Source organism: Flavobacterium sp. MMS24-S5 (assembly GCF_050320125.1).
GTDB lineage: Bacteria > Bacteroidota > Bacteroidia > Flavobacteriales > Flavobacteriaceae > Flavobacterium > Flavobacterium tyrosinilyticum.
In genome coordinates this window covers 3,232,139-3,347,481 of the sequence record NZ_CP190016.1, presented here as the reverse complement: position 1 = coordinate 3,347,481, position 115,343 = coordinate 3,232,139, and the positions used below count along the sequence as shown (strand labels likewise).

Genomic DNA, 115,343 nt, shown 5'->3' with positions numbered 1-115,343 from the left:
TCCACCTGTTTCTCTAATACGAACTCCAGTAGTTGTACCTAATACTTGATTTAAATCTGCTGACGAATTATATGTTTTCTTTAAATCAATTGCTGCAATATTAAAAGGCTGTTCTTTAACTCGCTCAATTTTAGACTTTCCAGTTACCTGAACTTCATCTAAAGCCGCCATATCTTCTTCGATAGTAATTTTTGGCGCAGTTTGATTGGATAGTAAATTGATTTTGGTCTGTTTGGATTTATAACCAACATAATTAACTACTAAAGTGTAATTACCTGGTTCTGCAGTAATTTCATATTCACCATTTGCATTTGTAAGGGCTGCATAATTGGTTCCTTTTAGAGCTACAGAAACTCCTTCTGCCGGCTGACCATTGTCTGCCATAATCACTCCACTTAAAACTACTTTGCCGTTTTGCGAGAAACCCTGAACCGAAGAAAGTGTCAGTAATAACAGGATTACAATTCTTTTAATCTGCATTATTTAAAATTAGTTTAAATTAAATTTGGCACAAAATTAACATCAACAATCAGGTTTAACAAATTATTTTTAGTTATTCTAAATAAAAGTTTTTATTAACGTAAAAAATGATTTTTTTCTAAAAAAAAGATGCTTTCTTAAGATTTAATTAATTTTAGATTAAAATCACATTAAAAAAAAATCAAAATAAAATCAGAAATTTAAAATCGCTTTTATAAAAAAACTTACAAAAAATAAAAAAACCTGCTTAGTAAGCAGGTTTCTAAAATGGGTTAATTATGTCTCAGATTAAATAATGTCTAATAGATCTTTCATCTCTTTAATTACTATTCTAATATCTTCTTCATTCGTCCTCCAATTCACAAATGAAGCTCTAATTCCTTTTTTGTTCTGATAAACTGTTGGCGTCATAAATACTTTTCCAGTATCATTTAAAGCAGATAAAAAGGGAGTTACTTTTTCCTGATTGTGTTCTCCTTTTAATGTAAAGCAAACATTATTTAAACGAATTGGCGCTAAAAGCTCAAAATCATTTTCTATTAAAGCATTTGCAAAATGTAAAGCCAATGCCGCACTATCTTCAATAAGGTCTCTAAAACCTTCTTTTCCGTAGGCTTTAAGCGAAAACCATACCGGCAGCGCACGCAAACGGCGTGAATTTTCAGGAAGCACATTCAGATAATTAAAATTCTCTAAAGGATTCCCTAAATAAGGCGCATTAGAATTTTGGAATGTTTCAATTTGCAGATTAACATGCTCTTTTTTAACCAAATAAAAAGCACTTTCGTATGGAACATTCAGCCATTTATGACAATCAATCGTAATACTGTCTGCTCCTTCCCAACCTTTTACATAATGTTTGTATTTTTCTGAAACTGCCACAAAACCGCCAAAAGCACCATCAATATGCCACCAGAAATTGTATTTTTCTCTTAGTTTGGCAATGGCTTCAAAATCATCAAAATCGGCGGTGTTTACCGTTCCAGCACTTGAAATCAGGATAAAAGGTTTTCCGTTTAAAGCTTTGATCTTTTCTTCTAAATCGGTAATATCCAAAGCTTCACGATTACCTTCAATTGTTTTTATAACTGTATAATTCTGGCTTCCAACTCCTAACATCGATAATGATTTTATGGAAGAAGAATGTGGAGTAGCCGTTAAAATATTGATGGTTTCAGAAATTCCATTTTTAGCAAAATCTTTTCCATACTGTTTTCCAAACCATTGTCTCGCAACTGCTAAACTGGTGAAATTGGACATTGTTGCACCTGTTACAAATCCTCCTAAAAATGTGTCGGGAAGTTCTAATAATTGCAATAATAAATTAATAGTTTCAAACTCTATTAAAGCTGAATTACCGCCCTGTGAAGTCACCGATTGTGTATTTTGATCGTAAACCGATGCCAACCAATCTCCAACAATAGAAGCGGGAGTTGATCCCCCTGTCACAAATCCCCAATATCTTGGACCAGACGAGGAAACCATCAATGGAGCCAATCTTTCATTAAATTCCTTTAAAGCTTCAATAGATCCTAAACCTAACTCATTTAGCTCCGTTTTAGGATTTATTGAATAAGTATTGGAGGTTGGAATGTTATCGATATTACTCAAAAAATCAATTCCCTGCTGTTTTGTTTTTTCTAAGATATTCTCAAAATTGTCGAGATCGTGCTGTAATTTTGAATTCATATTATATAGTGATTTACATCACGCATTGTCAGGCTGAGCGAAGTCGAAGCCATTTCACGCGAGATAAGTTGTTTTTAGTATTTATTTTAAGAATTGGAAATTTATAGTGAAGCTACCACTTTGTCTTTTCGGAGAACCTCGAAACCATCATCGAACAAATTACGTCACCGTTTGCGTTTAATAAAGTAGCAATTGGATCAACCAGAGTTCCTAAAATCATGGCAACTGGCAAAGCTTGTTCCATTGGAAAACCATAAACTGTTATGGCTAAAATTTCTCCAATATAACCTCCGTTTGGAATTCCGCCTTCCACAATTGAAACTATAACTGTAATTCCAAGTGCTAAAAGAATCGTCATCGGATCTGTAAAATCTTTCCCAAACATGGCAAACAAAAAGGTTATTTTTAAGATGGATGACATACTTGAACCGTCTTTGTGCAGAGGCGCGCCAAGCGGAATTACCAGATTTCGTACATGTGCCGGAATTCCCATTTTTTCTGCTGCCGCTAAATTGGCTGGAATGGTTGCTATACTACTACAGGTTCCTACAGCGGTTAAAGAAGGCATTATGTTATTGCTCCAAAAAACTTTAAAAGCTCTTTTTCCGCCAGCGACGAGGGCATATAAACTAAAGAAAACAAAGAAATAGAAAATACAGGCGGCGTAATAAACTGCCATTGGTTTTGCATAAACGCCTAGCAATTGTGGCCCAAAAACTCCAACTTGATAAGCAAAATACGCTCCTAAACCAATTGGCGCAAATTTCATGATGATGTTCAAAAGTTGTTTCATTACCTCGTTTCCAGAATCCAGAAAACTCTTGAAAGCATTTCCTTTTTCTCCCGATTGTAATGTGGCGAAACCTACTAAAAAAGAAAAAATAATCAACGCGAGCATACTTTTTCGAGACAATAATTCGAAGAAATCATTGGCTGTAAGCAGTTTTGCAATTTGATCTCCCGCTGATCCTGATGCTACTTCTTCAAACGGAACTTTCGCAATTGCGATATCTTCGCGAATCGGAAAAAGATAAACCGCACAAATCATTACAATCGCAGAAATTAAAATTGTAGCGAGAAAGACCAATACCATTATGACAAATAGTTTTCCTAGCTTTTCTGTTCGTTCCAGATTCGCAACCGAAGATCCGATTGTAAAGAAAATAAGCGGAATAATGGCTGTAAAAAGTAAATTCAGGAATATATCGCCAAGTGGTTTTATAATCAAAACATCTTCTCCAAACACCAATCCGAAAATACTTCCGATTATAATACCTCCAAGAAGCCATAAAATACTGCTGTAACTCTGCAAAAAATTGATTTTCTTAACTTCCATAAGTTGTAGAGAATTATAATTCGGAAAAGATTAATAATAAAGAATGAAAGTACTCAAAAAAGGATTGCAAAAATTGATTGGTTATTTTTTTGACACAGATTACAGCGATTAAAATTATTTTGTAATCTGGGCTAATCTTTATAATCTGTGGCTAAAAATTACTTTTCCAGAACAATAGTCGTAAAAGCTCTGTCGACTAATTCTCCTGTTTTGCTTTTTACTTTTTCGGTTTGTGTTTCTGTATACACAATTTTAAAATCCGATTTTTTGATTAATTCCTGCGCTTTTTCTGTACTGTACAATTCAAATTCGAATTGCGTAAAAGGCAGTTTTTTCATAAAATCTTCTTCGGCAAATGTCAAACAGAAAGTACCATTTGGTTTTAAAACCCTGTAGATTTCTGATAGTAATTCCTCAGGTTTCTGCCAAAAATAAATGGTGTTTACTGTAAATATTTTATCAAATAATTCCGCTTCAAACGGAATAGTATTTCCGTCATAAAGTGAAAAGAAAGCCTGTTTTTGAGAAACGAAATTTCGGTTGATTTGTCTTGCTTCCTGAAACATCAGTTCCGACATTTCTAGTCCGTAATATTTTAGCTTTTCGGCTTGTTCAAACAAAAACTCCACATGACCAGCGTTTCCGTGGCCTAGTTCCAGAATTCTGTTTTCGTTTGCTATATTTAAATTCTGAATCGAATGTTTGGTCATGTTGATGTTCGTTTCGTTCATCATATTACCCATTTCGATTCCTTTGTCTCCCGATGGATGTTTTAATTGAGAAGCTATGGCTTGTAGTTCTTCTTGTTTCATAATCTTTTAAATTAAATTCCAATTTAAAAATTGCTTCGCCAATTCGCTTACGCTCGGTCTAAATTCCAAGCTTTCTTGTCATTTCGGGAATTTTCACCATTAAGACATTAAGAAAATTAAGCTAAACTTTATGAGCTTAATTCTAAATGGTAAAAAGAAAATTAAGGCCTGGCTTTATGAACTTAATCTCTTAATGGTAAAAAAAACTAAAAAACCTGACTTGCAATCTGACGAATATTCTCCGATTTCCCCATTGAGTAATAATGCAAAAACGGAACTCCTGCTGCTTTCAATTCTAATGACTGCTGAATCGCCCATTCGATTCCGACTTGTTTGATTTCAGCGTTGTTTTTGCATTTATCTACAGCATCGATTAAATCTTCTGGCAAATCGATTCTGAAAATCTGTGGTAAAACCTGTAAATGTCTTTGAACCGCAATTGGTTTTATTCCAGGAATAATCGGAATTGTAATGCCCATTTCTCTTGCTTTTTCTACAAAGGCAAAATATTTTGAGTTGTCAAAAAACATTTGTGTCACCACATAATCTGCTCCTGCATCTACTTTTTCTTTTAATCTTTTCAAATCTGATTGTAAAGATGGTGATTCTAAATGTTTTTCTGGATATCCCGCAACACCAATACAAAAGTCAGCTTTGTTATCGATATCCATCACTTCATGCAGATATTTTCCACAATTCAAATCTTTGATTTGACGAACCAAATCAACTGCGTAATGATTTCCTCCTGCTTTCGGTACAAAAGATTGTTCGTCTTTCATTGCATCGCCGCGAAGCGCCATTACATTGTTGATTCCTAAATACTGGCAATCAACCAGCATGTATTCAGTTTCCTCTTGTGTAAATCCACCGCAAAGCAAATGCGGCACCGTATCTACATTGTATTTATGTTTTATAGAAGCGCAAATTCCAAGCGTTCCTGGACGCATACGAGTTAATTTCTTATCCAAAAGTCCGTTACCTTTATCAATATAAATATATTCTTCACGAGAAGTCGTTACATCAATAAACGGCGGTTTAAACTCCATTAACGGATCAATATTATCGTATAATTCCTGAATGCTTTTCCCCTTTTGAGGCGGAATAATTTCAAATGAGAATAATGTTTTTCCTTTGGCGTTTTCTATATGCTCTGTTACTTTCATTTTTTATTTTTTGTTTCAAGTTTTAGGTTTCAAGTTTCAAGTTGCTGTAGAGAACTTGAAACCTGAAACCTGAAACCAAAATAACTTTTATTAATCTGCTATATTAGGGTTTAACCATTTCATGGCGTAATCTGTTGAGACATTACGTCGTTTAGCGTAATCTACAACCTGATCTTCTTTTATTTTTCCTAATCCGAAATATCGGCTTTTTGGATTTCCAAAATAATATCCTGAAACCGAAGAAGCCGGCCACATCGCCATACTTTCTGTTAAGGTTACTCCAATTTCTTCGGCTACATTTAAAAGCTTCCAAATCGTTGGTTTTTCCAAGTGATCAGGACAAGCCGGATAACCTGGAGCCGGACGAATTCCTTTATAACTTTCTTTAATCAATTCTTCGTTGGTTAAAGATTCTTCGCTGTCATAACCCCAAAAATCTTTACGAACTCTCTCGTGAAGATATTCGGCGAAAGCCTCAGCAAAACGATCGGCAAGTGCTTTCACCATAATCGAATTATAATCGTCTAAATTCTTTTCATATTCCGCAGCCCATTCATCTACACCAAAACCTGTGGTTACGCAAAACGCTCCCATATAATCTTCAATTCCGCTTTCTTTTGGCAGAATAAAATCGGCTAAAGCAATGTTTGGAGCACCTTTTGTTTTTTGCGACTGCTGACGTAGTGTTAAGAATTTCTCCAGAACTTTTCCGTTTTCATCACGCAATTCAATATCGTCATCACCAACTTGATTCGCAGGGAAAATTCCGTAAATACCTTTCGCTTTTAGTTTTTTCTCTTCTAAAATTACTTTAAGCATCGCCTGAGCATCTTTAAAAACAGATGTTGCTTGTTCGCCCACAACCTCATCGGTTAAAATTGCTGGATACTTTCCGTACAATTCCCAAGTCTGGAAAAACGGTGTCCAGTCAATATACGGAACCAAAACATCCAGTTCAACTTCGACAATTTGTTTGCCAATTGCTTTTGGTTTAGTTGGCGTATATTCCGACCAATCCAATGGCAATTTGTTTTTACGGGCATCTTCAATCGTCAGGAAGTTTTTGTCTCTTGAACGATTTAAAAATGTTTCTCTAAACGAATCGTATTCTGCACGAATATCTGCAGCATATATTTTTCGGTTATGATCTAAAAGATTTCCTGCAACAGTAACAGCTCTCGAAGCATCGTTTACGTGAATTACAGTTTCTCTGTATTGTGGTGCAATTTTCACCGCGGTGTGCGCGCGAGAAGTAGTTGCCCCGCCAATCATAATCGGGATTTTAATATCTTGTTTGTCTAATTCTTTGGCTAAATATACCATTTCGTCAAGCGAAGGCGTGATCAATCCGCTTAATCCAATAATATCTACTTGATGTTCAATCGCCGCCGCAATGATTTTTTCCGGAGGCACCATAACACCAAGATCTACAATCTCGTAATTGTTACAAGCTAAAACCACCGAAACGATGTTTTTTCCAATATCGTGAACGTCACCTTTTACAGTCGCCATCAGGATTTTTCCGTTTCCTTGTTTGTCTCCGGCTTGTTTGCTCGCTTCGATAAATGGCAATAAATAAGCCACTGCTTTTTTCATTACACGAGCCGATTTTACTACCTGAGGCAAGAACATTTTTCCGCTCCCGAATAAATCTCCAACGACATTCATTCCGGCCATTAAATTGATCTCGATAACTTCAATTGGTTTTGTTGCTGCTAAACGAGCTTCTTCTACATCTTCTTCAATAAAAGCATCGATTCCTTTTACCAACGAATGTGTAATACGATCCTGAACAGATCCTAAACGCCATTCCTGAATGGCTTTTTCATCGCTTTTTACTTCGCCTTTTACATTTTCTGCAAAGTCCAGAAGTCTTTCAGTAGCATCGTCACGTCTATCTAAAATTACGTCTTCAACGTGTTCTAATAAGTCTTTCGGAATATCATCGTAAATCGTCAACATCTCCGGATTCACGATTCCCATCGTCATTCCTTCTTTAATTGCGTGGTATAAAAATACTGAGTGCATCGCTTCACGAACAACATCATTTCCTCTAAACGAGAACGAAACGTTACTCACTCCACCGCTGATATGTGCATGTGGCAAATTCTCACGAACCCATTTTGTTCCTCTAAAAAAGTCCAGAGCATTCAGGCGGTGCTCTTCCATTCCTGTTGCAACTGGGAAAATATTCAAATCGAAAATAATATCCTGCGGAGGGAATCCTACTTTATTTACCAAAATATCATACGAACGTTGGCAAATCTCCACTCTACGATCGTAATTATCCGCCTGACCCACTTCGTCAAATGCCATAACAATAGCAGCTGCTCCGTAACGTTTGATTAATTTGGCGTGGTGAATAAAGGCTTCTTCTCCTTCTTTTAACGAAATCGAGTTTACAACGCTTTTTCCTTGTACTACTTTTAGACCTGCTTCGATGATTTCCCATTTCGAACTGTCGATCATAATTGGCACTCTCGAAATATCTGGTTCTGCAGCAATTAAATTCAAAAATTTAGTCATTGCATTAACCCCATCAAGCATTCCTTCATCCATATTAATATCGATGATTTGTGCTCCTCCTTCTACCTGCTGTCTTGCAATATCAAGCGCCTCGTCATATTTCTCTTCCTTGATTAATCTTAGGAATTTTCTTGAACCTGTTACGTTTGTACGCTCACCAACATTCACGAAAACACTTTCGGGCGTAATAATCAACGGTTCTAATCCTGATAATACAAGGTCTCTTCTTTTTTCTGTCATTTCTTTCTAAGTTACTAAGATCCTGAGATTCTAAGGTTCTAAGTTTTTTATTCTATATTTTTAGGTTTCTAAACCTATAATCTTTTTAATATTTTGGGCGTGCCCCTCCCGGCTCGGGCTATCCGTTACAAGTACTCGCTCTTCCTTCGTCAGGCTGTGGGCTTTTCACTTCTATCCCTCACGCAGACTCGGTTTCATAAGAAATTCATTTTCTTTAATTATTTAAAATGAATATCCGATTTATCTATTCCTCTTACTTCTTGTTTTTTATACAAGATATTCCAAATCTCGGCATATAAATCTAAAAAAGGTTTCGCTTTTTTTTCATTTAGAGCATTTGTCCATCCATCATTATAACTCACCAATTTTTTTTCTCCATTTATATTAGCAAATATTACTCTTGTAAAGCTTGGATCCTTAATTTTTATTTCGCCTGTTGGCTCAAATTTCATTGGCATTTTCAAAAAATTACTTCTCTGAATCAATGAATATATTTTTTCTTTTTCATTTTCTGTCAATTCAATTTTTGTAGCTCTTTCTTCTTCTAAATATTTTCGAGAAAAAGTACTATTTTGAGAATTATAAGTATCACATCTACCATCGTTAATTACAAAATAAAAATCAGATGGTATCTCTCCTATTTCACTTCCGAAACCAAGCAAACCAAAAAGGACAAATACTGATACTATTATTCGTAATTGCTTCATTCAATAAGTTCTTCATTTAAGCATTTAAAATTATTATCTATAAAGAAATTTCGTTTAAAGATCGGAGTAAATCATTTATATTATTTTTTGCCGACACTTCGTTCGCTAATCGCAACCTTTTTACTCCTAAAATGGCATCTGATGTTGTAGCACTTCCAGATTGTTTAATATTCTTGCTGAACCTCAATTTATTTTGATAATACAATTTATATTCTATTGTAGTTTTGACCGTAAAGGTCATACCAAAAAAAGGTTGATCAACAGAAATCAAATTAATTTCAAGAACCCAATTCTCATCATTTGCAATCGAATCTATTTTCGAAAATACTTCCGATTCAATAACAGATTTTTTAAATGCTTCTCCAAAATTTTCATTAGAAATCTTAGATGTCCATAAAGGATTTGTTTTTTTTCCGCCTGTAACAGACTTAATGAAAATTTTATCTCCAATTTTCTTTTCGGCTTTATAATCTTTAACTGTCATTCCTTCGATGCTTGCTGACGAAGCACATTGCGTAAGTAAAGTTGAAAGAAAAACTAATAAAACCAGATATTTAAATTTCATATTTAATATTTCAAAAATTAGACTATACAGTTACTGGTGCCACTCTAGGCTTATAATCCTTCGCAACTTCAGCCATTAATCTAATATGATCTGGAGTTGTACCACAACAACCGCCAATAATATTGATTAAATTATCATCTAAATATTCTTTAATGAAAGCCTGAGTTTGTTCTGGCGTTTCATCATATTGTCCAAAAGCGTTTGGCAATCCTGCGTTTGGATGCGCCGAAACATTAAAACTTGTATTATGTGCTAATGTTTTTAAGTATGGTTTCAACAAATCGGCCCAAGAGCGCAATTGAATCCTACACTTAATAACGGAATATGCGAAACTGAAATCAAAAACGCTTCTACAGTTTGTCCAGAAAGTGTTCTTCCAGACGCATCTGTAATTGTTCCCGAAACCATGATTGGAATATCGATGTTTCGTTCTTCTTTTACTTCTTCAATTGCGAAAAGTGCTGCTTTTGCATTCAGTGTATCGAAAATCGTTTCTACTAAAAGTAAATCGCATCCACCATCCATTAAAGCTTCTGCTTGTTGTTTGTAAGCAATTCGCAAATCGTCAAAAGTTACGGCTCTGTAACCTGGATCGTTTACATCTGGAGACATACTTGCTGTACGGTTTGTCGGTCCGATTGAACCGGCTACAAAACGTGGTTTTTCCGGTTTTTTTGCAGTAAACTCATCGGCTACTTGTCTTGCAATTTTTGCCGATTCGTAGTTTAACTCGTAAACCAAATCTTCCATATGATAATCGGCCATACCGATTGTCGTTCCAGAGAAAGTATTGGTTTCTACAATGTCAGCACCAGCTTCATAATAAGCGGCATGAACATCGCGAATCGCTTGTGGTTGTGTTAGGGATAGTAAATCGTTGTTTCCTTTTAACGGATGTGGAAAATCTTTGAAACGCTCTCCTCTGAAATCTTCTTCTGAGAAATTATAGCGCTGCAGCATTGTTCCCATTGCTCCATCAAGGATTAGGATATTTTTTTTTATTGCTTCTTGAATTGTAATTGCCATATTTTTTTATTTTAGCTGCTAAGACGCTAAGGTTCTAAGATGCTAAGTTTTTTTTATTATGATTGTGAAGTTTAAACCTAACAGGTTTTTAAAACCTGTTAGGTTTGCTTCGGATATTTTTTTCACTTTAATTCCAAAAGTGCACTATTGCTGGCTCATTAGCCCCGATTACTTCACTTAATTTCTATTTTCATAGGAGTTCAGTGAACTCCGTTTGAAGTGGAAATCCTTTTGATTTTTTTCTTTAAAAAAGCAAAAGATTGCAACGAAAAGCGGGAACTATTGACTGCAAAAATGCGCCAATGATTCGCTCCTGATACAGAATCTGTTTCAGTAAATATTATATGTTATCGAGAAAAGTTTTGAGAAATACGAGTATGTATTTGTGTTATCTATCTTTAATACTGGAAAATGTCGTATAAAGTAGAATTTAGCACCTTCTTTATGATAAAGGGTTGCTAAGGTTTCATCGGGTCTATCCCTCCGCCTTTCGTGATAACTGACAATAATTTTAAGAACAGTGCAAAGGTATGAAATAGGGTTTCGATTTGCAAATGTTTTTTTTGAAGTTGCTTAGAGGCTAAGATACTGAGATTCTAAGTTTAAAACTTATACAATCTTAATATTTTGCTAAGCTCCAGAGGAGCATAATATTTATAAAAAAAATTAACCAAACAAACAAAAGCTCCAGCGGAGCGACACCTCTCTTCTATATCGCTCCGCTGGAGCTTTTGTTTAGACCAATATTTCTTTTCTATAAATATGCCATCCCTCTGGGATTAATTAAAAAAGCTCAAACTTTAAAAAAGTTTGAGCTTCATATATAAAATCTTAGTGTCTTAGAAACTAAGAATCTTAGCAACTTAAACAATCGCTTTCACAACCGCTTTTGGAGCTTCTTTACGAGTTCCGTCGAAACCGTCTACACCAGAAACCGTTGTATATTTCAATACATATTTTTTACCTGGATTGATGATTCCGTATGCAGCTTGGCACATTAAAGTTGCTTCGTGGAAACCACAAAGGATTAACTTTAATTTTCCTGGGTATGTATTTACGTCTCCAATAGCAAAGATTCCCGGAATGTTTGTCTGGTAATCTAATGCATTGTTTACTTTAATTGCATTTTTTTCGATTTCTAATCCCCAGTCTCCAATTGGACCTAATTTTGGTGTTAATCCGAAAAGCGGAATGAAATAGTCGCAGTCGATTTTACGGTGTGCGCCGTTTTCTTCGATATCTAGTGACTCAACGTGTTCAGCACCATTGATTCCGATAACTTCTGCCGGAGTGATTAATTTGATTTTTCCAGCTGATTTTAATTCCTGTACTTTTTCTACTGAATCTAAAGCTCCTCTGAATTCGTTTCTTCTGTGAATCAAAGTTACTTCTGAAGCTACATTTGCCAAGAAGATACTCCAGTCTAATGCTGAATCTCCTCCTCCTGCAATAACAACTCTTTTATCTCTGAATTTCTCAGGATTTTTGATAAAGTATTTTACTCCTTTATCTTCATAAAACTCGATATCTTCGATAAGTGGTTTACGAGGCTCGAAACTTCCTAAACCTCCAGCGATTGCAATAACTGGTGCGTGGAATTTAGTTCCTTTGTTTGATGTTACAATGAAAGTTCCGTCTTCTTGCTTTTCAACTGTTTCAGCACGTTCGCCTAAAGTAAAACCTGGTTCAAATTGTTTAATTTGTTCCATTAATCCGTCAACTAAATCTCCTGCTAATACTTCTGGAAACCCAGGAATATCATAAATTGGTTTTTTTGGATATAACTCTGATAGCTGTCCTCCTGGTTGTGGAAGAGCATCTAAAATGTGGCATTTTAATTTTAACAATCCTGCCTCGAATACGGCAAATAAACCTGTTGGGCCTGCTCCAATTATAAGTATATCTGTTTTAATCATTATGTTGTTGTTTATAATCATTCTTAATAACGCAAAGAAACGAATAAATCCTTGTACTTTCAATGATTTTTATCATTAATTTCTTTCCGAAACTTTTTTACTCTTTATTTTTTAATGAATCGGTTATCTCATTCATTCGTTTAACCTTTTCTTCAAAATTGCCTTTTAAGGTTTTTCGATATTCGTTCAGATTCTCAACCATTTGGTTGATATCCTGAGGAATTACTTCTTCAAAAAACTCCCGAAGCCTTTTGGCTGTTGTTGGTGATTTTCCGTTGGTTGAAATGGCAATTTTTACATTTCCTTTTGTTACGATTCCGCCCAAATAATAATCACATAAATCTGGTGTATCGGCTATATTGCAAATCAAATAACGTTTTCTCGCCAAATCGTAAACCTTTTTATTTACTTTCAAATCGTCTGTACAGGCAATTACCATGTGACGCTTTTTGAGCATTTTCTTTTTAAACTTCGATTCCGTCAATTTAATCGAAGAATGTTTTTCGGCCAGAACTTTTATTTCTAAATGAAATTCTTTTGCCACTACCTCAACATTTGCGTTCGGACTTGATTTTAGCAAGAAAGAAAGCTTTTCCAGACCTACATTTCCTCCACCTACAATCAGAACATTTAAATTGTGAAGCTTTAGAAATATTGGATATAATTCGTTTTGTTCCATTTTAATTTAATTTCATCTAAACAAAATTATACCTTTTTGTTCTTTAATATACCTTTTTAAAAATTAAGAACTTTTCTTAATTTTCTTTTTACCATTAAGTTATTAAGAAAGATTAAGCATCGCTTTATTAACTTTATGCTCTTAATGGTTAAATTCTAAAGTTATCTTGCGATTTCTTTTGATAGAAATTCTTCGTAAAATCCTTTTAGTTTATTGCTTTCACGGACAACTTCTCCTAGAACAATAATCGCCGGCGAACCTAATTCTTTTTCTTTTACAACTTCTAAAATTGAATCTACTGTTCCAACTCCCACTTTTTCTTCTGTTGTTGTTCCGTTTTGGATGATCGCAACTGATAAATTTCCTTTATCTTCTTTTTGAAACAAATCGATGATTTGAGGCAATTTATGCATTCCCATCAAGATTACAACCGTTGCAGAAGATTGTGCTGCCAAAGCTACATCTGACGATAATTTTCTATCAGATGTTGTTCCTGTAATCGCCCAAAAGCTTTCTGAAACGCCTCTTTTTGTTATTGAAATTCCCTGACTTGCAGGAACGGCAACTACAGATGAAATTCCTGGAACTACAGTCGTTTCAATTCCGAAACTTTCTGCAAAATCAATTTCTTCACCACCTCTTCCAAAAATAAATGGATCACCGCCTTTTAATCGAACTACATTTCCGTAAGTCAAAGCATTATCCACTATCAATTGATTGATCTGATCTTGCGTGTAAGCATGATTTCCGATTCTTTTTCCAACAAAAATCTTAATTGCATTTTTGGGTGCGTAATCCAGAATTTCTTCGTTGGCCAAAGCGTCGTATAAAACCACATTTGCTTCAGCCAATGCTTTTACAGCTTTTAGCGTCAGTAAATCGGGATCGCCCGGACCTGCACCGACTAAAGTTATTTTGGGTTTTATATTATGCATTTGCTAATTCCTGTGCTCTGAAAGTTTCGATTTTGTCAAAGAAAACTGTTGCTTGTGCAATGTAATCTTTAGCGAAAGCTTCAGATGGTTCATTTTTATTGATTTGGTAAACCAAGTCTTTAAAAGTTGAGTTTAATTCAATTTTATTAGTATCGATAAAAACAGTATCAAACAAGTCTACAATTCCAGCGTGGTGATTTGTTTTTTGGTTTTCTGACAATAACAAAGCTTTTGCTCCATTTACAAATCCTGCATAAGCATGGTAAATAGCATCTGACCATTTATTCTCGTCGAAAGATTCCTGAGCCAAGATCAATTTCTCTTTAGCTTCAAACAATAATGTCGCCACTAAATCGATCACAACTCCGGCGCATTCTCCAACTCCAACTGCTTTTACGTAATTGTCTGCATTACCCCAATCTACAAAATCAGCTTCTGTTAAATTGGTTACGTCTGCGAAAGGTTTTAAGATTTCATAGAAATATTTCTCTCCTTTTGTATCATAATAATCTAGGAATTTTTGTCCGCTTCCGTTAGCATCAAAATCATTTAAGATGGTACGCAATGCATCTGAACCTCTACGGCTAGGCACTTTGATTACTTTATCAGCAAAACGCCCTGCTCCATTTCCTAATCTTCCTCCTCCTAATAAAACCTGCAAAGCCGGAGCAACGAGTTTACCTGAGTTGATAGACATTCCTTGGAATCCAATTGCAGACATATTATGTTGTCCGCAAGCATTCATGCAGCCTGAAATTTTAATTTCGATTTCGCGGTTGTTTAAATACTGAGGATATTCAGCACTTAAAACTCTTTCTAATTCTTCTGCAATACCGGTACTACTTGCAATCCCCAAATTACAAGTATCAGTACCCGGACATGCCGTAATATCTCCAACCGAATTATATCCTAACTGAACAAAATCCAACTTGGCTAATTCTTGGTAAAAGAATGGTAAATTCTCTTCTTTTACGTGACGTATTACAATATTTTGACGCAATGAAAAACGTAATTCATTTGCTGCGTAATTTTTAATTAAAGCGGCTAATAATCTGGCTTTATCAGTATAAAAATCACCTAATAAAACTTTGATTCCAATAGCATAATAACCGTCTTGTTTCTGCTTGATTACATTCGATTTTTTCCATGCTTCATAAGCTTCTGTATCTTCGATTGTGACTTGCGGAACTTCTAATAATGGTTCTGGAATTCGGACGATCAAAAGCTGTTGTATCAATTTCGTATGTTTCAAACGCGATGGCTTTTTTCTCTTGTTCAACCAAATCAAGGAAAACATCTTTCCCCATTTCTTTGATTAAGAATTTCATACGCGCTTTCATTCTTTTTGCACGTTCTCCGTATCTGTCGAAAATACGAATGATTCCTTCTGCTGTTGGAATGATTTCGTTTACCGGAACAAACTCCGAAAGCAATTCTGCGTGTGCTGGCTGAGATCCTAAACCTCCTCCAAACATAATTTTGAAACCTTTTTGTCCGTCCTTAATTTTCGGAATAAATCCTAAATCGTGCAAGTAACTCAAAGCAGTATCTTCGTCTGAAGAAGAGAACGAAATTTTGAATTTACGTCCCATTTCCTGACAAATTGGGTTTCTTAACAGATATTGAAAAAGTCCGTGTGCATAAGGCGAAACATCAAATGGTTCGTTTACATCAACTCCAGCCAATTCGCTTCCTGTAATATTTCTAACGGTGTTTCCACAAGCTTCACGAAGTGTAATATCGTCTTTAGCCAAATCTGCCCAAAGTTCTGGTGTTCTGTCTAAACTCACGTAGTGAATCTGGATATCCTGACGTGTTGTAATATGCAAACGTCCTGTAGAATATTCATCAGAAACCTGAGTAATACGCACCAATTGCTCGCTGGTTACTTTACCATAAGGCAATTTGATACGAATCATTTGAACGCCTTCCTGACGCTGACCATAGATTCCACGCGCTAAACGAAGACTACGAAAACGCTCATCATCAATTTTTCCTCCACGGAATAAGTGAATCTTTTTTTCTAATTCGATAATCTCCTTCTGAACTACCGGATTTTCTATTTCTGTTCTAAAACTTTCCATTTTCTTTTTCTTGCTTTAGGCTTTAAGCTGTAGGCTATAAGCTTTTTAAACTTTGTGTCTTCACTATTTTAAGCTTAAGGCTTATTGCTTAAAGCTTATAGCAGGTTTACCTAATAAATCCTACTCCTGCTGTTGTGTTAGTTGCTGTATCAATTAAGATGAAAGCTCCGTTTGATTTGTTTTCGTTGTATGAATCAAAATATAACGGTTTGCTTAATTTGATCGTTACTTCTCCAATTTCGTTGATTGACAATTGTGAAGCTTCTGTCGTTCCCGAGTAATCTGTTGCAATTGTATTTTTAATGCTTTCTACTTTTGCTAAAACTCGGTTTGTATTGTGTTGTACCAAATATTTAGTTCCCGGAACCAGTTTTTTACTGTCCATCCAGCAAACTGTTGTGGTAATGTCTTTTTCAATTTTTGGAAGCTCTGCTGATTTTACAATCATATCACCTCTTGTTACATTGATATCATTTTCTAATTCGATTGTAATGGAAGAACCTGCAACGGCTTCGTCAAATGTTTTATCGAAAAAGTGAATTTTAGATACTTTAGATTCCGTTAAAGAAGGAAGAACCGTTACGGCATCTCCAACTTTAATCGAGTTTCCGTATAATTTTCCTGCGTAACCTCTAAAATCGTGGTATTCTTCCGTTTTTGGACGAATCACAGTTTGAACTGGAAAACGTGCTTTTCCTGCTTCAAAAACATCAGAAGCATGTAATCCTTCTAAATGTTCTAATACAGTTTGTCCATCATACCAAGGCATATTTTCTGATTTATCAACCACATTTCCACCGTTGATTGCACTTAACGGAATGTAACTTACATTTTGTTCCTTGAAAGTACTTTTTGCATTTAACGCCTGAAAATCAGCTTTGATTTTATTGAAAACTTCTTCTGAGTAATCTACTAAGTCCATTTTGTTGATGGCAACAATTACCTCTTTTACTCTCAATAAATTATTGATGAAAAAGTGACGGTAAGTTTGCTCGATAACTCCTTTTCTAGCATCAATCAAAATGATAGAAACCTGAGAAGTCGAAGCTCCTGTAACCATGTTTCTGGTATATTCTACGTGCCCCGGAGTATCGGCAATAATGTAACTTTTCTTTGCAGTCGAAAAATAAATATGCGCAACATCAATCGTGATTCCTTGCTCTCTTTCTGCTACCAAACCATCAGTTGCCAAAGAAAAATCAAGATAATCGTATCCTTTTTGTTTACTGCTTTTTTCGATTGCTTCTATTTTATCAGTTGTCAATGATTTTGTATCGTACAATAATCTCCCGATCAAAGTACTTTTTCCGTCATCTACACTTCCTGCTGTTGCTATTTTTAAAACGTCCATCTTATATATTGTTTCAGGTCTAAATTTTTGTTTCAAGTTTCAGGTTTCAAGTTGTTGAAAAACTTTATCTAAAAATTAAACCTGTATGTTTTTGTTTTCTTGATTTTTACTTTAATTAATTCTGAATTGCATTCATAATTCACAATTCATAACTCATAATTATTAAAAGTATCCCTGTTGTTTTCTCTTTTCCATTGCAGCTTCAGAACGTTTATCATCAATTCTGGCTCCTCTTTCAGAAATGGTTGATGATCTGATTTCTCCAACTACTTCTTCGATTGTTGCTGCGTAAGATTCAACAGCTGCTGTACAGCTCATATCACCAACGGTTCTGAAGCGAACAATTCTTTCTTCGATTTGTTCGTCTTCTTCTTGGTACACAAAAGGAGAATGTGACCAGATTAAACCGTCTCTCAAAAAAACTTTTCTTTTATGTGAGAAGTAGATTGATGGAATCTCGATGTGTTCTTTCTCGATATAACTCCAAACATCTAATTCTGTCCAGTTTGAAATTGGGAAAACACGAACGTTTTGTCCATTTTCAATTTTTCCATTCAAAATATCAAACAACTCAGGTCTCTGATTTTTTTCGTCCCATTGACCGAAATCATCACGAACAGAGAAAATACGTTCTTTTGCTCTTGCTTTTTCTTCATCACGACGTGCACCACCAATACAAGCGTCAAACTTAAATTCTTCAATTGCATCCAAAAGCGTTGTAGTCTGCAAGCTGTTACGGCTTGAATATTTTCCAGTTTCTTCAACCACTTTTCCTTCATCAATAGCATCCTGAACATTACGAACGATTAGCTCTAAACCTAATTCTTCTACCAATTTATCTCTGAAAGCAATGGTTTCAGGGAAATTGTGTCCTGTATCAACGTGTAATAGAGGAAACGGAATCTTAGCAGGGAAAAATGCTTTTTGCGCCAAACGCACTAATGTAATAGAATCTTTTCCTCCTGAGAAAAGTAAAACCGGTTTGTCAAACTGTGAAATTACTTCTCTGAAAATGTATATCGCTTCACTCTCTAAAGCGTTTGTTTTTAATACTGAACTCATTGTTTTTTTGTTTGATATTTTTGTTGTGAAAATTTTGTTTGCTTCGCCTGTTCGAGCTTAAGCTCTCGAGTCAGGTTTAAAGTTTCAAGTTTTTCGCCTGATCTAAAATCTCCACTCTTTATTCTATAATCTATATTCTATTCTCTGCAGAAGTCTTGCCTCTTGCTTCTTCCTTCTACTTACTCTTTTTTCGCACTGTGAAGCCCACATTCTTTATGGCTTGATTCCCACCACCATCTTCCAGCTCTGATATCTTCTCCAGGGAAAATCGCTCTGGTACAAGGCGCACATCCAATACTTACGAAACCTTGTTTGTGCAAAGCATTTTGCGGAACATTGTTTTCGGATAAATACGTCTCAACTTCTTCTAAAGTCCATTTTAATAACGGATTGAATTTGATAATTTCGAAGTTTCCGTCGTACTCAAACAAACTCAAATCATGTCTGTTTTCTGATTGTTCGGCTCTTAGTCCTGTAATCCAAACTGAGTTTCCTGCCAAAGCTTTTCTTAACGGAACCACTTTTCGAATAAAACAGCACTCTTTTCTGTTTTCAACCGAATCGTAAAAGCTATTTGGTCCTTTTGTTTTCAGAAGATTTTCTACTGAAGCAGCTTCTGGAAAAAAAACTTCGATTGGTCTTTTGTATTTTTTTAATGTTTTATGAAAAACATCGTAAGTTTCCTGAAATAATCTTCCAGTGTCTAAAGTAAACACGGTAATATCTGTATTACTTTTTGCAATAAAATCAGTAATTACCTGATCTTCCTGACCGAAAGAAGTTGAGAAAATTACTTTTCCCGGAAATTCTTTTGCTAAAAAAACTAAGGTTTCGTCAAGCGAAAGAGCTGCAGTTTTTTCTAATAATTCTTGTACAATAATCGCACTCATAAATCTCTCCTTTCTAAAATTATCTTTTACAATAATTTAGATAATGTTTTTAAACTCAATATTATAATTAGAACTCCAACCGCAACCATCATTGGTTTTCTTTTGATTCTATTTACCAAATAAGCTGCTATTGGCGCTGAAATAACTCCTCCTAAAATCAATCCGATAATGATCTGCCAGCCGTGAATTCCGCCAAAAAGCATGAAAGTAATTCCGCTTGCAAACGAAATGGCAAACTCAGCCGCATTCACAGAACCTATGGTATATTTCGGATTTCTTCCTCTTCCTAACAATGTTGAAGTCACAATTGGCCCCAGCCTCCTCCTCCAACAGAATCCATGAAACCTCCAAACACTGCTAATACGCCTAGTTTCTTCGTTTTCTTTTTTACAACACTTTTTCTAAGAGCTTTTCTGATAATTACAACTGCCAGAATAATCATATAAACCGCAATAAATGGTTTAATAATATCTCCGTCAATAACATCTGATAATAAATAAGCTCCTGTAATTGATCCTAAAACTCCAGGAATCAATAAGTGTTTTACCAATTTTTTATTGATGTTTCCAAAGCGGTGGTGCGAAAGCGCCGATGCTCCAGTTGTAAACATCTCTGAAACGTGAACTGCCGTACTGCTCAAAACTGGCGAAACTCCATAAGCCAATAAAAATGACGTAGAAGTTGCTCCATATCCCATTCCTAAAGCACCATCTACTAATTGAGCAAAAGCACCAATTAAAAAAAACGCTAAAAGATTTTCATCAAGCCCCTGAACAAAACCATTCCACGAAAATTCAGCGTGATGATTATAAATTAATGTAACTGCCAAACCTAACAATAAAACAACAGGTATTACAACCCACAATTTTTCCTTTAATAAAGAATCAGACTTTACTATCGTGTTGTTTAACTTAAGTTCATTTTCCATATTTTAAGAATTGTTTTTGTTCTTAAAAATCCATTACCCTATCGGCTTAGTAGATTACTTTGCAAAAGTACTATATATTTCGAAATATCAAAACAATATATTTACTTTTTTACATAAGCTATCCTCTTATAAACCAAGTTAAAAGAGATTTAAAAAAGAATTAGTGATTATTTTAACAAATTAAATGCTGCCTCTTACTATTTTAACAACATGATCCCATTTTGTGATCCACAAAAATACACATTTAATCTCTACAAAATCTATAGGATAATTATAAAATTGTTATTATTTTAGCGGCAAATAATTTTTCATGGATTTTCAGATCGGTCTTGTAATAGCAGGTTTAGCAGTTGGTTTTATTGTTGGGTTAACAGGTGTTGGTGGTGGCTCTTTAATGACTCCTATTTTATTATATTTTGGCATTTCTCCAACAACCGCAGTAGGAACCGATTTACTATACGCTGCTTTTACCAAAGCTGGAGGAATATTTGTACACAATAAAAAAGGAAACATCAACTGGAAAATTACAGGTTGGCTCACTTTAGGAAGCGTTCCCGCTGCTTTAGTAACTTTATGGATTTTACATAGCATTAAAACCGATATAGAAACTATAAATCGAGTTATTAAGTACAGTTTAGGATGGGCTTTATTATTTACTTCGGTAGCGATTATATTCAAAAAGAAACTTTTAGTTTTTTCTCAAAAACATGCTGGAGATAAATTTCATAGTGAAAGCACTACACAAAACATGCTTACCATTGGAATTGGAGTTTTATTAGGAGCAACCGTAACCTTAACTTCTATTGGCGCTGGAGCATTAGGCACTGTAACTTTATTTTTCCTTTATCCATTATTACCAACTCCTCGTTTAGTTGGAACCGAAATTGCACACGCCGTTCCTTTAACTTTAGTAGCTGGAATTGGCCATGCTTCTATGGGAAATTTAGATTTAGGATTATTGGGTCAGTTATTAATGGGATCACTTCCTGGAATATACATGGGAAGTATGCTAAGCGGAAAAGTGCCTGACCAGTTTCTTAGAAATGCAATTGCAGTAATGCTTTTCTTAGCGGGATATAAATTGATTTTTTAAAAACATTAGATAAAAATAAAAAGACCATTTCAAATTTGCTGAAATGGTCTTTTTTATTTGGTTGCAAAGTAAATTCTAAAAAGCAATGTCTGCCAAAGAATTACTTTCTAATATTTTAAGTGTATTATCACGCACTTCTGTCATTAAACGTCTAGCAGCACAAGTTGATTCATCATCGCAATCGTCACATCTTTCGTAAAAATTATGACTTGCACAAGGCAGTAACGCAATTGCACCTTCAAGAATTCGGTACACTTTGGCCATGCTGATATCTTTTGGATCTTTTATCAAATAATAACCTCCCCCTTTTCCTTTTTTAGCACCAAGGAAGCCCGAATTTCTTAACAGCAGTAAAATACTTTCTAAAAATTTTATCGAAATATGTTCGCTTTTCGCAATTTCAGCTATTTGTACCGGTTCATTATTCTCACGTCTGGCTAAATAAGTTAAAGCTTTAATTCCGTATTTTGTTTTCTTTGAAAGCACTAATGTAAAATTTTGATTGCAGAATTTAATTTCAAATCAAACTCTTGCAAATTATTGAATAACAAAAGTATGCTTTTTGTTTGAACTATCACAAAGAATAAAGTTAAATTCTACTAAATCTATCAGATTACTTCGTTAAGTTCATTTCAGACACACAAAAATAGGCTTTTTATATAAACCAGAAAAAAAGACGATTTTCAACAGTAAAACTTACTATCAAAAATCGTCTTTATATATAGAAATCTAAAATCTTAAGTCTAAAATCTAAAATTTAAGAAAGTGCTTGTTTTAAATCTGCAATTACATCTTCAACAGTTTCCAAACCAACAGAAACACGAACCAAACCTTGTGTGATTCCAACTGCTAATTGATCTTCTTCAGATAATTTGCTGTGTGTTGTTGAAGCCGGATGCGTAACAATTGTTCTTGTATCTCCAATATTAGCAGATAATGAGCAAAGTTGAATTGAGTTCAAGAATTTTCTTCCTGCTTCGATTCCGCCTTTAATTTCGAATGCGATGATGTTTCCACCTGCTTTCATTTGTTTTTTAGCAATTTCGTATTGCGGATGCGATTTCAAGAAAGGATATTTTACACTATTTACATTTGGATGGCTTTCTAAAAATTCAGCTACTTTTAAAGCATTTTCGCAATGTCTATCAACACGAACTGCTAATGTTTCTAAACTTTTTGAAAGAACCCACGCATTAAACGGCGATAAAGCTGAACCTGTATTTCTTGAAAACAAATAAATCTGTCTGATTAATTCTGCATCTCCAACTGTTACTCCGCCTAAAACGCGACCTTGTCCATCGATTAATTTTGTTGCTGAATGGATAACCAAATGCGCTCCAAATTTAATTGGCTGCTGTAAATATGGCGTTGCAAAACAGTTGTCAATTATCAAAATCAAATTGTGTTTTTTAGCTATATTTCCTAACAATTCTAAGTCAATTACATCAACTCCTGGATTTGTTGGAGATTCGGCGTATAAAATTTTTGTGTTTGGTTTAATGAAACTTTCAATTGTTTCCGGCTTATTAATTTCGAAATAAGAAGTTTCGATATTCCATTTTGGAAAATAAGTCATAAACAAAGCGTGAGTAGAACCAAAAACACTGCTTGCAGAAACAATATGATCTCCAGAATTTAACAAAGCTCAGAAAGTAGAATATACTGCCGCCATTCCTGTTGCAAAAGCATAACCAGACTCAGCCCCTTCCATTTTACAGATCTTATCTACAAACTCCGAAGTGTTTGGATTACTGAAACGGCTATAAATATTTCTTTCTTTTTCTTCTGTAAAAGAAGCCCTCATATCTTCAGCATCTTCAAAAACGAAGCTTGATGAAAGGTACAAAGGCACCGAATGTTCTAAATATTGTGATCTCTCTAATTGTGTTCTAATGGCTTGTGTTTCAAAACCAAATTCTTCTGTATTCATTGTGTGTTGTTTTGTTTTTTTGTTTCAGGTTTCATGTTTTAAGTTTCAAGTTTTCCAATGAGGCAAAAGAAATCTAAAAACCTAACCAAAACGAGTCTATTATTTAACTCAATCCAAGAATTATCTAATTCCCTAATTGACTAATTATCTAATTTATAAAGCTTCGTTGTTCAAGACAACTTTGTATTTAATTGTTGCAGTCGGTTCAACTGTTTTGGCAACTGAACAGTATTTCTCGAAAGAAAGTTGTGCTGCTTTTTTGGCTTTTTCCGGGTTGATTTCTCCTTCTAAATAAAAAACCACATCTATTTCTTTGAAAGGTTTTGCTTCTTCAATCTGAACTCGTGTTCCTTCAACCTCAGCATTAAAAGAAGTAATTTCCTGACGCTGTTTTTTTAAGATAGAAATCATATCAATAGCGCTGCATCCTGCAACTCCCATTAATACCAATTCCATTGGGCTTGCACCTAAATCGCTTCCGCCAAATTCGGCTCTGCTATCAACGTCAACTACGTGTCCGCGTTCATTTTTTACTTTAAAATGAAATGCGTCATTTACTCTGTTTAAACTTACTTTCATTGTGTTGTTATTTTTTTGTTTTTTTTATTCAATTTCCTCAATCTTGTCATTTCGACGAAGGAGAAATCTTCGTTGTTAAATCGACAAAGATTGACATTACTTTGTCGAGCTACTTGCGGAGATTTCTCCTTCGTCGAAATGACAAACTAGGCTTGCAAATCTTAAATCTAAACTCTAAAATCTGCAATCTAAAATCATCTTATCCTTTATCAGACAATCTCAAAATATCTCCGAAAACCCCTCTTGCTGTTACTGCAGAACCTGCACCGGCTCCCTGAATAACGATTGGACGATCTCCGTATGATTCTGTATAAATTTCGAAGAAAGAATCAGAACCTTTTAATCCGCCTAATGCAGTATCTTTTGGCACTGAAACCAATTTTACTTCTAGATTTCCTTTGTCATTCTGCAAATCTCCAGACAACTCACCGATATATCTCAAGACATGGTTTGGCTGTTGCTCTGCTTTTATTTTAGCATAAATTGGATCGAATTCTTTTAATTTCGTCAAGAAATCGGCAGCACTTCCTTCACGTAAGTGTTCTGGAATTAAATTCTGAATTGAGATTTCTTCAAACTCATTTTGTAAATCTAATTCTCTAGCTAAAATTAATAATTTTCTACCAACGTCATTTCCGCATAAATCCTCACGCGGATCTGGTTCTGTATATCCGTTATCAATTGCTTCTTGCAAGATTTCACTAAAAGGCGCATCTTTCGCAGAGAAATTATTGAACAAATAACTCAATGTTCCAGAGAAAACTCCTTTAATTTTTGTGATATTTTCACCCGAAAGGTGCAATAATTTAATCGTATCAATTAACGGCAATCCTGCACCAACATTGGTTTCGTATAAGTAATTCTTTTGGTTTTCTGCCAAAGCTTTTCTTAATTCTTTATAGAAACCGTACGTCAAAGTATTAGCTACTTTATTCGAAGAAATCAAATCGAAACTGCTTTCTACAAGCGGAATATAATTCTCAACGAAAGTCGCACTTGCTGTATTATCAATTGCAATTAAGTTTTCTAAATGATGTTCGTTTGCGTAAGCAATAATATCTTTAATCGTGTAAGCTTCGCCTTTTGTTTGAATATCATTTTTCCAGTTATCTGTAACACCATATTTGTTTAAAAGCAGCTTTTTAGAATTTGCGATAGCAAAAACATTCAGCTTAATATCTTTACGTTTTTCGATTGCTGCGGCCGATTCTAAAATTTGATTAATCAAAGTTCCTCCTACTAGTCCATGACCGAAAATGGCAATGTTGATCTTTTTCGAAACTCCAAAAATCTCTCCGTGAATTACGTTTAAAGCTTTATTTAATTCTTCTTTTTTAACAACCAAACTCACGTTTTTACCCGTTACGGTGTTGTTAAACAAAATTGGAACAATTTTATTTTTAATTAAAGCGGTGTATGGTTTATGGAAAGTACTCAAATCCTGTCCGATTATCGAAATTACCGATACATTATCTGTTACCGTAATCTGATTTACGTCTTTAGAATAGAAGTCATTTTCGAATTCTTTTTCTAATTCTACCATTGCAAGAGTAGCTTTTTCTGTTGCCACAACCAATCCGATTCCTCTTTCTGAAGAACCTTGCGAAATGATACTCACACTGATATTGTGATCTCCCATTACTTTAAAAATTCGAGCATCAACTCCTGCTTTTCCAAGTAATCCGCGTCCTTCAAGATTTACAAGAGATACATTTTCTAAAACAGAAAGCGTTTTAATTCCTTCTTTAGAAGAATCAGATGTAATTAAAGTTCCGCGATTTTCGTGATTGAAAGTATTTAAAATTCGTAATGGAATATTCTTTTCTAACAAAGGAATAATTGTCTTCGCATGAAGAATCGTTGCGCCAAAATTTGCCAATTCGTTCGCTTCATTAAACGATAAATACTCAATTTTCTTAGCATCGGCAACCAAATCTGGGTTTGCCGTGTAGATTCCGTCTACGTGCGTGAAGTTTTGAAGCTCTTCTGCATTTAAATAATTTGCGATTAACGAAGCGGTATAGTTACTGCCATTTCTACCTAAAGTAGTTGTGTCGTTGTTGTTGTTTGAGCCAATGAAGCCTGTAACTATATTAACCGTTTCGCCGTTATGTTCTTTAAAATAATTGACTACGTTTTTCTTTGAAAGCTGCTCTAAAGGCTGTGCATCACCAAATTTAGAATCTGTTTTCAGCAATTCTCTTGTATCTACAAAATTGGCTGGAATTCCTTTTTCCAATAATATAGCCGTTAATAATTTAGCCGAAAGCAATTCTCCTTTAGACAAAATTTGATCTTTGATTTTCTTGCTGTAATCGCCAATTAAACTTACCCCTTCAAAAAGTTTGTCTAAGACACCAAATTCTTCCGATAAATCAACATTCGGATAATCTGATATTTGATATTTTTTAAAATTCTCTAATAATTCCTTATAACTGCCGTTTTTAGCAGCAATGCTCAAAATAAACTCTAATTCGTCTGTAGCATTTCCGCGTGCAGAAACTACAACGGCAATTTTTTCACCTTGACTTACTTTATCAGAAATGATTGAAACAACTTTGTTAAGCCCTTCTCCGTTTGCTAACGATTTACCTCCAAATTTTAATACTTTCATTTTATTTCTTTATTGTTTCTGCCTTAAAAATATCGGCAAGTAAATGATCTAATTGTTTGTACTCGATTAAAAAAGCGTCATGTCCGTGAACCGAATCAATTTCGCTATAGAAAACATTATCTTTAAATTTCTTCAATTCCTCGTAGGTTTCTACATTCTCCTTAGCTGTAAAAAACAAATCCGAATTGATTCCGACAATATGAATTGAAGCTTTTGTTTTAGACAATAAATTTTCAAAACTTTCACTATTTCTAGTAATATCAATTGTTTTAAGCAACTGATTCATTAATTTATAAGAAGACAATTGGAATCTTTTCTGCAATTTTTTCCCGTGATGTGCCAGCCAGCTTTCGATATTAAAAATCAAAAGATCTTGGTTGATCGTGCGCTGAAATTTTTCTTTGAAAGATTCTGGCGAACGGTAACAAAGCATTGCATGTATTCTGGCGTCTTCAATTGGTTTCGAAGAATTATTGAGAATTTGCTCTTGTAAAAAGCAATTTGCAATAAGCCAATCAGTAGATTTCCAATCACTCGCAATCGGAATAAGGTTTTCTGTAATATTTGGCGCTAATGCTAAAATTTCCCAAGCAATTCCGCCACCAACAGAACCTCCAATAACCGCAAAAAGCTTTTCGATATTTAGAGTTTTTACACCTTCGATAAAGATTTTGGCAATGTCTCTCGCTGCAAAATCTAAATAGTTGTCAATTAAAAAAGAATTGCTTCCGTTTCCTGGAATATCGAAAGCTAGAATGGTATAAACATCAGTATCAATGGTCTTACCTTTACCAATCAAGTCATTCCACCAGCCATTTTCACCAGTAACTTGCGAATTTCCAGTTAAAGCATGATTAACCAAAACAATAGGCGCACTGTGCAAAGGTTGCCCTGCCAGCGTAAAACTTAATGGTATAGAATGATAAGTTGCACCACTTTCTGTGATGAAATCTTGAATTATAATGGGATTTGGTATATTTTCCAATTTCAAATCTGTTGTATTATTGATTTGTATATGGAAATATTAGAAAGAAAAACTAGGTTTAACTAGAAAAAATCTTGTTGTTATCTTTCCACGTTTGGCGTGGTAGAATGTAGCACCTTCTTCGTTTTACCGAAGGGTTGCTAAGGCTTCATCGGGTCTAATCCCTCGTCCTTTCTTTATAACATTTCAATACGTGTTTGAACTTAACGAGTGCAAATTAACTACTAATTTCGCTAACAAACAAATTTTATCTAAAAGTGTTTGTTAAATTTCTGTGAGATACTTTAGCAAAAACTATTATACGCAAAAATTTACCGAACAAAAATGCCCAGTAAAATTAAGCAGGTTTTCACCTAGTTTATGATGCTTTTCCGTTTAGATAAAAAGCGTTTCATTTTCTTTTGAATACATCAAAAACAATAAAGAATTTGGTGCTTTTTTCTCAGCGCTTTTATCTTCCTCTGTCATTCCGAATCTTGGGTGAGCCAATTCGTTTGTTGGCGGTGGATTACTATTTTTTGTCCTTCTATTTTTCAATTTAGAAATTTTTTCTGCGAAGTAGTTCAATTTGCTCATGATATTAAGTTTTAGTTAAGTTGTGTTTTATAATCTTTATTTCTCGTTTATCTTTTTGTTAATTCGTTTTACCGAATAAAAAAACCCTTTTGGATTTTTAGATACCAAAAGGGTTTAAGTTTTTACACTCATGTATGCTTTTAGTATCAACAGACGTATGCGCAAATAAGCGCGACAGTAAACATCTTGTTCATCTGTAAGGATTTATTCATCTGTGATTTATATTGTATTTTAAAATTTTGCATTTCTGTTAAATTAAAAAGCCTCCTAATATTTCTATCGGAGGCTCTTACTATATTGTTATTGTATTCTTACAATTTTAAGCAATAGACACCCCAGCCTCGGTCTTAACCGAAATGGCACAAAACATTTTGTTGACTTTTAAGTTCATTTGATTTCTAGTAGTTTTTGGGTATAACAAATATGCAAATATTTTTTTTATTACACAAATAAAATTCAAGAATTTAATTACAAAATTCGTTGAAAATGTGTTTTTTAACGACAAAAAACATCTTACAAAAACGAAAACGAAATAACAAAGGTAAAAAACTTACAAAAAAACTGTTTTTTTCTTCATGACTCCATTTGACAAATCAATTTATCAAAGAACTTTTTTCTCTTTTTTCTTTTTTTAACTAAAAAATTAAAGCCAAACAGCTTCTTTACTCCTAATTCGCTCCGCAATTTTCAGAATATCGGTTATAATTCCTCTAGAAATCGCTTGTTTGCAAGGCGGAGCACTTTGAATTACGATAGGAATGTCGGCATAAGATTTAGTGAAAATTTCAAAAATGGCATCTGAACCTTTCAATTGTCCGATTGGAGAATCTACCGGTTCCGAAATCAACTTAACTTCCAAAATGCCTTTTTCTACATCAAATTCTCCCACATATCTCAATACATGATTTTCTGCTTGAGTAATTTTGGTGATTTTAAAAGATTTATCTAGAGCATCTTTGTTTAGCACTCCATTTTTCTCCAAATGCTCTTCGGTTATAAATGGCTTGATTTTAATGTCTGAAAGCTCAAAATCTTTTCCTATCTCTCTGGCCAAGATCAAAAGTTTTCTCGCCGTATCGTTTCCCGACAGATCTTCTTTAAAGTTTGACTTCATTAATCCTAAAAGACTCGCATCTTTTAAAACAGATGAAAACGAAACTTCTTCTGATGAAAATCGATTAAAAACATAACTTAGATGATCAGAGAAAACACCTCGGATTTTTGTGATTTTTTCGCCCGAATAGTACAAATCTCTTAAGGTTTGCAAAACGGGAATCCCAGTTTCAACAGAGGTTTCATACAGAAACTCTTTGCCATGCTTTTTAAGATCTGCTCGTAGTTCTTTATATAAGTCAATCGGGAGCGTATTGGCTTTTTTGTTTACCGCTACAATATTGAATCCGTTTTTGATTAGCGTGTTGTAATGCTTTACCAATTCATCACTGGCTGTTGCATCTACGGCAATCAAGTTTTCAAATTCATTTTCTTGTGCAAATTCGACAATATCTTCTACTTTAAAAGGAACTGCCAATTGTCTAAAATTGGTTTCCCAAGCATAACCAACACCTTCTTTCTCAAAAAAAGCAACCGTCGAATTGGTTATTATAGGAAAATGAAAATCGACATTTTTGCTTTCAAGAAAAAACTCCTGACTTTCGACAATCTGATTAATCAAAGTACTTCCGATATTTCCAATTCCGAAAAGGATAATGTTTATTTTAAGCTTTGACATAATTTCTATTTTTTAATTTTTGAAACCATATTAAGAGATCTAAGTTCATTTAATATTCCAACGTTTATCAAGGTAGACGCACTGCAGTGTGTCTCTACGGTGCGTCTCTACAAAATGCACTTACATTCCTTATAAGGTTTAAATTTTATAAAGATGCTTTTCATAAAAAATTACCTTTAGCAAAACCACTCGCTAAAGGCAATTTTTCAAACAAAAAACAAAAAAACCTAATTTTTATTGATGCTGAATTGAGAAAGCGAAACGCTCTCAAAAACAGTTTGCAAATCAGCAATCAAATCTTCAATATCTTCAATTCCCACAGACAGACGAATCAAATCTTTAGAAACTCCTGTTTCTATTTGTTCTTCATCTGTTAATTGCTGGTGCGTAGTACTTGCTGGGTGAATAATCAGCGATTTTGTATCGCCAATATTGGCTAGCAGAGAGAATAATTTAGTATCATCAACCACTTTTTTAGCAGCATCAAAACCTCCTTTCAATCCGAAAGTGATAATACCGCTTTGTCCTTCTGGCAAATATTCTTTGGCCAAAGCATTATATTTACTCGATTTTAAACCTGGGTAATTTACCCAAACCACCTCATCTTGTTTTTCTAACCATTCGGCTAGAGCCAAAGCATTTTCACTGTGTTTCTTAATTCGAATTGGAAGTGTTTCCAGTCCCTGAATAATCTGAAAAGCATTAAATGGACTTAAAGCAGCACCAAAATCACGCAAACCTTCAATTCGAGCTTTTGCTATAAAAGCTGCATTTCCTAAGGCCTCATGATATACTAATCCGTGGTATCCTGCAGATGGCTCGGTAAATTCAGGAAATTTTCCGTTTGCCCAATCAAAGTTTCCAGCATCAATGATAACGCCTCCTAATGAAGTTCCGTTTCCTGCGATATATTTAGTTAAGGAATGAATTACAATATCGGCACCATATTTAATTGGATTCAATAAATAAGGTGTCGCAACTGTATTATCTACTATAAATGGCACTTTGAATGCTTTGGCTTCTGCCGAAATTGCTTTTAAGTCTAGTACATCTAATTTTGGATTTCCAAGAGACTCTACAAAGAAAGCTCTTGTATTTTCTTTTGCTGCTTTGGTAAAATTTTCAGGTTTTGAAGGATCTACAAATGTGGTAGTAATTCCTAATCTTGGCAAGGTAACTTTTAACAGATTGTAAGTTCCTCCGTATAAACTATTTGAAGCAACAATATGATCTCCCGCTTTTAAGAGTGTCAATAAAGTTGTTGAAATTGCAGATGCTCCAGAAGCGGTTACTACAGCTCCAATTCCGCCTTCAAGAGCTGCCAGACGTTGTTCTAAAATATCGTTTGTCGGATTATTTAATCTAGTGTAGATAAATCCAGATTCGGCAAGACCAAATAAATTGGCTGCATGATCTGCGTTATTAAATACATATGATGATGTCTGGTAAATAGGCACGGCTCTTGTTCCTGAATTTTTAGTAACGTCGTGACCTGCATGTAATGCGTTTGTTGCGAATTTTTGTGTACTCATGATTTCTTAGTTTTTTAGGTATTTTTAATACGTTTATATATTGTTATATGTAATTGATATTGAAATCGCTTTTTGAAATTGCTATTGAATCTGAAATTGATTTAAGCCAAAATATCTTCAGCTTCTTCTTCAAGATCATATAGATGGAACAGTAATGATTTCTGCGTTTTTATCTGCTGTGCAGGATCATATTTTGGAGTTTCAGTTGATGTTTCTTCCGAATTATTATTTCTTAATAAGTATTGAAATGCTATCGTATTTATATCTAGTGTATTCATGATTTAAAATTTAAAATGTTGGAAATAAAAAAGCCCTTTCGGATGGCGACCAAAAGGGCTTATAGTTTAACTATAACAAAGATTGTCTCTTTCACTTTTGGCAACAGCAAATTGGGATGCACATTTGCATCATCTCACAACACATCATATTTCTTTTTGCTATTGTTTTCATTTTGATTTAAAATTTGAATTCGACTATTTTTTAAATTCGACTAATTCGATAGAGTAAATGTAATAAGTATTTTTTTAACGACCAAATTAAATTTGAAATTTTATACTATTTTTTTTAGAATCCCTTTCAAGCCTTTTAAATAAAGGCCTGAAAGAGCCTATTTTAATTAAAATTTAAAGCTTAAGCGGGCAAAACCAAATCTTCCGTTTAATCCGAATTGAGAAACTGCTCGTGAATAAGCAAACTGATTCGCATTTGTCAAATCTGTACTTGGCGCTGGCGACAAAGTTGGCGTTGTATTTGTAAAAGCTGGAGTTGCAGGATTATTTCGGTCTGGATAAACATCTCCTATATTATTCACTCCAATTGTAGCTCTCAAATGCTCGTTGATCTGATATCCTAAAGACAAATCGGTAACCAATTTTGCGCTGTATTCTGGATGTTCGTACACAGAAGAAAATCCGTCCAGATTAACATCTGTTGCTCCTGGATCTGTAACTTTTCCGAAATAGCTATTTCTTAAATAAATATCCAATTTTTTAATATTGAAAGTAGTCATCAGATTGGCTTTCAATTTCGGAATCGCTTCTTCTAAATACACTCGGCTTGATTCTGGGAAGAAAGAATAAATATAAGGTTCTCCTCCTGCATTCACTATTGATTGCGGAATATGCAGATCTCCTACTCTTTTGGTTTCGTTGAAACTAAATGCAAAATCGTTTCTAATTGTGAAATCCTGAATTACATCGTATTTCTGAGAAATTACCAAATCAATCCCTTTTGTTTCAGAATCGATTCCGTTTGTCCAGAAAGAAGCTCTTTCTACACCCTTCAAATCAAATGCTTGCTGAAACAAAGTCAACGCCTCTGCCTGTTCTGGCGAAGTTGCAGCACCGATTTGCGCATCTGTTGGTCTAGAATATTGTCCAGACAATACAATTCTGTCGTTGATTCTTGTAAAATAAGCATCAGTTGCAATGGTTATGTTAGCTTCAGGAATTTTGAATGTAAATCCTGTACTGATACTTTTTGATTTTTCTGGTTTTAAACTTTCAATTCCAATACTTTTTGCTGCTTGCGAATCGTTTGTAAAATACCCCACTTGATATGGAGAACCGTTGATAAACTGAGTAGAACTTGACTCAAAATATCTTTGCTGTAAAGAAGGCGCTCTAAAACCTGTTTGTCCAGAGATTCTCCAATTGATATTATCATTTAATTTTAGAAGAGAAGCTAGTTTGAATGTAACTGTATTTCCAAAATCTGAATAATTTTCATAACGCGCTGCTCCATTTATAAGCCATTTTTCAGTGGCATTCAATTCTAAATCAACATAAGCGGCACCACTTTTTCTGTCTTTTTCTTTAGCATCAGAAGGCTGAAATCCTGAAAATCCTTGCGCTCCTGCTCCACGTTTGTTTCCGAAGAAGTCAGTTACAATCAATGGCGAATTGCTTGGCAAGATTCCTGAAACTAAATTTCCGTTTACATCATACAATCCGTAAGAAGCTTCTTCTCCTGCTTTAATTTGATAGTTCTCATATCTGAATTCACCTCCAAAAGCAACGTTTAACCCAGAAAGCACATCCAGTTTTTTGCTAAAGTCCAAATTGGTAGTGCTCTGTAAAAACGAAACTTTTCCAGCATCAAAACTAAAAGGAGAATTGGTTCCTAAAGTTGCGTTGATGGAATTATTCACATCATAGTTAAAAGAGTTTGTTCCTAAGTTGGTGCTTAAATCGGTATCAAACCCAAATAATTGCGTATTTACACCAACTGCTGCTGAAGCATCTAAAATCTTTGACTCAATTTCTGGCAAGAATCCGTTTTGATACACTTGCGTGAAAGTACCAGAACCATTTGGCAATCTATTGAACGCATACGATTTACCTCCTCTATAAGAAACCCCACCAAAAGAATATAAAGAAGTGGTTTCGCTCAAAGGATATTTAGCATTAAAATACAATTGTCCTGCAGCCAATTCTGACTGTCCAACACTCATATTATAATCACTTCTCTGCTGACCTCTGTAAGCCAATTCATTATTAGTTACGTCAAAATTTAAAGCCGTCTGCATTTGCGCAATTGTTGTTGCCGATGCAATAGCATTTTGTTGTGCTGTTGTAAAATAACCTACTTGCGGCGCATATTGTTTTAAAGAAGACAAAATCTGAGCCGAGTTTGCAGTCGTATTAATATTGCTAAACAAAGAGTTGATTTCTACTCCATTTTGCGCCGCTCTATTTTCTACGGCATTGTAAGCATTAAAAATTCCATTACTTCTTATTCCTGCTCTACTAGTTGCTTGCCTTGTCACCGCAGTTCCTGTAACATTTAAGAAACTTCCCGGTTTACCCAATGAAGTTCCGTAGTTTAAATCGATTTGGGCAGTTTGACCGTCTGCTCCTCCTTCAAAATTATTTGATCCCGAAGACAAATTTGCTCCATACTGAATTCCTCCTGTCAAATAATTAGCATTTTTCTTTAGAACAATATTAATAACTCCTGCAATCGCATCAGAACCATATTGTGCGGCAGCTCCATCTCGTAAAACTTCTATTCTTTCTATGGCAAAAGACGGAATTGCATTTAAGTCTGTTCCTACAGATCCTCTTCCTGGCGATCCGTTTATGTTTACTAAAGCACTTGTATGCCTTCTTTTTCCGTTTACCAAAATCAAAACCTGATCTGGTCCGTAATCCTCTTAATTGTGCTGGATCAACGTGGTCTGTTGCATCTGCTGTAGAAGTCGGGTTACTCGTAAACGACGGCGCAACATAATTTAAAATTTGAGTTACGCTCGTTTGCGGTGCCCCTTTTGTTATTTCTGATACGTTAAAAACATCAACCGGAACCGGCACATCTGTTTTAACTCTGTTTTTACTTCTTGATCCAATAATAGTAACTTCAGACAGTTCGTTGTTTTTTAAACTATCCTGCTCTTTTTTATTGTCCTGAGCATAAAGTCCTGAAAAAGTCACAAGACCTAAAACGATTAGTACATTTTTCTTCATTTCTTTTTTTACTGATTAATTATTGTTTTTGGCTTAAAAAAAATCTTACAGGTTTATTTTTGGCATAAAAAAACCTCTGCGGTTCGGCAGAGGTTCTATTTATATTTTATTGAAAAATAATTACAATAGCGTCTCTGCGGATAACTCCGGCATCTTACAAGACATCATATTGCAAACTGTAAATTTCATTTGTTTCTTTTGTTTTAACGGGGCAAAGTTGCAAACTATTTTTTAATCGACCAAACAAAAAACAAATTATTTTCTATTACCCTATCAAAATAGTATGTTATTGTTAAATTTCTGCTAGAAAAAATAAAAAAAGTTGAACTTTAATTTGCAAATCAAAATGGTTTCATACCTTTGCACCCGAAACAGAGGAAAAATTTGAACTGATTGCAACCTCTTCATAATGAAATGATTTCGTTATGAATGCTGAAAGATTCATTTCAGTAGTAAAAAATGCTAAAGCAGGAACTCTCCTTTAGCCCTTTTTAGCAATTACTTTCCCTGCTTAAATTTTTAAAAACTAATATTTTATTATTACATTATTATGGCTTATTTATTTACGTCAGAATCTGTTAGTGAAGGGCATCCAGACAAAGTTGCAGATCAAATTTCGGATGCATTAATCGATAACTTTTTGGCATTTGATGCTGATTCTAAAGTAGCATGTGAAACTTTAGTTACTACAGGTCAGGTTATTTTAGCAGGTGAAGTAAAGTCGAATACTTATCTTGATGTTCAGCAAATCGCTCGCGAAGTAATCCGTAAAATTGGATATACTAAAAGTGAGTATATGTTTGAAGCGAATTCTTGTGGAATTCTTTCAGCTATTCATGAGCAATCTGCAGATATTAACCAAGGTGTTGACAGAGCTAAGCCAGAAGAGCAAGGTGCAGGTGACCAAGGAATGATGTTTGGTTACGCTACAAACGAAACTGAAAACTTCATGCCATTGGCATTAGATTTATCTCATAAATTATTACAAGAGTTAGCTATTTTAAGACGTGAAAACAAAGAAATCACGTATTTACGTCCAGATGCTAAATCTCAAGTAACTTTAGAATATAGCGACGATAACAAACCAACTCGTATTGATGCGATTGTAATTTCAACTCAACATGATGATTTTGATGAAGAAGCTACGATGTTGGCTAAAATCAAAAAAGATATTATCGAAATTTTGATTCCAAGAATTATCGCTAAAAACCCAGAGCACGCTCACTTATTTAACGATAAAATCAACTACCATATTAACCCAACAGGAAAATTCGTTATTGGAGGAACCTCACGGAGATACTGGTTTAACAGGAAGAAAAATCATTGTTGATACTTACGGTGGAAAAGGTGCTCACGGTGGTGGTGCATTCTCTGGAAAAGATCCAAGTAAAGTAGATAGAAGTGCTGCTTATGCAACTCGTCATATCGCTAAGAACTTAGTTGCTGCTGGTGTTGCTGACGAAATCTTAGTTCAGGTTTCTTACGCAATTGGAGTTGCTGAGCCAATGGGAATTTTCATTGAAACTTACGGAACTTCTAAAGTAAACTTAACTAACGGTGAAATCGCTAAAAAAGTAGAGGCTATCTTCGATATGCGTCCTTACTTTATCGAGCAACGTTTAAAATTAAGAAACCCTATTTATAGCGAAACTGCTGCTTACGGACACATGGGACGTAAACCTGAAACGGTTACTAAAACTTTCTCTGCTCCAGGCGGAAACGAAAAAACGGTTACTGTTGAGTTGTTTACATGGGAAAAACTTGATTTTGTTGACCAAGTAAAAGCTGCATTTGGATTGTAATTCAATCTAAATTTTAAATACTAAAAAAGGCTGTCTAAAATTTTAGACAGCCTTTTTTTTTACTTCTATAATTACTAAAACTAGTAAGTTCCGTTGCTCATTTTAGTTAAAACTTCTTTCATTTGATTTGCAGTTTCTTCATCCATATCACTAGTGATAAACTTTACTGCTAAAACTTGCGTTTCAATAGCTTTGTCTTTTTGTCCATCTTTATAATACAATTGCGCTAAAGTGTCTAAATAATACGGATTGTTTTTAGAGATCACCAAACTATATTCAGACCATTTAATAGCATCTTTAATAAAGTTTGAATTTTGTGGTTTTAACACAACTGTCCATGCCGCATTGTTACAGATATCTGAATGGTAAAGTTTGAATGAATTCCATCCATCATAAGAATAGCTTGAACTTGAATCTAATCCAGAAAAAATAGCGTCTAATTTTTCTATCGGACTTGTTCCTGCCAAAGTATTATCAAAATAAGTGTTGAACTCTTTTAAATAAGTTGTGTTTGAACCGTCCTGATCTTCAAGCTGGCTTAAGTAATAAAAATAGTTTCTGTACGAATCGAAATTCCCTTTTCCAGAAGCAATAATCTTTTTATAAATAGAATTGATCTTTTCTTTATTCATTTCTCCAGAAACTCCATCTTGAGCAAGATATAGGTTTTGCTGCAATGCATCTGAAACTTCAGAAACCACATTCCCAATGGTATGAAGTTCTCCTTGTTTGCTATTAAAATCTGCACGATTACGTTCAATATCTTCTGAGTGATTTAGCAAATAATCGATTGCTAAGAAATCGGTATCATTTAGAATTCTATCTGTACTAAAAAGCTGTTTTGTAAATCCTTGGTTTTTGATTTCTTTAATAATCGTTTCTACCAAATACATATTGGCAACTTTATCTTTTTGATGCGCTTCAATCAACTTTTTCCAAGTTTGAGCCACCTCTTTTTGGTTTAAAGCTGTTTTTGTAATTACAAATTCAGTCGAATTAGGATTGTTTACCGTATAATCTGAATCGTAATCGTACGATGTTTCTAATAAGGCCGCCTTATTAAAAGCTGCAATTAAATCTGAGTCTGAAGCTTTTTTGTTCTTTAAAACTTTATCTACAGAAAGGAATGCATTTGCTCTCTGAAGTTTTCTATAGAAATCTCCATAATAACTAAATTGATATTGTTGCGTAGTTAAGTCTGATTTTGCAACAGCAAGCAGATCACCACTTCCATTTAAAATAATTACACTTTGGTCGCTTGCAATTTTATTGTTTTTAAGCCATTTTTTATCATCGGCTCCAGCCAAATAATAATTGTAGATATCATAAAGAGCATTATAAGAATCGTACATATTATATCCGGTCTGTGTTTCTTGCTCTTTTACAAAAGCATCAAAATTTTCTTTTGCAGTCTTATCCTTATGGTCAACTACAACAACCAAAAACTTGTTATTTGCCGTTTTTGTAGATTCTATTGCCTTTTTTAGAGTGTTTTCAACTTTTAATTTAAAATCATATTTGGTATACGCTGGCGGAGGAATTGTAGCATCAATGGCGGCGGCATCTACTATCACAGCGGCACTATCTACAGCTACTCCAGAGCCAAAATCATCATTTATTAAAACATTTTCTTTTCCTGGATACGTCCAATTTTTTATGGTTTGATTTTCTATAGGAACAACTGTTGGAGTTTTAGCTGGTTTCTCCTCTTTTTCATTTATAAATACCAAAGGATCTTTTCCGTATTGATCAGAAATTTTCAATTCTTTTGTTCTTTTATCAAAAGATCCAATAAGATTTAAATCGCTTAAAACTGCCATATCATAATTGATCGTCACTTCCGAAACATCTTTTGGCAATGCATATTTACTCACATCGCTTTTTCCGTCGTAATCTTCGTAAACCAAATAAAGGAAGTCGGTTTTCTCAATTTCAAAATCTAAATCTGTTTTGATGTAATCGGGATCTACTTTCGTTTTTATATCAGAAAGTCTCTCGTATTGAACCGATTCTACACCTTTTTGAGTTCCAATATAAAAAGAATAATAAGATGGATTCAAGAATTTAATCTTAACCTTTTTTGCCTTTTTATCTTTAGCAAAAACAAGATCAAATCTATTTGTTTTATTCTCCGTGCTTTTTAGAAAAACTAGCGAATCGCCTTTAATCTCGTAACCTCCCGAATAAAAAACCAATTCGTACTTATTATCCTCTAATAAATTTAACTTAATCTTTCCTCCTTTATTTGTAGATAAATAAGTTCCTTTTTCGATGCCATTTGTTTGAGAGAAAGAGATAGAAATTCCAGCAAACAGGAGCGATAAACTCCAGATAAAATTGCGCATGATTACGTTTTTTGTCGTTAATACTATATCACAAAGATATTTGATTCTTCATTAAACAAATCACAAAAACCACAATATTAGCACCAAAAATACTACAAATTGTATTTCATCGAAAATATGATGTAACGCGGCTGAACTGTGTATTGAGAAACTCGTGTAGAGAACTGAGAAAAGCTGTCGTCGTTAAGATAAGTCGTGTTTAACAGGTTGGTTGCCGAAACTTTATATTCCCATTTGCTATTCTTTTTTTGATAAACCAAACTCGCGCTTAAGAAATCATATTCATTATCGACCGTTTTGTCTCCATTATAGTAATGATAGAATTCGTATTCCGAAACAAAAGAAAAACTATCCAAGAAATAATAATCTAATCTTGCAAATGGCTTGTCGGTGTAAAAAGTTGAACCACTGTATTTGTTAACCAAAAGATTATAACCAAATTCTATATTTGGAAGATTTTTATAATTTGTTGAAGCCTTAACGGTATAACTTTGACTGAAACTTTCTGTGGTTGACAATTGGTCATTTTGAATATTATTGAATTTCGACCAATTAAAATTAGCATTGACAGAAGCTTTATAATTCTTTAAAAACGAACGTCCGTAATTTCCCATTCCTGTAAAAGTTTCATCGGCCAAATTGGAATTGTAAGGAACAGAAGACTGATTAATTCCATCAAAATTGGCTTTTGTCTTAATGGCGTCCACTTTTCTGGTATAGGTGGCATTGGCAAAAATGTTCTCAAAATTGAACATATTATATTTAAAATAACGAAGCGAATGCACTTGCGAAGTCGCATTTTCTAAGAAACGATTTCCGCGAAACAAACTGCTGTAATCTGACAAAACATAACCCGAAGCCAATTGATTAATATCGGTAAAATCGTTTGTCAATGAGAAATTATAGGTAAGCGTTTCCGATTTTTTGATTTGATATAAAGCAAAGAAATCAGGAAGAACCTTTACGAAATTCTGAGAATAATCGGTTCCCAATTGCCCATTTGTCATTTGATATGTATGCACACTAACTCCAGGCGTTAAGGTAAATTTCCCTGTCAGAATTTTATAATGAAAACCTAAAAAAGCATCATTAAAACTGTAATCAACATCATTGTTATTTTCGGCATCATTCAAATCATTTTTATCGCCATTATCTAAAATTTGAAAAATGTGAGAATTGAAATTCTGATACGAATATGTATTTCCTACCGTAATATTGATGTTACTTTTTGGCGTTACCATATAATAGTAATCCAATTTGGTGTCCAATTTATTGGTTTTTACAAAACGATCTTGGTTCAAGTCGTTTCGATTTTGTCCCGAAATATATCCTGATAAATCAAAAGGCTGTGTTCTTAAATTGGCATTATAAAATGGATTTTCATCTTGATACAAATGTTGCATTTCGAAAGCAAAAATATTTTTACTGCTTTGCGTATAATACAAACTCAGATTTTGATTGATAGAAGTTGGATCTTGTTTCTTTTGAGTTAAAATAGTTTCTACCGCAGAAACATCACTAACAATAGATTCACGAAGCAAGTCTGTATCTTCATTCTGCTTTGATAATTTGGTCAGGATATCATAATCAAACTGAAATTTATCATTTGGCTTGTAAGTCGAGCTTAGTTTAAAAAGTCCCAAATTATTCTTTTGATGCGTCATTTCATCCCGTTTCTGCTGATCTCCAGAATCTAAAATCGTGGTTTGAGATTTCGTTTCTAAATCTGTTTTTGAAGACGAAAGAATTCCAAAACCACTTAAGTTCCAAGCTTTATTTACAGAATAAGCGAAGTTTGTTGCTCCAAATTTGGTTTCGATTTCTTTAGCGCGATTATTTCGAAGCAATGAAATTCCTAGATCATTTGAAGAAACATTAAAACTGCTCCCCCCTTTTTCATCATATTTTTAAATCCGCCAGTGAACTTAAAATAATCTTGTGCAGTAAGTGGTAATTCTCCAATATTATTAAAATTGGTGATTAAATTAATACTGTATTTTGGACTGTAATAGAATAATTTCGGATTGATAATATAGCGACTATCCAATTCTGCAACTCCAATTCCCGCAGTTACATCTCCAAACCAAAAGTTCTTTTTTCCTTCTTTTAATTTGATATTCATTGCCACATTATCTTGATCGTTTTCTAGACCTTTAAGTGCGCTTACTTCATTGTAATTTCTTAAAACCTGAACTTTATCAATAGCATCGGCCGGAATATTTTTAACGCCTAATTTGGTATCTCCGTCAAAAAAATCTTTTCCTTCCACCATCAATTTACTGACTTTTTTCCCTTCAACTTCAATTTCACCATCGGCATTTACCTCAACTCCTGGCAATTTCTTCAGCACATCTTCGAGCTTTTTTTCTGTTCCCGATTTAAAAGAATCTGCATTGTAAACAATTGTATCTCCTTTTATAGAAACAGGCATTTCTCGAACAATTTCTACACCTTCCAATTCGATTCCAGCACCATCCATAATAATATTTTGAGTCATGTTCTCAGCTTTTGTAACTAGAGCAATTTCCTTAGATTTCATTCCCAAATAACTTAATTTAATAGTATAAGCTGTATTAGGTTTTAAGGTAAGCTGGAACTTCCCTTTATCATTCGTGATTCCGTATGAATCCATTGCTTTGGTACCATTGTTAATAGCCATGATATTGGCCATTTCCAACGGATTTTTCTGCTCGTCTTGAATTAGACCATCAAAACGGATACTTTGCGAAAAGGAAATAGATGTAAAAAGTAAGGCAAATAAAAAAAGTGTCTTATTCATGATAAGAATATTGGAAGTTTCGATTTTGGAATTTGAGTTTTATAAATTTTATCTTCCCATTGGAGGAGCTCGCCAGCACGACCGCGGTTCATCTCTCCAAATTCTTCCATTTTTTTAATTACTGTTTCGTCGTATTCTTTCTGAGAAATCACTTTTCCTTTTTTAGAAGGTTTAATTTCTACTTTATCTTTTGAGTTCAGAACAATTTTAGAACATAAAATTGTCGTAGTTCCATCATTGATTTCTAAAATTAAACCAGGAAGTCCCCAGTAATTTTCTGGCCCTTGATTTATAGGAATTTCAGGTGTATACCAAGCTGTTACTACAATTTCTTTTGGAATTTCGAAGTTATCAGCAAAATTCGTTTTGGTATCTCCCGAAGTCTTTTTAGCCTCCTCTTTTTTATCTTCATCCTTTTTAGGTCTGAAGTTTCTAAAATCGGTTTTACTGGCTTGCTTTACTGCTGTTGCTTTATAACAATTGTAGCCTCCAATTTGTTTGGTTTCTTGTTCCAGTTTCCAGTCTAATTTTGGTAGCGAATCAACCACAAGAAATTCTTTACCCATAAACTCTTTATCAACGGTATACGTTTTTGTTTTTACATCTTTATAAAAAGTACCGCCTCCACCTGTAAGCGAACCAAACATCATGCGAAAACCGCCTTGCTGCTGACCTGGCGCTTCTAGTTTTTCTTCTTCTTTGTAAATCGAAGCTGCTTTATCGAAATTCAAAACGAATGTTTTTTCGAGCATCTTTTTCATACGCTCCTCCATGTTTTTCTGCATTTCTGGGGTAATATCTCTATTCCCGCGCATGCCTTCAAATTTTGGAGCCTGTGTTTTTGACTCATAAACAGCCATTCCCTGAAAATCTTTTTGCGCTTGAATTTGTGCAGAAACAAGCAGTAAAGTCATATAAAAAAATATCTTTTTCATTTCATTTTCTTTAAGTGAGTAAATCCGATAAAGCTTACATTCAAATGTATTACTTATTTTAAGATTCAAAAAACTAAATATATAAACGGCATTAAGGCATAGATAGAACCGCTTATTTTTTAGACTATTAGATTTTAAAAAGGTTTAAGACTCCAAATTGAAATTTTAAGAAGAGTTTTTTGTAATTTGGTGCTCTTGTAAATTAATTTTCTAATGTATAGAAACGTGCAAAAAATTTTATTTTCCCTATTTCTTTTCTGCACTTTTCATGCGCTTTCAGCTCAGGATTTGAGCATCAATCCAACTTTAATTTCGCAGTGTAAAAACGCTACTGATGAATTTTCAGGATACGATTCGTTTGGATATTCCTATCAGATTACGAACAACGTTTTTAGCAAAATTAAAGGAAAAGAAATCTTCGAATACAAGAATGTTTCTTTGGGAAAAATAACAAAAGTCGATCTTCAGAATCCGTTAAAAATTGTTTTGTTTTATGAAGATTTCAACAGTGTCGTTTTATTAGACAATCAATTGAATAAAATGACCGAAATTAACTTTTCGCAAAATGCAGCGCCAATTGTAGTAAGTGCCATCGGAATGTCTACGCAAAATCAGTTATGGATTTACAACACTTTAAATCAACAAATTGGACTTTTTGATTATTTAAAAAATGAATACAAAACGGTTTCAATTCCGTTGACTGAACCAATTCAATATTATCAAACCGATTTTAATACTTTCTATTGGATTGACAAAAAAAACAATGGGTATTCTTGTGATATTTTTGGAAAAATCACTTTATTAGGCCCTATAGCAGATTTTGATAGAATTGTTATAATTAGTCCTTCACAATATCTTTTCACTAAGAATCGTTTACTGTACTTTAAAGGTATTAATAAGTCGAATCCAGAGGTAATTTCTGAGATTAAAATTTTAGAAAAAACCTTTGACAATTTTTATTACAAAGACCAAATTTTATCTATTTTTACAGCTACAGATATATCAAATTATAAAATCGTAACACCGTAATGCACATAGCAATAGCAGGAAACATAGGCGCAGGAAAAACCACTCTGACCAAATTATTGGCGAAACACTTCAAATGGGAACCTCATTATGAAGATGTAGTTGATAATCCGTACTTGGATGATTTCTACCATCAAATGGAGCGCTGGTCATTTAATCTTCAGATTTATTTCCTAAATAGCCGTTTCCGTCAAGTGCAGCAAATTCGCGAAAGCGGAAAAAGAATCATTCAGGACAGAACGATTTATGAAGATGCTCACATCTTTGCTCCCAACTTATATGCAATGGGATTAATGACGAGTCGTGATTTTGAAAATTACACGTCGTTGTTTGAATTAATGGAATCTTTGGTTAAAGCTCCAGATTTATTGATTTATTTAAGAAGTTCTATTCCGAATTTAGTGGGACAAATTCATAAACGCGGACGAGAATATGAAAACTCTATTTCGATCGATTATTTAAGCCGTTTGAACGAAAGATACGAAGCTTGGATCCAGACTTACACTAAAGGAAAGCTCTTGATTATTGATGTTGATAATATCAATTTTGTTGACAATCCTGAAGATTTGGGTGATATCATTAATAGAATTGATGCTGAATTGAACGGATTGTTTTAAAACACGAATTCAAAGATTTACACGAAATAAAAAATGCCTCTAAATAATTTTAGAGGCATTTTCCATTTTAAGAAACTTTGTCAAAGTTGTTATTTCGCAGCTTCAACTTTTGCCAGAACTTCTTCTTCAGTTCCTTCAAAAACTTCGGTTGTTGTTTTACCATTTTCTGTTTTAGTAACAGTTCCTGTAGTTTTTCCGTTAATATTTTTAACCTCAACACGAACCGATTGACTTTCGGTATGAGAGTATTGTCCTTTCGCATCAAAATGAGCTAAACATTTAGCTGTTTCTTCTTCAGAACAACCTTTTTCTTTACACATTTTAATACATTCTTCTTTTGTCATTCCAGACATATCGCCACATTTAGACATTCCTGCTTGAATTTCAGTTTTAGCACAGCAAGAAGCTTTTGCAGCAATATCTGATGGCGCGTGACCTTCACCTAAAATTGGAGCGATTACCAATCCAATCAAACAAGTTAATTTAATCAAGATATTCATAGAAGGCCCAGAAGTATCCTTAAACGGATCTCCAACTGTATCTCCTGTTACGGCAGCTTTATGCGCATCCGAACCTTTATAAGTCATTTCTCCGTTGATCATAACTCCTGCTTCAAAAGATTTTTTCGCATTGTCCCAAGCACCTCCTGCGTTATTTTGGAAAACTGCCCAAAGTACTCCAGAAACCGTAACTCCTGCCATATATCCTCCTAACATTTCAGCAATTAACTGATTGTTGTCTGAGTAAACTAACTTTCCTATAAGAACAATTAAAATTGGGAAACCAATCGTTAAAATCCCTGGAAGCATCATTTCTCTTAAAGCAGCTTTTGTAGAAATCTCAACACATTTTCCGTATTCTGGTTTTCCAGTTCCTTCCATAATTCCAGGAATTTCTTTGAACTGGCGGCGAACTTCGTACACCATATCCATTGCTGCTTTTCCAACAGAATTCATTGCTAAAGCAGAGAAAACTACCGGAATCATTCCGCCGACAAATAACATCGCCAAAACTGGAGCTTTAAAAATATTGATTCCGTCAATTCCTGTAAAAGTTACATAGGCTGCAAATAATGCTAATGAAGTTAAAGCTGCAGAAGCAATAGCAAATCCTTTTCCTGTCGCTGCTGTTGTATTTCCAACTGAGTCTAAAATATCGGTTCTGGTACGAACTTCTTTTGGCAATTCGCTCATTTCGGCAATTCCTCCAGCATTATCAGAGATAGGCCCGAAAGCATCAATTGCTAATTGCATAGCAGTTGTCGCCATCATGGCAGAAGCCGCCAAAGCTACTCCATAAAATCCTGCTAAAGCATACGAGATCCAAATTGCAACAGCAAACAATAATACCGTTGGGAAAGTCGAAATCATACCTGTTGCTAAACCAGCAATTACGTTTGTTCCTGCTCCTGTAGATGATTTTTGAACAATTGCCAAAACTGGTTTTGTTCCTAATCCTGTATAATATTCTGTTACTGAAGAAATAGCTCCACCAACAACTAATCCAACCAATGTAGCGTAGAAAACACGCATTGAGGAAATCGCTTTTGATCCTTCTCCAAAGAAACTCATCTGCATCGTTTCTGGAAGCATGTGCTGTACCAAGAAGAAACAAGCCACAGCTGTTAAAACAATCGAAACCCAGTTTCCAACATTTAAAGCTTTTTGAACTTGTGCCTCTTTGGCATTATCATCTGAAATTTTCACTAAAAGTGTTCCTATTATGGAAAATATAATCCCAAAACCGGCAATTGCCATTGGAAGCAAAATTGGGCCGATTCCGCCGAAAGCATCATTAATACTTCCGCCCATATCTTTTATAACATAGTTTCCTAATACCATTGCTGCAAGGACTGTTGCTACATAAGACCCAAATAAATCGGCTCCCATACCGGCAACGTCTCCTACGTTATCTCCCACATTATCTGCAATTGTAGCGGGATTACGAGGATCATCTTCTGGAATTCCTGCTTCTACTTTACCAACTAAATCGGCTCCAACATCGGCTGCTTTAGTATAGATTCCACCTCCAACACGAGCAAACAAAGCGATTGATTCTGCACCAAGCGAAAATCCAGCTAATGTCTCTAAAACAACTGTCATTGTATCTGTATCTTTCCAAACTCCGTCAGAAAATAAATGAAAGAAAATGATAAAAAAGGATGTTAAACCTAAAACGGCTAAACCAGCAACACCAAGCCCCATGACAGTTCCACCGCCAAAAGAAACTTTTAAAGCCTGCGGTAAACTAGTACGCGCCGCTTGGGTGGTTCTAACGTTTGTTTTAGTTGCTATTTTCATTCCGATATTTCCAGCATAAGCTGAAAATAAAGCACCAAAAATAAATGCTATTACGATTAATAAATGTGTTTTTACTCCAGGAATAAAAGTAATTCCTGCCAAAGCTAAACTGGCAATAATTACAAAGATGGTTAATAGTTTATATTCGGCTTTTAGAAAGGCTAAGGCTCCTTCGTAGATGTAATCTGAAATCTCTTTCATCTTACCGTCTCCAGCATCTTGTTTTAAAACCCAAGTCCTTTTTATTCCCATGAAAAGTAATCCTAAAACTGCCATTACAATGGGCAGGTAAATCATAAATGCATTCATAATATTTTAATGGTTTTGGTTAATAGTCAACAATCTAACTAAAACGAATTTAAACAAAAAAGCAATACTCCTGACGGTAGTATTGCTTTTTTTATATTAGAATGCGGTTAAAATTATTTAATACTAAATAATCCTGCCGGTTTATTTTCAATGTCATCAAAACGCTTTGTACACTCTGCGATAATATCGTAAGCTTCTTTAACATCTCCCCATCCTTCAACGTCTACTTTTTTGTTTTCAAGATCTTTGTAAACTTGGAAAAAGTGCTCGATTTCTTTTACTAAGTGTGGGTTAATATCAGAAAGATCATTTAATGAATTCCAAATTGGATCTGAAACTGGTACACAAATAATTTTCTCGTCTGGTCACTTTATCATCTGCCATGTGGAATACACCGATTGGCTTAACTTCCATAACACATCCAGGGAAAGTTGGTTCGTTTACCAAAACTAATACATCAAGAGGATCACCGTCTAAAGCTAAAGTTTCTGGAATAAATCCGTAATCTGCTGGGTACATCATTGAAGAGAATAACATTCTGTCAAAACGCATTCTTTTGATTTCAAAATCGTACTCATATTTATTTCTGCTTCCTCTTGGTATTTCGATTAATACATCGAAAGTCGTTAATTTGTCTGCGGTCATTTTCGTTTTTTATTATTTCTATAATTTCGGTTGCAAAAATAACTAAAGAATCTAGTTCTACAACAAAAAACAAGGTTAAATTATCGGCATTAGAGTTTAAAAAACAAGCATTTAATAGGTAATCTTTCGATTTCTCTTCTTCAGGTAATAATGCCAAAGCAAATAAGTCGCATAAGATCGATACGGACTCCATTGTTCTGAATGGGTTTCCATTTCCTGTTTATCGTGAATATTAAGCAATTCTTTGATGGTATTGATTACTGCAATATCGCCAAGCGGAATCAAATCGGGCTCTTCCAGACAAAACATTAAATAAATATCGATTGTCCAATTACCGATTCCTTTTAATTTAATGAGTTCTTCGCGAACTTGTTTTGCAGGTTTTGAGGCTAAACTTTCAATATCTAATTCTTTGTTTAAAACTGCTTCCGCTAAGATTTTGATGTATTTTGTTTTCTGACGGCTTACTCCTAGATTTCTAAATTCTTCATCAGACAAAACGGCCATGTTTTCAGGGTCGCAAGTTTTGTACGCTTTTATTTTTAAAAAAGTAGCTTTCGCCGAATCAATAGAAACCTGCTGTTCGAGTATAAGCAAAACCAAAGTTTCAAAACCTGGAGGACGTTTTGGAATTGGAGGCAATCCGTATTTTTCTATTATTTCAAGAAATATTGGATTTTTAGATGAAAGAAAATCAATGGCTTCCTGCATGGTTTTGGATTTTAAAAGTAAATCAAAAATAAGAAAATGAAATTAGTTCTCGTAAAGACGCAAAGGCGCTAAGTTTTTTTCATCACAAAAAAAGTCGCAAAGATTTTAAACCTTTGCGACTCTGTAACTTTGAGCCTTTGCCCCTAAATACAACTAGAAATAGAATCCAAAAGATCCTTTTACTGCAAATTTGTGAGCATCTGGCATATCTAAATAATTTCCTCTCCAAGAAAAATCAATACGGAAAACTTTAAAAATGTTTCCAATTCCTGCATGATACTCCCAATACACTTTTTCTGGAGCATTATAAGGTAATCCAGAGGCATTAATCGCGCGGTTGGCATCAGAAATTGTTCCATGAACCGCTCTTACTCCAACAAACTCTCTCCAATTCAGTTTTCTCATAAAAGGAACTCTTGCGAATAATCTTCCTCCAAAATCATGATTCCACTGCAGAGTCGTATATTGATCCGTAACGAATTCGTAGAAATTCAAGTTACTGAATGTATTCTCTATCGTAAAATAAGTCTGGTTACCCGGAATTACACTCATCAAACCTAACGGAATTGTACCAAATGTTTTTCCTGTTTCAACGGTTATATTTGTTCTTCCTAAAGGTCCAGATAATGATTGGCTGTCTGTAGAAAACTTGAATTTTTTCGTAAGCAAAATCACTGTCAAAAACTCCTTTTAAACCATAACTAAAATTCACAAAGAAATGACTAAAAGGACTATCAACTAAATCTCTTTCAACACCATAACCAATAGTTTTACGGTTAGGCATATATTCAAATTGAATATTTGCTTCAGATTGTTTTACTGCATTTTCAATAACTCCAGCTGGATTTTCAGGAGTTGGTAAAGTCGAATAATAATCTAAACTAAATGTTTTTGATGCCGATTCTAATGTTCGATAAGAAAAACCAGCCTGAACTATAAAGTTCTTTTTAGCCTCCATTTCAACAGAAACATTACTCAGATTAATATTGGTCAGCTTACCATTACTTCCCGTTGTAAACAATGCAGAAGAAGCAAAACTTCGACCTAAAACATCATTTGTTGTAGTTAAGCTTGCACCAATTTGTTCAATATCACGCCTATTTCCTCCAGAGATAATAACACGGTTTTTCTTGTCAACCATCCATTTTCCAGAAACTCCGTATTTGAATTTATTATCATCAAATCCATAAGCTGTATAGGCTTGAATACGCCAAGGGTCATTTGGTCCAAAATAAGTTCTTCCTCCCACTCTCAACCTTATACCTTCGACTTCATTATATCCAAAAGTTGAAAAAATTGGTCCGTAATCGAAGTTTTTAAACTCAACATAACCACTTCCTAAAATGGAGACGAGATTATACAGCTGCTTAAATCGCTTGACAGTTTGTAGTGTATCGAGCATTTTATAAATTCCCTGTTCGTCTTTGTTTAATTTTTCAAAACGATTTTCGTCCCAGAATTCAGGCGGTCGATCATAAACTGCATTATCAATAAAATTGACTTCTTCTTTGTAAAACTTCTCGGGTTTCTGAATATTGAATTTATGATTGCGATATAAAGTGGTTCTTTTACCGTAAACTCCTTTTGATTTTTCTTTTTTATTTAAAGCAAAATCGGACATCATGTAATCACGCGTCAAAAGGAAAATAGAATCGTTTTGCACATCAAATTCCTGTTCGATATAAATATCTTTCACCCAGTTAATATTGGCGCTTTTGGTTACGCCCATATTAATTTTCTTGATGGCAAAAGTGGTATCGTTAACCCAAAAATCTCCTTTAAAAGTTAATTCGTTTTTACGTCTAGGATAAAAGACAATATTATAACACCATTTTTTATCTACAAACGCACTGTCTTTTAAGACATAATTGTAAACATCAATTCCTGTTCTTGAAAGTGGGCTTGTAAAACTTTTATCAAAAAATTTAAGGTGATTATCATAAATATTATACTCTGAATAAAGGTCTTTTACAAAGGATAGAATCTGCTGATTTCCATTAAAACCAGACATTTTATTTCCTGTTATATTTTCTTTTACTTTCTTTAATTTATTATCACCGTAAACATCATAAACAGATTCATTGATAAAAATTGGCAGATACGTTTTTCCTGTAACATCTGAAGTATCAACATGATTAAAGATAAACTCCATTCCTTTAAAAAGCTTATTTTTCATGAATGCACTATCGATAGTGTTCATGTCAAACTCTACTTTTTCATACTTCTGCATTTGATATTGATTAAACTGATAAAGTCCGTTTTTACGTTTTCTTTCCCAGATTTTTCTTAAAATATCCAATGCGGGATTGTTCTTTTTAGAAGTTTTACCCGTATAAATTACAACTTCATTTAGCGCTTCGGCTTCGCCTAAAACAATTTTGAAATTATAATTAACTGCTTTTTCTAACGGAACTTCTTTATCTGAAAATCCTGCCGAAGTAACCATAAGTGCCGTATACGTATTTGGCGATTCTAAATAAAAACGTCCGTCTTCATTAGACACAATTCCGATATTAGAACCTTTAAATACAACATTTGCAAAAGGTATTGGCTGGTTTGATTTATCCAAAACAACTCCACTCACCTTAGTTTGTGCAGTAGCAACATTCGCAAATGCAAATAAAAAATATAAGAGAAGTAGAGTTAATTTGTTCATTATAAAGTAAAAAAAAACTTCACCAATCCATGTTTGTCTGATGAAGTTTTATGAGTATTTTGTATTTGTATTATTTATATAATACTTTTTTTACTGCTTTTACTACATCACCTGAATTTGGCAACCAGTCTTTAAGCAGTACTGGAGAATACGGTGCAGGAGTATCTGCAGTTGTAATACGTTGAATTGGCGCATCAAGAAAGTCAAACGCTTGTTCTTGTACGATATAAGATATTTCAGAAGAAAGGCTGGCAACTGGCCAAGCTTCCTCAAGAATTACTAAACGGTTTGTTTTTTTAACCGATTTTAAGATTGCATCTTTGTCCATTGGACGAACTGTTCTTAAATCGATAATCTCACAAGAGATACCTTCTTTAGCTAATTCATCAGCAGCGATAAAAGCTTCTTTGATGATTTTTCCGAAAGAAACAATCGTTACATCTGTTCCTTCACGTTTAACATCAGCAACACCTAGAGGAATTGTGTATTCTCCGTCTGGCACTTCACCTTTGTCACCGTACATTTGCTCAGATTCCATGAAAATAACTGGATCGTTATCACGGATAGCAGATTTCAAAAGTCCTTTTGCATCGTAAGGAGTTGAAGGAACAACAACTTTAAGACCTGGAGTGTTAGCAAACCAGTTTTCTAAAGCTTGTGAGTGAGTAGCTCCTAATTGACCTGCAGAAGCTGTTGGTTCGCGGAAAACGATAGGCACATTAAACTGTCCTCCTGTCATTTGACGCATTTTAGCAGCGTTATTTATAATTTGATCAATACCAACTAAACAGAAGTTGAATGTCATATATTCTACAATAGGACGGTTTCCATTCATTGCAGAACCTACTGCAATTCCTGAAAATCCAAGCTCAGCGATTGGAGTATCAATTACTCTCTTTTCACCAAACTCAGCAAGCATTCCTTTAGAAGCTTTGTAAGCTCCATTGTATTCTGCAACCTCTTCTCCCATTAAATATATGGATTCATCGCGACGCATTTCTTCACTCATCGCTTCGCAAATGGCCTCTCTAAATTGTATTGTTCTCATATTTTATATTGTATGTTGAATTTTCTGAAGAGCAAAAATAAATATTTTAAATAACTTAAAAGCATAAATTGAATTTAAAATCGCATGAACTTCTATCTGTTCTCTTGTTTTAACTTTTTAATCTTTATTGTGATAATTACGAAATCGATATAATAACGTATAAATCACACTTAATCTCCTCAAAATATTTTTCAGACAAACTTTTATGGATTTGTTTAATTCTTATCTCTCCAAAATTCATTCATCATAACGCAGAAAACTAAAAAATAGTATTTATAAGACAAATTTAATTCGATTTCCAACCATCAGCCATTGCAAAATTCCTAACAATCAGATAAAATGACTATCATTTCATTTTTGGATTACGATGAAAATCCCACAAAATTGCACAATCTTCGAAATCGTAATAGTTTTAAAAAATATTATGCGTGCATAGTATAATTATTCCAAATTAAATTCTAAATTTGTAAAAGCATATTATAAATTCAAAATATATACTTATGAAAATACTAGTTTGCATCAGCCATGTGCCTGATACTACTTCAAAAATCAACTTCACCAACGGTGACTCAGAATTTGACACCAATGGCGTACAATATGTAATTAACCCTAACGACGAATTCGGTCTTACACGTGCTATCTGGTTCCAAGAACAACAAGGCGCAAATGTAACGGTTGTAAACGTCGGAGGTGCCTGATACTGAACCAACTTTACGTAAAGCTTTGGCAATTGGAGCAAACGAAGCAATTCGTGTTAATGCAAACCCTACTGATGGTTTTTTTGTTGCAAAACAATTGGCAGAAGTTATTAAAAACGGTGGTTACGACTTAGTAATTGCTGGCAAAGAATCTTTAGATTATAATGGAGGAATGGTTCCTGGAATGATCGCTGGTATTTTAGGTTCTAATTTCTTAAACTCTTGCACTTCTTTAACTGTTGACGGAAATAATGTAAAAGCTGTTCGTGAAATCGACGGTGGAAAAGAAACAGTAAGCACGACTCTTCCTTTAATCATTGGAGGTCAAAAAGGTCTTGTTGAAGAAAAAGATTTACGTATCCCGAACATGAGAGGAATTATGACAGCAAGAACTAAGGCTCTTACTATTCTTGAGCCAGTTGATGCTGCTGTAAATACAAAAGCAGTGAAATTTGAAAAACCAGCTCCAAAATCGGCAGTAAAATTAGTTTCTGCAGATAATTTAGATGAGTTAATCAATTTATTACACAACGAGGCTAAAGTGATTTAAGATTGTAGAGTTTAGATTTTAGATTGCTGATGCAAACGAAATCTAAAACTCAACATTTGATTCACTTCAAATCTAAAATCAATAATCATTTTAGATTTCAATTTTTAAAAATCTGAAATCTAAAATCTAAAATCTAAAATTGTTATGTCAATATTAATATATGCAGAATCTGCAGAAGGAAAATTTAAAAAAGTTGCTTTCGAATTAGCTTCTTATGCTAAAAAAGTAGCTGAATCATTAGGAACAACTGTTACAGCTTTGACTGTAAACATTAGCGATGTAAGCGAATTAGGCAAATACGGAGTTGATAAAGTTTTAAAAGTAAGCAATGATAAATTAGCTGGTTTTAATGCAAAAGCTTACGCTGATGTTATCAAACAAGCTGCTGAGAAAGAAGGAACAAAAGTAGTATTGCTTTCTTCTACAACAGACAGTATTTATCTTTCACCACTAGTGGCGGTTGCTTTAAATGCTGGTTTTGCTTCAAATGTAGTTGGATTGCCAGTTAGCACTTCTCCATTTCAAGTAAAAAGAAATGCTTTCTCAAACAAAGCTTTCAATATTACAGAAATCAGTACAGACGTAAAAGTGCTTGGTTTGGCTAAAAACTCTTATGGTCTTTTTGAAAGCGCAGGAGCAGCTACAGCAGAAGATTTCAATCCAACAATTGGAGACAATGATTTTGGTGTAAAAGTAGAATCTGTAGAAAAAGTTTCTGGAAAAGTTTCTATCGCTGACGCTGATATCGTAGTTTCTGGTGGACGTGGATTAAAAGGTCCAGAAAACTGGGGATTAGTAGAAGATCTAGCTGCCGTACTTGGTGCTGCAACCGCATGTTCTAAACCAGTTTCAGATTTAGGCTGGAGACCTCATAGCGAGCACGTTGGACAAACAGGAAAACCTGTAGCAACAAACTTATATATTGCAATTGGTATTTCTGGAGCTATTCAGCATATTGCAGGTATCAACTCATCTAAAGTAAAAGTGGTTATCAATAACGACCCTGAAGCACCTTTCTTTAAAGTGGCAGATTATGGTATAGTTGGAGATGCTTTTGAAATTGTACCACAATTAACAGAGAAATTAAAAGCTTTTAAAGCTCAGCATTCTTAACACAAAGAATTCTCTTTAAATTTTTTGCTGCCTAAAAACAAGATGTTGTATCTTTGTTTATAGGCAGCTTTTTTGTTCCATATTTTTTGATTAAAATTGCAGCTTTATTTTTCAAACCAAAAAAGTATTAAAATAAGGTGCTAAGTACCTTTTTTACAAACATATATGAGTCTAGTAAAATTATCCATAAAAGGAATTTCATACAGTCAAACTCAAAATGGCGCTTATGCCTTAATTTTGAATGAAGTTGATGGCGAAAGAAAATTACCCATTGTTATTGGCGCTTTTGAAGCCCAGTCAATCGCTATTGCTTTAGAAAAAGAAATAAAACCTCCACGTCCTTTAACTCACGATTTATTCAAAAATTTTGCCGAAAGATTTGATATTGTAGTAAAGCAAGTCATCATTCACAAATTAGTTGATGGTGTTTTCTACTCTAGCTTAATTTGCGAAAGAGATAAAATAGAAGAAATTATCGACGCAAGAACGTCTGATGCTATTGCTTTGGCATTGCGCTTTAATGCCCCTATTTTTACTTATAAAAACATTTTAGATAAAGCTGGTATTTATCTAAAATCAAATACTGCTGAAACAGATTCTGGAGCTCAGGAAATAGATGATGTTCTTTCAAATCCTGAAACTTTCGGACACGAAGAAGAAAGCAACCAATCTGGAGATGTTTACGCAAAACATTCTTTACAGGAATTAAACGAGCTTTTAGATCAAGCCGTTTCTCAAGAAGATTACGAAAAGCAGCAAAAATTAGAGACGAAATCTCTCGAAGATAAATACATATGTTTAATCGTTGATTTGTTTATTCGTTAAATCGATTAAACAGTTAAACGAATAACCGAATACACAAAACATGAAACAATACTTAGATTTAGTAAAACACGTTTTAGAAAACGGCAATCAAAAAGGAGACCGAACTGGAACTGGAACAAAAAGTGTTTTCGGTTACCAAATGCGTTTTGATTTAAGTGAAGGTTTCCCAATGGTTACAACTAAAAAACTGCATTTAAAATCCATCATTTACGAATTGCTTTGGTTTTTAAAAGGCGATACAAACGTAAAATACCTTCAAGAAAACGGAGTCAAAATCTGGGATGAATGGGCAGATTCTAATGGCGATTTAGCACCTGTTTATGGTCATCAATGGCGTAATTGGAATAGTGAGGAAATAGATCAGATTTCTGAATTAATTAAAGAATTAAAAACAAATCCGAATAGCAGAAGAATGTTGGTTTCTGCTTGGAACCCATCGGTTTTGCCAGATACTAAAAAGTCTTTCGAAGAGAATGTTGCCAATAACAAAGCAGCATTACCTCCATGCCATGCCTTTTTTCAGTTTTATGTAGCAAGCCCAGATCCTGAAAAAGGCGAAACAAAAGGAAAATTATCTTGCCAATTGTATCAGCGAAGTGCTGATATCTTTTTGGGAGTTCCTTTTAACATTGCTTCTTATGCATTGCTAACCATGATGATTGCGCAAGTATGCGATTTAGAACCAGGAGAATTTATTCATACTTTTGGTGACGCACACATTTACAACAATCACTTTGAGCAATTAGAATTACAACTTTCGAGAGAACCAAAACCATTACCCAAAATGATTTTAAATCCGGAGATTAAAAACATTTTTGATTTTGATTATAATGATTTCACACTTGTAGATTACGATCCGCATCCAGCTATAAAAGGAAGTGTTGCTGTATAATTATAAAAAAATCCGCTTAAAAATTTAAGCGGATTTTTTTATACAACTAAAACTCCATTTTCACTTCCGGCATAATCGTTCCATTTGTAAAAATCGGCTTCAGGATCATTAACATAATTTCCGTCGATTACATACTTAAATTCGTAAATCGCATCTTTCACCAAATCGTAAGTTGCTTTAAACGTTCCGTTTTTTAACTTGCTTAAAGTTCCTTCTGAGGCATTCCAGTTATTAAAATCTCCAACCACCGCTGCCGAATCAGCATCTTTGGCATCTATTGAAAATGTAACTTTAACAACCGGCTTCGTTTTGATAAATTGTTTTTTCAAAGACATAACTATTTCGTTTTTAGATTTATACATCTAAAATTACTTAAATTCAACGAAACACTAACTAACCTCAGAACCGATTTATGATAATGCCAAAAACTGCATATTATTTTCGCTATATCTGTAATTTAAAGTGGTTAAAATTTTGTTTTTCAAATTCTTATAATTTTTAAAAACAAATATTCCTAATCCAAAATATGGACTTTCGAAAATAAATTTTAACTTTATAATCTCATTTTTATCTTATGGAAAAAGAAGTACACGAACAATACGAATACGCTAGACGCCGATTAAGACAAAAAAAAATCTTATATTTTCATTTTGTTCTTTTCCTTCTAGGAAGTTTATTTCTATTTATTGCGAACAAATTTTTTGGTTTTGGCGAGGGCACAACCCAAAACTGGTGTATTTGGGGAATTACAATCTGGCTTTTCATTTTTATTCTGCATTTTATAAAAGTGTACATAACTGACCGTTTTATGAATAAAAAATGGGAAAGAGAACAAATTGATCGATTGGTTGCTTTACAGCAAAAACGAATCAGTCAGCTCGAATCTTCTATTAACGAAGAAAATGAAAATAAAATTTAGTTAGGCATACCATGATTATAATGATAGCGGCTGCAGCCGAAAATAATGCGCTTGGAAAAAATAACGAATTAGTATGGCATTTGCCAAATGACTTTAAAAGGTTTAAATCACTAACTACAGGTCATCATATCATTATGGGAAGAAAAACTTTTGAAAGTTTCCCAAAACCATTACCTGACCGCGTTCATGTTGTAATTTCTCGCCAAGAAAATTACAAACCAGAAGGATGCATCGTAGTAGATAGTATTGAAAAAGCCATTGCAATATGTCCTGAAAATGATGATAGCTATGTTATAGGTGGTGGAGAAATTTACAATTTAGCCCTTCCGTTTACCGATATTATTGAATTAACTAAAGTTCATCATTCTTTTGAAGCAGATGCTTTTTTTCCTAAAATCAATAAAAGTGAGTGGACTTTAGTAGAATCTGAAGAAAACTACAAAGATGAAAAACATCTTTATGATTACACTTATGAAACTTACATTAGAAAATAAATAAAAAACATCCTCTTTTAACGGAGGATGTTTTTAAATAATTGACATGAAGCTTAACTCGCTCAAGAAAAATTTTTTGTTTAAAAAAAATCACAAATGTTGAGAAACATTCGTAAAACTGAATAACATTTAATGTTGTTTGAGACCTAAATCTCAAAAGGCCTTTAATAACAAATACCACTAAGATATTAAAGGCAGAAAATTAAAATTTCCAAAAACAAATTTAATCCTAAGAACGTACTTTGCACTTAATATAGTATATCCCCCCAAAGAACAATACTTCCAAAACTCTTTCATGAACAAATGAAATTACCAGCGCAAAAAAAGCAACCATTTGTTTAAGTCATTGCGACATTATCAATCATTAACTTTAATCATTTTTACTTTGACAAAGTTGGCCATAATAGGCCTATTAGACAATACCGTGATTTAGGGATTTTGATAAAATACCTAGATTTAGGGATAGAAGAAATACCCTTTTATTCTGTTTTAAAATAAACACTCCAAAACATTTATTTGACAAATTAAAAAACTCAATTACAGTTAAACTAGATTGTTTATATTTGCCTAAATAAAAAAAATGTCTGAAAAAGTAACTCCGTATAAAGACTCTACCTTAGGTAAAAAAGAGCAAGTAACCCAAATGTTTGACACCATTTCTGGGAATTACGATAATTTGAATCGTGTAATTTCATTTGGAATTGACGTCAAATGGCGCAAAAAAGTATTAAAAATTGTTTCAGACAAAAAACCAAAAGTTATTCTGGATATAGCAACAGGTACTGGTGACTTAGCCATTTTAATGGCAAAGACTAATGCTGAAAAAATTATTGGCCTAGATATCTCTGCTGGAATGCTGGAAGTTGGTAAAAAGAAAGTTGAAGAAAAAAATCTATCCAATATTATTGAACTAGTTTTAGGCGATTCTGAAAATATGCCTTTTGAGGACAATTACTTTGACGCTATTACGGTTGGCTTCGGTGTGAGAAATTTTGAAAACCTAGAAAAAGGTTTTGCAGAAATCTTAAGAGTCTTAAAACCAAATGGGGTATTTGTAATATTAGAAACTTCTGTTCCAGATAAATTTCCTTATAAACAAGGCTATAATTTTTACAGCAAAAATATACTTCCATTAATTGGTAAATTATTCTCTAAAGATAATGATGCCTATGGCTACTTGTCTGAATCTGCGGCCGCTTTTCCTTATGGCGAAGCCTTAAACAATATTTTGAGAAAAACTGGGTTTATAGATGTTGTGGCAATGCCCCAAACTTTTGGTGTCGCAACAATTTATTCTGCATCTAAAAAATAGTATGAAAAAAGTTGTAATCTTATTTTTATTAGTCTTAACGACAAAAGGACATTCTCAATTTGCTAAAAACATGTTTAGCAAAGACCCTATCATTAATCTTGAAAACTGGCAAAAACAGCGTGTCTATTTTGGCTATTATCTAGGTTTTAATAGTTTTGACTTTAAATTTGACTACAAAACTCCTGTACAGGAAGATATTCAAGTAAAAAAAACTACTGGTTTTAATGTTGGTGTCGTAGCCGATTTAAGACTTCAGGAATACATTAATCTTCGTTTTGAACCAGGTTTGTATTATACTAAACGTGATTTGTTTTTTCCTGGCGTAGGAACTACAGAAAACGACTATTTAAGAGAAGTAAATAGTACCTATATTCACTTTCCTTTATTATTGAAATTTTCTGCCTTGCGCACAGGAAACATACGTCCGTACTTGGTTGGCGGTATGTCTACAACTTTAAATTTATCTAGTAATGCGAAGTCTCAAGATGATAACTTTGAGCAAAAATTTAGAGTAAAACAATGGACAGCTGCTTACGAGTTAGGTTTAGGAATTGATATTTTTACCGAATACTTTATTTTTTCTCCTTCTGTTAGAGGTATGTTCGGAATCACAGATGAACTTATTAGAGATAAAACTCCAGACAGCCCTTGGACTGGAAATATCGATTCGATGAAATCTAGAGCAATTTTAATAAATTTCACTTTTCATTAAAACAAAATATCAACTATTTCGTTTAAATTCACTAAGAATAATTGCTGTTGCAGTAGCTACATTTAAACTTTCGGTTTTTTGAAGCTCTCCAAATCTAGGAATTGTTAGGCGACTGGTTACTATTTTTTCAATTTCTTCTGAAATCCCATTGGCTTCATTACCCATAATAATGATTCCATCCTGAGGTAATTTGGATTGATAAATATTTTCTCCGTCCATAAAAGTTCCAAAAACTGGCAGTTTAGTTTGAGCAAGAAAAAGTTTTAAATCAACATAGCTTACATTTACTCTGGTAATTGACCCCATTGTAGCTTGTACCACTTTCGGATTATAAATATCTACCGTTTCTTTAGAACAAATAATCTGCTTAATACCAAACCAATCGCATAAACGCAAAATAGTTCCTAGATTTCCAGGATCTCTAATGTCGTCTAATGCTAAAATTAAGCCCGAATCGATTGTCTTTTTGGGAGCTGGAATTTTAAAAACTGCCAAACAAGAATTCGGAGTCGACAAAGCACTTATTTTTTTCAGTTCTTGGTCATTAATAAGAGTTCGTTTTGAAGCCTGTACCGTTTCAAAATCATTCAATGTGGTGTATAAATGTTCTAATTCAAAATTGGATTGCAGCAATTCTTGAATTACTTTTACTCCTTCAGCAAAGAATAATTGACTAGCAAGACGCTGCTTTTTTTGATGTAAACTAGAGATAAGCTTTATTTGGTTTTTACTAACCATAAAATAATGTACTTTTGAATTAAATATTAAAAAACACTTGAAAAATAATTCCACAAAAATAATAGCATTTCTTCTAATTGCAATATTAATTTGCGCTTGTAATGCCGTAAAAAGAGTTCCCGATGGAAAAAACCTTCTTGTAAAAAATAATATTTTAGTTAACGGAAAATCTACAAATGACGAAACAGCTTCTAACCAAATGTACCAAAAACCAAATGGTAAATTATTAGGTTATAAACTTCGATTAAATTTATACAATTTAGCCAATTTAAATCCAGATTCTACTTATCAGGCAAAATTTAAAAATAATCCTGGAAAATATGAGCGTATGTCTAAAATACTCTCTGCAAAACAAGTAGATCGCCTTGGACAATCGTTTTATTACAAAGGAATTCATGAGTTTTTAAAAAGCACTGGTGAACCGCCTGTAATAGTTGACACTTCAAAAACCAGAAAATCATTATTACGTTTAAAATACTATTATTTTAACAATGGTTTTTTCAACGTCCATACCGATTACACAATCGATACAGTTGGAGTAAAAAGAGCCGAAATTAATTACAATATCACTACAGGACCAGCTTATAAATTGGACACTATTAGAACCAAAATAATGACTCCTGCATTAGACTCTTTATACAGAACCAACAATGAACCTTCTTTATTAAAATCTGGAAATCAATATAAAACTACCGATTTTGAAGAAGAGAAAAACCGTATTACAACCTACTTTAGAAATCACGGAGCTTATTATTTTCAGCCTACTTATGTAACTTTTGACATTGATACCATTGGCAAAAAAGCAAAAGCCGATGTGAGTTTAATTATTAACAACAATACTATTCAGGAAAAAGATTCGAGCCGTACAGAGCCTTTTAAACTATACAAAATTAGTGATGTAAATATTTACACTGATTATTCTGCCACTAATGCTAAGAAAAAACCAACAGATAGCGTAACATACAACAATTTTAATCTATACAGTTACAAAGGATTAAAATACAGACCGCGTGCTATTACCGACGCGATTTTCATTACTAAAGGAAGCACTTTTGCCGATTTTAGAACCACCCTTTCTTCTCGCTCTTTAAACAATTTGAGGATTTTTAACTATCCTTCTATTCAATACGAAGTAGATAAGAGAGATTCTACAGCTCAATCTCTCATCGCTAATGTTTATTTGACTCCAAGAAAAAAATACAGTTTTGGAGCTACTCTTGACGTAACGCACTCCAATATTCAGGATTTCGGAATTGGAGCCAGCATTTCTGAAACGATTCGAAATGTATTTAATCGAGCAGAAACTCTTGAAATTTCAGCCCGTCTAAATGTGGGTTCATCTAGAGATATGGCCAATCCAAACAACAACTTCTTTAACGTTTCGGAATATGGTCTAGATATGAAATTGAATTTTCCGAGAATTTTACTGCCTTTTGGAACCGAAAAAATCATTCCGAAAAGTATGATTCCCTATACCTCCATATCTTCTGGTTTTTCCAAGCAGAGAAATATTGGTCTAGATAAAGAAAACTTCACAGGAGGTATCTCGTATAACTGGAGTCCAAAACGCCATAATACTGCAAAACTGGAATTATTGAATGCACAGTTTGTTCGCAACTTAAATCCAGACAACTATTTTAGAGTTTACACTTCTTCTTATGATGATTTGAATGGAATTGGAAAAGACTACAATGTTAACCCTGGCAACTGGGGAGAAACAACAGAAGAACAAGCAAGAAAAGATCTGACAATACCTAAAGGGACAACAGGATTTACGAATGACGTATTAACAGGCCAAACTGCTCTAACACCTTCAGACTCTCAATACCAAGAAGTTGAAAGTATTGAAGAAAGAAGAGTTCGTTTAACTGAAAATGATTTCATTCTAGCAACAAGTTTCTCTTTTACCAAAACAACTAAAAAAGATTTAGCAGATAACAACTTCTATCAATTTAGAACAAAAATAGAATCAGCAGGAACTTTGTTATCTCTAGTCTCTGAAATTGGAAACCTTCAAAAAAACTCAAGAGGTAATTATGAGATTTTCAACCTAGAATACTCAGAATATGTTAAAACCGAATTTGATTACATCAAACACTGGGACTTTGGAAAAGAAAAAGTTTTGGCTGTTAGAAGCTTCTTCGGAATTGCGGTTCCGTTTGGAAATTCAAATTACATTCCGTTTTCACGAAGTTATTATGCCGGAGGTTCAAATGACAACCGTGCTTGGCAACCTTATGCTTTACGGACCGGGAAGCACAAATGCTGTAAATGACTTTAATGAAGCAAATATGAAAATTGCGGCAAGTATCGAATATCGCTTCAAAATTTTTGGAGATGTGAAAGGAGCTCTCTTTGCAGACGCCGGAAATATCTGGAATGTGCTCGATAATGTCGTAGATCCTAAAGCAAAATTTGACAACTTAAACGATTTAGAAGAAATTGCTTTGGGTACAGGATTCGGTTTACGATACGATTTAAGCTTTTTTGTTATTCGTTTAGATTTAGGCTTTAAGACCTATAATCCCTCGCATGACAAAGGAGATAGATGGTTTAAAGAATACAATTTTGGGCACTCGGTTTTAAATTTTGGAATAAATTATCCGTTCTAATGCTAATTAATTCTTATTTTTGCAACCTAAAAACTAAAAACAACTATAAAAAAAATTACAATGGCACATAACATTAAACCAGGAGTAGCTACAGGAGATCAAGTACAAGAGATCTTTAATTATGCTAAAGAGAAGGGTTTTGCTCTTCCAGCAGTAAACGTTACTGGATCAAGCACAATTAACGGAGTTCTTGAAACTGCAGCAAAACTAAACGCGCCAGTTATCATTCAATTTTCTAACGGAGGAGCACAATTCAACGCTGGAAAAGGATTATCAAATGCAGGTGAAAAAGCAGCAATCGCAGGAGGAATCGCGGGAGCAAAACATATTCATACTTTGGCAGAAGCTTATGGTGCAACTGTAATCTTACACACTGACCACTGTGCAAAAAAACTTTTACCTTGGATTGATGGTTTATTAGATGCTTCTGAAAAACACTTTGCAGAAACAGGAAAACCATTATTCAGTTCTCACATGATCGATTTGTCTGAGGAGCCAATCGAAGAAAATATCGAGATCTGTAAAGAATATTTAGCTAGAATGAGCAAAATGGGCATGACATTAGAAATCGAACTTGGTATTACAGGTGGTGAAGAAGATGGTGTTGATAACTCTGATGTTGACAGCTCAAAATTATATACTCAACCAGAAGAAGTAGCTTACGCTTACGAAGAATTATCTAAAGTAAGCCCTAAATTTACAATTGCGGCTGCTTTCGGAAACGTTCACGGTGTTTACAAACCAGGAAACGTAAAATTAACTCCAAAAATCTTAAAAAATTCTCAAGACTTCGTACAAAACAAATTCAACACAGGACACAATCCAGTTGATTTCGTATTCCACGGAGGTTCAGGTTCTACACTTGAAGAAATCAGAGAAGGAATTAGCTACGGAGTTATCAAAATGAACATTGATACAGATTTACAGTTTGCATACACTGAAGGAATCCGTGATTATATGGTTAAAAACCTTGACTATTTGAAATCACAAATTGGTAACCCAGAAGGTGCTGATGCTCCAAACAAAAAATATTACGACCCAAGAAGATGGGTTCGTGAAAGCGAAGTAACATTCAACGCAAGATTGGAACAAGCTTTTGCAGATTTAAATAACGTAAACACGCTTTAAATTTTAGATTTCTGATTTTAGATTTCAGACTTCTAAAAGCCTGAAATCTAATTTCTGAATCAGATTAAAAATCTAAAATCTAAAATCTACATTCTAAAATTAAAAAAATGGCTTGGTTTAAAAGACAAGAAAAAGGGATTACGACCGCGACAGAAGATAAGATGGACGTTCCGAAAGGATTGTGGTACAAATCTCCTACTGGAAAAATTATTGATGCTGACGAATTAGCGAGAAATTTATTCGTGAGCCCTGAAGATGATTTTCATGTTCGAATTGGAAGCGCAACCTATTTTGAAATTTTATTCGACAACAACGAATTTGTTGAGTTAGACAAAAACATGACTTCTAAAGATCCTTTGCATTTTGTGGATACAAAAAAATATGCAGAGCGTTTAAAAGATGTAATGGAAAAAACTCACTTAAAAGACGCTGTTCGTACGGGAGTAGGAAAATCTAAAGGAAGAGAACTTGTAATTTGCTGTATGGATTTTGCATTCATCGGTGGATCTATGGGAGCTGTAGTAGGTGAAAAAATCGCAAGAGGTATTGACCACGCTATTAAAAATAAACTTCCTTTTGTAATGATTTCTAAATCTGGTGGAGCTCGTATGATGGAAGCTGCTTATTCTTTAATGCAATTAGCAAAAACTTCTGTAAAATTAGCTCAATTAGCTGAAGCTAAATTACCTTACATCTCTCTTTGTACAGATCCAACAACTGGAGGAACAACTGCATCATACGCCATGTTAGGAGATATTAACATTTCTGAGCCAGGCGCATTGATTGGTTTTGCAGGTCCGCGTGTTGTACGTGACACTACAGGAAAAGATTTACCAGAAGGTTTCCAAACTGCTGAGTTCTTATTAGAGCACGGTTTCTTAGACTTTATCACGCCTAGAAAAGAATTGAAAGATAAGATCAACTTATATATCGATTTGATTCAAAATAATGATATTAGATAGTTTTAAAACTACTTAAAATAGAAAATCCCAAGAAATTGCTTCTTGGGATTTTTTTATATCTTTATTTTAAATATTATTCTTTATGGCTCGAATTTTTATTGGTTTTATGATTTGTTTTCTCTTTTTGAATTGTGCCAAAAAAGAAAAAACGGCTATAAAAAGCAAAGATTATATTATTTCTTATGAAGACAGAAAACTAAAAAGATATTATGATTCATTACAAAAAGACAACCCTAATACTCCCCCGCCTCCAAAAGGTTTTTATTCAGAAAGACAATTAATAATTGATAAAAAAAGAGAGTTTTATTTTTACAAAAAAGATTTCATGAGAGATGGATGTGGAACAACACCAGAAAGTGACACAATTCCACATTTGATAAATTTAAATCCAAATGATTTGATAAAAATCTCACAATCAAATCTTAGTAATTTTATTTCAGATGATTTTATAAATAAAAGAAAGAATAAAGGAATATTAATTATTGCTTCACAAAATGACACTATAAAAAACGAATTGCTTTTTAACTTTTTAAATAAAAAAGACATTAGTTTTTTAATAAGAAAAACAACTCAAGAAGAGGACACTGTTTTGAAGTATAAGAAACGTAATGAAACTTATAAGTCAGAAAACATTAAATGGGATAAAGACAGAATTACACTTCCTTTCATAAAACCAAAACTAGAAAAGACAACAAAATAAATTATCCCGCTTTTTTCAAATCCTTTTTTAATTGTTTTTCAGCAATTACAACCGCTCGCTTTTCGCGCCAAACAGCATAACTTTCTCTAAATATCACTTTTATACCGCTATCTACGGCTCCATGCATAAACAAGCTCCAAACACTGGCTATTTTACGAGAAACAGATTGATCCCATGCGCGAAGTGTTAGAGAAAAAGAACCATCAATGTAACGCATCCAATGCCACATTCCTGTTGGCATGAATAACGTATCACCATGTTCTAAAAAAACTTCATAACCCTCTACTCCTTTCAATGCAGGAAATTTTTCAAAATCAGGATTCGCGACATCATAATCTTCTAAAGCATAAGTCGTATTTGGGATACAATAAAGCCTTTTCTTCCATTTATTATCAAATAGTATAATATGTTTTCTTCCACCAAAATGGGTATGAAAAAGATGCGGTAAATCGATATCATAATGTAGAAAAGTAATCGCCTTAGAACCGCCAAAAAACATCGCAGGCATACTTTCTATAAAACCTCCCATTAATTCTTTAGGAACTTTTACATCATCAATTAATTCGGGTCTGTGCTTGAAAAGATTGAAGAAAAAAATACGCAATTGTGTGGGTTCACGTTTTATCAAATCCAGATATTCTCCAAATTTCATACTCGCAATCGAAGCATTGATTACTTTTTTTGGATCCGCCTTTGAATTATCCACAAGTTTAACCTCTATATCTCCAGCAATCTGCTTGAAATACTCTGTTGACCATTTTTCTCTTGCTGGCCAATCTTTTGTAAGCCCCTTTACGATTAAAGGTTTTCTCTTATCTAGGTAATTCTTTTTAAAATCTTCCCTAGAAATCGACTCAACAGTATCAACAGATTTAAGATTAAAGCTCATTTATCTTGTGTTTTAATTTGTTGCCTATCAAATGTATCTATTTATTCCCACTCAACAAAATTTACAATTAAATAACATACAAACAATATTTTACATTCCTGTTCGAATGGCTTCTACAGGATCTAAATTTGCCGCCGAAATAGCAGGAAGAATTCCAGAAATCAAACCAATAAGAGCCGCTAAACTAGTTCCTAAAAGAATATTTCCTAAACTCAAAACAAATTCAAAATCAAGGGCTTTTGTTAAGATTACAGCGATTCCCCAAACCATTAACAGACCTATAATTCCACCAATAACAGAAAGAATAACGGCTTCAAACAAAAATTGAAATAAGATAAATTTATTCTTCGCTCCCAATGATTTCTGAATCCCGATTAGATTGGTTCTTTCTTTAACCGAAACAAACATAATATTCGCAATTCCGAACCCGCCAACAAGAAGAGAAAACCCACTGATAATCCACCCAACAAAATTCATCTGACCTAAAATTCCGTCAATAAAATCGGTAAAACCAGAAAGCACATTAATAAAGAAATTATCCATTTCTCCCGCTTTCATTCCGCGAATTGCTCGCAATTTTTGGGCAATTTCTGCTTTATACGCCTCCATGTCTACGCCTTTTTCCGGTTTTAAAACTATAACTGGAGTCATCGAATCACTGTCTCCATACATTCTTCTCAAAAAATTAGCTGGAAGATAAACCGAAGTATCATTGCTGTCTCCAAAAAAACCGGCTCCTTGTTTTGCCATTACACCAATTACAGTAAATCGCTGTCCATATAAGCGAATATTTTTCCCAATTGGATCACTTGCACCAAAAAGACCATCGGCTATATCATATCCAAGAACAATAACGGGAGTTCCTGAATTAGATTCAGATTCGTTATAAAATCTTCCTTTGTCAAAACTCAATCCGTCAATATCGACCATTTCGTTTGATGCCGGAATAATATTTACATCGCTGACTGTTTTAGAATCATATTTTAAACTTTCCCTATTTACAAAAAGCTGATATGCTACTTGATCGGTATTATTCATTGAATTTTTTAAACCAATATATTCGTCATATTTTACATTTGGAAACTGTTCTCTCTTCCATTGCGGAATTTCAGACGGCCCAAAGCAGTATTTCATTAAATAAATTGTATTTTTATCTAAGCTACTCAGATCTTTAGAGATTTTTTTATCTAAAGAGTCAACAGCGGCCAAAACGGCAATGATTGAAAAAATACCGATCGTTACACCTAAAAGCGACAATAATGTGCGTAATTTATTATTTCGCAAAGCATTGATGGCAAAGCTTAGACTTTCTTTTAATAATCTTAGATAAACGATCATATTTTTGTATATTTCAATAAAGTAAAATTCAATAATTTAAATTCAAAAACCTAATAAAAGTTAACTTACTCATCAGTAGATTTTTTTAGCATTTTGTTACACTAATTTTCTTTAATATAATATATAAAAAAACTACTTTTGCAGTCTCAAAATCATAACTACACAATGAGCACAACAAAAAAAATACAATCGGCATTAATTTCTGTTTTTTCTAAAGATGGATTAGAACCAATTGTTAGAAAATTACACGAACAAAATGTAACACTTTATTCAACTGGAGGAACTGAAGATTTTATCAAAAACCTTGGTATTCCAGTCGTTCCTGTTGAAGATATCACTTCTTTCCCTGAAATTCTTGGCGGAAGAGTAAAAACTTTACACCCAAAGATTTTTGGCGGAATCTTGAATCGTCAAGATAATGAAAGCGACGTGCAGCAAATGAAGGAATTTGATATTCCTCAAATCGATTTAGTAATTGTTGATTTATATCCTTTTGAAAAAACAGTTGCTTCTGGTGCTAGCGAACAAGATATTATTGAGAAAATTGATATTGGTGGTATTTCATTAATTCGTGCAGGTGCAAAAAACTTTAAAGACACTGTAATTGTAGCTTCTGTTAACGAATACAGCTTGCTTCTAGATTTGATTACCGAGCAAGATGGAGCAACAACTTTGGAAAACAGAAGATTGTTGGCTACTAAAGCATTCCACGTTTCCTCTCACTACGATGGCGCTATTTTTAATTATTTCAACACAGACGAGACTATCTACAAAGAAAGCATTGCAAATGGTCAAGTTTTAAGATACGGTGAAAACCCTCACCAAAAAGGATTCTTCTTTGGAGATTTTGATGCAATGTTCAACAAGCTTCACGGAAAAGAATTATCATACAACAATTTACTTGATGTTGATGCTGCAGTAAATTTAATTGCTGAATTTAAAACTGACGGACCAACGTTCGCCATTTTAAAACACAACAATGCTTGCGGATTGGCTTCAAGAAAAACAATCAGCGAAGCTTATTTAGCCGCTTTAGCTTGTGATCCTACTTCTGCTTTTGGAGGAGTGTTAATTTCTAACACAAAAATTGATTTAGAAACTGCACAGGAAATCAACAAATTATTCTGCGAGGTTGTAATCGCTCCTGCATATGATGATGAGGCAGTTACAGTTTTACAAGAGAAGAAAAACAGAATTATATTAGTTCAAAATGAAGTTGAATTACCAGCTCGTCAAGTAAGAACTTGTCTTAATGGTTTGTTAATTCAGGACAGAAATAATATTACGGATAATAAAGAGCATTTAAAAACCGTTACAATTACAGAACCTACTGCTCAAGAGATCGAAGATTTGATCTTTGCTTCTAAAATCTGCAAGAATACAAAATCAAACACTATTGTATTTGCTAAGAACGGAACATTGATTTCATCAGGTACAGGTCAGACTTCAAGAGTTGACGCTTTAATTCAAGCTGTTGACAAAGCAAAAGCTTTTGGATTTGATTTAAATGGAGCTTCGATGGCAAGTGATGCATTTTTCCCATTTCCGGATTGTGTAGAATTAGCCAAAAAAGCAGGAATAACTGCTGTAATTCAGCCAGGAGGTTCAATTAAAGACGAATTAAGTATAAATTATTGCAATGAAAATAATCTTGCAATGGTATTTACAGGAACTCGTCATTTTAAACATTAATTTGTTTAACTTTGTTCGATAAATAATTTATAACATTTTAAACCCCTAAAAAACTTATGGGATTTTTTGATTTCATGACCGAGGATATTGCGATAGACCTTGGAACCGCAAACACTTTAATCATTCATAATGATAAAGTTGTCATTGATAGTCCATCTATCGTTGCACGTGATAGAGTATCAGGCAAAATCATTGCTGTTGGTAAGGAAGCCAATATGATGCAAGGTAAAACACATGAAAACATCAAAACTATAAGGCCTTTGAAAGATGGTGTAATCGCTGATTTTGATGCTTCGGAAAAAATGATCAATATGTTCATTAAAAGTATTCCTGCATTGAAAAAAAGAATGTTTACTCCAGCTTTACGTATGGTTGTATGTATTCCTTCTGGTATTACTGAAGTGGAGATGAGAGCGGTGAAGGAATCTTGTGAGAGAGTAAACGGAAAAGAAGTTTACTTGATTCATGAGCCAATGGCAGCGGCAATTGGTATTGGTATAGACATTATGCAACCAAAAGGTAACATGATTGTAGATATCGGAGGTGGTACAACAGAAATTGCTGTTATCGCTTTAGGCGGAATTGTTTGTGACAAATCTGTAAAAATTGCAGGTGACGTTTTCACAAACGACATCGTTTATTACATGCGTACACAGCACAACCTTTTTGTAGGAGAAAGTACTGCAGAAAAAATTAAAATTCAAATTGGAGCGGCTATTGAAGATTTAGATGGCTCAGCCAGAAGATATGTCAGTTCAAGGTAGAGATTTACTTACTGGTAAACCAAAACAAGTAGATGTTTCTTACCGTGAAATTGCAAAAGCATTAGACAAATCTATTCAGCGTATTGAAGATGCGGTAATGGAAACATTATCTCAGACTCCGCCAGAATTAGCAGCAGATATCTACAACACTGGTATCTATTTAGCTGGTGGTGGATCGATGCTAAGAGGTCTTGACAAACGTATTTCTCAAAAAACAGACTTACCGGTTTATATTGCCGAAGATCCTTTAAGAGCAGTTGTACGAGGAACAGGAATGGCTCTTAAAAACATCGCTAAATTTAAAAGTATCTTAATCAAATAAGATTCAAAATAACAATCAATTTACTTTTATAAGGGTCAGATTTTTAATATTTGACCCTTGTAAAAACTGAAACCTTTAAGCATATCCTGAAACAAAATAACCAGACAAGAAATGCAGCAAATATTTAATTTCATTATAAGAAACAGTAATCGATTGCTGTTTTTGCTGCTTTTAGGTATTTCGTTGACGCTCACAATTCAATCGCATTCTTACCACAGAAGCAGAGTAATCAGTTCAGCTAATTTTTTAAGCGGAGGTGTTTATGAAAGAATTAATCGTGTAAACGAATATTTGAATTTAAGAGCCGAAAATGATGAACTTGTATTAGAGAATGCAAGGTTAAAAAGTCTTTTGTTCAATAAAGAAGACACTACCAAAGCACCATTGCCAGATAGCATTAAAGGTGTAAAACCTGCAGATATTGTGGTATCAAAAGTAATTCATAATACATACAACACACACGAAAACTATATCACTTTAAACTCTGGAAGCAAAGAAGGAGTTAAGCCAGATATGGGAGTTATAAACAGTTTAGGTATTATTGGAGTAGTAGACAATACTTCTGCCAACTATTCTACAGTAGTGAGCATTTTGAACATGAAGTCGCATATTAATGCTAAAATCAAAAAATCTAACCACTTTGGTTCTTTAACTTGGGATGGTAAAAGTACAGGATTTGTTCAGCTAGAGGATGTGCCAAGATTAGCATCAATTAGAAAAGGTGACACCATTGTTACCGGAGGACAATCTGTAATTTTCCCTGAAGGAATTAATATCGGAACTGTAGACGTTATATACAAAAAAGAGAACACAAGCTTTTATGTTATAAAAGTTAAACTATTTAACGATATGACAAACTTGGGTCATGTATATGTCATCAAAAGTAAAGACAGAGAAGAACTTATTAACTTAGAAAACAAAAACAAAGAAAAAAATGAATAGCGCTCTGTTAGTCAATATTTTTCGATTTATTATGTTACTGGCAGTTCAGATTGTTATTTTCAACAATATGAATTTCTTAGGATATATAAGTCCTTTTCCGTATATCTTGTATATCATTCTATACCCTGTAAACAGCAATAAAGCAGGATTAATAATTTCTAGTTTTTTACTTGGACTTACAATGGATATGTTCTGTAATTCTGGAGGTATACATGCCACTGCATGTGTTATATTAGCGTATTATAGACCCTATATTTTTAAATTTTCTTTTGGTCTGAGTTATGAATATCAAACTATTAAACTAAACGAATCTTTAACACCAGAACGATTTTCATTTATACTGGTTTCGGTTTTAATGCATCATATTGTATTATTTGTCTTAGAAGCATTTCAATTCAAATTCATCTGGGACATTTTGCTCCGAACCTTATTTAGTTCGATCTTTACTATAATCACCTCAATAATAATAATTTATCTTATTAAGCCCAATAAACGATGAGAAAAGTCTTGCTGCCCACTATAATTATTATTGCAGCGTCTTTGCTAGTGATTAGGATTTTTTACCTGCAAATTATTGATGATTCTTTTAAATTGAAATCGGAAAATAATGCGATAAAAAAAGTATACGACTATCCTGAAAGAGGTTATATTTATGATCGTAACGGAAAACTTCTTGTTGCGAATCAGGCTTCTTATGACATCATGGTTATTCCAAGAGATGTAAAAAAAGATTTAAATATTGCCGAATTTTGCGCTCTTCTAAATATTACTGAAGAAGAATATCATAAACGCGTCGAAAAGGCAAAAGTATATAGCCCTAGACTTCCTTCTGTTTTCTTATCGCAGCTAAACAAAAATGAATTTGCTGCTTTTCAGGAAAAAATCAGAAAATATGATGGTTTTTATTTCCAAAAAAGATCACTTCGTGATTATGAAGTAGATTATGGTGCAAATATTTTTGGTTTTATTACACAGGTTAACGAAAAACAGATTGAAAAAAATCCTTATTACAATAGTGGAGATTTAATTGGAAAACAAGGTGTAGAACAAAGTTATGAAGAAATTTTACGCGGAATAAAAGGTGTAAAATATATTCAAAAAGACAAATACAACCGAGAAATTGGTGCTTATAAAGAAGGAAAATACGACACCATCGCCGTAGCTGGAGAAGATATTAATTTAACTATTGATGCTGAACTTCAAAAATATGGCGAGGAATTGATGATCAATAAGCGAGGAGGAATTGTTGCCCTTGAGCCTAAATCTGGAGAAATTCTAGCGTTGGTTACTGCACCTTCCTACGATCCAGGTATTTTGGTAGGCCGCCAAAGATCTAAAAATTATACGCTTTTATATAACGATTCTATTTCAAAACCATTATACGACAGAGGACTTTTAGCAGAGTACCCTCCAGGTTCTCCATTCAAAATCCTAACTGGTTTAGTTGCGCTTCAAGAAGGTGTAGTAAATGAGCAGACCACTTTTATGTGTCATCACGGATTTAGTTATGGTGGAGGCCGATTCATGAAGTGTCACGGTTTTGGTCCGCATCAATTGCATAACGGAATTTACAATTCTTGCAACACTTATTTTGGACAAGCCTATATGCTGACCATCAATAAGTATAAAGATCCTGGCCAAGCAGTTGATGTCTGGAGCGGTCACATAAAAAGTTTTGGTTTAGGACAATTTATGGGATATGATTTACCTATTGGAAAACGAGGAAATATCCCAACTTCTAAAACCTACAAAAGAATTTATCCTAATGGAGGATGGAGAAGCTCAACTATTGTATCGAATGCAATTGGTCAGGGAGAGGTTTTAATGACGCCTATTCAGCTAGCCAACATGATGGCTACTGTAGCAAATCAGGGGTATTACTACACTCCTCATATCATTAAAAAAATTGAAGGAGAGAAAATAGACGAAAAGTTCACCACGAAACACGTGACTACGATTGATCAAAAATATTTCCCGCCAGTTATCAGCGGACTGTTTGATGTTTACAACAAAGGTACCGCTTACAGCTTAAGAGTAGAAGGAATCGATATTTGCGGAAAAACAGGTACTGCCGAGAACTTTGCCAAAATAAACGGCAAAAGAACACAGCTTAAAGACCACTCTATATTTGTTGCTTTTGCACCAAAAGACAATCCAAAAATTGCTATTGCGGTTATGATTGAAAATGGAGGTTTTGGAGCAACAGTTGCGGGTCCGATAGCGAGTTTAATGATTGAAAAATATCTAAGAAAGAAAATTACAAGAACGGATCTAGAAATAAGAGTACTAAACAAAAGCTTACTTTCAGAATATGCTAAATTAGGAGGAATAAGTGAGGCTCTTAAAATTGAATCTGTTCCTAAAGATTCTGTTTTACAAGCTAAAATTGTAAAGCCAAAAGCACCAGTTACAACGGCACCAAAAACTGAAGTTAAAAAAACAGCAGTAGACACAACTAAGAAAAACTAAGAAAGATTATTTCAAATGAAAAATCAAAGTGTAAAAAATAATATTGATTGGATAAGTGTCTTTATCTACATTGCGCTGGTAACTTTAGGTTGGCTTAATATTTACTCGTCTTCCTTATTATCAACAGATGGTACTTATCAAAAACAGCTGATTTTTATTTGCTGTACAATTCCTTTGATATTTGTTGTGCTTTTTGTTGATGGTAAATTCTATGAAAAATATGCCAGTATCATATTTGGAGTTTCTTTATTATCTCTTGCTGGATTGTTTCTCTTCGGAAAAACAATTGCTGGACAGCGATGTTGGTACGCTATCGGAAGCTTTACTTTGCAGCCTTCTGAGTTTGCAAAAGCCGCAACATCATTGGCTTTGGCTAAATATTTAAGCGACACACAGATCAACTTAAAAGAAACGAATAGACAAATTCAGGCTTTGGCCATAATGCTATTACCTGTACTACTTATTCTACCACAGCCAGATCCTGGAAGTGCCTTAATTTATAGTGCTTTTATTCTTGTTCTGTATCGAGAAGGCTTACCTTCTTGGTATGTTTGGACAGCATTTATAACGATTATTCTCTTTGTTCTGACTTTGGTTTTAGAACCATACGCCGTTATCGCAATGGCTTTTGTCGTTTTGGCGATCATACATTTTAAAGGCAGAGCAGTAGATCGAAATATTATTTTAAGCGGTATCTTATTAGTTTTAATTTCAGGATTTGTTTTCTCTGTAGATTATGTTTTTGATAATGTTTTTAAACAGCATCACAGAGACCGTTTCAATATTTTACTTGGTAAAACTGTAGATATGAAAGGGATTGGATACAATACCAATCAGTCTGAAATTGCAATTGGTTCTGGTGGATGGATTGGAAAAGGTTTCCTAGAAGGAACACAAACCAAAGGAGGATTTGTTCCTGAGCAACATACCGATTATATTTTTACAACTGTTGGTGAAGAATGGGGATTTGCAGGTTCTTTTGTCGTTATTTTACTTTTCGTTAGTTTATTGCTTAGAGTAATTTATTTGGCAGAAAGACAGAAGACAAAGTTTAGCCGAGTCTATGGCTATTGCGTCGCCGCAATTCTATTTATACACTTCTTTGTAAATATCGCGATGGTAATTGGAATTTTCCCTACAATTGGTGTTCCTCTGCCGTTCTTTTCATACGGAGGCTCTGGACTCTGGGGATTTACCATTTTGCTGTTTATTTTCCTTAAAATGGATGCAAATAAAGTGAATGAATGGTAAGTATTTAAAATATTCAATTTTTAAATGCCAAATTCCAATTAGAAATTACTTGTATACAACTATAATAATTTAATTCAAAAGCTGTTATTATGTTTTAAAAACTAATTACAGCTTTTTTTGATTTTACATTTACGCTATTAACTTCGATTTTATCTGCTAACTAATTATACCGCATATAACAGCATACCATATCATGAAAACATCGATAATAACTTTACCAACAAGCAAAAAAAATCCGAAGCTTAAGGCTTCGGATTTTTTTATTTTCTTTAAGATTATATTTGTTCCTTTGGTGTCTTTTTAAATAGTTTAACTAGAACAGGGAAAGTTGAGATTATAACGATAATGATAATAATATATTCAATGTGTTTCTTTAAATCTATGCCTTGTTTCAGGAAAATGCCATATAAATAATGTCCTGCGAAAATTAAAATAAACGACCAAAGGAAAGAACTCAAGATATTGTAAAACATAAACTTCTTTCTATCCATCGATACAATACCCGCAACAATTGGAGCAAAGGTTCTGAAAATTGGAAGGAAACGTGCGTAAATAATTGCTTTTCCACCATATTTTTCAAAGAAATCTTTTGACTGCAACAGATATTTCTTCTTGAACCAGAATGTATCTTCTTTTTTAAATAAATAATAACCGCTTTTTGCGCCAAACCAATAACCAGTCATATTACCTAAAACTCCCATTATAGCAACTGAAGTAGCAAGCAGAAAGACATTTATAAAATCATTTGGAATAGAGGCAACATTCTCAACTAGATCACGGCTGTAAATACCTGCCAAAAAAAGCAAACTATCTCCAGGCAGAAAAAAACCTGCAAAAAGTCCTGTTTCGGCGAAAACGATAAACAGAACAATAAATAACCCAATCTGAAAACCGCCAACGCTTAAAGTAATATAAAATTCAGGGTTTAGTAACTGGGTCCATTCAAAATTATTCATAAAAGGGGAATTGGTTATCTTATAAGTTCGTGAAAGTAACAATAATTTAGCTTAACCACAATAAAATACGGTATTTTAAACATAAATTAACTATTAAAAAAAGCCCAAACTATTTGTCTGGGCTTTACTTCACATTATTCTCTTACATACTTGCAACAGCTATGCAAGTTATCATAATCTTCAGTTGTCGCTTTAACTTCCTTAGTATCATGACCTGCCTTTGCAATCGCCTTGTTTAAATCTGAAGGAGAACATTTTTCTTCATTTAAAATAACCGAAAGCTGATGAGAGCTTACATCCCAACTTGCAGTTTTCACACCTGGAACTCCGTAAGCCGCTTTTTCAATTCGTTTCTTGCATTGTTCGCAGTTACCATTTACTTCTGTTGCATATTTTAAGTTCTTATTTTTCTTCGTTTGAGCCTGAGCCGACAAACCTAAAAAAACCATCATTGCGATTAAAACTATCTTATTCATTGTATTTATTTTTATTGTTATTAAAATTGACTTTTGAAATTGTTATTGATATTGATTTTTGATATTGAAATTGTTATTTAATTTTAAATCTTAATCCTGCATAATACATCTGTCCAAAAATTGGAGCGTATGCGATCGATGCATCAAAATTAGGTCCGAAAAGGATCGTTTGCTCCTAAAATTGCTTTTTGCTGCTTGTAATTTCCAATATTCTCCCCTCCTACATATACCTCAAAGACCGATGAAAAAACACGAGTTACTTGAGCATTCATCACCCCATAAGCTGGTGAAAAATCAGGAAATTGATCTTCTGCAGGATTTGTTGCCGTATAAGGCAATTGCTGTTTTCCTGACCAATTATACGTAAAGTCAAACCTCCATTGTTTATCATTATTCATCGTTGTTTCGTATTCTAAATTTCCTAAGAAACGATGATTAGCCTGAAGCGGACGCTGGAATGTCCCTCTTAAATAATCGGTTTGAATGTCGTAATATTTGTAAGCTGTTCTCAAATTTAAGTTATGAATCAATTCATAATTAAACTCTACTTGAAGGCTGTTTGCAAAAGAACTTCCTTTCAAATCATAAAACAAAACTTGTTGCGGGCTTTGCATCACATCTACAACAGCTTGATTTTGGAAATCGGTGCGGTAAAAATCAAAACCTGCATCGGCATTTTTATTGAAAAGACGGAATTTCTGCGAGAAACTTACACCATAATTCCAAGCAATCTCTGGATTTAAACCGTAAACTTTTCCACTAGAATCTAAAATCGAAAATGTTCTTGAACTTGCAAAAAGCTGCTGATTCTCGGCAAAAATATTGGCAGAACGTTTCCCTCTTCCCGCAGAAAAACGAACTACTCCATTTTTCCAAGGATTATATCTCATGTGCAATCTTGGAGTAACAAAAAAACCTAATCGATTATGGTTATCTACTCTTCCTCCTAAAATCAAACTGAAATTGTCTGTATTATCGTAAGTATACTCAAAGAAAGCGCCAACAGAATTATCAATTCTGCCCACATCTGTTAAGTTGACAAACTCCTGATATTGATCGTAAGTAAAATTCAGACCAGTAGTAAACTTGTGCATGGTGTTATTGATAATCGAATTGAAAATCAAATTAGAATAAAAACTATTTTGTTTGATATCGTATTGATTTAAACCATAATAAGAATCTTGTTTATGACTATTAAAAGCGTTTTGAAAACCGATACTTTGATAAGGCATATCTTTAAACACATATCCAATTTTTGTTGAAACATCAAAACGTTCTGTATTAATTTCAGATCCCCAATGGTTAGTTGTGCCACGATCGCGATCTTTATCAAAATCAACTTCTCCTGTTTGTTTTTTATCATTCATATATCTGAAATTGATAAAACTAACCAAACCGCTTTCCGGATCATAATATTGGTAACGGTTTAAAACATTGATTTGTTTTCCTAACGGATTATCTAAAAAACCATCATTGTTCATGTCGTTTTTGGCTACACGGGCATTTCCATGAACAAACAAACTTGTTGCCCATTTATCTGATAATTTTTTATTGAAATGAGTATTCAATTCAAAACGAGAATCGGTTGAACCATAAGCATTCAAGAAAAACGGAATATCGTTTAAAGGTTTTAAAAGCTCCGTATTGATTTGACCTGAAATACTTTCGTATCCATTTATAACACTTCCCGCTCCCTTGGTAATCTGAACACTTTCGATCCAAGTTCCAGGAGTAAATGACAATCCGTAAGCTTGAGAAGCTCCTCGAACAGAAGGAATATTCTCTTCTGTAATCATTAAGTAAGGACTCGTCAATCCAAGCATTTTAATTTGCTTAGTTCCTGTTAAAGCATCAGAAAAATTGACATCGATTGATGGATTGGTTTCAAAGCTTTCTGCCAAATTACAACAAGCCGCTTTAAGCAGTTCTTTACTAGTAATTACAGAGGTATTGGCTGTTAAGGTATAGGATTTTTTAATTCCTTTTTGCTTTTTAGTGATTTTTACCTCTTCTAGATCTTCTTGCGAAAACACAGATACAGAAAGCAAAAACGCTACAAAAAGCATTATATTTTTTTGCATAAAAAATGATTTTAATGTTGAAATAGAATTACATTATTGCATTCTGCGCAAAGCAAAAGCAATTAAAATGTAAATACGAAGTCTTAATCAAGACTTGTAGTGCATCTTAACATTAAAATCAGGAATAGAAAATATACTGATGGTATAATTTAAATAAGGGGGGCGCATTCGCGTCAGCATAATACGAAAGAACTTCTTTCTTTTTAAAATTTGGAATTTCTAAAAAGACAAGAGGTTTGTAATCTTGTATAACTGCTGGGAAAGCAAATTGAAAAAAGAAGAATTTGATTGTTGCATCATCTGATTTCTTTTCGAAATGAACAACTTTGTCTTTACAACAAGAGTTCTTTTTCTCTTTAGAACCGCAGCATTTCTTTTCAACAACAGGTTCTGCAGTAGTCTTTAATGAAACCGAAGCAATTTCTCCGCCACAATAGTGCACATCAAAAGCAAACCCAATATTGGAAACCAATAAAAGGAACGCCAAAAACAGACCTGTACACTTTTTCAAATTCATACTGCAAAGCTATTCAAAAACTGTTGATAAAAAACTAAATGAATTGTTATTTTTTAGATTTCTGAAGCTGATAGTAAAATCCAGGAATAAACAATAACACCAAAATTGGTTGAACTATAAATCTTCTCACATAAAAAAGAAGCCAACTGCCATCTGGAAAAAAATTAAGTATTATATAAAATAAACTCAATAGCACAACCAAAAAGGAGGCATAAACAAATGAGCTAAACTTAAAAATATCACGATCTTGAAATAAGACATAAATCAGTAAAAGTGACAAAGCAGAGTTTAGAAAATAACGAAGAAAAAGCGACCCGAAAAATTTTAGAGTTTCTACTTCTGGATAAGGACTCGAATGGAAATCGGCTTCAAAGTATCTCAGAAAAGGATCATAAAACAAATTTCTTTCAAATGTCCTAATCAAAGCAAAACCTATTATCACAACAATTGCTGTAAAGATTTTAAATTTATTCTCTTTTAAATTATTTAGCATATTTTGAAAATCTATTAATCCAGAAAACCCATAAAACAAAAACATATCCGTAAATCACTAAAGGAAAGAAAGTACCATGTAAAAATCGGGTATATTGAGGAAAATTATATACAAGGATAATCAAAATCGCAATTCTTAGAACATTTAATAGGTATATAGATATAAGTCCAAAAAGTATAAACAGTACTGTTTTTTTTAAACTTCTCGAAAAGGCAGCTACAAACGACACAAAAAGTATCATTACGCTAACAGCATTACACCCCTCTGTTATACGCGCTATGAATTTGCCACTTAAAATAATCTCCTGCCACGGATTTTGTGAACTTTTCTGAATTATGATATCATAATTAAAAAGCTTTAGCAATTGTTCTGCATTTTGCCCGGCTATCATTGTCGCACCATCAAGTTCCTCGGCTTGATAGCCATTTAAATAAAACTTATACAGCAGTGTAAGGACAATATAGGTAAGAAAAAAGACGCTTACAAAAATTAAGAATGGCTTAAACTGGACTAAATATTTTTTCAAGAGATTTTTTTTTCAAATTTATGTATTTTTTGAGTTCAGCTTTAAATACTTTTGTATAAATTTTTACATTATGACATTTCAAGAATTACAACCAAAAATAAGTGCAATTGTTACTGGCACTGAAACAGATAGAGACGGAAAATTATTAGCAATATGCCAACTTTTAAACGAAAACGTGGAGTATTACAACTGGGTTGGATTTTATTTTGCTAATCACGAGGCTAAAACTTTACATTTACGAACCTTATGTTGGTGCAGAAACAGACCATACTGTTATTCCTTTTGGAAAAGGAATTTGCGGCCAAGTTGCTGAAAGTAATGCCAATTTTGTTGTTCCAGATGTGAAAGCACAAGACAATTACATCGCCTGCAGTTTAACCGTAAAATCGGAAATCGTAGTACCCCTTTTTGTTAACGGAGTAAATATTGGTCAAATCGACATCGACAGCCACGTTATTGATCCTTTTACAGAAGCTGACGAAAGATTTTTAGAATTTGTAAATCAAGAAGTTGCTAAATTATTCTAGAAGAACTATTTTTAAGATAAAAAATAGCACAGAATGAAAAGAAACTTCCTTCTCTTTTTGCTTACACTAATTTCAGCTCATCTGTCTGCACAAATTAATATGGTTTCTAAAAAAATCTTTTTAGACTCCTTAAATCGCGAATGCACACTAGAAAACTCTGCCTACACAAGAGTAATTACCAATTATTCGCAAAAAAGTGTTCGGTATGTTGTAACTGATTTTTATAAGAATGGAAGAAAGAAAATGACTGGTTCTACTCTGGATCGCGACGTCTTAAAAAAAGATGGCGAATTTATTTACTATTATAAAAACGGAGCAAAAGAAACCGTTGTCAATTATTCTGAGGATCACAAAAACGGAAAAGAAATCAATTGGTACGAAAACCAGAATAAAAAGTGCGAAAAACAGAATCTATGGGATCCAAAAACAAAGAAATCACAAACTTTGATTATTAACTCTTGGAGCGAAGACAAAACGCAAACTGTAACAGACGGAAATGGGGATTATCAAGAAACCGATCGAGCCTATAACTCAAAAAGGAGAAATTAAAAACGGTTTAAAACAAGGCATCTGGCAGGGAAATGATTTAGCTAAAAACACTTCTTTTACTGACAACTATGACAAAGGGATTTTAATTTCTGGAGTACGTGTTGATGAAAACAATATTAAAACTTCTTATTCTTCATTAGGCGAGAAACAATCAGGGAAAAAAGTTGTCAAATTAAAATAATACATTAGTCAACAGCAAAGAAAAAAAGACTTTTTATTTTTATAATACACCAATCTTGACTTTTTGTATTAAAAATATTACTTTGCTTTAATTTTATTTCCAAAACCTATATGAAACAAATTTTACGGCTTTTATTTTTTATTTTAATTTTTGTTCAGGCATTTTCACAAAACGCTGTAACTGCTAATAAGTTAATTTATTTAGATTCTATGTGGGTTCCGACTACTCCGGAAAATTATAAATACACGAGACTTATTGAAGAATACTACTCAGATAAAAAGTCTTATATCTATAAAGATTATTATAAATCTGGAAAGATAAAATTTATTGCCACTACTACAGACAGAGATATTATCAAAATTGAGGGGCAAGCTGTCTCTTACTATGAAAATGGAAATAAAAAATACACTGTCAACTATGTCAATTCAAAGAAATCAGGAAAAGAATATAACTGGTACGAAAATGGAAATATAAAATCTGAAGTTTACTATCCAGAAGATGAAAAAGGCAACGTTGAGGGCAAACTAAATAATTTTTGGAATCCTGAAAAAGAACAAATTATAACAGATGGAAATGGATATTACTCCTATAAAAGCAAAAACAGTGAAGAAGCTGGGCAAATTAAAGACGGCGAACCAGAAGGCACATGGAAAGGAAGTGATTTTAGGAGAAAATCAAGTTTCATTGAAATGTATAAGAATGGAAAATTAGTTTCTGGCATTACCACAGATTCTCTAAACATAAAACATTCCTACAGTACTAAATACCTTCAGCCAAGTCCTAAGAATGGAATAAATTCATTCTACAGTTATATTGGGAAGTCAATGCACATTCCTTTTGAAGCCAGAAAAGTTTCTGGAAAAATATACATGACATTTATAGTAGATGAAGAAGGTAATCTAGTAGAACCAAAAGTAATAAAAGGCGTTGGTTATGGCATCGATGAAAGTGCAATACAATTGATTAAAGAAGCTCAAAAATGGAATCCGGGAAAGAACAGAGGTATTCCAGTAAGAGCTCTTTATAAATTACCAATAACTATAATGACAAAATAAAATTAAAAATCTTAATTTAAAAAAACACCTTCAAATCATTAAAATTGAATTTTATAGAATTCCTTTTTAAGATTCTTTTATTTTTTTTTGATTTTTCTGTTTTTTTAATCTAATTTTGCACCCGTCTTACAAAAGTTGTATGACATACATAAAAATCATTAAAACAATATTGGAATGTATTTAACTAAAGAAAAGAAAGAAGAAATCTTCGCACAACACGGTGATGCAAAAAACACTGGTAAAGCTGAAGGTCAAATCGCATTGTTCACTTACAGAATCTCTCACTTAACTGAACACTTGAAAAAAAATCGTCACGATTACAACACTGAGCGTTCTCTTGTACTATTAGTAGGTAAAAGAAGAGCTTTGTTGGACTACTTGAAAAAGAAAGATATCAACAGATATCGTGAGATTATCAAAGTATTGAATATCAGAAAATAATCAATATAGAAAAGAGGTGCGAAAGTGCCTCTTTTTGTTTTTACATTATAGCTATTTATAATAAGCATATTACAAGAAAAAAAGTTTGGTTTTTCATTGGGTTTTAGATAACAACAACTACACACAACAACACTACAACACAACTAAAACCCATTGTATAATCAATAAGGAAAAAATTTATGATTCCACAATTATTTGTAGAAAAGATCGATTTAGGTGATGGCAGAAGCATCACAATCGAGACAGGACGTTTAGCGAAACAAGCTGACGGTTCTGTAGTAGTAAGAATGGGCGACACTATGATTCTTGCAACAGCAGTTTCAGCTCGCACATCAAACCCAGGCGTTGATTTTTTACCGTTAACGGTAGATTACCGCGAAAAATTTGCAGCAGCAGGTCGTTTTCCAGGAGGTTTCTTTAAAAGAGAAGCTCGTCCAAGCGACAGCGAAGTATTGACAATGAGATTAGTTGACCGTGTATTGCGTCCGCTTTTCCCAGACGATTACCATGCTGAAACACAAGTTATGATTCAATTAATGTCTCACGACGAAGAAGTTATGCCAGATGCATTAGCTGGTTTAGCTGCTTCTGCGGCATTAGCTGTGTCAGACATTCCATTCTATAACTTAATTTCTGAAGTACGTGTTGCACGTATCGACGGAAAATTAGTAATCAACCCAAGCAGAGAAGAATTAGAAAAATCTGACATCGATATGATGATTGGAGCCTCTATGGATTCTGTAGCAATGGTTGAAGGTGAGATGAAAGAAATCTCAGAAGCTGAAATGATCGAAGCTATTAAGTTTGCTCACGAAGCTATCAAAGTTCAAATTCAAGCTCAATATCGTTTACAGGAAGCTTTTGGTAAAAAAGAAATCCGTACTTACGAAGGAGAGAGAGAAAACGAAGAAATTTACGCAAAAGTAAAAGCTGCAGCATACGATAAAATCTATGCTATTGCAAAAGTTGGCTCAGCTAAACACGAAAGAGGCGCTGCATTTGCTGAAGTAAAAGAAGAAGTTAAAGCTTTATTTACTGAAGAAGAATTAGCTGCTGACGGTGATTTAGTTTCTAAATATTTCTACAAAACAAACAAAGAAGCTGTTCGTAATGTAGTTTTAGAATTAGGTGTTCGTTTAGATGGTAGAAAAACTACAGACATCAGACCAATATGGTGTGAAACTGATTATTTACCAAGAGTACACGGATCTTCTTTATTTACACGTGGAGAAACTCAAGCTTTGGCAACTGTAACTTTAGGAACATCTAGAGAAGCAAACCAAATCGATTCTCCATCAGAGCAAGGTGAAGAGAAATTCTACTTACACTATAACTTCCCTCCTTTCTCTACTGGTGAAGCAAAACCATTAAGAGGAACTTCAAGAAGAGAAGTTGGTCACGGTAACTTAGCTCAAAGAGCTTTAAAAAATATGATTCCTGCTGATTGCCCTTATACAATTCGTGTTGTTTCTGAGGTTTTAGAATCTAATGGTTCTTCTTCTATGGCAACTGTTTGTGCTGGAACAATGGCTTTGATGGATGCTGGAGTTCAAATGGTAAAACCAGTTTCTGGTATTGCTATGGGATTAATTACTGACGGTGAGAAATTTGCTGTATTGTCTGATATCTTAGGAGACGAAGATCACTTAGGAGATATGGACTTTAAAGTAACTGGAACTGCTGACGGTATTACAGCTTGTCAAATGGACATCAAAATTGATGGTTTACGTTATGACATTATGGAGCAAGCTTTGGCTCAGGCTCGTGATGGACGTTTACACATTTTAGGAAAATTAACTGAAACAATCGCTGCACCAAGAGCTGACGTAAAAGCTCATGCACCAAAAATCATTACTAGAACTATTCCTGGAAACTTTATTGGAGCTTTAATTGGAACCTGGTGGAAAAGTAATTCAAGAATTACAAAAAGCTACTGGAACAACTATCGTTATTAATGAAGTGGATGAGCAAGGAGTTATTGAAATTTTAGGTACAGATCCTGCTGGAATTGAAACGGTATTAGCAAAAATTGCTTCTATCACTTTCAAACCAGTATTAGGAGAAGCTTACGAAGTTAAAGTAATTAAAATGCTTGATTTTGGAGCCGTTGTAGAATATACTGCTGCACCAGGAAACGAAGTTTTACTTCACGTTTCTGAATTAGCTTGGGAGCGTACAGAAAATGTTGCTGACGTAGTTAAAATGGGAGATGTTTTCCAAGTGAAATACTTAGGAGTTGACCCTAAAACTAAAAAAGAAAAAGTGTCTAAAAAAGCACTTGTTCCAAGACCTCCACGTGAGGAAAAAAAAGAGTAATCAGATCTTAGTTTACTAAAGGTTTATTCATAGAAAACCCCAATTCTTAATCGAATTGGGGTTTTTCAGTTTTTACTATTGTCTGTAAACTATTCCAAACATCAAACTTTGGGAACCAAAATTCTTTTCAACCTGATCATTAAACAAGTTATAAGGCGACCATTGATAATGACATTGCAATCCGGTATTTTTATAATTAAGCTTGATTCCTTGTGATAAATAAAATGTAGTCAAAACTTCTTTTGTGTGCTCTCTCTCTCCAAATTCTAATTCTTTTGGAGCATTATAAAAATTTAGAGCCAAACCAATTCCTGAATTCCATTCTAAATTAAAATCTGCTTTTTGCCGAGATAACGGAATAACTTTTGCAAAACGCGTTCCTATATTTATTGCAAAATGACTTGATTTATATTGTACAATTGAATCCCGATATTTAAAATTGACATTGACAGGATTTTTTGGTACAAAAAAGTTAAATCCAAAATCTACAAAATCTTCCCGATTTAATTTATTTCTAAACCAAAATCCAAATGATGGAGATAAATCAAATTTACCAGAAAGTTCTCCTATTGGCTGTACAAAACCAGCTTCAACATAAACTCTCTCGTATTCATCAGATGAATTTTGAGATTCATTTTGGGCAAATGCAAATTCTGAAAATATAAGAATCAGCAGTAATAAACATCGTCTCATAATTTACCAGTTTAAAAAAGGCATTGATCTTTTATTGTTTACATTCCAAAGCCCCAATTGAAAGCCTTTTGAATTTGACTTATTCAAAACGCCAATTTGTACACCTCTATTAATTCTGGTTTGATTAAAAATTCCCAGATGCAATCCGCTTAATTGATAGGATTGGTTGTAAATTCCAACTGTTGAGCCTGCCAAATTATTATTAGCATTATAAATACCAATCGAAAGCCCGTTTTGATGATCTGAAATTGTTCCTAAAATTGTAACTGAAAGTCCATTAAAATTATTGAATTTATTTCCAGCAGATACATTTAATCCATTCATACTAGTTGTGGTAAAAAAGCATCCCGTACTAATATTTAAACCATTTAGCCTTAAATGAGGAGAATGATTCATATTCTTAATCCTATAATAATCTTCAGTATTTTTAATGCTATCCGATTTTTTATTGTTTTTAATTATTTCATCCATATACATTAAAGACATAAAAGCATAGAATGCTCCAACTACTGGTGCTGGATTCGCTTCCATGTTTAATCCGTTTATTGTTTGATGCTCTACATTTTTGTTCTCAACATGTCCAACTCCAAATACAAATCCATTTACTTTATCAACTTTTTTAGACATTGGTGAAAGGCTGAAAATTTGAGAATGCAATTCAGCAGGATCATTTTGAATTAGAACTGAATTCTGACCGTAAGAGTATCCAAAAACAAAACTTAGAATTACTAAAATTGATGTTTTCATAAATCATTATTTTAAAATTACAGGACAAACCTATTGTAATTATCACATATAAAATTGCTTAAATCAATAAAACCATTTCTTATATTTGTGATTATCGCAAATTATGAAATATCAAGAATCCTTTTTAAAAGCGCTTCGAGCTAAAATCCCTAAATCAGTTTCTATAATTGAAGAGATTGCTGCAGTTTTAGAGATAAGCTACGATGCATCACACAGAAGAATATCTGAAAAAAGTAAATTTTCGATTGATGAAACCATCATATTGGCAAATCATTTTAATATTTCATTGGACAATCTATTTTCGAAAAAAGAAAAGGTAATTATAGAAAAGACTATTGAAATAGAAACTTTAAAAGATATGCTCCAATATTTCAAAACATCGGCAGAACAAATCGAAATATTGACTAAAAATCCCAACACAACACTTTTTTATTCCGCAAAAGATATTCCATTGTTTTATTTTATGGATGGTACAATTCTATCTAAATTTAAAGCTTTTGTATGGCTGAATCTATTAAATTCAAATCAGAAAAAAGTTGCTTTTGAAAATTTTGTAGTCGATGAATCGTTTACTGAATATATGCAGAAGTTAAAAAATGTGTATGAAAACACGGTAGTAAATGAAGTTTGGAATGACACTACCATAAACAGCAGTTTACAACAAATTCTGTACTTTCATGAAGCCGGTTTACTTTCTTTAAAAAATGCAAATGCCCTCTGTAAAGATCTGAAAAGAATTATCAATTTGATTCAGGAAAAATGTAACGTAAAAAATACAAAGTTTAATATCTATTATAACGAGTTAATCTTGCTCAACAATAATATGCTTATTGAAACAGATGAAAAGTTAACCATGTTTGTTCCTTACACACTCTTAGGCTATTTTATTACTGATAATGAAGAAAGCTGCAATAACGTGCATCAATTTTTTAAACAACAAATCATAAATTCAAAACCGCTAGGACAATCAGGTATTAAGGAGCAAAATCTATTCTTTAATCGAGCCATTCGAAAAATTGATTATTATATTGAAAAAATTAATTCACAAGTAGATTTGTTTTTTTGAAAGAAAATATCAGAAACCCCAATTCGATTAAAAATTGGGGGTTTTTCAATTTTTGGACTATTTGAACCTTTTTTGCTATCCTTCTACAAATCAAGCTCATCCTTCATAAAATCAAAAAATACATCACTACAACATCATTTTTCAAATATTTTTAATAAAAATTCTAAATTTTAATAGTCTAACAATGCCTTTCACTAGCCTGTAGCGTGATTTTATAACAATTTAACAAATTAGCGTTTTATTTGTAACCTTTTTTTTATACTTTTGAAATCTTCCAAAAACAACTAATAAACCATTAAATCCTTTGAAAAATTACCAAAAAAAAATCGTTTTTCTCGTTTTATTTGAATTATTATTAAACATTCATACTATCCAGAGTCAAACTAGCAATGACGTAAAAACTTACAATTGGTTTGACACTACAGTTGGCAAAGACAATCTGGATATTAACAATGGGGTACCACACACAAATCCTTACAGAACTTTAAGAAATGACATTCATTTGTATTTAGTAGATAAATACGAATTAGGAAAAGCTATCTACGAAAACCAAGCTTATTATGATGTTAAACTTAAATACGACATCTATCGCGACATATTGGTCTTAAATCCAGCTGGAGGTTCAGAAAATGTCGGTATAAGTTTAATTCAGAATAAAGTCAGTTCGTTTTCTATACAAGATAAAAACTTTATCAAAAGAGAAAGAGCAACCGAAGACATTCCTGAATTTACCACAGGCTACTACGAAGAAAGTAAGGTTGCACCAGAATTAATTTTGTATATCAGACATCACAAAGACATGCAAAAAACAATTTCTGACAACAGCATCTACTATGTATTTAAAGAAAACAATTCTTATTTTATCGATTTAAAAGGCAAAATTTATTTAATAAAAAGCAAAGGCGACCTTATTAAATTATTCCCAGAACAGAAAAAACAAATCAATGGGTTTTATTTATTGAACAGAGAACTAAGAAAATCCGACTTAGATCAATTCATGAAAAATTTGATGAAATACACTTTTAACTCTCTTTCAATATCAAGCAAATAAAACAAATGAAAAAAATTTTACTCTCCTTACTTATCGTCTTCTCCTTTCAATTGTCTTTTGCGCAAAATTCTAATGAGAAGTTATCGATTACTTTAAAAGATGAAACTTTAGAAAACACCATAAAACGTATTGAATCATCGACATCTTATAAATTTTATTTTGATTCGGCTTGGCTAAATTCTAACAAAACACTTATTTCTGGCACTTTTAATAATGTTAGTATTGATGAATTTATGTCTGCTGTTTTAAATAAAACAGACTTAAATTATGTTGTTATCAAGAATAAAGTGATCTTGACGCTTAACAGTACAATATATAGTACTTTACCATCCAATTATTTCCCAGACGAACCACTTCAAACAAACAGCCAAGGAAATGATCAAAATGACAATCCTGTTTTTTATCAGCAATATGACTCAACTAGTAGCTATAGTGTAAGCAAAAAGAGTTCTATTGTATTTATAGGCAAAGAAAATAAGGACACAACAAAGAAAACATTTACAGTTACTGGAACCGTTAAAAATGAAGAAAACGGAAAACCAGAAGCCAATATTTATATTAAGGTAAAAAATAAAAACATAAGCACATCAAGTGATCTTGACGGAAATTATACTTTACAATTACCAAGAGGAATTAACATAGTAGAAATAAAGTCACTTAGCCATAAAGAGGTTACAAAGACTTTAGTCGTATACGATGACGGTCAGTTTGATATAGAACTTAACGAAAAATCGAATCAATTAGACGAAGTAGTCATTAAAAAGAAAGGACAAAGAGCTACAGAAACAGTTGTATCTGGTTTGGTTTCTATTGATATTGAAAACATAAAAAATGTTCCTCTTATTCTTGGAGAAAGAGATATTTTTAAAGTTGCTACTACTTTCCCTGGTATAAAAACTACTGGTGAAGGATCTTCAGGATTTAACGTTCGTGGAGGAAAAGAAGATCAGAACTTAATTCTTTTGGATAATGCAGTGGTGTATAATCCACAGCACTTTTTAGGTTTCTTCTCTGCCGTTAACCCTTACACAACAAAAAAAGCTGACATTTACAAAGGAAGTATTCCTGCCGATTTTGGAGGAAGACTATCATCTGTATTTGATATTGCGACAAAAAACGGAAACAAAGAGAAAATTTCTGGAGAAGGTGCTATAGGACCAATTACTTCAAACTTGACATTAAGTGTGCCTCTTGAAAAAAATAAATCAAGCATAATTGTTGGTGGTCGTGCAACATATTCTGATTGGATTTTAAAACAATTGGATGATGAAAGGCTTAAAAATAGTGAAGCTGGATTTTATGATGGAATTTTAAAATACCAAAACAACATCAACAGTAAAAATGCAATTGAAGCAATGGCCTATTACAGTCATGACCGTTTCAGATTGAGTTCAGATTCATTATACAAATACAGCAACAGATTATTTTCTGCAAAATGGGACCATACTTTTAATGACAAAAACAAAGGAGCTCTTATTTTAACGAATAGTGAATATAAATTCAACATAGATTATCATTCGGACAATGTTAATTCTTTTGATTTCGGATATAAAATAAACGAGACTCAATTGCAATTAAAGATGAATTATAAGTTGAATGAAAAACACAATTTTTCTTATGGTTTAGCTAGTAAATTATATAATATTTCACCAGGCTACCAGCATCCGACAAACCCTAATTCAACTTTAGTTCCAACTGATATTAATAAGGAAAAAGGATTAGAATCGGCAATTTACCTAGCAGACAATTATAAAGTAAGCGACAAATTATTGATTGATCTTGGTTTAAGATATTCTTTATACGCATCATTAGGGCCTGCCGATGTTAATACATACGAAAGTGGCAAACCAATCAGTGATGCCACAATTATAGACACAAAGCACTACAACAATAATGAAGTTGTAACAACTTATGGAGGTCTAGAACCAAGAATAGCGGCACGTTATTTCGTTACAGAAGATTTTTCTATCAAAGCGGGTTATGACGTAACAAGACAATACATTCATCTTTTGTCTAGCAACACCACACAATCTCCTACTGACACTTGGAAATTATCTGATGCAAACGTAAAACCACAAAGTGCACAACAAGCATCTTTAGGATTGTTTAAAAACTTTGGAGATGATGAATACGAAGTTAGCTTAGAAGGTTACTATAAGAAATCTAAAAATATTTTAGACTATAAAGTTGGTGCGCAATTATTGCTAAACGAAAATGTAGAAACAGAACTTTTACAAGGTGAAGGAAAAGCTTATGGTGTAGAGTTTTTAATTAAAAAACAAGTTGGTAAATTAAATGGATGGTTAGGATACTCTTATTCAAGATCATTGATTAAATTAGATGGCGAGTTTAATGAAGAAATTGTAAACAATGGTAAATTCTTCGCTTCTAATTTTGATAAGCCACATGATTTAAGCGCTGTTTTAAATTACAAATTCACAAAACGTTATAGTTTGTCAACAAACTTTATATACCAAACGGGAAGACCAATTACCTACCCTATTGGAACATATAATCTTGGAGGCGCACAATACACTTTATATAGCGATAGAAATGAATTTAGAATACCAGATTACATTCGTTTAGACATCGGTATCAACATTGAAGGGAATCATAAAATTAAAAAATTAGCGCATAGTTTCTGGAATATTTCTGTTTACAATGTATTAGGAAGAAATAATCCGTATTCGATATTTTTTGTAACAGATCCAAACGGAAAATTAAAGGGATACAAAACATCAATCTTTTCTATTCCCGTTCCAAGTATAACTTATAATTTTAAATTTTAATCTTCCGTAAAGCAGAATTTAAAAAATCATGAAAACATTATTAAAAAATAAAATAACAGTATTATTACTAATGAGCACTATATTCATTAGTTGTACTGAAACCTATAACCTTAAGACTGATTCTTACGAGGAGGCACTTGTTGTAGAAGCAACTATAACAAATGAATTAAAAAAGCAGGAAATTAAACTAACAAAAACTGCTCGTTTGGAAGAAGAAGGTATACAAGTAGAAACAGGTGCGAATGTTGTGGTTACCGACAATAAAGGAAATAGCTATCATTTTACTGAAAATTCAGAAAAATATATTTCTGATTTAGAGTTTAAAGCAGAACCTAACACAGAATATTCTTTAGAAATCACTACAAAAGGCGGTAAAAAATACCAATCTACAAGTGAAGTTTTGACAACTGAAAATCAGATTGAAAACCTAGTCCCTAAAGTGGTTTCAACCCAAGAAGGAGAAGGCGTACAGATAAGTGTTGAAAGCTACGACCCAACAAATACTTCAAAATACTACAGATACGAATATGAAGAAACCTATAAAATAATCGCACCAAAATGGGGTGACCAAAAACTAATTGCAACTGGCCCACAAGAAATTGCACTTATTCCAAGTCCATTAGACATTCAAATTTGTTATGGCTCAAAAAAATCTGTTGATATCATTCAAACATCAACAACAAATCTACAAGAAGACCGCGTTAATTTTCCTGTGCGATTTATAAGTGACCAGAATTATATCATCAGTCACAGATATAGTATTCTAGTTCGCCAATACGTACAAAATCTTGAAGCCTATACTTTTTACAAAACATTAAAAGAAATTTCAAGCAGCTCTAGTGTATTATCGCCTAAACAGCCTGGTTTTTTAAATGGTAATATTAAATGCGTTACCGATACTGAAAGCAAAGTAATAGGCTTTTTTGACGTATCTTCTGTATCATCAAAAAGAATGTTTTTTAATTATGCCGACTTATATCCGGGAAGACCTTTACCTCCGTATTATGTGCCATGTATTGACGCTGAGTACAGATTCTGTTTCGGATTTGGTGATCCTCCTTGCCTTGGACGACAATTAATAACAGAACTTAACAGCTATAGACTTTGGTACAGCTATAATACCAACGATTATTATACTATGGTACCTATAGAATGCGGAGACTGCACAACATTTTCATCTAACGTAATACCTTCATTTTGGACAGAATAAAGCACCTATTATTATTGTTTGTTTTAATTAGCACACAATTAGGAAACGCACAGCAAAATATTGTTGTAGACGAAACTATTTACCTTCATGCCAATGCATCGACATTTGTATCGGGTGAGACATTATTGTATAAAATTTACTGCTTAAAATCGTCTGACAAAACCATAAGCCATATTAGTAAAATTGCTTATGTAGAATTGGTAGACAGCGATAAAAAAAGCGTTTTTAAAGCCAAAATCAAGCTAGAAAATGCGTTAGGACAAGGAGATTATTTTATTCCGACTACTCTTAAAACAGGTAGCTATAAACTAGTTGCTTACACCAATTGGATGTTAAACAAACCGGCTTCAGAATTTTTTCAAATGGATATTAATATTGTTAATCCTTATAAAACAAATGAAAAAACTCCAAACAGCAATGTTTTAACTGGCACTTCAAATACTTTAGAGAGTTCAGTAAACGCGACAGATTTAAACCTTAGATTAAACAAAAAAGTTTTCTCTAGTCGCGAACATGTCGATTTAAAACTAGAATCTTCAAATGATAATATTAAAGAAGGAAGTTACTCTTTATCTGTTAGAAAATTAGACAACATTCCTACTCAAAATTCAATTTCGGCAACAAATTTTGCCACTATACCATCAAATACTGTTGTGTTAGATGGTAATTCAAAAGCAGTGCTTCCAGAATTAAGAGGAGAAATGATATCGGGTAAAGTGGTTTCTAAAAGCGGAACAGATAAGATTCAAGATGTTACGGTTTCTTTTTCTTTACCAGGAAAATCTTTTGTTTTTCAAGTAGTAAAGACAAATTCAGAAGGACGATTTATTTTTAGCATTGACAAAGAGAATTACAATCCAAACATCATTATTCAAGTAATTGATGAGCGTGCTGATAATTATTCTATTACATTGGACGAACTTCCAAGCATAAACACAACGCAATTAGCATTTTCGCCAAATAACAATTTATCATATACATTTAAGGAAAGCCTTTTAGACAGAGCGGTTTCAAGTCAAATTGAAAATGCTTATATCCATAGAAAAAAGGACAACTTAGAAAAGCAAACTACTCAAGATCCATTCTATGCCACTAAAGTAAAAGAATACGTTCTGGATGATTATACGAGATTTAAAACATTAAAAGAAACAATAACAGAGGTTACAACAGAAGTATATCATAAAGAAAATAACGGAGTCATGCATTTGCATGTAACAGATCCATCTGTTTTCCCTCAATTACCAGATCCTGCATTAGTACTAGTTGACGGATTGCAATTGCAAAACCAAATTGATTTATTAAAATACAACATGAAAAATATCTATAGAATCGACCTTATTGTCGGAAGATATTATGTTGGACCAAAATCATTTAACGGATTAGTAAGTTTTATAACTTTTGATAAGGATTTCGCAAGCACACAAAGCGGTTCTTCAATTCTAAAAACTACAATTTTGAGACCACAGCTTAAAAAAATCTACAACAATGTAGATTATACAAACTTAGCTGATAATGCAAGAATTCCTGATTTCAGAAATCAATTGCTTTGGAATCCTGATGTAAAATTAAATAAGGATTCTCAAACTTCATTCTACACTTCTGATGTTGCAGGAAATTATGAAATAAGATTGGAAGGTTTTGCAAAAAACGGAACTCCAGTTTCTATTAAAGAATTAATTGAAGTAAAAGATACAGCGACAAATTAAAAAAAATTACAACTACTAAAAGCCCATGTTTCAAAAAGTTAGAAACATGGGCTTTTTATTTTTTCATAGTTACGCAACCTTTTAAATGTTTTTATACTATAGATTATAAAAGGCTAACTAAGATGAAAAAAGCAACACTTTTTATTTCGGCAATTCTGCTTGTTTTTTTATTTTCATGCAATAATGAAGCTGCAGAAACAAAAAATACAATCCCAATAGATGATAGCGCATACTATGATCAAGATCCGGATTGCAAAGATATAACGTCTGGAACCTGCTGCGATGTAGATGGCAGGATATGGGTAGAAACAGAAACTTCATATAAATATACCTATAACTATAAAGCATTTAATGCACCATCTGACGATTATGAAATTGAATGGACTGTTACAAGTGGCTCAATAATTTTACTGAAAGGACAAGGCACAAAAGAAGCCACTTTTTACTTTAATAAAGATTTTACTAAGGGAGAAATTTCAGCATATAACAAGAAATCTTTAGAATGTCAAAGCACTATATTAATTTCAAAATTATAGTTTTTAAAATTTGAATTTAGATCAGCTCATAAAAGATTGCATTAGGCAAAACAGAAAAGCACAAGAAGAATTATACCAATTGTATAAAAACACTCTTTTTGTGCTTAGTCTGAAATATTGCCCTAATGAAGCAGAAGCCGAAGATAATCTGCATGATTCTTTTATTGAAATCTTTACCAATATAAAAAACTATAAAGGAAACGGAAGTTTTGAAGGCTGGATTAAAAGAATCACGATCAATAAAGCCATAATGCGATACAAGCAATCGTACCTGCTCACTGCCATTAAAGACGATTTCTCTCAAGACGACACCGTAAATGAAAGCGAAATAGATTTTTCTCTTGACACCATTTTATCTTTTGTTCAAGAACTCCCTCATCAATACCGATTGGTTTTTAGCTTATACGAACTCGATGATTATACGCATAAAGAAATTGCTACAATGTTATTCATCTCCGAAAGCACATCAAAATCAAATTTACATCGAGCGAAACAGATTCTGAAATTAAAAATCAAATCAAAAAATACATTTTATTATTCAAAACAAAAAAATGGAGAATAAAACTGAAATAGGAAAAGCAATCAAAAACAAATTGGACAATTTAGACAAAAGTCCGAGTGATTTTGTATGGTCTAAAATTGAGAAAGATTTAAATAATAAAAGACGTAAAAGAATTTTGTTTTGGCTAATCCCTAGCATTCTTACGGTTACAATTTTATCAAGCTTGCTGTATCTTAATTCAGATTTTCAGAAAGAAAATGTAGACCCAAAAACTCCATCACAAAATAACGCTTCTAATTCGACTAGCTCGAAAAACCAAACTATGCCAGTTAACCTGCAAAAAAAAGGATCGGATGAAGTTACTACTGTTAAAAAAACCAAGACCGTAAAACTCGTAAAACAGTCAAGCAAATTTGTTACATCGACTAATGAATACGAAGAATATGAAGTGGTAAAAAAGTATAAAGTCATTGTTAAAAAAGAACAAATCACGTCTAAGCCAATAAAAGCTAATGCAAAAGATCGAAATACAATTAATGCTAAAAAACCTATTGTAGCTTATAAAAAAGGCAATTCTAAAAACGGTGTTGCACAAAAAACAGCAAAATCTAGTTTCACAAATCCGAAGAAAACTCAAAAAAAGGAAATCAATAAAATTTCAAAAAATACTATTGCAGGAAACAAAACTCCAAAAAACGCAATTTCAGAAAAGACAATTACAGAAAAAGATACTATAACTGATAATAATTTCAAAAAAGACCTCCCAACTTCAATAGTAGTAACTGAACTCAAAATGGATAGTGTTGCCAAAAAAGACAGCATAGATTTAAAGAAAAAAACAACTCCAAAACGAGAGTATAAAGAACGTAAGTATACGCCGCAAACAACCGAAGCTGAACCTGAATTTACAATTTCCGTTTTTTACGGGCCTGCGCTTTTTGGCTCTTTAAACAGTAAATCCATGATTAGTCCTAGAATGAATGATTTATCTAAAAGTCATCCTATCACCTCACATTATGGCGTTTATGTAAAAACGATGTACGACAAAATTGGTTTCAGAGCAGGATTTTCTAAGATAAATCTAAAAACATCAACGCGATTAAATGAGAATTTAATTCCAGATTACACCAATATCAATTTAAAAACAGAAATAAACGTAAAAGAAACATTTGGCGATTCTAACCAAGTAGATTTAGTACAAAATCTCTCTTATTATGAACTGCCTTTAGAATTTAATTACGCAATAAAAAAAGACGAAAGCAAAATTGGAATAGAAGCTTTTACAGGCTTTAGTTTTTTAATATTGGATAAAAACAAACTGTATTTAAAATCAGAAAATGTGTCTCAGCAAAATATAGGAGAAGCAAAAAATCTTTCAGGCGTAAATTTCTCCTACAATTTAGGTCTCGGATTAAGTTATAAATTGACCGAACGTATTGCATTGGATATAAACCCTTTATTCAAATACTATTTAAGCACTTTCAATAAAAAAGAAGACGCTAAACCATACAGTATTTCGCTTCAAACTGGTGTTAGTTATAAATTTTAAAAATATTTTTAAAATATTGTAACTTTTTTGATACTCCTTACGTATAACCATTTGTACACTTTAAAAATAGGGAGACAACAACATGAGACAACTTAAAATCACCAAGCAGGTAACTAATCGTGAAACTGCATCGTTAGATAAATATCTACAAGAAATTGGAAAAGTTGACCTAATTACCGCTGATGAAGAGGTAGAATTAGCACAAAGAATAAAGGCTGGTGATCAAAGAGCTTTAGAAAAACTAACAAAAGCCAACCTACGTTTCGTAGTATCTGTGGCTAAACAATATCAAAATCAAGGATTAACTCTTCCGGATTTAATTAATGAAGGAAACTTAGGTTTAATTAAAGCGGCTCAACGTTTTGATGAAACTCGTGGTTTTAAATTCATTTCTTACGCTGTATGGTGGATTCGTCAATCGATTCTTCAAGCTCTAGCTGAACAGTCTCGTATTGTACGTTTACCATTAAATAAAATTGGTTCTATCAATAAAATCAACAAAATGTATGCGTTATTAGAGCAATCTAACGAGCGTCCGCCTTCTGCTGAAGAAATTGCAAAAGAACTTGACATGACTGTAAACGACGTAAAAGAGTCTATGAAAAACTCTGGACGTCACCTATCTATGGATGCTCCTCTTGTTGAAGGAGAAGATTCTAACCTTTATGACGTATTACGTTCTGGCGAATCTCCAAATCCAGATAGAGAATTAATTCACGAATCACTTCGTACTGAAATTGAACGTTCTTTAGAAACATTAACTCCAAGAGAGGCAGATGTTGTACGTTTGTATTTCGGACTTGGCGACCAACACCCAATGACTCTTGAAGAAATTGGTGAAACTTTCGATCTAACTCGTGAGCGTGTTCGTCAGATTAAAGAAAAAGCAATCCGTAGATTGAAACACACTTCTAGAAGTAAAATCCTTAAAACTTATTTAGGATAAACAATATTAAATTTCAATGTTTAAAATCCCAAATTACAATTGGCTTGGAATTTGGTTCATTTTAAATTGAAATTTTACCGCAAACAACAGTTTGATTGACTGTTCGTTTTTTGATTGATGATTGAAACTCCGGCTGATTACCGGAGTTTTTTATTTTTTACCTAAGATGTTTGTAACGCAGAGTACACAAAGTTTTTTCGCAAAGTTCGCAGAGTTTCTATTTGAAATTATTTGAGAAGCCAAAGTTCACAAAGCTTTGTGTTCTCTTAGCTCTGCTAAAATATAGCTTAAAAAACTTTGTGAACTTTGCGAAAAATCTTTGCGCTCTTTGCGTTATTTATTAAACAAAAAACCTCGCGAACTTTGCGTAATTCTTAGCGAACTTTGCGGTTAAACTTTATCTTTGCAATAAAACAACACACAACAAATACAATGAAAAATACACTTATTGCTCCTTCAGTTCTTGCTGCCGATTTTGGTAATTTACAGCGTGATGCAGAAATGCTTAACAACAGTCAGGCAGATTGGTTTCATATCGATATTATGGATGGCGTTTTTGTTCCGAATATCTCTTTCGGAATGCCAGTTTTAGAAGCAATTTCAAAACATGCCAAAAAATATATCGATGTACATTTAATGATTATTGATCCTGATCGATACATTAAAACTTTTGCCGATTTAGGCGCAAATGGATTAACGGTGCATTACGAAGCTTGTACACACTTGCACAGAACGCTTCAAGCCATTAAAACAGAAGGAATGAAAGCTGGAGTTGCCATGAATCCGCATACCAATGTTGATTTACTAGAAGACATTATTAATGATATTGACGTGGTTTGCATTATGAGCGTAAATCCTGGATTTGGAGGACAATCATTCATCGAAAACACTTATGATAAAGTAAAGAAACTAAAAGCCTTAATTACACGCAAAAATGCTTCAACACTAATCGAAATTGACGGTGGTGTAACCAGCAAAAACGCTAAACAATTGGTAGAAGCTGGTGCAGATGTTTTAGTTGCCGGAAGCTTTGTTTTTAAAGCCGAAAATCCAACTGAAACAATTGCAGAGTTAAAAGCTCTTACTGCTTTTTAAACTTTCAAAAACAAAAAAGAAAAGGCCAAAATAATTTTGGCCTTTTCTTTTTTTATTACCTCAAACCTACTTGGGAGTAATCCAATAAGGGTTTGCTTTAAGTTTTTCTACAACGTATTGGATCACTTTCTGAGCTTTCAAACTATTTCCAGTTTCATCTAATGGAGGCGAAATAACCGCAATTCCAAATTTACCTGGACAAACCGCCAATATTCCTCCTCCAACACCACTCTTTGCTGGAAGTCCCGAATTAAACAGCCAAATTCCAGAATTATCATAGAGACCTGCAGTTGCCATTACAGGCAAAGTATACATGACAGTAGTCTGACTAACGACTTTATTCTTTGTAATAGGATTAACACCTCCATTTGCCAATGTGGCCGCCATTGTTGCAAGATCTTTTACATTTACATTCAATGCACATTGTTTTGTATAAAGATCTGTTGCTTGTACCGGATCAAAATATATTCTATTATAAGCCAATAACAAATGCGCAATAGCTTGATTTCGCAAATTATCTCCAGCCTCACTTCTATAAACAGGACGATTTATAGAAAGCGGTCTTCCGGCAAAGTCACTCTGAATTTTCTGGATTTCTTTCCATTTTGCTACAGAATCATTACCTCGAATAAGGCTCGTGGTTGCAATAGCCCCTGGATTTACGAGAGGATTAATTTTATCTCCTTTGTGTATTTCTACTGCAACAATAGAATTAAATGGCAATCCGGTCGCATTTACCCCTACTTTGTCTTCCAAAAATTGTGGTTCGTTCTTGCTCAATTACTTTTGCCATAGTAAACACTTTCGATATACTTTGAATTGAAACCATAGACGTTATATCACCTTTTGTATATACGGCTCCCTCTGCGGTAACAAGTGCAATACCAAAAATATTGGGATCAACATTGGCAAGCTCTTGAATATAGTCGGCATTTTTTCCTTCTTTTAAATCCTTAAATTTATTAAAGGCTTCATTAAGTGTATTTTCTATATTTTGTTTATTCAGTATTATTTGGCTATAGCCTTGGTTTATGACAAAAACAATCATTAAACCAACAAAAATTATTTGCTTATTCATTCTAAAAATGCATTCTTATTTGTATTCTGTATTAATTTATGACTAAATAGTATTTAAAAATCCTTACTGCTTTTTAGATTTTTAAGATTCGGGAAGAAATCAATTCCAGTCATTTTTTCTAAAGTTTCAATCGGAACAACAAAATCATAAATAGATTTGTCGCTTTTTTCGTTTGGAACCAAGAAAGCAATTGCTTTGTGCTCTTTACCTGTTTTAGCCAAAACGATTTTATAAAAATATTTAGGAACAGCAACTTTTTCTGTTCCTATCTTTTTATCCGATTCTTTCGCAATTCCGCCAGTTACGACATAAATATCATTGTACTTTCCTGCCCAATAACGTGTCTTCTGCTCTATTCTATTCCAAATCCCTGCATTAAACTCCTTTTTCTGAGGTGAAATATTCGACGTGTAAAAAGTATCATTATAGGCATCTTTACTAAATTCCATATCTCCAGCAGGGCAAAGATGTCCTTTATCATAACCTGAATTTTTATAATTTCTCCAATCTGCAGAACCTGTCGTTACATTTGGATCTTCAATAAAATAAGGTCTTTTAAAATCATTATTTTTTAAATATTCCTTTTTCAATTCGTACGCCACCCATTCCGCCTGCTCGAACTTTTCATTATACGACAAAGTATAATATTGATGTTTTACAATCTGCTTTGTCGTCGACGTTGGCAAATAAGCAACCGTATAGACAGAATTTGTGCTAGAAGAATTTCCTTTAAAAGAAACCGCTTCCTCATTATTTACTTTTTCAGTAATTTCTGCATTCTCCTTTTTACAAGAAAACAAGGCAAACCCCATTAAAATCAAACTCAGGCCAACTTTCATAATTTTATTTTTTTTTGAGGTTAAACTTACAAAAAAAACGCTCCATAAATTTAAAATTCACAGAGCGTTTTTAAACAAATTAAATTCTTCTCGAACTTAAGACTTCACTAGTTTGTCCTTCTTCATTTTAGGATTAACTGTAGCTTTTACCAAACTTTTTGATTGTAAATCATCTAATACGTTTAACGCCTCTTCTACATAAACATCTTTAGATAAAGCTTGGTGCCATGCATCTCTTTTTTCTTTTAAAGAAGCATCAGCTTTCATTTCATCTTCTTCATACGGTAATGATTTAAAAATCAAATCGTTTTTGTAATCAGAAATTGGTTTGTATTTTTTTCCTTCGTTTTCAACTTGTTCTTGAGTTTCTTTAAAACTCTTAATGTTCAAGCTATATACGTTTTCTTTATTCTTAACATCGATCCATTTCGCATTATCATCAATTAACTTAAATTGAGCATTTTGAGCAATTCTGTTTTTACTATTCATAATTGCTTTATTGAAATTCTCATTAGAAGTCCAAGTGCTGTAATCGGCTGGATCAATTTTATCCCAAGGCATTGCATTATCAATGTCTCTCTCTCCCATTTTTAAGTAAGCGTAACGATCTGGCATTACCACATCACTATGAACACCTTCTAATTGAGTAGAACCACCATTAATTCTATAAAACTTCTGTCCTGTAATTTTCAATGCTCCAAGATCTCCATAGTTTGCATTACGCACAAACTGATTTAAATCTAATACGTTTTGTACAGTTCCTTTACCGTAAGTTTGTTTACTTCCGATAATAACACCACGTTTATAATCCTGAATTGCAGCCGCCAAGATCTCAGAAGCCGAAGCAGAAAAACTGTTTACCATGATAACTAATGGGCCATCCCACTCAATTTTTTTGTCTTTATCATATAAAACTTCTTTCTTTTTACCAGCAGATTTTACCTGAACGATTGGTCATTCTTCGATAAATAAACCAGCAATATCAACCACTGTGGAAAGAGATCCTCCACCATCATCACGAACGTCTAAAACAATACCGTTGATGTTTTCTTTTTTCAATCTCTCTACTTCACGAGCAATATCTTTTCCTGCATCACGTCCGTCTTTGTTTTCAAAATCGATATAAAATTTAGGAAGATAGATCACTCCATATTTTAAACCATTTTTCTCCACAATACTAGACTTAGCGTACGTTTCTTCAATTTCCACAACATCACGAATAATAGAAATCACTTTAATAGAACCATCAACTTTCTTAACAGTCAATTTTACTTCAGTTCCTTTATGACCTTTAATTTTCTTTACAACATCATCCAAACGCATTCCAACAACATCTACAGGCTCTTCATTTCCTTGAGCAACTTTCAAGATTAAATCTCCTGCTTCTAATTGTTTTCCTTTCCAAGCTGAACCTCCAGAAATTAACTCATCAATTTGAGTAAAATCATTTTTCTTAGTCAAACGCGCTCCAATACCTTCCAATTTACCGCTAATGTTTACATCAAAACGATCTTTTTCTTCTGGTGCAAAATAGCTTGTATGCGGATCAAAACGAGCCATGATAGAGTTCAAATAAACAGAAAACCAGTAGTCTCTATTCAAATCTTTAATCACGCTAAAATTATCATCTAGAGATTTTAATGAGCTCTCACGAGTTTCTTTCTCTAAAGTTTCAAAAGATTTCTCTTTGTAAGCTGGATCTTTTTTCTTCTTTTCATCTTCAATTTTTTGTTTTGTAACCAAAGAAGAAAGAGTCGATAATTTAATCTGTTTTCTCCATCTTTCATTAATCTCTGCTAAGTTTTTTGCATACGGAATCTTCTCATAATCCGCATCAAAAGTCTCATCTACATTATAGTTAAATGGTTGAGCTAAAATTGTTTTATAACGTTTTTTACTTTCCTCCATACGTTTCATTAACCTTGTATAAGTAAGGTTGAAAAACGTAATATCTTTATTCAAAAACTGATCATCCAGCATTAATTCATACTGTTTGAATTCGTCAATATCAGACTGAAGGAAAAATCTTTTTGAAGGGTCTAGAGCATCAATGTAATCCTTGAAAATACCTTTAGAAAATTCATCATTTATTTCTGCTGGGCTGTAATGTCCTTTTTCAATAACAAATGCTAATAATTCTAAAAGTGTCTTGTCTTTGTTTGGATCTGGGTCGATTGTCCTATCGGCATTCATCTTAAATGCAAATAATGTAAGCGATAAGCACAATACGGCTATGAGTATCTTATAATTTCTTTTCATAAACTTTATAATAGCATTCATCAATTTTTTTATCTAAGTTACGTTAAAAACTATGCCACGAGAGCTAACGCTTCGATAATTTTTTGTTAAAGATATAAAAATGTTTAATTCGCAAAAAAGTTCTTTACCTTAGTTGACAAATTTTACAGTATTTGTGAGTTCTCGCAAATAATTGTGATTAATTTTGTTCTTAAAATCTTACAATTGTTAAAACTACACATAATATTTATTAAATGAAAGCTGAGAAACCACTTATATTAGTAACTAACGATGATGGTATTTTGGCTCCCGGAATTAGAGCCCTTATTAGCGTTATGGAAACAATAGGCGATGTCATTGTTGTTGCACCAGACAAACCACAAAGTGCAATGGGGCACGCAATCACCATCAATAATACTTTATTTATTGATAAAATCTCCAAAGACAATGACACAATTGCAGAGTACAGCTGCTCTGGCACGCCTGTCGATTGTGTAAAATTGGCAGTAAACGAAATCTTAAAACTGAAACCCGATTTGTGCGTTTCGGGAATAAATCACGGATCGAATTCTTCTATTAATGTCATTTATTCTGGCACCATGAGCGCCGCGGTTGAAGCTGGAATAGAAGGCATTCAAGCCATAGGATTTTCTCTTTTAGATTTTGATTGGAATGCCGATTTTGAACCTATAAAATCTTTCGTAAAAAAAATCACTTTAGAAACCCTTGCCAATAAACTTCCGCCAGGAGTCGTTTTAAATGTGAATTTTCCAAAACTAAAGGAATCTGAAATTAAAGGAATTAAAGTTTGCCGTCAAGCGAAAGCTTACTACGCGCAAAAATTTGATAAAAGACAAACTCCTTTTGGAAAAGATTATTACTGGCTTGCCGGAAAATTTGTAAACGAAGATAAAGGCGAAGATACAGACGAATGGGCTTTGGCAAACGGATACATTTCAGTAGTTCCGGTACAATTTGACTTGACCGCTCACCACTCTATTCAACAACTTAATACTTGGAAATTAAATGACTAAAGAAATACTGATCGGATTTTTAATCGGAATTTTTACAGCTCTTTTAGGAAGTTATCTATTCATCACTTTTTTTACCACATTTGATATTTCGCAGGGATTTCAAATGATTCGAGAATACGGATATCTCGGAAAAATAATTACTATAGGTACACTTTTAGACCTTGCCGTTTTTGGCATTCTGTTAAAAAGAAATAAAGAATTTATGGCGCGCGGCGTAATTTTAGCCGTGATTGTACTGGCAATTTCTACATTAGTTATTTAAATCTTATCTTTGCTAAGTTCCCTTAAATGGTTACAACTTTAGCACATTTACAAAAAAACCAACATGAAGTATTACATAATTGCAGGAGAAGCCTCTGGAGATTTACATGGTTCAAATTTAATGAAGGCCTTATATACCGAAGATCCAGAAGCAGAAATTAGATTTTGGGGTGGAGACTTAATGCAAAAAGCAGGCGGAACTCTAGTAAAACACTATCGCGACCTAGCTTTTATGGGCTTTATTGAAGTGGTTTTCAATTTAAAAACCATTTTAAACAATATTAAAATCTGTAAAAAAGACATCTTGGAGTTCAAACCAGATGTGATTATTTTTATTGATTATCCTGGTTTTAATATGCGAATTGCAAAATGGGCAAAAGAATTAGGCTATAAAACGCATTACTATATTTCTCCTCAAATTTGGGCTTGGAAAGAAAACCGAATTAAAGCCATCAAACAAGACGTTGATAAAATGTATGTTATTTTGCCTTTCGAGAAAAGTTTCTACGAAGACAAACATCATTTTCCTGTAGATTTTGTTGGCCATCCGCTAATTGATGCCATCCAGAATCAGCCAGCTTTTGATGAAGCGTTATTTAGAAAAGAAAATAATTTAGGCGAAAAGCCCATTATTGCCGTTCTACCAGGAAGCCGTAAACAGGAAATTACCAAAATGTTGAGCGTAATGTTGAGCGTTGTGGATGATTTTCAGGATTACGAATTTGTTATCGCGGGTGCTCCAAGTCAGGAATACGAATTTTATCAGCAGTTTCTAAAAAATAAGAACATCGCCTTTGTTTCCAACAAAACGTACGATTTACTTCGTTCTTCTACCGCTGCTCTGGTAACTTCTGGAACCGCGACTCTTGAAACAGCTCTTTTTAAAGTTCCTGAAGTAGTTTGCTATAAAGGAAGTGAAGTATCGTACCAAATTGCAAAACGTATTATTACATTAAAATATATTTCTCTTGTCAATTTAATTATGGATCAAGAAGTTGTAACCGAGTTGATTCAAGCAGATTGTAATAAAAAACGAATCAAAGAAGAACTTCAAAAATTATTAGAGCCTGGCCATCGCAATAAAGTGCTGCAAAATTACGATATATTAGAACAAAAATTAGGCGGAGTTGGCGCGAGTAAAAACACAGCAAAACTCATTGTTGCCGATTTAAAACAAAATAATTAATTGATTTGAAACGAATTGTAATTTTTCTGCTTTTAGCAATTGCCGTTACTTCTTGTAGATCGACTTCGACAGCGATATCAAAAAACAGCACAAAAAGCGAATCAAAAAAAGAAAACAGGGCTTTGGTTAATAATTTAATTGAAAAAGCTACTGATAATATTGGCGTTCGCTATAAAGCAGGTGGAACTACAAAAAGCGGTTTTGATTGTTCTGGATTGGTTTACACCACTTTTGAAAGTGAAAACATCCAACTTCCGAGAAGTTCTTTCGATCAAGCAAAAATTGGAAAAGTTGTTCCGTTAAATGACGCCAAAAAGGGAGATTTAATTTTCTTTAAAACCAACAAAAGCAGACAAATCAATCACGTCGGACTAATTACAGAGGTCAATTCTGATGAAATAAAATTTGTTCACTCTTCTACTTCAAAAGGTGTGATTATTTCCTCCACCAAAGAAACCTATTATAAAAACTCCTTTGAGCAGGTAAATAGGATTCTTCCATAAAAAGATGTTTTTTTATTATTTTTCTTACAAATATTTAATACTTTTAAACCATGAAAGTATTAGATTTTCCGTTAATAAAAATTACAATCGCTTTTATAATAGGTGTCATCACAGCTTATTATTTACACTTACCTATTGCGGCAATTCATTATTTACTAATAATTTGTATTTCCCTATTTGTCATTACCTTTTTCTGGAATTTAAAAAACAATAAGAAAACAATTCTTTTCGGGATTTCAGTTTACTTGCTCTCTTTTTTCTTGGGTTCTTTTACCCTTATTAGCCATACCGAAAGTCTTCAAAAGAACAATTACAGGCATTGCAAAGCAGCATTTGAAACAAAACAATCTCTTACTTTAATCTTGAGAGAAAAATTAAAAAGCAATGATTTCAGTGATCGTTACATTGGGCATATCAAAACCATTTCAGGAAAAGTTTATTCTGGAAAAATAATTGTAAACGTTCAAAAAGATAGTAGCCGCAATCCTCTAATTACAGGAAACAGCATTAAAATCAAAACGCTTTTACAGCGAAATAAACCCAGTAAAAATCCAAATCAATTTGATTACAGTAGATACTTGGCAGACAAACAAATTTATGCTCAGATTTATTGTTCTAAAAAAGAAATTTTGGTGAACAAAAACATTCAAAAAGACATTTGGTATTATTGTGCCAAATTACATTCGCGAATAATTTTTAATTTTGAAAAGTCAAAATTCAACAAATCTGAAATGAATGTTGCTCTGGCGCTCATTTTGGGCCAGCAGCAGGACATCTCACAAGATATCATCCAAGATTATCAATACTCTGGCGCTACACACGTTTTATCTGTTTCTGGGCTTCATGTAGGCTTTATAATGCTTTTTATCACTTTTATACTCAAACCAATTCCAAACACAAAAAAAGGTTCATTTTTTAAACTGGCTTGCATTCTAATTTCCTTAGCTGGTTTTGCTATTATTTCTGGTTTATCGCCTTCCGTTTTGCGATCTGTAGTCATGTTCTCTTTTCTTGCAATTGGAAATCATTTGCGCCGAACTGGCAACATCTACCATACTTTACTCGTTTCAATTTTGCTAATATTACTTTTTGAGCCTTATTTCTTATTTGATGTTGGCTTTCAATTAAGTTACATTGCACTTTTTTTCATTCTTTGGCTACAGCCTCTTTTAAAGAATATTTATAAACCGAAGAACAAAATAACAGTTTACATTTGGGAAGCTTTAACCGTTTCGTTCGCCGCTCAAATTGGCACATTGCCTTTATGTCTTTACTATTTTCATCAATTTCCAGGATTATTTTTTGTCACGAACATTATTATACTCCCTATTTTATCCTTTATCATGATTGCTGGAATTGTGGTTATGATTATCGCTATTTTCACTAGTCCGCCTTTATTCATCACCATGATTTTTGAGAAAAGCATTTATCTGCTAAATCTCATGATTCATGCTGTTGCTTCTATAGATTCGTTTGTTATCCGAGACATTAGCTTTAATTTATTTCATTTATGGGCATTTTCTTTATTTATAATCAGCACGATTGTCTGGATTAAAAAACCAAGTTTCAGCAAATTGCTATATGCATTAATTTCAATTATTGCAATCCAGCTTGCCTTTATTTTAACCAAAATAGAAACAGAAAAAGAAGAAGAATTGATTGTTTATAACGAAAGAAACAATACACTCATTTCTGAACGCTCAGGAAGAAATCTTGTGTTTTTTACTAGAGATACTGTTATTGAAAACAACCGAAACATCAATTCGTATCTCGTAGGGAATTCAATTGCTTTTTCTAGAATTAAAGAGATCAAAAATGTGCTGTATTTTAAAAACACCAAAATTCTAATCATTGACAGTACTAAAGCTTTACCAGAAAAATTGAATCCAGATATCCTAATTCTTACCCAGACCTCAAAAATAAATCTAGATCGATTGCTGCAAAATATTCACCCTAAAATTGTTATTGCTGATGGATTGAACTCTAATTCGATTCAGAAAAATTGGAAAAATAGTTGTATTAAAAAAAATATCCCTTTTCATTCAACAAAAGAAAAGGGATATTATAGATTGTAATTTTATTCTGGATTTAAAATCAAATCCGATTCAGAAATCCATGATTTAACGCCAGAAGCTGTATAGCCAATAAGCCCTAGTTTATTAAAATTGGTCTTTCCTTTTCTACTAGTAACTTCAGAAAAACACACTTGCGGAATCTCTTCGATACCAAAAGCATTTTTCAATCGTAAATTTTGCTCTTTACTTGCATCAGAAATAGACGGATCGGAAAGATCAAGCTTGACCAAAATAACATTTTTACGCGACCATTCTTCAAAATCACGAGTGGCAAAAATTTCATTTTGCAATTGAGGACTCACGTTTTGACTAGTAAAAAAAATGAGTAACGGTTTTCTTTTTTCTGCGCTTGCAGTTACAGCATCATTGATGTCTGTTTTCCATATTATATTTTGAGAATTCATATAAAATGGACTTAAAAAAAATAATAGGATAAGTAATTTTTTCGGCATATAAATTTTAGTTTGGGTTATGTTAATAAAACTAAAATAGTATAAAAATAGAATCCAATAAAGAATTTAAGAGATTAAAAACCAACTTCTAAGCATTAAAATCAAATTGACAATAAATTGCTTATTTTTTAATAAATGTGAAATAAACACTAATAAAAAACGTTAAATATTGATTGATCTTTTTAATAATAAAATCCCCTTCTGTAAAACAGAAAGGGGACTAAAAAAAATTAAAATAAAAGTCGAATGAAATCGTTTACTATTCTGCTGGATGTAAAATTGCATTTGATTCTGCAATCCAAGCTTTCGCTCCTCCAGGTTTATAGGCTATTTTTCCTAAGGCACTAAATGTAGTCTTGTTTTTTCTTACCGACGCCATTGCAAAGCATACTTCTGGAAGATCTTGAACTCCAAATGCATTTTTTAATTTCACATTTTGTTCACGATCGCTATCTGAAGCATTCATATCAGATAAATCTAATTTTACTAAGACCACGTTATCACGTGACCATACCGCAAAATCGGGCGTTTTAAAGATTTCATTTTGAAGATTTTCTGGTACACCTGAGGCAGTGAATAAAATCAGCATTGGTTTTTTCTGGTCATTACTTATAGCAATAGCATCTGTCATGTTTGTTCTCCATGCTAAGTTTTGTGCTTGCGCCATAAATGAACCTAAAAAAAATAGTAGGATAAGTAATTTTTTAGTCATATAAATTGGTTTTGGTTAGATTAGCAAGACGAAATTAACATTATATTTTAGTTATCCAAATTTTATTAGCACAAAAAATACATTATATGTTTTTTTAAACGTGATAAAATAAATAATACTCAATTTACTATTGTTTTGTAAAGAGTTTTTCCTACTAAACAAAAAAGTTCCCTTACAGCGTAAGAGACCTTTTGATATTTTTTTAATCTAAATTTACAATTTCTTCGGATGCACTATTCCTTCTGCAACATTTAACCAAGCAGATCGTCAGTCCAGCAACATATCCTGTTTTACCAAGACCTTTAAAATTAACTCTTCCGTCTTTTGTTTCTGCACTTGTAAAGAAAACAGTTGGAAACCCTTGAATACCGAAAGCTTGCTGCAATTCATTGTTTTGACTTTTAAGCTCTGGCGTTTGTGCAACAGCTCTAGGATAATCTAATTCTACTAGAACTACATTATCAGTCGCCCACTTTTTAAATTCAGCAGTTTTTAAAACTTCATTTTGCAAACGAATACACCAACCACACCAATCACTGCCAGTAAAAAACATTAGCATAGGCTTTTGTTCTTTGTTACTTATAGTAATGGCTTCTCTAACATCTGTATACCATTTTAATTCTTGTGCCTGAATATTTGCCGCACCAATTAAAAACAAAGCGATGAGTAGTATTTTTTTCATAACGAGGAATTTTATGCAAATTTATGCAAAAAGTTATTACAATATAATTATTTAACTTCCTGCATTAACCTTCTGATTAGCGGGGTAGCAACAATTAAAACAACTCCCGCAATTAAAGAATATAATGCTAATTGATAATATCCGTCTGTATAAGCAATAAGTTTAGACATTAATGTAGTTCCAGTGTTTGCATCAGATATTTCAGCTCCCAATTTCCCGGCAGCAAACTGACCAAATGCACTAGACAAGAACCATAATCCCATCATCATTCCAAACAATCGTTTAGGAGATAATTTGGTAATTACCGACATTCCGATTAGACCAATACACAACTCTCCAAGCGTATAAACAAGATATCCTAAAGCAAAAACATCAAGAGAACTTAATCCATCTGCATCTACAAAAAATCTAGCAGAGTAAAAGATAAAGAAACCTGCCGCAAGAAGAATAAATGACAAACCAAACTTAATAACAGTATTAGGTTCAATTTTTCGTTTAGCCATTAATATCCACAACAAACCTACCAATGGACTAAAAATAACAACATACAAGGAGTTGATACTATTATTTACCACATTTGGATCAATATGAAAAAACAACAACTTGTTCGATAAATTGTCTTTTGCAAACAAAGACAATGAACCTCCAGATTGTTCTGAAATGGCCATAAACATAAAGTATCCAAAAATGAATACAAATGCAGCTAGAAGTTTTCTCTGCTGTTTTCCATCTTTTAACATTATCAATTCATATGCAAAATATCCTAATGCCACTACTCCCATAGTATACATAAAGTACTCTGTAAAATCAGAATTAATAACCATTATATAAACTAATGGAATTACAACAAAAGAACCTACATAAACTGCAGTTTCATAAAGATTACGTTTTTTAGGCGCATGATTTTCTAACGGAGAATTTCCAATTGGCGCTAGATGCTTTTTCGTTAAAAGAAAAGTAATAACTCCAATTATCATCACAATTGCCGCAGAAAGAAAGCAAAGACTCCAAGAATAGTTCTTTCCTAAATAAATAGGAATTGCACCACCAAGCATACCTCCAATATTAATTCCTGCATAAAACAATCCGTAACCAGCATCTCGACGACCGTCACTTTCGTGATACAGCTCTCCTACCATTGAAGATACGTTCGGTTTAAAAAAACCTGTTCCAATAATAGAAAGTGTTATTCCGTAGTAAAAGAAATCATGCGGAGAAGCCGCAATAAGCAAGTTCCCCAAAATCATGACAATTCCTCCAAAAAGAAGCGATTTCTTAAAACCTAGTATTTTATCAGCAAAAATTCCACCGATAAAAGTAAATGCATATACAAAAGCCTGAATTGCTCCATATTGCAAATTTGCTTTTCCTTCTATTAGACCTAATTGGTCTACCATAAAAAAAGCTAAAACCCCTCTCATTCCGTAGAAACAAAAACGCTCCCACATTTCAACCAAAAACAAGTACCACAATTGTTTTGGGTACTTGCCTTTAAAATTTTGAATTTCTTCTAAAGTAATATTGTTTTCCATTTTTTATCTAACACCGTGCATTAATTTTTTCAATAGTGGTGTTAAAGCAAATAATAAAATTGCAGCAATACCAGTTAGGACAACAAATACCATAAAGAATTCATATAAGTTATGGATTTCAAATCCTGCAAAAATTGGGTTTTGCGCACTAATTTGATGATGATCCAACAAAGCCAACTGGTCTGCTGAAAGCGTTACTTTTTTATCTAAAACTGCCTGAAGATCGATTCCTAATTCTTTTGCTTTTGCAAATTTATCTCCAGTTGCTGGCAAGATAGAACCTAAAGTTCCTCCTAAAGCGTAACCTGATGCATTAGACAAGAAGAATACTCCGTATAATAATGATGCAAAACGTTTTGGAGATAATTTACCAACCAATGACAAACCAATTGGAGACAAACATAACTCTGCACATGTATTTAAGAAATACAATAAGATTAACCATTTAACTAGCAATAAGCCAGAAGTTCCGATATAAGATACCTGAGTAGCAATCATAAAGAAACTGATCGAAATGATCACTAAACCTGCAGCCAGTTTTACTGGAGAAATCGGCTCTTTCCCTTTAGCTCTCAAAGTATCCCAAAGAATACTGAAAGGAACCGCTAAAAACACTACAAACATTCCGTTAAAAATTTGAACCATAGATGGTGGCATTGCCCAACCAAAGAAATGTCTGTCTGTTTGGTTATCTGCAATAAAAGTTAAAGATGAACCTGCCTGCTCAAATGCCGCCCAGAAAAAGATAATAAAGAACGACACGATGTAAATTACAATAATTCTATCTCTTTCAATTTTAGTTAAAGACGTATCAGATATAATTAATCCTGCCAAAGCCAAACCACTTGAGTAAATCAAAGTATAGATCAAATTCTGACCTACAACATAATGAAAAAAGATTCCTAAAGCAATAAATGCTACTCCTGCCATAGCAAGCGCTTTATTTGAAAAGTTTGCTTTCTGAGCTTCTCCTTCTTCAAAATCTGAAGCATCATTTTTAGAAGGAAGCCCTCCTAATGGTTTTCCTTCTGGAGAAACTACATATTTATTTTTTAAGAAGTAAAAAAGGATTGTTCCTAACAACATAGCAACAGAAGCCGCCATGAATCCCCATCTAAAAGCATGAATATCTCTAATTCCGCCAGCATCTTTAACATCTCCCAACAAAGGACAGATAGACTGGCCTAAGAATGCTCCGATGTTAATTCCCATATAGAAAATAGTAAAAGCACTATCTAATTTTGTTTTTTCTTGTTTTGGATACAAACTTCCAACCATACTAGAAATGTTTGGCTTAAAGAATCCGTTACCAAAAACAATCACACCCAATGCAGAGTACATAACGATTTTTGCCAAGTCTAAATTAGACTCAAAAATACTTCCGCTGGTGAACAAAAGCATTTGTCCTATTGCCATTAATAACCCTCCTAATAAGATACAATTTCTGTTTCCTAAATAGCGGTCAGCAACAAAACCTCCTAACATTGGAGTCAAATAACAAAGTCCAAGGAAACCTCCGTAAATTAAAGAAGCTTCTTCTTCCTTCATTAATAATGAATTCACAAGGAATAAAGTTAATAAAGCTCGCATTCCATAAAAATTGAATCGCTCCCACATCTCCGTTCCAAACAATACCCAAAGCCCTTTTGGATGCGCGGTTTTTACTTGTGTTTCTCCCATATTATTCATTATTTAATTAGGTTATGATTTAAAATTATAGATTTTCTTTGATGAAATTGGTCATTTTTGTGTAAAGCTGAACTCTAGTATTTCCGCCATAAATACCGTGGTCTTTATCTGGATAAATTTGAGAATCAAACTGTTTATTAGCTTGAATTAAAGCTTCCATCATCTGCATCGAGTTTTGAACATGAACATTGTCATCTCCAGAACCATGAATCAACAAGAACTTTCCTTTCAACTTACTAACATGATTGATTGGAGAGTTTTGATCGTATCCGCTTGCATTCTCTTGTGGAGTCTGCATGTATCTTTCTGTATAAACGCTGTCGTAAAATCTCCAGTTGGTAACTGGCGCAACAGCAATTGCCATTTTAAACACATCATTTCCTTGGAAAATACAGTTAGAAGCCATAAATCCACCGTAGCTCCATCCGAAGATTCCAATTCTTGAAGCATCAACATAAGAATAAGCGCCAATTACTTTTGCAGCATCTATCTGGTCCTCAACCTCATATTTCCCTAATTCTTTTTGAGTCACTTTTTTGAAATCAGCTCCTTTGTAACCAGTACCTCTTCCGTCAACACAAGCTACGATATAACCTTGCTGCGTTAATGAAAGAAACCAGTAATCATTAGAATTATTCCATTGATTTGCTACCTGCTGAGATCCTGAACCAGAATATTGGAACATGAAAACAGGATATTTTTTTGAAGGATCAAAATCTTTTGGTTTTAAAATCCAAGCATTCAATTCATTTCCTTTTGCTGTTTTTAAAACAATAAATTCTTTTGAAGGAAGGTTATACGCTTTCAATTTATCAGCAAGATCCTGATTGTTTTCGATAACCTGAATTTCTTTTCCAGCTTTTGCATCATTTAAAGTATAAACCGTTGGCTGTGTAGCGCTAGAATACGTATTGATAAAGTATTGGAAATTTGGACTGAATGTCGCTTTATTTGTTCCAGTTTTTGAAGATAAACGAACTTTATTTTTTCCATCTAAACCAATTCTGTAAAGATCTCTATTGATAGAACCATTTTCTGTAGATTGGTAGAAAATAGTTTTTGTTTTTTCGTCGAAACCGTAGTATGAAACTACTTCCCAGTTTCCTTTTGTAACTTGATTTTTAAGCTTTCCGTTTTTATCATATACATAAATATGATTGAAACCGTCTTTTTCGCTTGTCCAGATAAAACTGTTATCTTTTAAGAACGTCAAATTATCATTGATATCTACATACGCTTTATCTTTTTCATTCAAAACTACTTTTGAAGCAGCTGTGTTTCCATCAACAAACAATAAGTCTAAATTATCTTGATGACGGTTTAAAACCTGTGCACAAAGTACATTTGCATCATTTGTCCATTGCATTCTTGCAATATAAAAATCATTATATTTTCCTAAATCTACTTTTTTAGTTGCTGCTGCAGCTACATCATAGATATGTAATGAAACTTCTGAATTTTTTTCTCCAGCTTTAGGATATTTAAAAGTCTCAATTTTTGGATATAAATCTTTATGAAAGATTGACATTGAAAACTCAGGAACTTGACTTTCGTCAAAACGAATATAAGCTACTTTTTTACTGTCTTTACTCCAGTCGAAAGCGCGAACAAATGCAAACTCTTCTTCATAAACCCAGTCCGTAATACCATTTATAACAGCATTTT

At 33.4% G+C, this 115,343-nt stretch carries 83 protein-coding genes, 17 pseudogenes and 2 riboswitches (2 of these 102 running past the window's edge); of the genes and pseudogenes, 43 read left to right on the top strand and 57 right to left on the bottom strand.

Annotated features, from left to right (window positions below):
* The 17 genes and pseudogenes from ACPWTF_RS15475 to ACPWTF_RS15395 form a co-directional block, all read right to left on the bottom strand.
* Window positions 1-480: the beginning of a TonB-dependent receptor gene (locus ACPWTF_RS15475; protein WP_427871973.1), read on the bottom strand. It extends 1,884 nt beyond the left edge of the window; only the first 480 of its 2,364 coding nucleotides appear in the window; it begins with the start codon at window positions 478-480; the stop codon falls past the left edge of the window.
* A gap of 288 nt (window positions 481-768) precedes the next feature.
* Complete coding sequence (locus ACPWTF_RS15470) at window positions 769-2,169, bottom strand: pyridoxal phosphate-dependent decarboxylase family protein (RefSeq protein ID WP_427871972.1); 1,401 nt, start codon at window positions 2,167-2,169, stop codon at window positions 769-771.
* A gap of 112 nt (window positions 2,170-2,281) precedes the next feature.
* Complete coding sequence (locus ACPWTF_RS15465; RefSeq protein WP_427871971.1) at window positions 2,282-3,505, bottom strand: dicarboxylate/amino acid:cation symporter; 1,224 nt, start codon at window positions 3,503-3,505, stop codon at window positions 2,282-2,284.
* A 158-nt stretch (window positions 3,506-3,663) separates the two neighbouring features.
* Window positions 3,664-4,317: a class I SAM-dependent methyltransferase gene (locus ACPWTF_RS15460; protein WP_427871969.1), complete on the bottom strand. Its 654-nt coding sequence runs from the start codon at window positions 4,315-4,317 to the stop codon at window positions 3,664-3,666.
* 206 nt (window positions 4,318-4,523) lie between these two features.
* On the bottom strand, window positions 4,524-5,480 hold the full coding sequence (gene metF / locus ACPWTF_RS15455) for a methylenetetrahydrofolate reductase [NAD(P)H] (RefSeq protein WP_095928056.1): 957 nt from the start codon (window positions 5,478-5,480) through the stop codon (window positions 4,524-4,526).
* 90 nt (window positions 5,481-5,570) lie between these two features.
* Window positions 5,571-8,246, bottom strand: a complete 2,676-nt coding sequence (gene metH, locus ACPWTF_RS15450) for a methionine synthase (RefSeq protein WP_427871967.1) — start codon at window positions 8,244-8,246, stop codon at window positions 5,571-5,573.
* A gap of 218 nt (window positions 8,247-8,464) precedes the next feature.
* Window positions 8,465-8,953, bottom strand: a complete 489-nt coding sequence (locus ACPWTF_RS15445; protein ID WP_427871965.1) for a hypothetical protein — start codon at window positions 8,951-8,953, stop codon at window positions 8,465-8,467.
* A gap of 37 nt (window positions 8,954-8,990) precedes the next feature.
* The gene (locus ACPWTF_RS15440; protein WP_427871964.1) at window positions 8,991-9,518 is read right to left on the bottom strand and encodes a hypothetical protein; all 528 of its coding nucleotides are present in this window, start codon (window positions 9,516-9,518) and stop codon (window positions 8,991-8,993) included.
* Window positions 9,519-9,540: 22 nt separating this feature from the next.
* A pseudogene (locus ACPWTF_RS15435) lies at window positions 9,541-10,544 on the bottom strand (homocysteine S-methyltransferase family protein).
* Window positions 10,545-10,929: 385 nt separating this feature from the next.
* Window positions 10,930-11,046, bottom strand: a riboswitch (SAM riboswitch).
* Between the two features lie 361 nt (window positions 11,047-11,407).
* A complete protein-coding gene (locus ACPWTF_RS15430; protein WP_274252254.1) occupies window positions 11,408-12,460 on the bottom strand; it encodes an NAD(P)/FAD-dependent oxidoreductase in 1,053 nt (350 codons plus the stop codon).
* A 97-nt stretch (window positions 12,461-12,557) separates the two neighbouring features.
* Window positions 12,558-13,139, bottom strand: a complete 582-nt coding sequence (locus ACPWTF_RS15425) for a precorrin-2 dehydrogenase/sirohydrochlorin ferrochelatase family protein (RefSeq protein ID WP_427871962.1) — start codon at window positions 13,137-13,139, stop codon at window positions 12,558-12,560.
* A 161-nt stretch (window positions 13,140-13,300) separates the two neighbouring features.
* A complete protein-coding gene (gene cobA, locus ACPWTF_RS15420) occupies window positions 13,301-14,074 on the bottom strand; it encodes a uroporphyrinogen-III C-methyltransferase (protein WP_427871960.1) in 774 nt (257 codons plus the stop codon).
* A pseudogene (locus ACPWTF_RS15415) lies at window positions 14,067-16,158 on the bottom strand (HEPN domain-containing protein). The gene cobA and the pseudogene ACPWTF_RS15415 overlap by 8 nt, the downstream one beginning before the upstream one ends.
* Window positions 16,159-16,264: 106 nt before the next feature.
* Entirely contained in the window at window positions 16,265-17,509 is a 1,245-nt protein-coding gene (locus tag ACPWTF_RS15410; RefSeq protein WP_427871958.1) for a sulfate adenylyltransferase subunit 1, read from the bottom strand.
* A gap of 162 nt (window positions 17,510-17,671) precedes the next feature.
* Window positions 17,672-18,571: a sulfate adenylyltransferase subunit CysD gene (gene cysD / locus ACPWTF_RS15405; protein ID WP_017497285.1), complete on the bottom strand. Its 900-nt coding sequence runs from the start codon at window positions 18,569-18,571 to the stop codon at window positions 17,672-17,674.
* A gap of 179 nt (window positions 18,572-18,750) precedes the next feature.
* The gene (locus ACPWTF_RS15400) at window positions 18,751-19,461 is read right to left on the bottom strand and encodes a phosphoadenylyl-sulfate reductase (RefSeq protein WP_427871956.1); all 711 of its coding nucleotides are present in this window, start codon (window positions 19,459-19,461) and stop codon (window positions 18,751-18,753) included.
* Window positions 19,462-19,487: 26 nt separating this feature from the next.
* Window positions 19,488-20,158, bottom strand: a pseudogene (locus ACPWTF_RS15395) (sulfite exporter TauE/SafE family protein).
* A gap of 541 nt (window positions 20,159-20,699) precedes the next feature.
* On the opposite strand from ACPWTF_RS15395, the gene ACPWTF_RS15390 reads away from it, so the two are divergent.
* Complete coding sequence (locus tag ACPWTF_RS15390; RefSeq protein ID WP_427871954.1) at window positions 20,700-21,482, top strand: sulfite exporter TauE/SafE family protein; 783 nt, start codon at window positions 20,700-20,702, stop codon at window positions 21,480-21,482.
* Between the two features lie 75 nt (window positions 21,483-21,557).
* Here ACPWTF_RS15390 and ACPWTF_RS15385 read toward each other — a convergent pair whose 3' ends face one another.
* The 10 genes and pseudogenes from ACPWTF_RS15385 to ACPWTF_RS15340 all read right to left on the bottom strand — a co-directional run bounded on the left by ACPWTF_RS15385 (window position 21,558) and on the right by ACPWTF_RS15340 (window position 34,554).
* Entirely contained in the window at window positions 21,558-21,968 is a 411-nt protein-coding gene (locus ACPWTF_RS15385; protein ID WP_427871952.1) for an RrF2 family transcriptional regulator, read from the bottom strand.
* A gap of 271 nt (window positions 21,969-22,239) precedes the next feature.
* A pseudogene (locus tag ACPWTF_RS15380) lies at window positions 22,240-23,412 on the bottom strand (trans-sulfuration enzyme family protein).
* Between the two features lie 153 nt (window positions 23,413-23,565).
* On the bottom strand, window positions 23,566-23,991 hold the full coding sequence (locus ACPWTF_RS15375) for an OsmC family protein (protein WP_095928071.1): 426 nt from the start codon (window positions 23,989-23,991) through the stop codon (window positions 23,566-23,568).
* A gap of 199 nt (window positions 23,992-24,190) precedes the next feature.
* Window positions 24,191-26,605, bottom strand: coding sequence for a bifunctional aspartate kinase/homoserine dehydrogenase I (gene thrA / locus ACPWTF_RS15370; protein WP_250834263.1), 2,415 nt, complete (start codon window positions 26,603-26,605; stop codon window positions 24,191-24,193).
* Between the two features lies 1 nt (window position 26,606).
* Window positions 26,607-27,590 carry an alpha/beta fold hydrolase gene (locus ACPWTF_RS15365; RefSeq protein WP_427871949.1) on the bottom strand — a complete coding sequence of 328 codons (984 nt, stop codon included), beginning with the start codon at window positions 27,588-27,590 and terminating at the stop codon, window positions 26,607-26,609.
* A gap of 77 nt (window positions 27,591-27,667) precedes the next feature.
* Window positions 27,668-27,775: riboswitch (SAM riboswitch) on the bottom strand.
* A 190-nt stretch (window positions 27,776-27,965) separates the two neighbouring features.
* Window positions 27,966-28,166, bottom strand: coding sequence for a hypothetical protein (locus tag ACPWTF_RS15360; RefSeq protein ID WP_250834265.1), 201 nt, complete (start codon window positions 28,164-28,166; stop codon window positions 27,966-27,968).
* A gap of 643 nt (window positions 28,167-28,809) precedes the next feature.
* On the bottom strand, window positions 28,810-29,898 hold the full coding sequence (locus ACPWTF_RS15355; protein WP_427871947.1) for an aspartate kinase: 1,089 nt from the start codon (window positions 29,896-29,898) through the stop codon (window positions 28,810-28,812).
* A gap of 227 nt (window positions 29,899-30,125) precedes the next feature.
* Window positions 30,126-31,430 carry an O-acetylhomoserine aminocarboxypropyltransferase/cysteine synthase family protein gene (locus tag ACPWTF_RS15350; RefSeq protein WP_427871945.1) on the bottom strand — a complete coding sequence of 435 codons (1,305 nt, stop codon included), beginning with the start codon at window positions 31,428-31,430 and terminating at the stop codon, window positions 30,126-30,128.
* A gap of 101 nt (window positions 31,431-31,531) precedes the next feature.
* Window positions 31,532-31,708, bottom strand: coding sequence for a hypothetical protein (locus tag ACPWTF_RS15345; protein WP_427871944.1), 177 nt, complete (start codon window positions 31,706-31,708; stop codon window positions 31,532-31,534).
* A gap of 338 nt (window positions 31,709-32,046) precedes the next feature.
* A complete protein-coding gene (locus tag ACPWTF_RS15340) occupies window positions 32,047-34,554 on the bottom strand; it encodes a TonB-dependent receptor plug domain-containing protein (protein WP_427871942.1) in 2,508 nt (835 codons plus the stop codon).
* An 890-nt stretch (window positions 34,555-35,444) separates the two neighbouring features.
* Here ACPWTF_RS15340 and metK point away from each other — a divergent pair.
* Window positions 35,445-36,696: pseudogene (metK, locus tag ACPWTF_RS15335) on the top strand (methionine adenosyltransferase).
* Between the two features lie 80 nt (window positions 36,697-36,776).
* Here metK and ACPWTF_RS15330 read toward each other — a convergent pair.
* From ACPWTF_RS15330 to ACPWTF_RS15320, 3 genes and pseudogenes are all read right to left on the bottom strand, one after another.
* Window positions 36,777-39,041, bottom strand: a complete 2,265-nt coding sequence (locus ACPWTF_RS15330; RefSeq protein WP_427871940.1) for a hypothetical protein — start codon at window positions 39,039-39,041, stop codon at window positions 36,777-36,779.
* A gap of 92 nt (window positions 39,042-39,133) precedes the next feature.
* Window positions 39,134-41,820 (bottom strand): annotated as a pseudogene (locus ACPWTF_RS15325) (carboxypeptidase-like regulatory domain-containing protein).
* Complete coding sequence (locus ACPWTF_RS15320) at window positions 41,817-42,755, bottom strand: GLPGLI family protein (RefSeq protein ID WP_427871938.1); 939 nt, start codon at window positions 42,753-42,755, stop codon at window positions 41,817-41,819. The pseudogene ACPWTF_RS15325 and the gene ACPWTF_RS15320 overlap by 4 nt, the downstream one beginning before the upstream one ends.
* Before the next feature lie 225 nt (window positions 42,756-42,980).
* Here ACPWTF_RS15320 and ACPWTF_RS15315 point away from each other — a divergent pair, with 225 nt between their 5' ends.
* Window positions 42,981-43,784 carry a hypothetical protein gene (locus ACPWTF_RS15315; RefSeq protein ID WP_427871936.1) on the top strand — a complete coding sequence of 268 codons (804 nt, stop codon included), beginning with the start codon at window positions 42,981-42,983 and terminating at the stop codon, window positions 43,782-43,784.
* The gene (locus tag ACPWTF_RS15310) at window positions 43,784-44,398 is read left to right on the top strand and encodes a deoxynucleoside kinase (RefSeq protein WP_095928085.1); all 615 of its coding nucleotides are present in this window, start codon (window positions 43,784-43,786) and stop codon (window positions 44,396-44,398) included. Before ACPWTF_RS15315 ends, ACPWTF_RS15310 begins: the two co-directional genes overlap by 1 nt.
* Window positions 44,399-44,487: 89 nt before the next feature.
* Here the strand turns inward: ACPWTF_RS15310 and ACPWTF_RS15305 are convergent, their stop codons facing one another.
* From ACPWTF_RS15305 to ACPWTF_RS15285, 5 genes and pseudogenes are all read right to left on the bottom strand, one after another.
* Window positions 44,488-47,007 carry a sodium-translocating pyrophosphatase gene (locus tag ACPWTF_RS15305; protein ID WP_427871934.1) on the bottom strand — a complete coding sequence of 840 codons (2,520 nt, stop codon included), beginning with the start codon at window positions 47,005-47,007 and terminating at the stop codon, window positions 44,488-44,490.
* Window positions 47,008-47,120: 113 nt separating this feature from the next.
* A pseudogene (locus tag ACPWTF_RS15300) lies at window positions 47,121-47,652 on the bottom strand (inorganic diphosphatase).
* 111 nt (window positions 47,653-47,763) lie between these two features.
* On the bottom strand, window positions 47,764-48,363 hold the full coding sequence (locus ACPWTF_RS15295; RefSeq protein WP_427871932.1) for a DNA-3-methyladenine glycosylase family protein: 600 nt from the start codon (window positions 48,361-48,363) through the stop codon (window positions 47,764-47,766).
* Window positions 48,364-48,516: 153 nt separating this feature from the next.
* A pseudogene (locus ACPWTF_RS15290) lies at window positions 48,517-51,019 on the bottom strand (DUF5686 family protein).
* 70 nt (window positions 51,020-51,089) lie between these two features.
* Window positions 51,090-52,067, bottom strand: a complete 978-nt coding sequence (locus ACPWTF_RS15285; protein ID WP_427871931.1) for a pyruvate dehydrogenase complex E1 component subunit beta — start codon at window positions 52,065-52,067, stop codon at window positions 51,090-51,092.
* Between the two features lie 500 nt (window positions 52,068-52,567).
* Here ACPWTF_RS15285 and ACPWTF_RS15280 point away from each other — a divergent pair.
* The 4 genes and pseudogenes from ACPWTF_RS15280 (at window position 52,568) to ACPWTF_RS15265 (ending at window position 56,145) form a co-directional block, all read left to right on the top strand.
* Window positions 52,568-53,315 (top strand): annotated as a pseudogene (locus ACPWTF_RS15280) (electron transfer flavoprotein subunit beta/FixA family protein).
* A 144-nt stretch (window positions 53,316-53,459) separates the two neighbouring features.
* On the top strand, window positions 53,460-54,428 hold the full coding sequence (locus tag ACPWTF_RS15275; protein ID WP_427871930.1) for an electron transfer flavoprotein subunit alpha/FixB family protein: 969 nt from the start codon (window positions 53,460-53,462) through the stop codon (window positions 54,426-54,428).
* A 165-nt stretch (window positions 54,429-54,593) separates the two neighbouring features.
* Window positions 54,594-55,216, top strand: a pseudogene (locus tag ACPWTF_RS15270) (bifunctional nuclease domain-containing protein).
* Window positions 55,217-55,293: 77 nt separating this feature from the next.
* Window positions 55,294-56,145, top strand: coding sequence for a thymidylate synthase (locus tag ACPWTF_RS15265; RefSeq protein WP_427871928.1), 852 nt, complete (start codon window positions 55,294-55,296; stop codon window positions 56,143-56,145).
* Window positions 56,146-56,183: 38 nt separating this feature from the next.
* Here the strand turns inward: ACPWTF_RS15265 and ACPWTF_RS15260 are convergent, their stop codons facing one another.
* Window positions 56,184-56,480 carry an isoamylase early set domain-containing protein gene (locus ACPWTF_RS15260; protein ID WP_095928206.1) on the bottom strand — a complete coding sequence of 99 codons (297 nt, stop codon included), beginning with the start codon at window positions 56,478-56,480 and terminating at the stop codon, window positions 56,184-56,186.
* Window positions 56,481-56,719: 239 nt separating this feature from the next.
* Here ACPWTF_RS15260 and ACPWTF_RS15255 point away from each other — a divergent pair, with 239 nt between their 5' ends.
* The 4 genes from ACPWTF_RS15255 to ACPWTF_RS15240 all read left to right on the top strand — a co-directional run bounded on the left by ACPWTF_RS15255 (window position 56,720) and on the right by ACPWTF_RS15240 (window position 59,582).
* Window positions 56,720-57,064 carry a 2TM domain-containing protein gene (locus ACPWTF_RS15255; RefSeq protein ID WP_427871926.1) on the top strand — a complete coding sequence of 115 codons (345 nt, stop codon included), beginning with the start codon at window positions 56,720-56,722 and terminating at the stop codon, window positions 57,062-57,064.
* Between the two features lie 11 nt (window positions 57,065-57,075).
* Window positions 57,076-57,558 carry a dihydrofolate reductase gene (locus tag ACPWTF_RS15250; protein ID WP_095928094.1) on the top strand — a complete coding sequence of 161 codons (483 nt, stop codon included), beginning with the start codon at window positions 57,076-57,078 and terminating at the stop codon, window positions 57,556-57,558.
* Between the two features lie 580 nt (window positions 57,559-58,138).
* On the top strand, window positions 58,139-58,870 hold the full coding sequence (gene ubiE / locus ACPWTF_RS15245; RefSeq protein WP_095928095.1) for a bifunctional demethylmenaquinone methyltransferase/2-methoxy-6-polyprenyl-1,4-benzoquinol methylase UbiE: 732 nt from the start codon (window positions 58,139-58,141) through the stop codon (window positions 58,868-58,870).
* Between the two features lies 1 nt (window position 58,871).
* Window positions 58,872-59,582: a porin family protein gene (locus ACPWTF_RS15240; RefSeq protein ID WP_095928096.1), complete on the top strand. Its 711-nt coding sequence runs from the start codon at window positions 58,872-58,874 to the stop codon at window positions 59,580-59,582.
* Window positions 59,583-59,591: 9 nt separating this feature from the next.
* On the opposite strand, the gene ACPWTF_RS15235 is transcribed toward ACPWTF_RS15240, so the two are convergent.
* Window positions 59,592-60,320: a TrmH family RNA methyltransferase gene (locus tag ACPWTF_RS15235; protein ID WP_250834280.1), complete on the bottom strand. Its 729-nt coding sequence runs from the start codon at window positions 60,318-60,320 to the stop codon at window positions 59,592-59,594.
* A 37-nt stretch (window positions 60,321-60,357) separates the two neighbouring features.
* On the opposite strand from ACPWTF_RS15235, the pseudogene ACPWTF_RS15230 reads away from it, so the two are divergent.
* From ACPWTF_RS15230 to ACPWTF_RS15215, 4 genes and pseudogenes are all read left to right on the top strand, one after another.
* Window positions 60,358-62,932: pseudogene (locus ACPWTF_RS15230) on the top strand (BamA/TamA family outer membrane protein).
* Window positions 62,933-62,992: 60 nt separating this feature from the next.
* Window positions 62,993-64,060 carry a class II fructose-bisphosphate aldolase gene (gene fbaA / locus ACPWTF_RS15225; protein WP_035645669.1) on the top strand — a complete coding sequence of 356 codons (1,068 nt, stop codon included), beginning with the start codon at window positions 62,993-62,995 and terminating at the stop codon, window positions 64,058-64,060.
* Between the two features lie 107 nt (window positions 64,061-64,167).
* Window positions 64,168-65,022, top strand: coding sequence for an acetyl-CoA carboxylase, carboxyltransferase subunit beta (gene accD, locus ACPWTF_RS15220; RefSeq protein WP_026728501.1), 855 nt, complete (start codon window positions 64,168-64,170; stop codon window positions 65,020-65,022).
* Window positions 65,023-65,104: 82 nt separating this feature from the next.
* Window positions 65,105-65,722 (top strand): hypothetical protein, encoded by a 618-nt coding sequence (locus tag ACPWTF_RS15215; RefSeq protein WP_427871924.1) that lies wholly within the window; start codon window positions 65,105-65,107, stop codon window positions 65,720-65,722.
* Window position 65,723: 1 nt separating this feature from the next.
* On the opposite strand, the gene ACPWTF_RS15210 is transcribed toward ACPWTF_RS15215, so the two are convergent.
* Both ACPWTF_RS15210 and ACPWTF_RS15205 read right to left on the bottom strand, forming a co-directional pair.
* On the bottom strand, window positions 65,724-66,611 hold the full coding sequence (locus tag ACPWTF_RS15210; protein WP_427871922.1) for a cupin-like domain-containing protein: 888 nt from the start codon (window positions 66,609-66,611) through the stop codon (window positions 65,724-65,726).
* A 90-nt stretch (window positions 66,612-66,701) separates the two neighbouring features.
* Window positions 66,702-67,949, bottom strand: a complete 1,248-nt coding sequence (locus ACPWTF_RS15205) for an ABC transporter permease (protein ID WP_427871920.1) — start codon at window positions 67,947-67,949, stop codon at window positions 66,702-66,704.
* Window positions 67,950-68,114: 165 nt separating this feature from the next.
* On the opposite strand from ACPWTF_RS15205, the gene purH reads away from it, so the two are divergent.
* From purH to rodA, 6 genes and pseudogenes are all read left to right on the top strand, one after another.
* Window positions 68,115-69,641 carry a bifunctional phosphoribosylaminoimidazolecarboxamide formyltransferase/IMP cyclohydrolase gene (gene purH, locus ACPWTF_RS15200; RefSeq protein WP_320493422.1) on the top strand — a complete coding sequence of 509 codons (1,527 nt, stop codon included), beginning with the start codon at window positions 68,115-68,117 and terminating at the stop codon, window positions 69,639-69,641.
* Window positions 69,642-69,697: 56 nt separating this feature from the next.
* Window positions 69,698-70,727, top strand: a pseudogene (locus tag ACPWTF_RS15195) (rod shape-determining protein).
* Between the two features lie 111 nt (window positions 70,728-70,838).
* Window positions 70,839-71,669, top strand: coding sequence for a rod shape-determining protein MreC (gene mreC, locus ACPWTF_RS15190; protein ID WP_095928102.1), 831 nt, complete (start codon window positions 70,839-70,841; stop codon window positions 71,667-71,669).
* Window positions 71,662-72,168, top strand: coding sequence for a rod shape-determining protein MreD (locus ACPWTF_RS15185; RefSeq protein ID WP_095928103.1), 507 nt, complete (start codon window positions 71,662-71,664; stop codon window positions 72,166-72,168). Before mreC ends, ACPWTF_RS15185 begins: the two co-directional genes overlap by 8 nt.
* The gene (gene mrdA, locus ACPWTF_RS15180) at window positions 72,165-74,138 is read left to right on the top strand and encodes a penicillin-binding protein 2 (RefSeq protein WP_427871918.1); all 1,974 of its coding nucleotides are present in this window, start codon (window positions 72,165-72,167) and stop codon (window positions 74,136-74,138) included. Before ACPWTF_RS15185 ends, mrdA begins: the two co-directional genes overlap by 4 nt.
* A gap of 15 nt (window positions 74,139-74,153) precedes the next feature.
* The gene (rodA, locus tag ACPWTF_RS15175) at window positions 74,154-75,389 is read left to right on the top strand and encodes a rod shape-determining protein RodA (RefSeq protein ID WP_250834285.1); all 1,236 of its coding nucleotides are present in this window, start codon (window positions 74,154-74,156) and stop codon (window positions 75,387-75,389) included.
* A 275-nt stretch (window positions 75,390-75,664) separates the two neighbouring features.
* Here rodA and ACPWTF_RS15170 read toward each other — a convergent pair whose 3' ends face one another.
* The 6 genes and pseudogenes from ACPWTF_RS15170 to xrtF all read right to left on the bottom strand — a co-directional run bounded on the left by ACPWTF_RS15170 (window position 75,665) and on the right by xrtF (window position 80,438).
* A complete protein-coding gene (locus ACPWTF_RS15170; RefSeq protein WP_250834286.1) occupies window positions 75,665-76,345 on the bottom strand; it encodes a DedA family protein in 681 nt (226 codons plus the stop codon).
* A gap of 134 nt (window positions 76,346-76,479) precedes the next feature.
* Window positions 76,480-76,821 (bottom strand): heavy-metal-associated domain-containing protein, encoded by a 342-nt coding sequence (locus ACPWTF_RS15165; protein WP_379794695.1) that lies wholly within the window; start codon window positions 76,819-76,821, stop codon window positions 76,480-76,482.
* A 73-nt stretch (window positions 76,822-76,894) separates the two neighbouring features.
* Window positions 76,895-78,902 (bottom strand): annotated as a pseudogene (locus ACPWTF_RS15160) (TonB-dependent receptor plug domain-containing protein).
* Between the two features lie 118 nt (window positions 78,903-79,020).
* Window positions 79,021-79,419: an HYC_CC_PP family protein gene (locus tag ACPWTF_RS15155; protein ID WP_198854669.1), complete on the bottom strand. Its 399-nt coding sequence runs from the start codon at window positions 79,417-79,419 to the stop codon at window positions 79,021-79,023.
* Between the two features lie 46 nt (window positions 79,420-79,465).
* Window positions 79,466-79,912 (bottom strand): exosortase F system-associated membrane protein, encoded by a 447-nt coding sequence (locus ACPWTF_RS15150; protein ID WP_427871914.1) that lies wholly within the window; start codon window positions 79,910-79,912, stop codon window positions 79,466-79,468.
* On the bottom strand, window positions 79,902-80,438 hold the full coding sequence (xrtF, locus tag ACPWTF_RS15145) for an exosortase family protein XrtF (protein WP_427871912.1): 537 nt from the start codon (window positions 80,436-80,438) through the stop codon (window positions 79,902-79,904). The genes ACPWTF_RS15150 and xrtF overlap by 11 nt, the downstream gene beginning before the upstream one ends.
* Window positions 80,439-80,508: 70 nt before the next feature.
* On the opposite strand from xrtF, the pseudogene ACPWTF_RS15140 reads away from it, so the two are divergent.
* The 6 genes and pseudogenes from ACPWTF_RS15140 (at window position 80,509) to ACPWTF_RS15115 (ending at window position 85,507) form a co-directional block, all read left to right on the top strand.
* Window positions 80,509-80,965, top strand: a pseudogene (locus tag ACPWTF_RS15140) (GAF domain-containing protein).
* Between the two features lie 33 nt (window positions 80,966-80,998).
* A complete protein-coding gene (locus tag ACPWTF_RS15135) occupies window positions 80,999-81,514 on the top strand; it encodes a hypothetical protein (protein WP_427871910.1) in 516 nt (171 codons plus the stop codon).
* Window positions 81,462-81,695 (top strand): hypothetical protein, encoded by a 234-nt coding sequence (locus tag ACPWTF_RS15130; protein ID WP_427871909.1) that lies wholly within the window; start codon window positions 81,462-81,464, stop codon window positions 81,693-81,695. Before ACPWTF_RS15135 ends, ACPWTF_RS15130 begins: the two co-directional genes overlap by 53 nt.
* A 110-nt stretch (window positions 81,696-81,805) precedes the next feature.
* Window positions 81,806-82,750, top strand: coding sequence for an energy transducer TonB (locus ACPWTF_RS15125; protein ID WP_379794709.1), 945 nt, complete (start codon window positions 81,806-81,808; stop codon window positions 82,748-82,750).
* Between the two features lie 174 nt (window positions 82,751-82,924).
* Entirely contained in the window at window positions 82,925-83,191 is a 267-nt protein-coding gene (rpsO, locus tag ACPWTF_RS15120) for a 30S ribosomal protein S15 (protein ID WP_012023524.1), read from the top strand.
* A gap of 179 nt (window positions 83,192-83,370) precedes the next feature.
* Window positions 83,371-85,507: pseudogene (locus ACPWTF_RS15115) on the top strand (polyribonucleotide nucleotidyltransferase).
* 75 nt (window positions 85,508-85,582) lie between these two features.
* Here the strand turns inward: ACPWTF_RS15115 and ACPWTF_RS15110 are convergent.
* Complete coding sequence (locus ACPWTF_RS15110) at window positions 85,583-86,200, bottom strand: hypothetical protein (protein ID WP_427871907.1); 618 nt, start codon at window positions 86,198-86,200, stop codon at window positions 85,583-85,585.
* Between the two features lie 3 nt (window positions 86,201-86,203).
* On the bottom strand, window positions 86,204-86,947 hold the full coding sequence (locus tag ACPWTF_RS15105) for an LA_2272 family surface repeat-containing protein (RefSeq protein WP_427871906.1): 744 nt from the start codon (window positions 86,945-86,947) through the stop codon (window positions 86,204-86,206).
* 103 nt (window positions 86,948-87,050) lie between these two features.
* On the opposite strand from ACPWTF_RS15105, the gene ACPWTF_RS15100 reads away from it, so the two are divergent.
* From ACPWTF_RS15100 to rpe, 10 genes are all read left to right on the top strand, one after another.
* Window positions 87,051-88,013 carry a hypothetical protein gene (locus ACPWTF_RS15100; RefSeq protein ID WP_427871905.1) on the top strand — a complete coding sequence of 321 codons (963 nt, stop codon included), beginning with the start codon at window positions 87,051-87,053 and terminating at the stop codon, window positions 88,011-88,013.
* A gap of 304 nt (window positions 88,014-88,317) precedes the next feature.
* Entirely contained in the window at window positions 88,318-89,064 is a 747-nt protein-coding gene (locus ACPWTF_RS15095; RefSeq protein WP_427871903.1) for a hypothetical protein, read from the top strand.
* Window positions 89,065-89,069: 5 nt separating this feature from the next.
* Window positions 89,070-91,853, top strand: coding sequence for a TonB-dependent receptor (locus tag ACPWTF_RS15090; RefSeq protein WP_427871901.1), 2,784 nt, complete (start codon window positions 89,070-89,072; stop codon window positions 91,851-91,853).
* Between the two features lie 28 nt (window positions 91,854-91,881).
* The gene (locus ACPWTF_RS15085) at window positions 91,882-93,063 is read left to right on the top strand and encodes a DUF4249 domain-containing protein (RefSeq protein WP_427871899.1); all 1,182 of its coding nucleotides are present in this window, start codon (window positions 91,882-91,884) and stop codon (window positions 93,061-93,063) included.
* Window positions 93,051-94,769 (top strand): hypothetical protein, encoded by a 1,719-nt coding sequence (locus ACPWTF_RS15080; RefSeq protein ID WP_427871897.1) that lies wholly within the window; start codon window positions 93,051-93,053, stop codon window positions 94,767-94,769. The genes ACPWTF_RS15085 and ACPWTF_RS15080 overlap by 13 nt, the downstream gene beginning before the upstream one ends.
* A 122-nt stretch (window positions 94,770-94,891) precedes the next feature.
* On the top strand, window positions 94,892-95,305 hold the full coding sequence (locus tag ACPWTF_RS15075) for a hypothetical protein (RefSeq protein WP_427871896.1): 414 nt from the start codon (window positions 94,892-94,894) through the stop codon (window positions 95,303-95,305).
* A gap of 10 nt (window positions 95,306-95,315) precedes the next feature.
* Window positions 95,316-95,867 (top strand): RNA polymerase sigma factor, encoded by a 552-nt coding sequence (locus ACPWTF_RS15070; RefSeq protein WP_427871895.1) that lies wholly within the window; start codon window positions 95,316-95,318, stop codon window positions 95,865-95,867.
* Window positions 95,857-97,356 (top strand): hypothetical protein, encoded by a 1,500-nt coding sequence (locus ACPWTF_RS15065; RefSeq protein WP_427871893.1) that lies wholly within the window; start codon window positions 95,857-95,859, stop codon window positions 97,354-97,356. The genes ACPWTF_RS15070 and ACPWTF_RS15065 overlap by 11 nt, the downstream gene beginning before the upstream one ends.
* An 82-nt stretch (window positions 97,357-97,438) precedes the next feature.
* On the top strand, window positions 97,439-98,302 hold the full coding sequence (locus tag ACPWTF_RS15060; RefSeq protein ID WP_007804760.1) for a sigma-70 family RNA polymerase sigma factor: 864 nt from the start codon (window positions 97,439-97,441) through the stop codon (window positions 98,300-98,302).
* A gap of 432 nt (window positions 98,303-98,734) precedes the next feature.
* Window positions 98,735-99,397: a ribulose-phosphate 3-epimerase gene (gene rpe / locus ACPWTF_RS15055; RefSeq protein WP_427871889.1), complete on the top strand. Its 663-nt coding sequence runs from the start codon at window positions 98,735-98,737 to the stop codon at window positions 99,395-99,397.
* Between the two features lie 66 nt (window positions 99,398-99,463).
* On the opposite strand, the gene ACPWTF_RS15050 is transcribed toward rpe, so the two are convergent.
* The 4 genes and pseudogenes from ACPWTF_RS15050 to ACPWTF_RS15035 all read right to left on the bottom strand — a co-directional run bounded on the left by ACPWTF_RS15050 (window position 99,464) and on the right by ACPWTF_RS15035 (window position 103,594).
* On the bottom strand, window positions 99,464-100,153 hold the full coding sequence (locus ACPWTF_RS15050) for a glutaminase (RefSeq protein WP_427871887.1): 690 nt from the start codon (window positions 100,151-100,153) through the stop codon (window positions 99,464-99,466).
* A complete protein-coding gene (locus tag ACPWTF_RS15045; protein WP_427871886.1) occupies window positions 100,110-100,475 on the bottom strand; it encodes a glutaminase in 366 nt (121 codons plus the stop codon). Before ACPWTF_RS15045 ends, ACPWTF_RS15050 begins: the two co-directional genes overlap by 44 nt.
* A 53-nt stretch (window positions 100,476-100,528) precedes the next feature.
* On the bottom strand, window positions 100,529-101,314 hold the full coding sequence (locus ACPWTF_RS15040; RefSeq protein WP_427871884.1) for a DNA/RNA non-specific endonuclease: 786 nt from the start codon (window positions 101,312-101,314) through the stop codon (window positions 100,529-100,531).
* Between the two features lie 96 nt (window positions 101,315-101,410).
* Window positions 101,411-103,594 (bottom strand): annotated as a pseudogene (locus tag ACPWTF_RS15035) (carboxy terminal-processing peptidase).
* A 212-nt stretch (window positions 103,595-103,806) separates the two neighbouring features.
* On the opposite strand from ACPWTF_RS15035, the gene surE reads away from it, so the two are divergent.
* From surE to ACPWTF_RS15010, 5 genes are all read left to right on the top strand, one after another.
* Window positions 103,807-104,586 (top strand): 5'/3'-nucleotidase SurE, encoded by a 780-nt coding sequence (gene surE, locus ACPWTF_RS15030; RefSeq protein ID WP_427871883.1) that lies wholly within the window; start codon window positions 103,807-103,809, stop codon window positions 104,584-104,586.
* Window positions 104,579-104,848 carry a hypothetical protein gene (locus ACPWTF_RS15025; RefSeq protein ID WP_095928127.1) on the top strand — a complete coding sequence of 90 codons (270 nt, stop codon included), beginning with the start codon at window positions 104,579-104,581 and terminating at the stop codon, window positions 104,846-104,848. Before surE ends, ACPWTF_RS15025 begins: the two co-directional genes overlap by 8 nt.
* A 63-nt stretch (window positions 104,849-104,911) precedes the next feature.
* Window positions 104,912-106,033 carry a lipid-A-disaccharide synthase gene (lpxB, locus tag ACPWTF_RS15020; protein WP_427871882.1) on the top strand — a complete coding sequence of 374 codons (1,122 nt, stop codon included), beginning with the start codon at window positions 104,912-104,914 and terminating at the stop codon, window positions 106,031-106,033.
* A 5-nt stretch (window positions 106,034-106,038) separates the two neighbouring features.
* Window positions 106,039-106,536, top strand: coding sequence for a C40 family peptidase (locus ACPWTF_RS15015; RefSeq protein ID WP_427871880.1), 498 nt, complete (start codon window positions 106,039-106,041; stop codon window positions 106,534-106,536).
* A 50-nt stretch (window positions 106,537-106,586) separates the two neighbouring features.
* Window positions 106,587-108,611 (top strand): ComEC/Rec2 family competence protein, encoded by a 2,025-nt coding sequence (locus ACPWTF_RS15010; protein ID WP_427871878.1) that lies wholly within the window; start codon window positions 106,587-106,589, stop codon window positions 108,609-108,611.
* Between the two features lie 2 nt (window positions 108,612-108,613).
* Here ACPWTF_RS15010 and ACPWTF_RS15005 read toward each other — a convergent pair whose 3' ends face one another.
* The 6 genes and pseudogenes from ACPWTF_RS15005 to ACPWTF_RS14980 form a co-directional block, all read right to left on the bottom strand.
* Window positions 108,614-109,063 carry a thioredoxin family protein gene (locus ACPWTF_RS15005; RefSeq protein ID WP_427871877.1) on the bottom strand — a complete coding sequence of 150 codons (450 nt, stop codon included), beginning with the start codon at window positions 109,061-109,063 and terminating at the stop codon, window positions 108,614-108,616.
* 259 nt (window positions 109,064-109,322) lie between these two features.
* Window positions 109,323-109,775, bottom strand: coding sequence for a thioredoxin family protein (locus ACPWTF_RS15000; RefSeq protein ID WP_248729183.1), 453 nt, complete (start codon window positions 109,773-109,775; stop codon window positions 109,323-109,325).
* Between the two features lie 213 nt (window positions 109,776-109,988).
* Window positions 109,989-110,457 (bottom strand): annotated as a pseudogene (locus ACPWTF_RS14995) (thioredoxin family protein).
* 47 nt (window positions 110,458-110,504) lie between these two features.
* The gene (locus ACPWTF_RS14990; RefSeq protein ID WP_427871876.1) at window positions 110,505-111,989 is read right to left on the bottom strand and encodes a peptide MFS transporter; all 1,485 of its coding nucleotides are present in this window, start codon (window positions 111,987-111,989) and stop codon (window positions 110,505-110,507) included.
* A 3-nt stretch (window positions 111,990-111,992) separates the two neighbouring features.
* Window positions 111,993-113,669, bottom strand: a complete 1,677-nt coding sequence (locus ACPWTF_RS14985) for a peptide MFS transporter (protein ID WP_427871874.1) — start codon at window positions 113,667-113,669, stop codon at window positions 111,993-111,995.
* Between the two features lie 34 nt (window positions 113,670-113,703).
* A protein-coding gene (locus ACPWTF_RS14980) for a S9 family peptidase (protein WP_427871872.1) crosses the window boundary here: on the bottom strand, window positions 113,704-115,343 show its 3' portion. 532 nt of this gene lie beyond the right edge of the window; the window shows 1,640 of its 2,172 coding nt (coding positions 533-2,172); its start codon lies off the right edge, out of view; the stop codon is at window positions 113,704-113,706.

Bases quoted from the DNA above. Each gene is read 5' to 3' on its own strand.
- ACPWTF_RS15470 (WP_427871972.1), bottom strand. From the start codon at position 2,169: ATGAATTCAAAATTACAGCACGATCTCGACAATTTTGAGAATATCTTA.
- ACPWTF_RS15465 (WP_427871971.1), bottom strand. From the start codon at position 3,505: ATGGAAGTTAAGAAAATCAATTTTTTGCAGAGTTACAGCAGTATTTTA.
- ACPWTF_RS15460 (WP_427871969.1), bottom strand. From the start codon at position 4,317: ATGAAACAAGAAGAACTACAAGCCATAGCTTCTCAATTAAAACATCCA.
- metF (WP_095928056.1), bottom strand. From the start codon at position 5,480: ATGAAAGTAACAGAGCATATAGAAAACGCCAAAGGAAAAACATTATTC.
- metH (WP_427871967.1), bottom strand. From the start codon at position 8,246: ATGACAGAAAAAAGAAGAGACCTTGTATTATCAGGATTAGAACCGTTG.
- ACPWTF_RS15445 (WP_427871965.1), bottom strand. From the start codon at position 8,953: ATGAAGCAATTACGAATAATAGTATCAGTATTTGTCCTTTTTGGTTTG.
- ACPWTF_RS15440 (WP_427871964.1), bottom strand. From the start codon at position 9,518: ATGAAATTTAAATATCTGGTTTTATTAGTTTTTCTTTCAACTTTACTT.
- ACPWTF_RS15430 (WP_274252254.1), bottom strand. From the start codon at position 12,460: ATGATTAAAACAGATATACTTATAATTGGAGCAGGCCCAACAGGTTTA.
- ACPWTF_RS15425 (WP_427871962.1), bottom strand. From the start codon at position 13,139: ATGGAACAAAACGAATTATATCCAATATTTCTAAAGCTTCACAATTTA.
- cobA (WP_427871960.1), bottom strand. From the start codon at position 14,074: ATGCATAATATAAAACCCAAAATAACTTTAGTCGGTGCAGGTCCGGGC.
- ACPWTF_RS15410 (WP_427871958.1), bottom strand. From the start codon at position 17,509: ATGGACGTTTTAAAAATAGCAACAGCAGGAAGTGTAGATGACGGAAAA.
- cysD (WP_017497285.1), bottom strand. From the start codon at position 18,571: ATGAGTTCAGTATTAAAAACAAACGCTTTAGAGAGTGAAGCGATATAC.
- ACPWTF_RS15400 (WP_427871956.1), bottom strand. From the start codon at position 19,461: ATGAGTGCGATTATTGTACAAGAATTATTAGAAAAAACTGCAGCTCTT.
- ACPWTF_RS15390 (WP_427871954.1), top strand. From the start codon at position 20,700: ATGGATTTTCAGATCGGTCTTGTAATAGCAGGTTTAGCAGTTGGTTTT.
- ACPWTF_RS15375 (WP_095928071.1), bottom strand. From the start codon at position 23,991: ATGAAAGTAAGTTTAAACAGAGTAAATGACGCATTTCATTTTAAAGTA.
- thrA (WP_250834263.1), bottom strand. From the start codon at position 26,605: ATGAAAGTATTAAAATTTGGAGGTAAATCGTTAGCAAACGGAGAAGGG.
- ACPWTF_RS15360 (WP_250834265.1), bottom strand. From the start codon at position 28,166: ATGAGCAAATTGAACTACTTCGCAGAAAAAATTTCTAAATTGAAAAAT.
- ACPWTF_RS15355 (WP_427871947.1), bottom strand. From the start codon at position 29,898: ATGTCAAAGCTTAAAATAAACATTATCCTTTTCGGAATTGGAAATATC.
- ACPWTF_RS15350 (WP_427871945.1), bottom strand. From the start codon at position 31,430: ATGAGTACACAAAAATTCGCAACAAACGCATTACATGCAGGTCACGAC.
- ACPWTF_RS15345 (WP_427871944.1), bottom strand. From the start codon at position 31,708: ATGAATACACTAGATATAAATACGATAGCATTTCAATACTTATTAAGA.
- ACPWTF_RS15330 (WP_427871940.1), bottom strand. From the start codon at position 39,041: ATGCGCAATTTTATCTGGAGTTTATCGCTCCTGTTTGCTGGAATTTCT.
- ACPWTF_RS15320 (WP_427871938.1), bottom strand. From the start codon at position 42,755: ATGAAAAAGATATTTTTTTATATGACTTTACTGCTTGTTTCTGCACAA.
- ACPWTF_RS15310 (WP_095928085.1), top strand. From the start codon at position 43,784: ATGCACATAGCAATAGCAGGAAACATAGGCGCAGGAAAAACCACTCTG.
- ACPWTF_RS15305 (WP_427871934.1), bottom strand. From the start codon at position 47,007: ATGAATGCATTTATGATTTACCTGCCCATTGTAATGGCAGTTTTAGGA.
- ACPWTF_RS15295 (WP_427871932.1), bottom strand. From the start codon at position 48,363: ATGCAGGAAGCCATTGATTTTCTTTCATCTAAAAATCCAATATTTCTT.
- ACPWTF_RS15285 (WP_427871931.1), bottom strand. From the start codon at position 52,067: ATGAGAACAATACAATTTAGAGAGGCCATTTGCGAAGCGATGAGTGAA.
- ACPWTF_RS15275 (WP_427871930.1), top strand. From the start codon at position 53,460: ATGTCAATATTAATATATGCAGAATCTGCAGAAGGAAAATTTAAAAAA.
- ACPWTF_RS15265 (WP_427871928.1), top strand. From the start codon at position 55,294: ATGAAACAATACTTAGATTTAGTAAAACACGTTTTAGAAAACGGCAAT.
- ACPWTF_RS15260 (WP_095928206.1), bottom strand. From the start codon at position 56,480: ATGTCTTTGAAAAAACAATTTATCAAAACGAAGCCGGTTGTTAAAGTT.
- ACPWTF_RS15255 (WP_427871926.1), top strand. From the start codon at position 56,720: ATGGAAAAAGAAGTACACGAACAATACGAATACGCTAGACGCCGATTA.
- ACPWTF_RS15250 (WP_095928094.1), top strand. From the start codon at position 57,076: ATGATTATAATGATAGCGGCTGCAGCCGAAAATAATGCGCTTGGAAAA.
- ubiE (WP_095928095.1), top strand. From the start codon at position 58,139: ATGTCTGAAAAAGTAACTCCGTATAAAGACTCTACCTTAGGTAAAAAA.
- ACPWTF_RS15240 (WP_095928096.1), top strand. From the start codon at position 58,872: ATGAAAAAAGTTGTAATCTTATTTTTATTAGTCTTAACGACAAAAGGA.
- ACPWTF_RS15235 (WP_250834280.1), bottom strand. From the start codon at position 60,320: ATGGTTAGTAAAAACCAAATAAAGCTTATCTCTAGTTTACATCAAAAA.
- fbaA (WP_035645669.1), top strand. From the start codon at position 62,993: ATGGCACATAACATTAAACCAGGAGTAGCTACAGGAGATCAAGTACAA.
- accD (WP_026728501.1), top strand. From the start codon at position 64,168: ATGGCTTGGTTTAAAAGACAAGAAAAAGGGATTACGACCGCGACAGAA.
- ACPWTF_RS15215 (WP_427871924.1), top strand. From the start codon at position 65,105: ATGGCTCGAATTTTTATTGGTTTTATGATTTGTTTTCTCTTTTTGAAT.
- ACPWTF_RS15210 (WP_427871922.1), bottom strand. From the start codon at position 66,611: ATGAGCTTTAATCTTAAATCTGTTGATACTGTTGAGTCGATTTCTAGG.
- ACPWTF_RS15205 (WP_427871920.1), bottom strand. From the start codon at position 67,949: ATGATCGTTTATCTAAGATTATTAAAAGAAAGTCTAAGCTTTGCCATC.
- purH (WP_320493422.1), top strand. From the start codon at position 68,115: ATGAGCACAACAAAAAAAATACAATCGGCATTAATTTCTGTTTTTTCT.
- mreC (WP_095928102.1), top strand. From the start codon at position 70,839: ATGCAGCAAATATTTAATTTCATTATAAGAAACAGTAATCGATTGCTG.
- ACPWTF_RS15185 (WP_095928103.1), top strand. From the start codon at position 71,662: ATGAATAGCGCTCTGTTAGTCAATATTTTTCGATTTATTATGTTACTG.
- mrdA (WP_427871918.1), top strand. From the start codon at position 72,165: ATGAGAAAAGTCTTGCTGCCCACTATAATTATTATTGCAGCGTCTTTG.
- rodA (WP_250834285.1), top strand. From the start codon at position 74,154: ATGAAAAATCAAAGTGTAAAAAATAATATTGATTGGATAAGTGTCTTT.
- ACPWTF_RS15170 (WP_250834286.1), bottom strand. From the start codon at position 76,345: ATGAATAATTTTGAATGGACCCAGTTACTAAACCCTGAATTTTATATT.
- ACPWTF_RS15165 (WP_379794695.1), bottom strand. From the start codon at position 76,821: ATGAATAAGATAGTTTTAATCGCAATGATGGTTTTTTTAGGTTTGTCG.
- ACPWTF_RS15155 (WP_198854669.1), bottom strand. From the start codon at position 79,419: ATGAATTTGAAAAAGTGTACAGGTCTGTTTTTGGCGTTCCTTTTATTG.
- ACPWTF_RS15150 (WP_427871914.1), bottom strand. From the start codon at position 79,912: ATGCTAAATAATTTAAAAGAGAATAAATTTAAAATCTTTACAGCAATT.
- ACPWTF_RS15135 (WP_427871910.1), top strand. From the start codon at position 80,999: ATGAAAAGAAACTTCCTTCTCTTTTTGCTTACACTAATTTCAGCTCAT.
- ACPWTF_RS15130 (WP_427871909.1), top strand. From the start codon at position 81,462: ATGGGGATTATCAAGAAACCGATCGAGCCTATAACTCAAAAAGGAGAA.
- ACPWTF_RS15125 (WP_379794709.1), top strand. From the start codon at position 81,806: ATGAAACAAATTTTACGGCTTTTATTTTTTATTTTAATTTTTGTTCAG.
- rpsO (WP_012023524.1), top strand. From the start codon at position 82,925: ATGTATTTAACTAAAGAAAAGAAAGAAGAAATCTTCGCACAACACGGT.
- ACPWTF_RS15110 (WP_427871907.1), bottom strand. From the start codon at position 86,200: ATGAGACGATGTTTATTACTGCTGATTCTTATATTTTCAGAATTTGCA.
- ACPWTF_RS15105 (WP_427871906.1), bottom strand. From the start codon at position 86,947: ATGAAAACATCAATTTTAGTAATTCTAAGTTTTGTTTTTGGATACTCT.
- ACPWTF_RS15100 (WP_427871905.1), top strand. From the start codon at position 87,051: ATGAAATATCAAGAATCCTTTTTAAAAGCGCTTCGAGCTAAAATCCCT.
- ACPWTF_RS15090 (WP_427871901.1), top strand. From the start codon at position 89,070: ATGAAAAAAATTTTACTCTCCTTACTTATCGTCTTCTCCTTTCAATTG.
- ACPWTF_RS15085 (WP_427871899.1), top strand. From the start codon at position 91,882: ATGAAAACATTATTAAAAAATAAAATAACAGTATTATTACTAATGAGC.
- ACPWTF_RS15075 (WP_427871896.1), top strand. From the start codon at position 94,892: ATGAAAAAAGCAACACTTTTTATTTCGGCAATTCTGCTTGTTTTTTTA.
- ACPWTF_RS15065 (WP_427871893.1), top strand. From the start codon at position 95,857: ATGGAGAATAAAACTGAAATAGGAAAAGCAATCAAAAACAAATTGGAC.
- ACPWTF_RS15060 (WP_007804760.1), top strand. From the start codon at position 97,439: ATGAGACAACTTAAAATCACCAAGCAGGTAACTAATCGTGAAACTGCA.
- rpe (WP_427871889.1), top strand. From the start codon at position 98,735: ATGAAAAATACACTTATTGCTCCTTCAGTTCTTGCTGCCGATTTTGGT.
- ACPWTF_RS15045 (WP_427871886.1), bottom strand. From the start codon at position 100,475: ATGAATAAGCAAATAATTTTTGTTGGTTTAATGATTGTTTTTGTCATA.
- ACPWTF_RS15040 (WP_427871884.1), bottom strand. From the start codon at position 101,314: ATGAAAGTTGGCCTGAGTTTGATTTTAATGGGGTTTGCCTTGTTTTCT.
- surE (WP_427871883.1), top strand. From the start codon at position 103,807: ATGAAAGCTGAGAAACCACTTATATTAGTAACTAACGATGATGGTATT.
- ACPWTF_RS15025 (WP_095928127.1), top strand. From the start codon at position 104,579: ATGACTAAAGAAATACTGATCGGATTTTTAATCGGAATTTTTACAGCT.
- lpxB (WP_427871882.1), top strand. From the start codon at position 104,912: ATGAAGTATTACATAATTGCAGGAGAAGCCTCTGGAGATTTACATGGT.
- ACPWTF_RS15010 (WP_427871878.1), top strand. From the start codon at position 106,587: ATGAAAGTATTAGATTTTCCGTTAATAAAAATTACAATCGCTTTTATA.
- ACPWTF_RS15005 (WP_427871877.1), bottom strand. From the start codon at position 109,063: ATGCCGAAAAAATTACTTATCCTATTATTTTTTTTAAGTCCATTTTAT.
- ACPWTF_RS15000 (WP_248729183.1), bottom strand. From the start codon at position 109,775: ATGACTAAAAAATTACTTATCCTACTATTTTTTTTAGGTTCATTTATG.
- ACPWTF_RS14990 (WP_427871876.1), bottom strand. From the start codon at position 111,989: ATGGAAAACAATATTACTTTAGAAGAAATTCAAAATTTTAAAGGCAAG.
- ACPWTF_RS14985 (WP_427871874.1), bottom strand. From the start codon at position 113,669: ATGGGAGAAACACAAGTAAAAACCGCGCATCCAAAAGGGCTTTGGGTA.